The organism is Streptomyces sp. NPDC024632 (genome assembly GCF_055559175.1).
The window spans coordinates 348,060-439,866 of sequence record NZ_JBVHLD010000007.1; the positions used below are offsets into that span (position 1 = coordinate 348,060).

At 72.2% G+C, this 91,807-nt stretch carries 67 protein-coding genes and 1 tRNA gene; 37 read left to right on the plus strand and 31 right to left on the minus strand.

Annotation, left to right across the window (positions count from 1 at the left end):
- The first annotated feature begins 280 nt into the window (after positions 1 to 280).
- The 13 genes from fabG (at position 281) to ACZ37P_RS17510 (ending at position 16,809) form a co-directional block, all read left to right on the plus strand.
- Positions 281 to 1,066 carry a 3-oxoacyl-ACP reductase FabG gene (gene fabG / locus ACZ37P_RS17450; protein WP_188280345.1) on the plus strand — a complete coding sequence of 262 codons (786 nt, stop codon included), beginning with the start codon at positions 281 to 283 and terminating at the stop codon, positions 1,064 to 1,066.
- Positions 1,067 to 1,120: 54 nt separating this feature from the next.
- A complete protein-coding gene (locus tag ACZ37P_RS17455; RefSeq protein ID WP_355337074.1) occupies positions 1,121 to 2,068 on the plus strand; it encodes an aromatase/cyclase in 948 nt (315 codons plus the stop codon).
- A gap of 1 nt (position 2,069) precedes the next feature.
- The gene (locus ACZ37P_RS17460; RefSeq protein ID WP_467347173.1) at positions 2,070 to 5,393 is read left to right on the plus strand and encodes an FAD-dependent monooxygenase; all 3,324 of its coding nucleotides are present in this window, start codon (positions 2,070 to 2,072) and stop codon (positions 5,391 to 5,393) included.
- Positions 5,394 to 5,472: 79 nt separating this feature from the next.
- Entirely contained in the window at positions 5,473 to 6,153 is a 681-nt protein-coding gene (locus tag ACZ37P_RS17465) for a nitroreductase/quinone reductase family protein (protein ID WP_355337078.1), read from the plus strand.
- On the plus strand, positions 6,150 to 6,392 hold the full coding sequence (locus ACZ37P_RS17470; RefSeq protein WP_355337080.1) for a hypothetical protein: 243 nt from the start codon (positions 6,150 to 6,152) through the stop codon (positions 6,390 to 6,392). The genes ACZ37P_RS17465 and ACZ37P_RS17470 overlap by 4 nt, the downstream gene beginning before the upstream one ends.
- 50 nt (positions 6,393 to 6,442) lie before the next feature.
- Positions 6,443 to 7,258: a dienelactone hydrolase family protein gene (locus ACZ37P_RS17475; protein WP_355337082.1), complete on the plus strand. Its 816-nt coding sequence runs from the start codon at positions 6,443 to 6,445 to the stop codon at positions 7,256 to 7,258.
- A gap of 174 nt (positions 7,259 to 7,432) precedes the next feature.
- The gene (locus ACZ37P_RS17480) at positions 7,433 to 9,094 is read left to right on the plus strand and encodes an MFS transporter (RefSeq protein WP_391046837.1); all 1,662 of its coding nucleotides are present in this window, start codon (positions 7,433 to 7,435) and stop codon (positions 9,092 to 9,094) included.
- Between the two features lie 421 nt (positions 9,095 to 9,515).
- The gene (locus ACZ37P_RS17485) at positions 9,516 to 11,213 is read left to right on the plus strand and encodes an NAD(P)/FAD-dependent oxidoreductase (RefSeq protein WP_391046834.1); all 1,698 of its coding nucleotides are present in this window, start codon (positions 9,516 to 9,518) and stop codon (positions 11,211 to 11,213) included.
- 43 nt (positions 11,214 to 11,256) lie between these two features.
- Positions 11,257 to 12,765, plus strand: coding sequence for an FAD-binding oxidoreductase (locus tag ACZ37P_RS17490; RefSeq protein ID WP_355337088.1), 1,509 nt, complete (start codon positions 11,257 to 11,259; stop codon positions 12,763 to 12,765).
- 151 nt (positions 12,766 to 12,916) lie between these two features.
- Positions 12,917 to 14,284: a cation:proton antiporter domain-containing protein gene (locus ACZ37P_RS17495; RefSeq protein WP_467347175.1), complete on the plus strand. Its 1,368-nt coding sequence runs from the start codon at positions 12,917 to 12,919 to the stop codon at positions 14,282 to 14,284.
- Positions 14,281 to 14,829 carry a flavin reductase family protein gene (locus ACZ37P_RS17500; RefSeq protein ID WP_391046827.1) on the plus strand — a complete coding sequence of 183 codons (549 nt, stop codon included), beginning with the start codon at positions 14,281 to 14,283 and terminating at the stop codon, positions 14,827 to 14,829. Before ACZ37P_RS17495 ends, ACZ37P_RS17500 begins: the two co-directional genes overlap by 4 nt.
- A 70-nt stretch (positions 14,830 to 14,899) precedes the next feature.
- Positions 14,900 to 15,274, plus strand: a complete 375-nt coding sequence (locus ACZ37P_RS17505) for an antibiotic biosynthesis monooxygenase family protein (RefSeq protein WP_355337094.1) — start codon at positions 14,900 to 14,902, stop codon at positions 15,272 to 15,274.
- 47 nt (positions 15,275 to 15,321) lie between these two features.
- A complete protein-coding gene (locus ACZ37P_RS17510; protein WP_467347177.1) occupies positions 15,322 to 16,809 on the plus strand; it encodes a cation:proton antiporter in 1,488 nt (495 codons plus the stop codon).
- A 38-nt stretch (positions 16,810 to 16,847) separates the two neighbouring features.
- On the opposite strand, the gene sigJ is transcribed toward ACZ37P_RS17510, so the two are convergent.
- Positions 16,848 to 17,921: an RNA polymerase sigma factor SigJ gene (gene sigJ / locus ACZ37P_RS17515; protein ID WP_402713107.1), complete on the minus strand. Its 1,074-nt coding sequence runs from the start codon at positions 17,919 to 17,921 to the stop codon at positions 16,848 to 16,850.
- A gap of 171 nt (positions 17,922 to 18,092) precedes the next feature.
- On the opposite strand from sigJ, the gene ACZ37P_RS17520 reads away from it, so the two are divergent.
- Both ACZ37P_RS17520 and ACZ37P_RS17525 read left to right on the plus strand, forming a co-directional pair.
- Positions 18,093 to 18,512 carry a nitroreductase family deazaflavin-dependent oxidoreductase gene (locus tag ACZ37P_RS17520; RefSeq protein WP_355337100.1) on the plus strand — a complete coding sequence of 140 codons (420 nt, stop codon included), beginning with the start codon at positions 18,093 to 18,095 and terminating at the stop codon, positions 18,510 to 18,512.
- A gap of 39 nt (positions 18,513 to 18,551) precedes the next feature.
- Positions 18,552 to 18,911 carry a hypothetical protein gene (locus ACZ37P_RS17525; RefSeq protein ID WP_391046820.1) on the plus strand — a complete coding sequence of 120 codons (360 nt, stop codon included), beginning with the start codon at positions 18,552 to 18,554 and terminating at the stop codon, positions 18,909 to 18,911.
- Positions 18,912 to 18,969: 58 nt separating this feature from the next.
- On the opposite strand, the gene ACZ37P_RS17530 is transcribed toward ACZ37P_RS17525, so the two are convergent.
- Positions 18,970 to 19,461, minus strand: a complete 492-nt coding sequence (locus ACZ37P_RS17530) for a MarR family winged helix-turn-helix transcriptional regulator (protein WP_355337104.1) — start codon at positions 19,459 to 19,461, stop codon at positions 18,970 to 18,972.
- Positions 19,462 to 20,035: 574 nt separating this feature from the next.
- Here ACZ37P_RS17530 and pstC point away from each other — a divergent pair.
- From pstC to ACZ37P_RS17565, 7 genes are all read left to right on the plus strand, one after another.
- Positions 20,036 to 21,061, plus strand: coding sequence for a phosphate ABC transporter permease subunit PstC (pstC, locus tag ACZ37P_RS17535; RefSeq protein ID WP_355337106.1), 1,026 nt, complete (start codon positions 20,036 to 20,038; stop codon positions 21,059 to 21,061).
- Positions 21,062 to 21,065: 4 nt separating this feature from the next.
- On the plus strand, positions 21,066 to 22,373 hold the full coding sequence (gene pstA / locus ACZ37P_RS17540; protein ID WP_391046816.1) for a phosphate ABC transporter permease PstA: 1,308 nt from the start codon (positions 21,066 to 21,068) through the stop codon (positions 22,371 to 22,373).
- Positions 22,373 to 24,169, plus strand: a complete 1,797-nt coding sequence (locus ACZ37P_RS17545; protein ID WP_467347180.1) for a phosphate ABC transporter substrate-binding protein PstS — start codon at positions 22,373 to 22,375, stop codon at positions 24,167 to 24,169. The genes pstA and ACZ37P_RS17545 overlap by 1 nt, the downstream gene beginning before the upstream one ends.
- On the plus strand, positions 24,166 to 26,922 hold the full coding sequence (locus tag ACZ37P_RS17550; protein WP_467347182.1) for a hypothetical protein: 2,757 nt from the start codon (positions 24,166 to 24,168) through the stop codon (positions 26,920 to 26,922). The genes ACZ37P_RS17545 and ACZ37P_RS17550 overlap by 4 nt, the downstream gene beginning before the upstream one ends.
- Positions 26,923 to 27,115: 193 nt before the next feature.
- Complete coding sequence (locus ACZ37P_RS17555) at positions 27,116 to 29,368, plus strand: Ig-like domain repeat protein (RefSeq protein WP_391160445.1); 2,253 nt, start codon at positions 27,116 to 27,118, stop codon at positions 29,366 to 29,368.
- A 257-nt stretch (positions 29,369 to 29,625) separates the two neighbouring features.
- Complete coding sequence (locus tag ACZ37P_RS17560; RefSeq protein ID WP_467347184.1) at positions 29,626 to 30,624, plus strand: sortase; 999 nt, start codon at positions 29,626 to 29,628, stop codon at positions 30,622 to 30,624.
- A 109-nt stretch (positions 30,625 to 30,733) separates the two neighbouring features.
- On the plus strand, positions 30,734 to 31,525 hold the full coding sequence (locus ACZ37P_RS17565) for a phosphate ABC transporter ATP-binding protein (RefSeq protein WP_391047183.1): 792 nt from the start codon (positions 30,734 to 30,736) through the stop codon (positions 31,523 to 31,525).
- Between the two features lie 167 nt (positions 31,526 to 31,692).
- Here the strand turns inward: ACZ37P_RS17565 and ACZ37P_RS17570 are convergent, their stop codons facing one another.
- From ACZ37P_RS17570 to ACZ37P_RS17580, 3 genes are all read right to left on the minus strand, one after another.
- Complete coding sequence (locus tag ACZ37P_RS17570; RefSeq protein WP_391160441.1) at positions 31,693 to 33,150, minus strand: aldehyde dehydrogenase family protein; 1,458 nt, start codon at positions 33,148 to 33,150, stop codon at positions 31,693 to 31,695.
- A gap of 41 nt (positions 33,151 to 33,191) precedes the next feature.
- Entirely contained in the window at positions 33,192 to 34,541 is a 1,350-nt protein-coding gene (locus ACZ37P_RS17575) for an MFS transporter (RefSeq protein WP_355337120.1), read from the minus strand.
- A 222-nt stretch (positions 34,542 to 34,763) separates the two neighbouring features.
- On the minus strand, positions 34,764 to 35,588 hold the full coding sequence (locus ACZ37P_RS17580; RefSeq protein WP_391160436.1) for a nuclear transport factor 2 family protein: 825 nt from the start codon (positions 35,586 to 35,588) through the stop codon (positions 34,764 to 34,766).
- 130 nt (positions 35,589 to 35,718) lie between these two features.
- On the opposite strand from ACZ37P_RS17580, the gene ACZ37P_RS17585 reads away from it, so the two are divergent.
- Positions 35,719 to 37,908, plus strand: coding sequence for an ATP-binding protein (locus tag ACZ37P_RS17585; RefSeq protein WP_467347186.1), 2,190 nt, complete (start codon positions 35,719 to 35,721; stop codon positions 37,906 to 37,908).
- Between the two features lie 130 nt (positions 37,909 to 38,038).
- On the opposite strand, the gene ACZ37P_RS17590 is transcribed toward ACZ37P_RS17585, so the two are convergent.
- A complete protein-coding gene (locus ACZ37P_RS17590) occupies positions 38,039 to 38,944 on the minus strand; it encodes an NADP-dependent oxidoreductase (protein ID WP_467347187.1) in 906 nt (301 codons plus the stop codon).
- A 219-nt stretch (positions 38,945 to 39,163) separates the two neighbouring features.
- The gene (locus ACZ37P_RS17595; RefSeq protein ID WP_467347189.1) at positions 39,164 to 39,805 is read right to left on the minus strand and encodes a TetR/AcrR family transcriptional regulator; all 642 of its coding nucleotides are present in this window, start codon (positions 39,803 to 39,805) and stop codon (positions 39,164 to 39,166) included.
- Between the two features lie 183 nt (positions 39,806 to 39,988).
- Here ACZ37P_RS17595 and ACZ37P_RS17600 point away from each other — a divergent pair, with 183 nt between their 5' ends.
- On the plus strand, positions 39,989 to 40,726 hold the full coding sequence (locus ACZ37P_RS17600; protein ID WP_401853483.1) for an SDR family oxidoreductase: 738 nt from the start codon (positions 39,989 to 39,991) through the stop codon (positions 40,724 to 40,726).
- Between the two features lie 255 nt (positions 40,727 to 40,981).
- Here the strand turns inward: ACZ37P_RS17600 and ACZ37P_RS17605 are convergent.
- Positions 40,982 to 41,054 (minus strand) — tRNA-Arg (locus ACZ37P_RS17605).
- Positions 41,055 to 41,393: 339 nt separating this feature from the next.
- Between ACZ37P_RS17605 and ACZ37P_RS17610 the strand changes: the two genes are divergently transcribed.
- The 4 genes from ACZ37P_RS17610 (at position 41,394) to ACZ37P_RS17625 (ending at position 47,306) form a co-directional block, all read left to right on the plus strand.
- Positions 41,394 to 43,079, plus strand: a complete 1,686-nt coding sequence (locus ACZ37P_RS17610; RefSeq protein WP_467347237.1) for a dynamin family protein — start codon at positions 41,394 to 41,396, stop codon at positions 43,077 to 43,079.
- Between the two features lie 209 nt (positions 43,080 to 43,288).
- Complete coding sequence (locus tag ACZ37P_RS17615) at positions 43,289 to 45,001, plus strand: dynamin family protein (RefSeq protein ID WP_467347191.1); 1,713 nt, start codon at positions 43,289 to 43,291, stop codon at positions 44,999 to 45,001.
- A gap of 125 nt (positions 45,002 to 45,126) precedes the next feature.
- Positions 45,127 to 45,627, plus strand: a complete 501-nt coding sequence (ssb, locus tag ACZ37P_RS17620) for a single-stranded DNA-binding protein (protein WP_467347192.1) — start codon at positions 45,127 to 45,129, stop codon at positions 45,625 to 45,627.
- Between the two features lie 248 nt (positions 45,628 to 45,875).
- Positions 45,876 to 47,306, plus strand: coding sequence for an LAETG motif-containing sortase-dependent surface protein (locus ACZ37P_RS17625; RefSeq protein WP_467347193.1), 1,431 nt, complete (start codon positions 45,876 to 45,878; stop codon positions 47,304 to 47,306).
- Between the two features lie 373 nt (positions 47,307 to 47,679).
- Here ACZ37P_RS17625 and ACZ37P_RS17630 read toward each other — a convergent pair whose 3' ends face one another.
- A complete protein-coding gene (locus ACZ37P_RS17630) occupies positions 47,680 to 47,901 on the minus strand; it encodes a hypothetical protein (protein WP_467347195.1) in 222 nt (73 codons plus the stop codon).
- Positions 47,889 to 48,761, minus strand: coding sequence for a tyrosine-type recombinase/integrase (locus ACZ37P_RS17635; protein ID WP_467347197.1), 873 nt, complete (start codon positions 48,759 to 48,761; stop codon positions 47,889 to 47,891). Before ACZ37P_RS17635 ends, ACZ37P_RS17630 begins: the two co-directional genes overlap by 13 nt.
- Positions 48,762 to 48,899: 138 nt before the next feature.
- On the opposite strand from ACZ37P_RS17635, the gene ACZ37P_RS17640 reads away from it, so the two are divergent.
- The 4 genes from ACZ37P_RS17640 (at position 48,900) to ACZ37P_RS17655 (ending at position 52,490) form a co-directional block, all read left to right on the plus strand.
- Positions 48,900 to 49,208 carry a transposase gene (locus tag ACZ37P_RS17640; RefSeq protein WP_467347199.1) on the plus strand — a complete coding sequence of 103 codons (309 nt, stop codon included), beginning with the start codon at positions 48,900 to 48,902 and terminating at the stop codon, positions 49,206 to 49,208.
- 501 nt (positions 49,209 to 49,709) lie between these two features.
- Entirely contained in the window at positions 49,710 to 51,374 is a 1,665-nt protein-coding gene (gene ettA, locus ACZ37P_RS17645) for an energy-dependent translational throttle protein EttA (protein ID WP_355337137.1), read from the plus strand.
- Between the two features lie 16 nt (positions 51,375 to 51,390).
- The gene (locus ACZ37P_RS17650) at positions 51,391 to 51,810 is read left to right on the plus strand and encodes an acyl-CoA thioesterase (RefSeq protein WP_355337139.1); all 420 of its coding nucleotides are present in this window, start codon (positions 51,391 to 51,393) and stop codon (positions 51,808 to 51,810) included.
- Entirely contained in the window at positions 51,807 to 52,490 is a 684-nt protein-coding gene (locus ACZ37P_RS17655; protein ID WP_467347201.1) for a DUF8010 domain-containing protein, read from the plus strand. The genes ACZ37P_RS17650 and ACZ37P_RS17655 overlap by 4 nt, the downstream gene beginning before the upstream one ends.
- A gap of 150 nt (positions 52,491 to 52,640) precedes the next feature.
- Here the strand turns inward: ACZ37P_RS17655 and ACZ37P_RS17660 are convergent, their stop codons facing one another.
- The 4 genes from ACZ37P_RS17660 to ACZ37P_RS17675 form a co-directional block, all read right to left on the minus strand.
- Complete coding sequence (locus ACZ37P_RS17660) at positions 52,641 to 53,693, minus strand: ABC transporter ATP-binding protein (protein WP_467347202.1); 1,053 nt, start codon at positions 53,691 to 53,693, stop codon at positions 52,641 to 52,643.
- On the minus strand, positions 53,690 to 56,446 hold the full coding sequence (locus ACZ37P_RS17665; RefSeq protein ID WP_467347203.1) for an FtsX-like permease family protein: 2,757 nt from the start codon (positions 56,444 to 56,446) through the stop codon (positions 53,690 to 53,692). The genes ACZ37P_RS17660 and ACZ37P_RS17665 overlap by 4 nt, the downstream gene beginning before the upstream one ends.
- 166 nt (positions 56,447 to 56,612) lie before the next feature.
- Entirely contained in the window at positions 56,613 to 60,080 is a 3,468-nt protein-coding gene (locus tag ACZ37P_RS17670) for an ABC transporter permease (protein WP_467347205.1), read from the minus strand.
- Positions 60,081 to 60,212: 132 nt separating this feature from the next.
- A complete protein-coding gene (locus ACZ37P_RS17675; protein WP_355337149.1) occupies positions 60,213 to 60,617 on the minus strand; it encodes a globin in 405 nt (134 codons plus the stop codon).
- 241 nt (positions 60,618 to 60,858) lie between these two features.
- On the opposite strand from ACZ37P_RS17675, the gene ACZ37P_RS17680 reads away from it, so the two are divergent.
- Entirely contained in the window at positions 60,859 to 61,929 is a 1,071-nt protein-coding gene (locus ACZ37P_RS17680; protein ID WP_467347239.1) for a methyltransferase domain-containing protein, read from the plus strand.
- A 57-nt stretch (positions 61,930 to 61,986) separates the two neighbouring features.
- Here the strand turns inward: ACZ37P_RS17680 and ACZ37P_RS17685 are convergent, their stop codons facing one another.
- The 15 genes from ACZ37P_RS17685 to ACZ37P_RS17755 all read right to left on the minus strand — a co-directional run bounded on the left by ACZ37P_RS17685 (position 61,987) and on the right by ACZ37P_RS17755 (position 82,001).
- Positions 61,987 to 62,730: an N-acyl homoserine lactonase family protein gene (locus ACZ37P_RS17685; RefSeq protein WP_467347206.1), complete on the minus strand. Its 744-nt coding sequence runs from the start codon at positions 62,728 to 62,730 to the stop codon at positions 61,987 to 61,989.
- Positions 62,700 to 63,851, minus strand: a complete 1,152-nt coding sequence (locus ACZ37P_RS17690; RefSeq protein WP_467347207.1) for an FHA domain-containing protein — start codon at positions 63,849 to 63,851, stop codon at positions 62,700 to 62,702. Before ACZ37P_RS17690 ends, ACZ37P_RS17685 begins: the two co-directional genes overlap by 31 nt.
- 106 nt (positions 63,852 to 63,957) lie before the next feature.
- Complete coding sequence (locus ACZ37P_RS17695) at positions 63,958 to 65,304, minus strand: vWA domain-containing protein (RefSeq protein WP_467347209.1); 1,347 nt, start codon at positions 65,302 to 65,304, stop codon at positions 63,958 to 63,960.
- A gap of 14 nt (positions 65,305 to 65,318) precedes the next feature.
- Complete coding sequence (locus ACZ37P_RS17700; RefSeq protein WP_467347210.1) at positions 65,319 to 66,971, minus strand: PP2C family serine/threonine-protein phosphatase; 1,653 nt, start codon at positions 66,969 to 66,971, stop codon at positions 65,319 to 65,321.
- A gap of 14 nt (positions 66,972 to 66,985) precedes the next feature.
- Positions 66,986 to 69,601, minus strand: a complete 2,616-nt coding sequence (locus ACZ37P_RS17705; RefSeq protein ID WP_355337159.1) for a serine/threonine-protein kinase — start codon at positions 69,599 to 69,601, stop codon at positions 66,986 to 66,988.
- 139 nt (positions 69,602 to 69,740) lie between these two features.
- Positions 69,741 to 71,036 (minus strand): hypothetical protein, encoded by a 1,296-nt coding sequence (locus tag ACZ37P_RS17710; RefSeq protein WP_355337161.1) that lies wholly within the window; start codon positions 71,034 to 71,036, stop codon positions 69,741 to 69,743.
- 57 nt (positions 71,037 to 71,093) lie between these two features.
- Complete coding sequence (locus tag ACZ37P_RS17715) at positions 71,094 to 72,071, minus strand: glutamate ABC transporter substrate-binding protein (protein WP_401715569.1); 978 nt, start codon at positions 72,069 to 72,071, stop codon at positions 71,094 to 71,096.
- Positions 72,072 to 72,178: 107 nt separating this feature from the next.
- Positions 72,179 to 73,585, minus strand: coding sequence for a hypothetical protein (locus tag ACZ37P_RS17720; RefSeq protein ID WP_391046756.1), 1,407 nt, complete (start codon positions 73,583 to 73,585; stop codon positions 72,179 to 72,181).
- Between the two features lie 201 nt (positions 73,586 to 73,786).
- Complete coding sequence (locus ACZ37P_RS17725) at positions 73,787 to 74,815, minus strand: N-acetylglucosamine kinase (RefSeq protein WP_467347212.1); 1,029 nt, start codon at positions 74,813 to 74,815, stop codon at positions 73,787 to 73,789.
- Positions 74,806 to 76,068 (minus strand): 6-phospho-beta-glucosidase, encoded by a 1,263-nt coding sequence (locus ACZ37P_RS17730; RefSeq protein WP_467347213.1) that lies wholly within the window; start codon positions 76,066 to 76,068, stop codon positions 74,806 to 74,808. The genes ACZ37P_RS17725 and ACZ37P_RS17730 overlap by 10 nt, the downstream gene beginning before the upstream one ends.
- Complete coding sequence (locus tag ACZ37P_RS17735; protein ID WP_391160398.1) at positions 76,065 to 76,979, minus strand: carbohydrate ABC transporter permease; 915 nt, start codon at positions 76,977 to 76,979, stop codon at positions 76,065 to 76,067. Before ACZ37P_RS17735 ends, ACZ37P_RS17730 begins: the two co-directional genes overlap by 4 nt.
- Positions 76,980 to 76,981: 2 nt before the next feature.
- Positions 76,982 to 77,932, minus strand: a complete 951-nt coding sequence (locus ACZ37P_RS17740) for a carbohydrate ABC transporter permease (protein WP_355337169.1) — start codon at positions 77,930 to 77,932, stop codon at positions 76,982 to 76,984.
- Positions 77,932 to 79,263 carry an ABC transporter substrate-binding protein gene (locus tag ACZ37P_RS17745; protein WP_467347216.1) on the minus strand — a complete coding sequence of 444 codons (1,332 nt, stop codon included), beginning with the start codon at positions 79,261 to 79,263 and terminating at the stop codon, positions 77,932 to 77,934. Before ACZ37P_RS17745 ends, ACZ37P_RS17740 begins: the two co-directional genes overlap by 1 nt.
- Positions 79,264 to 79,527: 264 nt before the next feature.
- A complete protein-coding gene (locus ACZ37P_RS17750) occupies positions 79,528 to 80,763 on the minus strand; it encodes an ROK family transcriptional regulator (RefSeq protein ID WP_355337173.1) in 1,236 nt (411 codons plus the stop codon).
- Between the two features lie 170 nt (positions 80,764 to 80,933).
- Positions 80,934 to 82,001 carry a mechanosensitive ion channel family protein gene (locus tag ACZ37P_RS17755; protein WP_391046747.1) on the minus strand — a complete coding sequence of 356 codons (1,068 nt, stop codon included), beginning with the start codon at positions 81,999 to 82,001 and terminating at the stop codon, positions 80,934 to 80,936.
- 232 nt (positions 82,002 to 82,233) lie between these two features.
- On the opposite strand from ACZ37P_RS17755, the gene ACZ37P_RS17760 reads away from it, so the two are divergent.
- Positions 82,234 to 82,770: an HNH endonuclease gene (locus tag ACZ37P_RS17760; RefSeq protein WP_075016193.1), complete on the plus strand. Its 537-nt coding sequence runs from the start codon at positions 82,234 to 82,236 to the stop codon at positions 82,768 to 82,770.
- A 135-nt stretch (positions 82,771 to 82,905) separates the two neighbouring features.
- Here ACZ37P_RS17760 and ACZ37P_RS17765 read toward each other — a convergent pair whose 3' ends face one another.
- A complete protein-coding gene (locus ACZ37P_RS17765) occupies positions 82,906 to 86,409 on the minus strand; it encodes a beta-N-acetylglucosaminidase domain-containing protein (RefSeq protein ID WP_467347217.1) in 3,504 nt (1,167 codons plus the stop codon).
- A 373-nt stretch (positions 86,410 to 86,782) separates the two neighbouring features.
- Between ACZ37P_RS17765 and malQ the strand changes: the two genes are divergently transcribed.
- Entirely contained in the window at positions 86,783 to 89,020 is a 2,238-nt protein-coding gene (malQ, locus tag ACZ37P_RS17770) for a 4-alpha-glucanotransferase (RefSeq protein ID WP_467347219.1), read from the plus strand.
- A 48-nt stretch (positions 89,021 to 89,068) separates the two neighbouring features.
- Positions 89,069 to 89,320 carry a hypothetical protein gene (locus ACZ37P_RS17775; RefSeq protein ID WP_188282296.1) on the plus strand — a complete coding sequence of 84 codons (252 nt, stop codon included), beginning with the start codon at positions 89,069 to 89,071 and terminating at the stop codon, positions 89,318 to 89,320.
- A 171-nt stretch (positions 89,321 to 89,491) separates the two neighbouring features.
- Here ACZ37P_RS17775 and ACZ37P_RS17780 read toward each other — a convergent pair whose 3' ends face one another.
- Positions 89,492 to 90,007 (minus strand): MarR family winged helix-turn-helix transcriptional regulator, encoded by a 516-nt coding sequence (locus ACZ37P_RS17780; RefSeq protein WP_355337179.1) that lies wholly within the window; start codon positions 90,005 to 90,007, stop codon positions 89,492 to 89,494.
- A gap of 137 nt (positions 90,008 to 90,144) precedes the next feature.
- On the opposite strand from ACZ37P_RS17780, the gene ACZ37P_RS17785 reads away from it, so the two are divergent.
- Complete coding sequence (locus ACZ37P_RS17785; RefSeq protein WP_467347221.1) at positions 90,145 to 91,482, plus strand: MFS transporter; 1,338 nt, start codon at positions 90,145 to 90,147, stop codon at positions 91,480 to 91,482.
- Positions 91,483 to 91,807: the final 325 nt, after the last annotated feature.

Below are 91,807 nucleotides of genomic sequence, written 5' to 3' on the forward strand. Positions count from 1 at the left end.
GATGCGCGACGAGCGACGACGTGGTGCCCCCGTACCCCCTCCCCCCCCCCCCCCCCCCCCCCCCCCCCCCCCCCCCCCCCCCCCCCCCCCCCCCCCCCCCGGCCAGCCCCCACGTACAGCCCCCACGTACAGCCCCCACGTACAGCCCCCACGTACAGCGCACCCGTCCAGCCCACACGCCCAGACCACACGTACAGCGCACATGAACGCAGCACTTGAAGAGCGCACGTGAACGCAGCACATGTACGCAGCCGAGCGGTACCGAGTCGGAGGAGCAGTCATGTCGGCAGAGGGACAGCGGGTCGCTCTCGTCACCGGGGCCACCAGCGGAATCGGGCTCGCCGTCACCAGGGCGCTGGCCGCACAGGGACACCAGGTGTTCATCTGCGCGCGGACGCCCGAGAGCGTGGAAGTGACCGTCAAGGAACTACGGGACGAGGGCCTGGACGTCGACGGCACCGCCTGCGACGTCAAGTCGGGCGACGACATCAAGGCGTTCGTGCTCGCCGCCGTGGAGCGGTACGGGCCGGTCGACGTCCTGGTCAACAACGCGGGCCGCAGCGGCGGCGGCGTCACCGCCGACATCGACGACGAGCTGTGGTTCGACGTCGTCAACACCAACCTCAACAGCGTCTTCCTGATGACGCGCGAGGTGCTCAACACCGGCGGCATGCGGTACCGCGACCGCGGCCGGATCATCAACATCGCCTCCACCGCGGGCAAGCAGGGCGTGGTGCTCGGCGCCCCGTACTCCGCCTCCAAGCACGGCGTCGTCGGCTTCACCAAGGCCCTGGGCAACGAGCTGGCGCCGACCGGGATCACGGTCAACGCGGTCTGCCCCGGCTACGTCGAGACGCCGATGGCCGCGCGGGTCCGGCAGGGCTACGCGGCGGCCTACTCGACCACCGAGGGCGAGATCCTCCAGAAGTTCCAGTCCAAGATCCCGCTCGGCCGCTACTCCACGCCCGAGGAGGTCGCGGGCCTGGTCGGCTACCTGGCCACCGACACCGCGGCGTCGATCACCGCGCAGGCCATCAACGTGTGCGGCGGCCTCGGCAACTTCTGATCCGCCGCCACCGACCCCGTCCTACGACGTCCGACTCGCGTGAGGGGAACGAGAATGACGCAGACTGGCCACCGCGAGGTGGAGCACGAGATCACGGTGAACGCCCCGGCCGCCGCGGTGTACCGGCTGATCGCCGAGGTGGAGAACTGGCCGCGGATCTTCCCGCCGACCGTTTTCGTCGACCATGTGGAGCGCTCGGAGAACGAGGAGCGCATCCGCATCTGGGCCACCGCCAACGGCGCGGCCAAGAACTGGACGTCGCGCCGCGTCCTGGACCCGCGGGCGCTGCGGATCGAATTCCGCCAGGAGGTCTCGGCGCCGCCGGTCGCGGCGATGGGCGGCACCTGGGTGATCGAGCCCGTGTCCGACACCGAGTCGCGGGTGCGGCTGCTGCACGACTACCGCGCCATCGACGACAAGCCGGACGATCTCGCCTGGATCGACGAGGCCGTGGACCGCAACAGCCGCTCCGAGCTGGCCGCGCTCAAGACCAACGTCGAACTGGTCGTCGGCTCCGCGGACGAACTCCTGCTGTCCTTCGCCGACACCGTCCACATCGACGGATCGGCCAAGGACGTCTACGACTTCATCAACGAGGCGCAGCTCTGGAAGGAGCGGCTGCCGCACGTGGCGCGGGTCTCGCTGGAGGAGGAGACGCCGGGACTGCAGATCCTGGAGATGGACACCCTCACCAAGGACGGCTCCTCGCACACCACCAAGTCGGTGCGCGTGACCTTCCCGCACAGCAGGATCGTCTACAAGCAGATCACCCTGCCCGCGCTGATGACGCTGCACACCGGCTACTGGCTGTTCGAGGAGGAGGGCGACGGCGTCGCCGCCACCTCCCAGCACACCGTGGTGATCAACACCGCGAACATCACCAAGATCCTCGGCCCGGACGCCGGGGTCGCCGAGGCGCGCGCCTTCGTGCAGAACGCGCTGAGCACCAACAGCCGGGCCACCCTGGGCCACGCCAAGGACTACGCCGAGGGCCGGCGCTGAGATGGACACCGACGTCATCATCGTCGGCGCGGGGCCTGTCGGCCTGATGCTGGCCGGTGAACTCCGGCTCGGCGGAGCCCGGGTGACGGTTCTGGAGCGGCTCGCCGCCCCCACCACCGAGTCCCGGGCGTCGACCCTGCACGCCCGCACGATGGAACTCCTCGACCAGCGCGGCCTGTTGGAGACGCTGGGCACGCCGCCCAACGAGCCGATGGGCCACTTCGGCGGTCTGCCGCTCGACCTGAGCGAGCCGACCACCCGCTACCCCGGCCAGTGGAAGGTCCCGCAGGCCCGGGTCGAGGAGCTGCTCGCGGAGTGGGCCACGGGGCTGGGCGCGGAGGTCAGGCGCGAGCACGAACTGCTCGGCCTGACCACGGGCGACGGCGGCGACGAAGGTGACGTGGGCGCGGAAGGCGTGGAGGTCGAGGTCGCCACCCCGGACGGTGTCACCCGTCTCACCGCCGGCTATCTGGTCGGCTGTGACGGCGAGGAGAGCACCGTACGGCGGCTGGCGGGCTTCGACTTCCCCGGCTCCGACGCCACCAAGGAGCTGCTGCGCTGCGACGTGCTGGGGCTCGACATCCCCAACCGCCGCTTCCAGCGGCTCCCGAACGGGGTGGCCATCGCGGCCACGCGGGACGGCGTCACCCGCGTCATGGTGCACGAGTTCGGCCGCGAGGTGCGGCCGAGGACCGCGGAACCCGAGTACGCCGAGATCGCGGCCGTGTGGGCCAGGGTCACCGGTGAGGACATCACCCACGGCACCCCGACCTGGCTGAACGCCTTCGGCAACACCAGCCGCCAGGCGGCCTCGTACCGCCGGGGCCGGGTGCTGCTCGCCGGGGACGCCGCCCACCGGCAGATGCCGGTCGGCGGCCAGGCGCTCAACCTCGGGCTCCAGGACGCGGCCAACCTCGGCTGGAAGCTGGCCGCGCGGGTCACCGGGCGCGTGCCCGACGGGCTGCTGGACACGTACCACACCGAGCGGCACGCGGTCGGGCGACGGGTGCTGGCCAACATCGAGGCGCAGACCGTCATCCTCTTCGGCGGTCCCGAGACCGGGGCGGTCCGCGGCACCGCCGCCGAACTCCTCACCCGCACCTCGGTCGTCCGCGGCCACCTCGCCGGCATGATCAGCGGCCTCGACATCCGCTACGGCGATCCCGACGCCGACACTCACCCCGACGCGGCCGGTGAGTTGACCGGCCGCCGCGTGCCCCACATCGCGCTGACGACCGCGGACGGGCCCACCGGCACCACCGAGCTGCTGCGGCCCGGCCGCGGCGTGCTGCTCGACCTGTCGGGCGACACCAGGCGCCGGGCCACGCTGGGCAGGGCCGCCGAGGGCTGGGCGGGCCGGGTCGACGTGGTGTCGGCGCGCCCGGTGCCCGGCACGCTCCTCGACGGGCAGAAGACCGTACTGCTGCGGCCCGACGGACACATCGCCTGGTCGGCGCCGCGCGCGGCCGACCCGGCTCCGGCGCTGCGGCGCTGGTTCGGCGCCGAGGACGTCCCCCGGGTCCCCGTCACGCCGATCGCGGCTCCACGGACGGCCGTTGCGGAGACGGCGGCGCCCCAGGCAACTGCCCCTCAGGCAACTGCCCCTCAGGCAACCGCGCCCCAGGCGAGCGCCGTAAAGGCAGCCGCACCGAGACCGGCCGCCCCGAAGCCGCCCGTCCGCACCTGTGACGTCCTGATCGTCGGCGCGGGTCTGGCCGGTTCGGTGAGCGCGGCGATCCTCGCCCGGCAGGGCAAGAGCGTCGTGCTGGTCGACTCCCAGACGCATCCGCGGATGGCGATCGGCGAGTCGATGACCCCGCAGCTCATCGAGTGGCTGCACATCCTCGCTGTACGGTTCGACCTGCCCGAACTGCTGCATCTGCTGGACCACCGGTCGGTCACCGAGCACATCGGCCCGACCCACGGGAAGAAGCAGAGCTTCGGCTTCGTCAAGCACGACAAGGGCCAGGAACCGGACCCGCGGGAGACGACGATGTTCGTCATCCCCAAGGCGCTCACCCAGGCCAGCCACCTGTTCCGGCAGGACACCGACGCGTACTACTTCCACGTCGCGGCCAAGTACGGCGCCACGACGCGGCAGCACTGGCGGCTGTCCGACCTGGACTTCGACGACGACGGCGTCACCGTCACCGGGCAGAACGGCGAGGTCTTCAGGGCCCGCTACCTCATCGACGCCAGCGGCCACCGGTCGCTGCTCGCCGAGAAGTTCGGCCTGCGGGAGCAGCCCGCGCGCTTCAAGCACCACTCGCGGTCGCTGTTCACGCACTACATCGGCGTCAAGCCGTTCGACGACGTCAGCCACCACCCGGAGAGTCTGCGACCGCCCAAGAACGCGCCCTGGAGCGGCGGTACGCTCCACCACCTGATCGAACGCGGCTGGTTCTGGATCATCCCGTTCAACAACCACAAGGGCGCGGCCAATCCGGTCACCAGCGTCGGCCTCACCATGGACGAGCGGGTCTACCCGCGGCCCCGTGACATCAGCCCCGAGCAGGAGTTCACCCGCTTCCTCGACCAGTACCCGGCGGTGAAGCGGCAGTTCGAGGGCGCCACGCGGGTGCGCGAGTGGGTCTCCACCGACCGGCTCCAGTACAGCTCGAAGGAGTCGATCGGCTACCGCTGGTGCCTGATGTCGCACGCGGCCGGCTTCCTCGATCCGCTGTTCTCGCGCGGCCTGTCCAACACCTTCGAGGTCGTCCACTCGCTCATGACCCGGCTGCTGCCCGCCCTGGACGACGACGACTTCGCGGTCGAACGCTTCGGTTACGTCGACCGGTTGGAGCGCGGCCTGCTGCACTACAACGACGAGCTGGTGAACAGCGCGTACATCTCCTTCGGCCACTTCCGGCTGTGGAACGCGGTGTTCCGGGTCTGGGGCGGCTTCGCCACTCCCGGTGTGATGCGGCTGGCCCGCGCGCGGATCAACTTCACGCTCACCGGCGACCCCGCGCACCTGGACGCCCTGGAGGACGCGCCGTATCCGGGCCTGTGGTGGCCGGAGCCGGCCGTCCGGGAGATCGTCGACCTCACCGCGGAGACCTGCGAGAAGTACGAGGCCGGGCAGATCGACGGCGACCGCGCCGCGGACATCATCTTCGACCGGCTCCGCCGCTGCGAGCTGCTGAACCCGGCCTTCGGCTGGCGCGACCCCGAGGACACCCGGCTGATCACCCCGACCACGGCGACGATGGCGAAGTTCATGTACTGGGCCGTGCGCAAGGCCCCGCCGCAGATGCGGGACCTCGGCTCCGCCCTGCTGTCCGGCACGGTCCGCGCGGGCGTCAAGGGCAAGAAGGTCCTCTGAGCAGACGGCCTTGCGACGAAGCGACGCGTTCCGACACAGAAGTCCTGAGAACACCGGATCTCGCGAAAGGGCACCACACATGCAGACCACCCCGAAGCCCATGGAGGACTCGATGGCCGAGCCGATGGGTGACACCTCGGTGATCCAGGACACCGAGGCGCTGTCGTCCTTCAGGACGACGCGTCCTGACCAGGGTCTGGACGCGGGCCCGATCACGCGGGCCTTCATGCGCGTCAACGTCTACATCTACTCCAAGCCGCCGAAGAAGGTGCAGAAGTCGCTCAGCAAGGGCGCGCTCAATGTGCACATCTGGCTGTACGAGCGGTCCAACGGCCGCATCGGCGGCAAGATGGGCAACCTCGACGCGCTGCTGCTGCACACGCTGGGCCGCAAGACCGGCAAGGAGCGTGTCGTGCCGGTCGGTTACATCTACGAGCGCGGCTTCTTCTACGCGGTCGCCGTGCCCGGCCACTTCGACATCCCCGGCGGCCCCAAGGGCCTGCACCCGGCCTGGTACCTCAACTTGAAGGCCACGCCCGAGGTGACCATCAACATCGGCCGCGAGCAGATCGTCGCCCTCGCCGAGACCCTGTCGGGCCCCGAGCGGGACCGGATCTGGGCGAAGTACTCCGAAGTCCTGCCGTTCATCAACGAGTTCCAGAACCGGGCCAGCCGCCTGCTCCCGGTGGTGAAGTTCACCCCGAAGGACATGCTGGCGGCGGTGGCGCCGTCGGACGGCGAGACGGACGCCGTACGGTGAGCGCCGCCGGGCCGCGGGCGGGTCGGTCCGGGCCGCCCGCCGCGCGGGGAGCGAGCCCGCTGCGGACGGCGGTCACGGTCGGTACGCTGGCCGCCAACTTCCTCGCCGTCACCAAGAAGATCCGCAGGGCGAACGGGTCGCCGCACGCCATCGACCACATCGACCTGATCGCGAGCATCACCACCTTCGTCGTCCTCGCCGTCCGGGCGCGGCAGGGACGGGAGTCCGGGGGCGGCTGACCGCCCGTCCGCCCGCCCGGGCCGAAGAACCGTCTGAAGGAGAACCCCTCGTGACCGGTACCGCACCGACCTCTGATCTCACCGGCTGGCGCGCGGCCCCGTTCACGGGAGCCGGGCTCACCCACGACGTGTACGAGAAGGGCGCGGGGCCGGGAGTGGTGCTCGTCCCGGAGATTCCGGGCATGACGCCCGAGGTGCTGGGCCTGGCGGACCACCTGGTCGACCAGGGCTTCACCGTGGCGATGCCGTCGCTGTTCGGACGGCCCGGACGTAAGAACTCCACGCCCTACACGCTGTCCACCGTCGCCAAGCTGTGCGTGTCCGCCGAATTCCGGGCCTTCGCCGTCGACGCGCGGCGGCCGGTCGCGGACTACCTCAGGGCGCTGGTACGGGATCTGGCCGCGCGAACCCCCGGGCCCGGTGTCGGCATCGTCGGCATGTGCTTCACCGGCGGGTTCGCGCTGGCCGCCGCGGTGGAGGACGTGGTGCTCGCGCCGGTCGTCGCCCAGCCCGCGGTGCCGTTCCCGGTCAGCGCCAAGCGGTCCGCGGACCCCGGCCTCTCGCGGGGCGAGCTGGACACGGTGGTGAGCCGTACCAAGAACAGCGGACTGTGCGTGCTGGGCATGCGCTTCAGCGGGGACAGCGCGTCCCCGCGGGCCAGGTTCGACACCCTGCGGCGCAGTCTCGGCGACGCCTTCGAGGTGATCGAACTGGACTCCTCGAAGGGCAACGAGGGCGGCTTCCCCAAGGGAGCCCACCCCGTACTGACCGAGGAGATGCGCGAGATCCCCGGACACCCGGCGTACGCCGCGCGGGAGCGGGTCGTGAGCTTCCTGCGGGAGCGTCTGGCGCCCGCGGCCCTCTAGGGCCCGTCCGGCGGACCGGCCCCCGCGGCCGGGACTCGCGGACCTCCTCGGTGACGGTTGCGTCTCGACCGCCCCACCGATGTCACACCCACGGCCCCCGCTCACCTCTTGGGGGGCAAGGGGCTGTGGGTCGTGCAACGCCGTGCGGCCCGACGCGCGCGGCAAGGAGGAACCGTGAACAAATGGCGTGGTAATCCGTGGGTCATTCTGGCGATCCTGTCCTTCGGATTCTTCATGACCCTGCTCGACCTGACGATCGTGAACATCGCGATCCCCGACATGGTGGACAGCCTCGACGCGTCCCTCGACCAGATCCTGTGGGTCGTCAACGCGTACACCCTCGGGCTCGCCGTCCTGCTGATCACCGCCGGCCGGCTCGGTGACCTCGTCGGCAAGAAGAACCTGTTCATCGCGGGTGTGGCGCTGTTCACCCTGGCGAGTCTCGCCTGCGGACTCTCCCAGTCCCCGACCCAGCTCATCATCTTCCGGGCGATCCAGGGCATCGGCGCGGCACTGCTGCTGCCGCAGACCCTGTCCATGATCGCGGACGTGTTCCCCGACGAGAAGCGCGGTGTCGCGCTCGGCATCTGGGGCACGGTCGCGGGCCTGGCGTCGGTCGCGGGACCGAGCCTGGGCGGCCTGCTGGTCACCAAGCTCAACTGGCGCTGGATCTTCTACGTCAACGTGCCGATCGGTGTGCTGGCGATCATCGCCTCGTTCATGTTCATGCCGTCCGCGGCGCGTACGGTGCGGCACCGCTTCGACATCCCCGGCGTCGTCCTGACCACCATCGCCCTGTTCCTGCTCGCCTTCGGTCTGATCGAGGGCCAGAAGTACAGTTGGAACGGCGCGATCTGGGGCACGATCGCGGCCGGTGTCGTGGTGCTGGCGATCTTCCTGGTCTACCAGCGCGGTCAGCAGGACAACGAGCCGCTGGTGCCGTTCGTGCTGTTCAAGGACCGCAACTTCTCGGTGGTCAACTTCGTCGGTATCGCCGTCTCGTTCGGCGTCGTCGGCCTGCTGCTGCCGCTGACCATCTACCTCCAGTCGGTGCTCGGCTTCAGCGCGCTGAAGGCCGGTGGCGTGCTGGTGCCGATGGCGGTCGGCTCGATGCTCACCGCCGGGCCCTCCGGTGTGCTGGCCGAGAAGTTCGGCGGCAAGTACATCCTGATGGGCGGTCTGCTCGCGTACATCGGCGGTGTCTTCTGGATCGTGCGGACCGTCGAGGTCGGCCAGAGCTGGACCGGGCTGATCGCGCCGGTCGTGATCGTCGGCGCCGGTATGGGCTGCACCTTCACGCCGATGGCCACCGAGGTCATGCGCAATGTGCCGCCCAAGCTCACCGGCGCCGCGTCCGGCGTCAACAACGCGCTGCGGCAGGTCGGTTCGGTCATGGCGGGCGCCGTCATCGGCGCGGTGCTCCAGAACCAGCTCGCCTCCTCCCTCAAGGACCAGGCGGCGCAGCGCGCGGGCGCCGTGCCGTCCGACTACCGCGCCGGTTTCCTGAAGAACTTCGACAACGCGGGCAAGCACCTCGAGGTCGGCGGCCAGTCGAGCAGCGCCATGAAGTTCCCGTCGAACGTGCCCGCCGACATCGCCCACCGCATCCAGGACACCGCCGCGGCGGTCTTCGGGCACGGCTTCGTCGACGCCATGAAGCCGACCATGTACGTGCCGATGGCCGTGCTGTTCGTCGGTGTGATCGCCTGCCTGATCATCGTCGGGCCGAAGAAGTCGGCCACGCCGGAGTCGGGTGCGGCCGTTCCCGGTCAGACGGACGGCGCGGGGTCTCCCGCGGCGGATTCGGCGGCCGATTCCGGAGCCGCCCACCGGTAGACCGCCCCTCGGGAAAGCCCTCCATCGGCAAGCTCCCGCGGTTCTCCGAGTAGCCCTTTAGGGAGGGGTGAGTTGCCCTTTAGGGAGGGGTCGGGAGAGTCCGGACAATAACACCGGCGGCACTCGCGTCACTTCCGGTACACCATTACCGGGGTTGACACCGAGTGTCGCCGCGTGTCACGCTTTATTGGGCAGTAGAAGTATGCCCAATTGCGGTTTGACGCCGGCGGACCACCGCCGCGACGCCGCCACGTCTCACATCTTGGTCACCTCTTCTCGATCGCCGGGCCGACCCATCGGGGTCGGCCCGGCGATTGTTTTGCACGCCCTTTTTCAGATGCCCGCGTGTGCCCTGGGAATTCGGCCACACACCCGTCGTTGATTCTCCGCGCCGTCCGCGCCGGAGAGAGAGGGGCGCTCCGTGCCCAGCAAAGCCAAGGAATCCGTTCCGGTGAACAGCGCCTCCAAGACGCAGAACTGCGACGTCCTGATCATCGGGTCGGGCCTCGCGGGTTCGGTGAGCGCGGCGATCCTCGCCCGGCAGGGCAAGAACGTGGTCATGGTGGATGCCGCGACCCATCCCCGGATGGCGATCGGCGAGTCGATGACCCCGCAACTCATCGAGTGGCTGCACATCCTGGCGGTGCGCTTCGACGTACCGGAGATCAAGCACCTGCTGGACGTCAAGGCCGTCACCAAGAACATCGGCCCGACCCACGGCAAGAAGCAGAGCTTCGGTTTCATCAAGCACGAGAAGGGCCAGGAGCCCGACCCGCGCGACGCCACGATGTTCGTCATTCCCAAAGCGCTCACCGAGGCCGGTCACCTGTTCCGGCAGGACACCGATATGTACTTCTTCAACGTGGCGGCCAAGTACGGCACCACGACGCGGCAGAACTGGCGGGTCGCCGACCTGGACTTCGACGACTTCGGAGTGACGGTCACGGGGCAGAACGGCGAGGTCTTCCGGGCCCGTTACCTGATCGACGCGAGCGGCTTCCGCTCCCTGCTGGCCGAGAAGTTCGACCTGCGCGAGAAGCCCGCGCGCTTCAAGCACCACTCCCGGTCGATGTTCACCCACTACATCGGCATCAAGCCGTTCGACGAGGTCAGCCACCACCCGGAGAGCCTGCGGCCGCCGGCCAGCGCGCCCTGGCACGGCGGCACGCTGCACCACATGATCGAGCGCGGCTGGTTCTGGATCATCCCGTTCAACAACCACAAGGACTCCAAGAACCCGATCACCAGCATCGGGCTCACCATGGACGAGCGGACGTATCCCAAGCCGAAGGACCGCACCCCCGAGGAGGAGTTCCAGGGCTTCCTCGACCAGTACCCGGCGGTGAAGCGGCAGTTCGAGGGCGCCACGCGGGTCCGCGAGTGGGTCTCCACCGACCGGCTCCAGTACAGCTCCAGCAAGTCGATCGGCTACCGCTGGTGCCTGATGTCGCACGCGGCGGGCTTCCTCGACCCGCTGTTCTCGCGCGGTCTGTCCAACACCTTCGAGGTCGTCTACGCCCTGTGCTCCCGGCTGCTGCCCGCCCTGGACGACGACGACTTCGCCAACGAGCGATTCCAGTACGTCGAGGACGTCGAGCGCGGCCTGCTGCACTTCAACGACGAACTGGTGAACAGCTCCTACATCTCCTTCAGCCACTTCCCGCTGTGGAACGCGGTGTTCCGTGTCTGGGGCTCCTATCTCACGCCTGGCGCGCTGCGGTTGATCCGGGCGCGGGCGCGGTATGAGGAGAGCGGCGACGTGAAATGGCTGGACGATTTGGAGAAGACCCCCAATCCGGGTCTTTGGTGGCCGAACAGCCCGGATTTCAAGCAAACCGTCGAAATCATGGCGGAGGCCTGCGAGAAGTACGAGGCCGGTGACATCGACGGCGACGCGGCGGCCAAGCTGATCATGGACAGTCTCCGTGCTTCGGATGAACTCAACCCCGTTTTCGGATGGGAGGACCCAGAAATCAAATTCGTGTACCCGACCACCGCGATGATGGCTAAGTTCATGTACTGGGCCAACTTCAAGGCTCCGGGCGAGATGCGCGAACTGGGTCGCGACATGGTAAGCGGAATTGTGCGGTCCGGTCTGCGTGGGCAGAAGTTCGTCTGACCCCGCCCGGCAATTTCCATCTGACCGAAAGTTGAACAGCACCATGATCAGTCGCAGAAAAGTCCTCGGTGCGGGCGCGACCGCGGTGGCTCTGTCAGGACTTGGGGCCACCGCCGGTTTCGCCGGCAGCGGGGCACCCTGGAGTCAGTTGCGCGCGCACCTCCAGGGCCGGCTCGTCCTGCCGACCGACTCCGGTTACACGACGGCGAAGCAACTCGACCTGCAACAGTTCGACGTGATCAACCCGCAGGCCGTCGCCTACTGCGTCAGCGCCGCCGATGTGGCGCTGACCCTGAAGTTCGCGCAGGACAACTGCATACCCTTCGCCGTGCGCAGCGGAGGGCACAGCGGCGGCGGGTACTCCACGAGCACCGGCCTGGTGATCGACGTCTCCGGGCTCAACTCCATATCCGTCGGCCAGAACACGGTGACCGTCGGCACCGGCGTCCAGGGCGTCGACGCCATCGACGCGCTCGCGCCGCACGGCAAGGCCATCATCGGCGGCTACTGCCCGACGGTCGCCGTCGGCGGCTTCTACCAGGGCGGCGGCCTGGGCGTGCTCACCCGCTCCTACGGCGTCGGCTCCGACCGGATCGCCTCGGCGAAGGTGGTGCTCGCCAACGGCGACGTCGTCACCGCCTCACCCACCCAGAACCGGGACCTCTACTGGGGCATACGCGGCGGTGGCGGCGGCAACTTCGGCGTCGTCACCTCGTACGACATCACCACCGTCAACGTCTCGCAGCTCGCCGTGGTCAATCTGAACTGGACCTTCGACAAGGCCGCCGACGTCCTGGACGGGTACGCGCGCTGGTCCGTGAACGCGCCCCGCACGCTCAGCGGCGGCGCCTTCCTCCAGCTCTTCGACGCCTCGCCGGGCGCGCCGGTCAACGTCATGGTCTTCGTCGCCTCCACCGGCACCACGGCCGAACTCACCAGTGAGGTCGCCCGGTTGGTGGCGCTGACCGGGGCACCGGCCAGCCAGACGCCCGCGAGCGTCGTGCCGTACCAGCCGCTGATGATGGGCTTCTTCCGGTGCGCGGCCGATGTGACCGCCTGCCACCGGGCCGACACCACGCCCGGCGGCACGCTTCCCCGGTCGGCGTTCGGCCTCCAGCGCAGCCGGTTCTTCAACCGGCTGCCGTCGCGCAGCGTGTGGGACAACGCGGCGGCGCTCTTCGAGACCCTGCGGGTACCCGGCCAGGCGCACCTCATGGAAGTGCTCCCGCTGGGCGGGGCGGTGAGGGATTTACGCCGTACCGACACCGCGTTCGTCCACCGCGACGCGCTGTTCACGGTGAACTTCCTCGTCGACATCGGGTCCCCCGACGCCGCCGACTCCGCGGGCAGGGCGGCGGGTCAGGCGTTCGTCGACAGCGGCTTCCGCGTCATCGACCGGCAGTCCTCCGGCGAGACCTACCAGAACTTCATCGACCCGGAACTGCCCGACTGGCGGCAGGCGTACTACGCCGAGAACTACCCGCGGCTGTCCGCCGTGAAGCACCGCTACGACCCGCACGGCGCCTTCAGGTTCGCCCAGAGCATTCGCTAGGGGCCTGACGGCGACACAGCGACATCCCTCTCACGACAGCGGGGTGGCCACGGACTTCCGTGCCACCCCGCTGTCGTGCGTCCGGACACCGCCCCGACGCGTACCGCTCGAGTCCGCATCTCCCAGCCGCTCCCGTCCCCGGAGGACTGCGATGACAAGCATCGCGCTGCACAGCCTCGCGCCCCACAACGACCTCCAGGTCGCCACCATGCTGGCGGGCATCGCCTTCGTCCTGCTGGTCGGAGTGCTGCTCGGCACTCTCGCCAAGCGGGTCCGCCAGCCCGCGGTGATCGGCGAGATCCTCGCCGGCATCGCGCTCGGCCCCAGCCTGCTCGGGCTGCTGCCCGGCGACCTGTCGCACAAGCTGTTCCCCGCCGACGTACGGCCGCTGCTGTCCGCGGTCTCCAACGTCGGCCTGATGCTCTTCATGTTCATGGTGGGCTGGGAGTTCGAGAAGCGGATGCTGCGTCCGCACCGCGGTCTGGCCGCGTCGGTCTCGCTCTCCTCTGTCGCCTGCGCCTTCGGACTCGGCGTCGCGGTGGCCGCGCTGCTCTACCCGCACCACAACACGGTGGCCGGGCACCACATCTCCTTCGTCACCTTCTCCACGTTCATGGGCGCGGCCATGTCGGTGACGGCCTTCCCCGTACTCGCCCGGATCCTCACCGACAACCGGCTCACCCACTCGCGGGTCGGCACCCTCGCCCTGGCCAGCGCCGCCGTGGACGACATCCTCGCCTGGTGCATGCTGGCGTACGTCTCCGCGCTGGTCACCTCCAGCGGCGCCGGTGACCTCTTCCAGGTGCTCGGCCTGAGCGCGGCCTACGTGCTCGGCATGTTCGTCCTCGTGCGGCCCGCCCTGGCCGCGGTGGTCAGGTTCTTCAGCGAACGCCAGCAGTGGCGGGCCCTGTTGGTGGTCATGGCGGCCGGTACCTTCCTGTCGTCCTACCTGACGACCTGGATCGGCATCCACGGCATCTTCGGCGCCTTCCTCTTCGGCTTCATCATGCCGCGCGAGCCCGCGCTCCAGCTCGCCGAGCACCTGCGCAAGCCGCTCGACCACGTCAGCCTGATCCTGCTGCCGGTGTTCTTCATCGTCACCGGCCTCGGCGTCGACATCAACGGCCTGCACGCCCGGCAGTACCTGGAACTGTCCGCGATCCTGGTCGTCGCCTGCGCGGGCAAGCTGCTCGGCGCGATGGTGCCCGCCCGGCTGTTCGGCCTGTCCTGGCGGGAGTCCAGGGCGCTCGGCCTGCTGATGAACACCCGAGGGCTGACCGAGCTGATCATCCTCAACACCGCCGTCCAACTCGGCGTCCTGGACAGCCAGATGTTCACCATGATGGTGATCATGGCGCTGGTCACGACCGCGCTGGCCGGTCCGCTGCTGCCCAAGAGCAGCGAGCTGATGGCCACTTCGACGGTGGGCGTCGAGGTCGGCGAGGCGGAGGCGGCGGGCAAGGCCGGGGCGGGGGCCGGCGCCGGGGCCGCGGCCGCGGGCGAGAAGGGGCGCTCGTGAGCGCGCCCTCCGATCAGGTGCTGCACCAGCCGGAGCCGGTGGAGGGCAGGCTGCTGCGCAATGTGTGCGGCCTGTTCGTCACCGGCGTCACCGTCATCACCAGCGGCGCGGAAGGGCGTTCGGAGGGAACGACGGTCAACTCGTTCACCTCCGTCTCGCTCGACCCGCCGCTCGTGCTGTTCTGCCTGCACAAGGAGTCGCGGCTGCGCGCGGTCATCGACGAGGCCGGCTCCTTCGTGGTGAATTTCCTGTCGGGGCCGCAGGAGCCGCTGGCCCGCGCCTTCGCGGGCAAGGACACCTCGGCGGTCAAGGACGTGCCCCACCACCACTCGGCCGAGGGCATGCCGGTGCTCAGCGAGGCACTGGCCTTCCTGGCCTGCCGTCTGGACAAGGAGTTCGACGGCGGCGACCACACCATCTTCGTCGGCCGCGTCGTCGAACTCGGCGTGCCCCGCGAGTACCAGGAACCGCTCATCTTCTTCCGCGGCTCCCTGGGCGCGCTGGAGGAGGAGCCGCGGGGAGCGCACCCGATCTTCGACGGCTGAGCGGACCCGCACGTCAGCCATCCACGTCACGTCACGTCACGCACCGCCCATGACGACGAGAGGACACACCATGGCGTTCGCATTCGAGGCCGTCGACCCGAAGGTCTCCTTCGAGACCCAGCTCCAGCAGGAGGACTCGGGCACCGTCGTACTCATCAACACCCTTGTCGTGCCCGAGGGGCAGATGGACAAGACCCTGGAGAGCTGGGCGCTCGACGCCGCCTACATGAAGTCCTGTGACGGCTGCATCTCCACCCAGCTCCACCGCGGCACCGCGGGCAGCAACACCCTGGTCAACATCGCGATCTGGGAGTCGACCTCCTCGCTGCTCGCGGCCTTCATGTCGGCCGAGTTCCAGGAGAAGGCCGGCGCCTACCCCGACGGTCTGCTCGCGCGGCCGTTCATCGCGGAGAAGGTCGCCGTCCAGGGGATCTGCGTGGCCTAGGGCCTGTCCGCCGACCCGGCCACCGCGCATCAGTGAGGAGCTCTTCGATGAGTGCGATCAGCATCGCCGCGGAAACCGTCGATCCCCTTCCGCAGCACACACTGCTGGTGTTCCTGCTCCAGATCGGCGCCCTGCTCGTCCTGGCACTCGTGCTGGGACGGCTGGCGAGCAGGCTCGGCATGCCGACCGTCGTCGGAGAACTGGCCTCGGGCGTCTTACTCGGGCCCTCGCTCCTGCTGCACGTGGCGCCGGGCCTGTCCGGCTGGCTCTTCCCCCGCGACCCCACCCAGATGCACCTGCTGGACGCCGTCGGGCAGCTCGGCGTGCTGCTGCTCGTCGGCTTCACCGGCATGCACCTGGACCTGAAGGTGGTCCGCAGACAGGGCGGCAAGGCGGCGGGCGTCAGCGCCGCCGCCCTGCTGCTGCCCCTGGCGCTCGGCGTGTGGCTCGGTTACGCGCTGCCGGGTGAACTGCGGCCGGGCGACGCCGATCCGGCGATCTTCGCCTGGTTCGTCGGCGTCGCCATGTGCGTCAGCTCGATCCCGGTGATCGGCCGGGTGCTGGTCGACATGAAGCTGATCCACCGCAACGTCGGCCAGATGATCCTGGTCGTCGGCACCATCGACGACGCCGTGGGCTGGCTGCTGGTCTCCGTCGTCACCGCGATGGCCACCACCGGGGTCGGCGCGGGCGAGATCGCCACCCCGCTGTGGCACCTCGCCGTCGTCATCGTCGTCCTGCTGACCGGCGGCCGGTGGCTGGTCGGCTGGGTGCTGCGCTGGGCCGAGCGCTCCGGTTCGCGCGGCGTGACCATCTCCGCCACCGTCATCCTGCTCGTCCTGTCGGGTGCGGGCGCCCAGGCGCTCGGTTTCGAGGCGGTGTTCGGCGCCTTCCTGTGCGGCATCCTGATCGGCTCGCGCGGTACGGACGCGCAGGCACGGCAGTTGGAGCCGCTGAACGCCACCGTGCTGTCCTTCCTGTCCCCGCTGTTCTTCGCGCTCGCCGGGCTGCGGATCGACCTGACGTCGCTGACGCGTCCGAAGATCGCGCTGTGGGGACTGGCCGCGCTGGCGATCGCCGTCGCCGGGAAATTCCTCGGCGCCTTCATCGGCAGCGCCTTCAGCCGCCTCACCCGCTGGGAGGCCCTGGCGCTCGGCGCCGGGATCAACGCGCGCGGGGTGATCCAGGTGGTCATCGCCGTGGTCGGCGTACGGCTCGGCCTGCTGACCACCGCGATGTACAGCATCATCGTGCTGATCGCGATCCTCACTCCGCTGATGGCGCCGCCGATCCTGCGGGTCGCGATGAAGCGGATCGAGAGCACGGCGGACGAGGAACTGCGCGAGCAGCGGGTACTGGCCCTGCAAGGGGTGCCCGAGGGGGGTACGGACGGGCGTCCTGACGAACTCGCCGACGCACGCGCGGACGGTCTGCCCGACGGACTCACCGACGGGTTCGCGGACGCCGGAGAATCCGATCCGGCCGCCGATACCCCCGTCACCCAGGAACGCGGCGTCCCGGTCCACCCCACGTGACATGCCCCACGTGGGGAGGGCCGGGACAGCCGCTCGGCTCAGCCCGCCCGCGGACCGGACTCGTCGCGGCCGTCGCGGCCGTCGTCGCCGGGCTCGATCGCCTTCCTCGGCTCGGCGGCCTCGATCTGTCCGGCGGCCGCGTCCTCGTCCCCGTCGTCCAGACCGTCCAGCCGTACGCGGGAGAGCTTGTCCGGGTTGGTGACCAGATAGATGTCGGTGACCTGGTCGTTGCTCGGGTTGAGGTCCATGACCATGACCGCGTAGGGGGAGTCGCCGGAGAAGACCACGGCGGACGGGTCGCCGTTGACGTGCCGGTAGCGGATGTCGAGGGCTTCCGGCAGCCGGCTGGTGGCGTAACCGTTCAGCAGCCGGGCGACCTTGTCGCGGCCGGTGACCGGGCGCAGCGCGGAGCGGACCTTGCCGCCGCCGTCGGTCCACATCGTCACGTCCGGCGCGAGCAGGCTCATCAGGTCGGCGATGTCGCCGCCGAGCGCGGCGGCCACGAAGCGCTCGGTGACCTGCTGCTGGAGGTGCGGGTCCGCCTGGTAGCGGGGCCGCCTGGCCTGGACGTGTTCGCGGGCCCGGTGCGCGAGTTGGCGAATCGCGGACGGGCTGCGGCCGAGAATTTCGGAGATCTCGGTATGCGCGTAACCGAACACCTCGTGCAACACGAACACCGCGCGTTCCAGCGGAGTCAGCGTCTCCAGAATGACCAACAGTGCCATGGACACGGATTCGTTGCGCAGCGCGGATTCCGCGGCGTCCGTCGCCTGCGCCGCCTGCGGGGTGTTCCGCGCTTCCGGAATCTGCGTGATCAACGGCTCGGGCAGCCAGGGCCCGATGTACGTCTCGCGGCGGCGGCTGATCGTGGCCTGCCGGGCGAGCGCCTGGTTGACCGCGATCCGCACCAGGTACGCGCGCGGGTTGTCGATCTCCTCGGCGTGCGGCTGGCGGACTCTCCGCGCCCAGGCCAGCCAGGTCTCCTGAAGGACGTCCTCGGTGTCCGAGACGCTGCCGAGCAGGTTGTAGACCACCGAGAACAGTAACTCCCGATGACCCACGAACACCCGTGTGGCGGTGTCGTCGGGCAGCTCCGCCGGGTTGTCGGACATGGTGGGCCTCCCAGTGTGACGCGCGCTCCTGTCACCTGAGATGAAGGGCCCCCGTCCGAGTGTGACATCGGCCGGTAAAGATGTTGCGCTATTACCGACCGCTGTCGTTTTTCTTCTCTCTTTTCTCCGTTCTTTTTCCCCGTGCGAGTCCCTCAAAGAAGGAGCACAGTCATGTCCGTTAAGCGGCGGCTGGCGCGCGTGAACAAGTATTTCGGCAATCGGATCGTCGGCCGGATCCTCCCCGCCATGCCGGGGTTCGGCGCGGTCTACCACAAGGGCCGCAAGTCCGGCCGGGAGTACCGCACGCCGGTCAAGGTCTTCAAGAAGAACGGCCACTTCATCCTGTCCCTCCCGTACGGCGCGGAGTCCGACTGGGTCAAGAACGTGGTGGCCGCGGGCGGTTGTGAGATCAAGACCCGCGGCAAGCGCGTCCCGGTGGTCGCGCCGCAGGTGTACATCGACGACAACCCCGACATCCCCGCCGTGCTGCGCTGGGCGCTCCAGCGGCTGCGCATCGACGAGTTCATCTCGCTGAAGATCGTCGAGACCACGGCGCAGACCGGGACCGGGGTCACGGCCGAGCGCGTCTGAGCACGATCGGTGAAGACGCGTGAGGAGGAGTGATCGCGCATGCCCGCACCGAATTGGCGCGCCTTCGGCCGGGCCGCCGCCCGGTTCTGCGGGGACCGGCTGCTGCGCGCCCTGATCTCGCTGGGCTCGACGACCGTCGGCGTCTCGTCGTCCGAGTGGTGGCGCGGGCGCGGCGAGCACTGGTGGGAGGGCGCGGCGCCCACCGAGGGCTCAGGCCCGCGCGCGGTCGCCGCGGCGGCCCGTCGCAGGCCCGGCGGCCTCGACGATCCCGGCGTGCTGCGCAAGCTGCGGGCGCTGCGCGGCAGCCAGGACCTGCCGGGTCCCGGCGACCCGTACGACGGCTGCCTGGACGCGGCGCCGCGCTGGCACCCGGAGCGCCGCGCGGCCGGCGGCAGGTGAGGACGGCCGGAGGCAGGTGAGGTGAGGTGAGGACGACCGACGGCCGGCCGTCGGCCCGTCAGCGGTCGGCGAGTTCGTCGGTCGCCTCACGTCCCGCCCGCGCCGCGCGGGACAGGAAGTCGGCGATCAGCACCAGTTCGGCGTCGTCGTAGTCCGCGCAGATCACGTCCATCGACTTGTTGAGCCCGGCGAACATCTCGGCCGTCTCGGTCTCGCGCTCCTTGATGACCTGGACGAGGACCGCCCGCCGGTCGCTGGGGTTGGGCGTACGGACCACCCAGCCGCCGCGCTCCAGCCGGTCGAGCACGCCGGTCAGCGTGGCCGGGTGCAGGCCCGCGTGCTTCGACAGCGCGGTCGGTCCGATCGGCCCGAAGCGGCTGACCAGGTCCAGGCACTCCAAGTCGGCGTCGCGCAGGCCCAGATGAGTGCCGACCCGATGGTTCAGCAACGCCATTTGGACGGAGAGATCGCGCAGCGCGTCCTTGATCCTCGTGTTCAGTCGCCTCCGCCGCCGTATTGTCGACGCGGCTCCGGGCAGTGTGGAATCCATACGCAACGTTCCTCGCATCGATAGCACGCGGAGATATGAAACTACCCCAACCCCCGATTCGGTCCGCTGGTCGACCGCTGGAGCCTTCGGCCCCGGTCGGGCGGCGAATATCGGCGGGGTTCAGGCGGACACCCTCTCACAGGTCCTTTACAAACTCGTAGGGCTCTCCCCGAATCCTCCGCGCCTCGCGCGGTGCCCGTTGCCGGTAGCAGGCGTGCGCCTCCCGGCAACCGTGGGCTCGTGCCCCAATGTGGCCGGATCGAGCCCCCTGTCGCTCGTCACCCTCCGTGCTCACATCGCCCGCCAACACCACTGGTCCCGCCCGTATCGCGCGCCGAGCGCCCTCTCAACACCCCTTCTGGGCAGGCAAGTTGCTAGGTGCATAAGGCAACCGAGCGGGAGATGGGTAGTTTTGTCGGACATTGGACAACCTCCACAGGCCACTCACAACTTCTCACTATCTGTTGTTCATTTTCTCCTCAGGTGAACAGTGTCATTCGGCCATTGAGGCCCCGTTCACTCCTCGCAACGCGACGCCATTCGGCGCGCGGGAGCGCTGGGGGGAGAACGACACGTGACATCCACACAAGTGGTGTCCCGCACGCCCGAGTCGGTCGGGGGCGACGACGCCCCCCGGCGGCTGCGGGCGGCCAAGGGGATCGGGGACCGGATATTCCGCGGGCAGCTCACGGCCGCCGGTGTCGCCGTACTGGCGATCATGGCGGCGGTCGGCCTGTTCCTGCTGCTTCGGGCGAGCCAGGCGCTGCGGGTACGCGGCTTCGCGTTCCTGACCACCGCGCAGTGGCAGCCCGACGTCCACAACTTCGGCATCGCCGCCGTCCTCACCGGGACCGTGCTGATCGCCGCCGTGGCCGTCTGCTTCGCGCTGCCGCTCGCGGTCGGCACCGCGCTGTTCATCTCGGAGATCGCGCCGCGCCGGGTGCGCCGCACCCTGGTCGCGATGGTCGACCTGATGGCCGCCGTGCCGTCCGTCGTCTACGGCCTGTGGGGCCTGTTCTTCTTCCAGGGCCATGTGATCGGCCTGTCCCGCTGGCTGTCCACCTGGTTCCACTGGGTGCCCTTCCTGCGCGTGGACGGCGTCGAGCCGGGCGAACCCCTCTCCTCCGCCAGCGTGTACACCGCCTCCACCTTCATCGCCGGAATCGTCGTCGCGATGATGGTGGCCCCCATCATGTGCTCGGTCATGCGCGAGGTCTTCGCGCAGGCCCCGGCCGGTGAGCGGGAGGGCGCCTACGCGCTCGGCTCCACCCGTTGGGGCATGATCCGCTCGGTGGTGCTGCCGTACGGCCTGGGCGGCGTGATCGGCGGCACGATGCTGGGGCTCGGCCGGGCGCTGGGCGAGACCATCGCGGTCTACCTGATCATCTCCCCGGTCTTCCAGATCCAGCCCCACATCCTCCAGACCGGCTCGAACTCCGTCTCCTCGCTGATCGCCCTGCACTACGGCGACTCCTCGGACTTCGGCATGTCGGCGCTGATGGCCGCGGGCCTGGCCCTCTTCCTGCTCACCCTGGTCGTCAACTTCACCGCGTCCACGATCGTCGCGCGGTCCCGCTCCGGCTCGCTGAGCGAGGGGTGACGACATGACGGACCTTCTGGCCGAGCCCGCCACCGCCGCCACGCACGCCGCCGCAGCCGCCGCCACAACGGCCGCCGCCGCGCCCGCCACCACCGTCGTCGTACGGCAGCCGGCCGACGCCCCGGACGCCGCGCAGCGACGGCGCGCCCTGGGCGGCGTCGCCCGCGGCGCGGTGCTCAACGTCCTCGGCGCCGCCGCCACCGGCCTGTGCACCGCCCTCCTCCTCTTCGGCCGACTGGCCCCGCTCTCCGGCCCGCTGGGCTTCGCGGCCGTCACCTACCTGGTCTTCCTCGCCGCGTACGCCCTGCTGTGCTCGCTGGAGCACGACGGACCCGCGGTCCGCGACCGGCTCATGACCGTCGTGCTCTGGTCCGCCGCGGGACTGCTGTTCTCGGCCCTGGTCCTCGTCGTCGGCTTCACGCTGTGGCGGGGGCGCGAGGCGCTGCCGCACGGCAACTTCTTCACGCAGGACATGCAGCTCGCGGGCCCGCTCGACCCGATCACGGTCGGCGGCATCACCCACGCGATGCTCGGCAGCCTGATCATGATCGCCATCGCCCTGGCCGTCACCATCCCGCTGGGCATCGCCTGCGCGGTCTACCTCAACCAGACCCGCGGCCGGTTCGCGCGCTTCGTGCGGACCATCGTCGAGGCGATGACCGCCCTGCCCTCCATCGTGGCCGGGCTGTTCATCTACGCCACCTGGATCCTGATCCTGCACTTCCCCAAGTCCGGTCTCGCGGCCGGACTCGCGATCAGCGTGATGATGCTGCCGATCATCATCCGGGCCTCGGACGTCGTCCTGCGCCTGGTCCCCGGCAATCTCACCGAGGCCGCGGAAGCGCTCGGCGCCCCCCGCTGGCGCACCGTCTGGCACGTGGTGCTGCCCACCGCGCGCTCCGGGCTCGCCACCGCCGTCATCCTCGGCACCGCGCGCGGCATCGGCGAGACCTCGCCCGTCCTGCTCACCGCCGGATACGCCACCGCGGTCAACGCCGACCCCACCAACGGCCCGATGCTGTCGCTGCCGCTGGCCGTGTTCACCTTCGTCAAATCCCCGGAACCGGCCATGGTGGCCCGCGGATTCGGCGCGGCGGCCGTGCTGATGCTGCTGGTCCTGGTGCTCTTCACCATCGCCCGGCTGATCGGCGGGCGCGGCCCCGGCCAGCTCTCCAAGCGCCAGGGCCGCCGCGCCGCCCGCGCCTCCCGCCGCGACGTCGAGCGCTTCGACGACCTGCGCGCCCCCCGCCCCTCGCTGTTCGCTCCCGCCGCAGACCCGGCCGGATCCCCGCTTCCCGGAGAGAACTCCTGATGCCCCGCCGCACCTCAGCCCCGGCCGCCCTGCTCATGGCCCTGCTCGCCCTGCTGGTCACCTCGGTGTTCGGCCCCGGCGTCCAGCGCGCCGCCGCGGCCGACAGCTACGTCCCGCTGTCCGGCGCCGGATCGACCTGGGCGTTCAACGCCGTCGACCAGTGGCGGCGCAACGTCAAGCAGTACGGCATGGAGATCCAGTACGCGCAGACCGGCTCCTCCGACGGCCGGCACCAGTTCCTCAACGGGACGGTGGACTTCGCGGTCTCCGACATCCCGTTCCAGACCAACCCCACCGACGGCTCCGCGCCCGAGCACCCGACCAACGGCAGTTACGCGTACATGCCGATCGTGGCCGGCGGCACCGTGTTCATGTACAACCTCAAGGTCAACGGGAAGCGGCTGACCAATCTGCGGCTGTCCGGCGAGAACGTCACCAAGATCTTCACCGGCGCCATCACCAACTGGTCCGACCCGGCCATCGCCGCCGACAACCCCGGCCTGCGACTGCCCGCCAAGAAGATCGTGCCGGTGGTCCGCTCCGACGGCTCGGGCTCCAGCGCCCAGTTCACGCTGTGGATGGCCAAGCAGCACACCGCGCTGTGGAACACCTACTGCGCCAAGGTGGGCCGCGCGGGCGCCTGCGGCTCGACGTCCTACTACCCGCCGGTGCCCGGCATGATCTCCCAGGCGGGCGACCTCGGCGTGGCGGGCTACGTCGCCCAGGACTACGGCGACGGCGCGATCGGCTACGTCAACTACTCCTACGCCAAGAACGCGCACTTCCCCGTCGCGAAGGTGCTCAACCACGCGGGCTACTACACCGAGCCGACGCCCGCCAACGTCGCGGTGTCGCTGGTCAAGGCGCGGATCAACACCGAGAAGAACTCGCCCGACTACCTCACCCAGGACCTCAGCGGCGTCTACACCGACACCGACAAGCGCAACTATCCGCTGTCCAGCTACTCGTACATGATCCTGCCGCTCAAGGTGCAGGGGCAGTTCACCCAGGCCAAGGGCACCACGCTGGCGGCCTTCTCGTACTACTTCATGTGCCAGGGCCAGCAGTACGCACCCAAGCTCGGCTACTCGCCGCTGCCGATCAACCTGGTGCAGGCGGGCTTCGACCAGATCCGCCGCATCCCGGGCGCGCAGACCCAGACGATCAACGTCAAGGGCTGCCACAACCCGACCTTCAGCACCGACGGCACCAACACCCTGGCCAAGTCGGCGCCCTTCCCGCAGGACTGCGACAAGCAGGGCGCCGCGCCCTGCACCACCGGCAGCGGCGGCGCGTCCACCGGAGGCTCCGGCGGCTCGTCCGGCGGCTCCAACGGCGGCGGTACGAGCGGCGGTTCGGGCAACGGCACGGGCGGTTCGGGCAACGGCGGTACGGGCGGCGGCGGTTCGGGCGGCGGCTCCGGCGGTACGGGGAACGGCGGCACCGGCGGATCGGGCAGTGGGGGCGGCGGCAACAGCTCGGGCGCCGTCGACCCGGACACCGGCCTGCCCGTCGACGCGTCCAACGGCGGCTCCCCGAACGGCGGTTCGTCCGGCGGCGGCTCAGGCGACGGCGGTGCGAACGGCGGCGGCAACGGCAATCAGGTCGTGCTCGCGCAGCCGGTCGCCGTCGGCGGCCACAACGGCTGGGGCGGCACCCAGACCCTGATGCTCCTCGCGGCGCTGCTCGTCGTCGGGCTGGTCCTGGCACCGGCCGCGACCTCCCGCGCCCTGAACGGCCGCAAGGCCCCGGCCGACCGCACCGCCTCGACCGACCGCAAGGAGGACACGCCGTGACGACCCCGCGACAGTCCCTCGGCCGCCGGCTCGTCCGGCGCCTGCTCACCGGCGCCCTGCTCGGCGCCGTCCTCGGCGCGGCGGCGGCCCAGGCGGCCCCCGCCCTGCTGACCGACCTGCGGCCGGTCGCCGCGCAGTCGGCCGCGTCGGTGCGGGCGGCCCAGTCGAGCCCTTCCGCCCAGTCGTCCGCCGTGACCGTCTCCGGCCGCGGCGAATTCGCCGACATGCGCTTCCGCGTCAGCCAGACCCGCGACCTCGCCAACCAGGCGATCAGCGTGTCCTGGACCGGCGGGGTGCCCACCACCTTCGCCGGCACCCAGTTCAACACCGACTTCGTCCAGATCATGCAGTGCTGGGGCGAGGACGACGGCGCCGTCCCCGGCAACCCCGGACCGCCGCGCACCCAGTGCCAGTTCGGCGCGTCGCCCACCACCGGCCGTAACACCTGGCCCGGCAACCAGGCGGACGACACCCGGCAGGTCTCGTACAGCGCGGACCCCGGCAGCTACGGCGAGGACGACAAGTACGGCGCGGGCCGCCCGTTCGGCCGCGGCGAGGTGCCGTTCAAGTCCATCGACGGCACCGTCGTCACCAGCGACACCCAGAACAACCGCTTCTACAGCTACAACACCACCAACGAGATCGACTTCGGCCGCACCGGGGCCGACGGCACCGGGCAGGAGTACGTCGAGGCGCAGACCAAGGAGGAGGCCCCGCACCTGGGCTGCGGCGCCCCGGTCAAGCACCCCGACGGCAGCGTCACCGGCCGGTCCTGCTGGCTGGTGATCGTCCCGCAGGGCCACCTGGACCTGGACGGCAAGCCCTACCAGGACCGCACCCAGGTCAACGCGGGCTCCCCGGTGTCCTCCACGAACTGGCGCAACCGCATCGCGGTCCGGCTCGACTTCCAGCCGGTCGGCGCGACCTGCGCGATGGGCGCGCGGGAAGTCGACACCACCGGCAGCGAGTTGGTCTCCGACGCGATGGGGAGCTGGCAGGCCAAGCTCTGCGGCACCGGCACGGTCTTCGGCTACACCACCGTCGGCGACTCCGAGGCGCGCGGCCAGCTCACCGACTCCGGCGACAGCCTGGTCTTCACCACCCTGCCGGTCACCGGCGAGACCCGGCCCGCCGACACCATCACCTACGCGCCGGTCGCGCTGTCCGCCGCCGTGATCGGCTTCAGCATCGAGCGCCAGCCCCGCTCCGACGCGCCCGCCGACGTCAGGAAACGCGCGGGCACCCGGGTCGGCTCACTCGACCTCACCCCGCGGCTGGTCGCCAAACTGCTCACCGAGTCGTACCGCAACTCGCCCTGGGGCGCGGTCCGTACGACATACGACGGCGGCGGACCCCGGCTGACCGCGGCCAAGGACTACGACTGGGCGCTGCACAATCCGGGCGGACTGCTCACCGACCCCGAATTCCTCGCGTACAACAAGGAGTTCGCGGACCTGTCGGTCGCCTCCAACCCGAGCACCGACACCGACCTGATCACCGCCTTCGGCCACAGCGACCTGGCCAGGCAGGTGTGGACGTGGGTGCTGGCCGACCGGCAGGCCCGGCAGTTCCTCGCGGGAGTGCCGGACGACTGGGGGATGCGCGTCAACCCCTTCTTCAGCTCCAACGGCGACCTCAACCCCACCGGTTACGCCTTCTCCGCCGACCGCGACGACTTCCCCAAGAACGACAACTGGGAGACCGTCCCGCCCGGCAGCGGCGCCCCGGACAGCCAGAAGCAGAAGATGACGGACTTCCACCCGTACGTGGACGACCTCTACACCGGCGCGCTGCGCACCCGCCGCGGCGACCAGCTCTGGAAGTCCAACTGGGACCCGCTGGCCACCCCGCCGGTCTGGAAGACGCCGGGCCCGCAGGTCGCCGGGCAGCGCTTCATGCTGACCATCACCGACGCGGCCTCCGCCGCCCGCTTCGGCCTCCAGACCGCGCGGCTGCGCAACCCCGCGGGCGAGTTCACCGCACCGACCAGGGCCGCCCTGGTGGCCGCCGCCGACAAGGCGAAGGCCGCCGACGGCGTACGGCGGATCGACCCGACCGCGAACGCCAAGGGCGTCTACCCGCTGAGCATGCTGGTCTACGGCGCAGCCCGCCCGGCCGAACTGGCGCCCACCGCCCGCAAGCAGTACGCGGACCTGCTGCGGTACGCCTCGGGCGGCGGCCAGGTGCCCGGCACCGCCCCCGGCACGCTGCCGGTCGGCTACGCGCCGCTGCCGTCCGCGCTGCGGGCCGAGGCGGCCACGGCCGCGACCGCCCTGGAGACCTGGAAGCCGGCCCCCGGCCCCGGCGGCTCCGGCGCCCCGCAGACCGAACCGGGCGCCGCGGACGGCGGGACCGGCTCCGGCGGCGGCACGGGCGGTGACGGCGGCGGCAGCGGTACGGCCGGCGGCTCCGACGGCGGGAGCGGGAGCGCGGACGGCGGCACCGGCGGCCACACCGCCCCCGGCGGCAAGCCCGGCGCGTCGCCCAGCCCCACCGCCGCGACCGGTTCCCCCGCGACCGTGCCGGTCGCGGGCGGCATCACGCCCTCCGACCCCGGTTCCGCGCTGCGCTTCGCGGTGCCGATCGGGGCCGGCCTCGGGCTGCTCGCCGCACTGGGAGCGCCCTTCGCCGCCGGTACCCGGCTGCCGCTGCGGCTGAGCCTGCCCGGCGGACGCTCCCTCACCATCCCGCGGCCGACCGTCCCCGCCCGGCTGCGCGGCTTGCGCCCGCCACGTCGGCGACCGGGCGGCTGAACCGGCCCGCGCCCGCCACGTCGGCGACCGGGCGGCTGAACCGGCCCGCGCCCCGGGCCACCCACCAGACACGTCGTTCGCCCCGAGTCTCAGTCGGGGCGAACGACGGGCTCCACCCTGCCAGACCGGCCATCCGGCTCCGGCGGGTCCCCACCCGTCACGCAGTACGAGTCCCCGATCAGGAGACAGAGATATGCGCACCAAGCGCCCCATCGCCACGATCGCGGCGGTCATGACCGCGGCCATCGCGGCCGGTACCCTCACGGTCGCCGCACCGGCCTTCGCCGACCCCGCGCCCGGCACCTTCGGCACGTACGTGGGCGTCGGCTCCGACACGACGCAGGACGTGCTGAACGCGCTGGCCGGCACGGCGCTGCCGGACGTGGCGTCGTACGACGCCACGGGCTCGGCCACCATCAAGACCCGTGCGAACGGCGTGACCTTCACCCGTCCGAACGGCTCGGGCGCGGGACAGAAGGCGCTCAGCGCCTCGCTGATCGGGGACACCGACCCGGGCGGCACCGTGAACATCGCGGGCCAGGTGGACTTCGCGCGCTCCTCCGGCGCCCCCTCCACCGCGGGCACCACCCTCACGTACATCCCGTTCGGCCGGGACGCGGTCGGTTACGTCGCCAAGGGCGACTTCCTGAAGAACCTGACGCGCACCCAGCTCAACGAGATCTACTCCGGCACGGTCACCACGGTCGCGGGACACCCCGTGCGGCCGTTCATCCCGCAGTCGAGCTCCGGCACGCGGAAGTTCTTCCTGAGCGCCATCGGCGTCGTCAACCTCGGCAGCAACGTCAAGGGCACCGACGACAACGGCAAGACGGTCGAGGAGAACCAGGCCAACGGCGTCATCCTCAAGGACGGCGACCTCGTCCCCTTCTCCGCCGCGAGCTGGATCGCGCAGAACAACCACACCGCCCCCGACCGCAGCACCGCCGCCGCGCAGAACGGCGCCTTCATCGGCGCCCTCGACCTCGGCGCGGGCACCCCGGTCAGCCCCGTGGTCAAGGGCGCGGACGACAAGCTGTCCCCGTTCGGCGGCTACTACGACGACCCGACCTTCGGCCGCGACGTCTACAACGTGGTGCCCACCCGCGCCATCGACACCTCCAGCGCCTTCTTCGACAAGGGCCTGTACGACACCTTCGTGAGCGCCGGCGCGCACAAGGCGGCCATCGCGTCCGACGTGGCCGAGAAGACCATCGCCGCGTTCGGCTTCCAGAACGAGCCCTACAACGGCAGCATCGACACCTCCGTCCGCGGCCACGCCAAGGCGGGCGGCCTGGAGACCAACAGCTCCTCGCTGATCAAGCCCGCCGCGGTCGGCGCGCTGGCCGCCACCGCCCCGGCCCCGCGCCAGCTCACGCTGAGCTGGACCGCGCCCGCCGACCCGGCGCTGCCGGTCACCGACTACCGCGTGCGGATCACCGACAGCGCGGGCGACGTCGCCTTCAGCACCGACCTCAAGGCCCCGGCCACCTCGGTGACCGCGACCCTGGCCCCCGGCGCGTACACCGCCGAGGTCTACGCCTCCAACCTGGTCGGCGACGGCCCGAGCGTGACGGTGGCCGGCACGGTCAGCGAGGTCCCGAAGGGCGCCTCGAAGATCACCCCCGCCGTCTCCCCGGCGAGCGTCCCGTACGGCACCGCCGCCAAGCTCGCCGTCGCCGTCAGCGGCCCGTCCGCCGCCACCGGCAAGGTCACCGTCAAGGACGGCGCGGCCACCCTCGGCACGCTGACCCTGGACGCGGCGGGGAAGGCGTCGCTGACGCTCCCCAAGACCCTCGCGGTCGGCGCCCACACCCTGTCCCTGTCCTACGCCGGTGACAGCAGGCTCAACGCCTCCGCCGCCACCGCCAAGGTCACCGTGACCAAGGCCGCCGCCCGCGTCGCCGTCGGCGTCTCCCCGGCGAAGCCGGCCTACGGCACCTCCGGCCGGCTCTCCGTCGCCGTGACCGGCCCGGCCACCGCCACCGGCAAGGTCGTCGTCAAGGACGGCAAGACCACGCTCGGCACGGTCGGCCTGGACAAGACCGGCCGCGCGTGGCTGACGCTGCCCAGGACGCTGAAGGTCGGCACGCACACCCTGTCCCTGTCCTACGGCGGTGACAGCCGCCTCAACACCGCCGCCGCCACCTACAAGGTCACGGTCGTCAAGGCCGCGCCGCGCATCGCGACGAAGGCCCCGGCCGGCGTCAAGACCTCGGCCCGCGGCAAGGTGACCGTCGCCGTCACCGCCAACGGCGTCACCCCCACCGGCTTCGTCCGGATCTACGACGGCAAGAAGGTCGTCGGCACCGCCACCCTGAAGAACGGCAAGGCCGTCGTCACGCTGGCCAAGCTCACCAAGAAGGGCAAGCACGTCCTGACGCTGCGGTACTCGGGTTCGGCCACCGTGAACACCGGCAGCAAGTCGTTCGCCGTCACCGCGAAGTGACCCCGGCTCCCGCCCCGGCGGACGGCACCCGTCCGCCGGGGCGGGAGACCCGCGCACGGGTGCCGCGCGCACGGGTCGCCGCCGCCCGCTTCCGGTATCGCCGGGTGCGCCCCTGTCGCGTGAACCGCCGTGACCCCGTGGACCTTTCGCCCCGCACACCACCGTCCAGCCCCGCACGCTCCCATCCGCTGCGCACGCCACCATCCAGCCCCGCACACCCCCATCCAGCCCTGGACATCCCGAGGAGGCAGGCCGCCGTGACGGTCACCGACCAGACTCCGCCGCGGGCGGCGCGTTCCGCCGAGGCACCGGCCGAGACGCCCGAGGAGGTGACGCGGGCCGAGGCGCCCGGCGGCGCGCCCGCCGAGGAGCCCGCCGCGGTCGCCGCCCCGGCCCCCCGGCCCCGGCGGCCCGCCGCCCGTCAGCTCGCCGCAGGCGCGCTGCTCGCGCTCGCCGTGCTGCTGCTCGGCCTGGCCGCCAACCTCGTCGTACTCAGCGGGTTGCAGCACAGGTCCGCGCAGCAGGACCGGTTCGACGCGCTGCGCGCCAGCCTCGCCGAAGGCACCGTGCCGGTCGGCCAGACCGACGAGCGGGGCCGGCTGCTCGCGCCCGGCACACCGCTCGCGCTGCTGGAGATCCCCCGGCTGCACCTGCGCGAGGTGGTGGCGGAGGGCACCTCGGCCGACGTGCTCACCGGCGGCGTCGGCCACCGCCGCGACACCCCGCTGCCCGGCCAGTCCGGCAGCAGCGTGCTGATGGGCAGGGCGGCGGCGTACGGCGGACCGTTCGGCGCGCTCGACCGGCTGCGGCCGGGCGACACCTTCACCGTCACCACAGGACAGGGCCGCCACCGGTTCCGGGTGCTCGACGCCCGCCGCGCGGGCGACCCGGCCCCGGCGCAGCCCGCCGCGGGAGGCGGCCGGCTGGTGCTGGTCACCGCCGACGGCCCCGCGTATCTGCCCAGCGGCGTGCTGCGCGTGGACGCCGACCTGGTGTCGAAGACCGCCGACACCCCCGACGCCGTCATCCGGCCCGGCTCCGTCCCGGCCGACGAGCAGCCGATGGGCACCTCCACCAGCGAGCTGTGGAAGCTGGTGATGTGGCTCCAGGCGCTGCTCGCGGCGTCCGTCGCGGCCGTGTGGGCCTGGCACCGCTGGGGCCGCCACCAGACGTGGATCGTCTTCCTGCCGCTGACCGCCGTCGTCGGCTTCCAGGTCGCCGACCAGGTCACCGGCCTGCTCCCCAACCTCCTCTGACCCGCCCACCGTCCGCCCCGTACTGCCCGAGGTGCCCGCCGTGACCGACATCGCCACCCCCGAAGAGACCACCGTCGCCCTGCCCGCGACCGTCCCGCCCGAGACCGCCGTGCCGCGCGGACCGGGCGCCGCCACCCTGGACGCGCGGGGCATCTCCGCCTGGTTCGGCACGCACAAGGTCCTCGACCGGGTCTCACTGACCATGCCCGCCGGCCGCGTGACCGCCCTGATCGGCCCGTCCGGCTGCGGAAAGTCCACCTTCCTGCGGACCCTGAACCGGATGCACGAGATGATCCCCGGCGCCGCCATGGGCGGCGAGGTCCTGCTCGACGGCGACGACATCTACGCGGCGGGCCGCCCGCTCACCGAGGCCCGGCGGCACATCGGCATGGTCTTCCAGAAGCCGAACCCGTTCCCCGCCATGAGCATCTACGACAACGTGCTGGCCGGACTGCGGCTGACCGGCACCCGCGCCTCGCGGCAGACCAAGGACCTGCTGGTCGAGGAGTGCCTGTCGCGCGCGGGCCTGTGGAAGGAGGTCAGGGACCGGCTGCGGCAGCCCGGCGGCGCCCTGTCCGGCGGCCAGCAGCAACGGCTGTGCATCGCCCGCTCGCTGGCGATCCGCCCCCGCGTGCTCCTGATGGACGAGCCCTGCTCCGCCCTCGACCCGACGTCCACGCGCCGCGTCGAGGAGACCATCAGGGAACTGGCCGACGAGGTCACCGTCGTCATCGTCACCCACAACATGCAGCAGGCCGCCCGCGTCTCCCAGAACACCGCCTTCTTCCTCGCCGAACAGGGCACTCCCGGCGGCATCGTCGAACACGGCCCCACCGAGGCGATGTTCGCCAACCCCCAGGACACCCGCACCGCCGACTACGTCAACGGCCGCTTCGGCTGACCTACCGCGCCGCCCTCGTCGTCACACGCGTCCCGGACCGGATGTTCGCCGCCGTCCCGACGGGCCTGACGCGGTCGCGGGTGACCTGCGCGACCGAACAGCCGCAGTCGCCGGGCGTGCCGACGCCGGTCCGCCCAGCCGCGGGGGCAGGTGGGCGGACCCACGCGTCACGACACGGGGACGTAGACGACCTTGTTCTCGACGAACTCCTTCAGCCCCTCGATCCCGAACTCCGCACCGATACCGGATTCCTTGATCCCGCCGAAGGGCACGTCGGGAAAGCCCCCGACGTGGGTGTTGATCCACACGGTGCCGCTGTCGAGCCTCGCGGCGACCTCGGCCGCGGCCTCGATGTCCGGTCCCCAGACGGAGTTGCCGAGCCCGTAGCCGGTGTCGTTGGCCCGGGCCACCGCCTCGTCGAGATCGGCGTAGCGCAGAAGCGCGCGCACCGGGCCGAAGGTCTCGTCCCGCACCAGGGGGCTGTCATCGCTGATGTCGCGGACCACGGTCGGCGGGACGAAGTAGCCGGGGCGCGGGTCCACGGCCCCGCCGGCGATGACCGTGCCGTCCTTGTGGGCCAGTTCGAGATATTCCTTGACCCGCTCGAACTGGGCGGCGTTCTGCACGGGACCGAACGCGGGATCGGCCTCGGGATCGAGGCTGTGACGCAGCTCCTTGGACGTCGCGAGCTCCGCGAAGATCTCGGCGAACCGCTCGTACATCGCGTCGGGGACGAAGATCCGCTTGATGCCCACGCACAGTTGCCCGGCGTAGGAGAACGTCCAGGTGAAGATCTCGGGTGCCACCTTCTCCACGTCGGAGTCGGGCATGATGATCGCCGAGTCGTTTCCGCCGAGCTCCAGCACCACTCGTTTGATCGTCGTGGCCGAGGCTTCCAGGACCTTGCGCCCGGCCGCTGTCGAGCCCGTGAACGACACCATGCCGACGTCCGGGTGGTTGGCCAGCGCGGGGCCGACGCTCTTGTCGGGGCTGTTGTCGCCGAGGATGTTCACGACACCCGCAGGCACGATCTCCCGCAGCAACTCGCCCAGGTACAGGGCGTGCAGAGGCGAGGTCGGCGCGGTCTTGAGGACGGCCGTGTTGCCCGCGAGGATGGCCGGCACGACCTTGTACAGGCTCTGGAAGAGCGGCATGTTCCACGGGACGATCGCGGCGACGACACCGATCGGCTGGTAGTGGCGCTCCACCCTCCATTGCGCGTCCGAGTGCACCACGTCGGGCGAGAGGTCGAGTTCGGCGAAGTGACGGACCCACCTGAGCGTCCAGTCCAGATCCAGCTCTCGCAGCATCGGCAGGGGCTTGCCCAGTTCGAGCGCCAGGATGCGCAAGAATTCGTCGTAGTGCTCCTCGACCGCGTCGGCGATCCTCCGTACGACCTCGGCGCGTTCGGCGAACGGCGTCGCGCGCCAGGCCGGGAAGGCGGTCTTCGCGGCCTTGACCGCGAGCTCGAGCTGGTCCTCGTCGGCGGCCGCGGCGGTGGCGATCACCTCCCCGTTCCCGGGGTCGATGATCTGCGAGGCGGCGGCTCCGGGCACCAGCTCGCCGTCGATCAGGTGGGCGAACGTGTGGTGAAGGAGGTTCGTCTCGTTCGAAGGGAAAAGCATCGTTGCTCCTTCTCTGATGGATGTTGCGGTTCCTCGCGGGGTCACGACGTCTCGCTCGGCTCAAGGCGGGACGAAGGCTGCTTGCCGGTGTCCCCGGAGCGCAGCCGGAGCCCGACCGCGGCGACACCGGTCAGGAGAACGGCAGCGATGGACAGGGACGCGGCCAGGGAGCCGGTGGCCTTCCAGGCGGCGCTGACGAGCGCGAAACCCACCGCGTTGGCCACCTGCGTGGTGGTGAGCAGGACACCCGACGCGGCGCCCTCGTCCCCTTCCCGTACACGGGCGAGTACGGAGGCGATGATCGCCGGGTAGGCGAAGCCCATCCCCGCGCCGAAGCCCGCCGTCATCAGCGCGATGACGACCGCTCCCGCTCCGGCAAGCGCGGCGCAGATCGCGGCGACGAGGCTGGCGAACATGACCAGTGAGCCCCACAGCATCGCCGGGGGACCGGTGGGGGCACCGGGCCGACGGGCCGCGAGAGTCGTCGCCATGTACGCCACGCCGAGCGGAAGGTACGCCAGCCCCGCTCCGAGCGCGCCGATCCCGAGCCCCTCCTGCAGGTACAAGGTCATTCCCAGCAAAGTCGCGCTGTTGCCCACGTAGAACGCCACGGTGGCGACGAGCCCGAGCCGGATCGACCTCTGTCGCAGGAGCTGTCTCGACAGCAGCGGAGCGGCGGCCCGGCGCTCAACTCCGGGCATCGCCGTCGCGATCACGGCACCCGCGCCGAGCAGCACCCACGCGATCCAGGGCCAGCCGTGGTCGGGCCCGAGGCCGAGGCCCAGCAGCAACGGGATCAATGCGCCGGCCAGTACGCCGCCGCCGAGCACGTCGACCGGCACCGGCTCGGGCGCGCGCGTCTCCGGGATCGCCCTGGTGACGAGAAGCAGCGCGGCAAGGCCGATCGGCACATTGATCGCGAAGAGCGCACGCCAGCCCACGCCGGCGATGTCCACGGCCAGCAGCCCGCCCCCGATCAGCTGACCGAGCGTCGCGGCAGCGCCGAGCACCGTCGTATAGGCCAGCACCGCACGGCGACGCGGCTCGCCCTCGTACACCGCCTGGATCGTGGCGAGCACCTGGGCCAGCATCACCGCGGCCGCGAAGCCTTGAAACGCGCGCATGGCGACGAGCACCAGGAGGCTGGGAGCGAGTGCGCAGCCCAGGGAGAAGAGCGTGAAGGCCGCCATCCCGATGCCGAACATCAGGCGCCGGCCGAACCGGTCTCCCAGCCGCCCGCCGATCACCAGCGCGGCTCCGTAGGTCACGACGTAGATCGAGAGAACGAGCTGCGTGTCGGCAATCGAGGCTTTCAGGTCCTCGGCGATCGACGGAACACCGACGATCACGATGAAAGAGTCCAGGAATCCCATGAAGGTTCCGGTCAGCAAGACCGGCAGGGCCAACCGATGAGATGTCATGTTTGGCCTTCGCTTTCCGTCCTGAGACTGGCGATCGCGCCTTCTCGGGCACGTGAGATCCCGCCGCCTGGCCATCGGACCCCGCGGATCACGAACCACCGAGGAACGGCAGGTCGGCGGGGTGATCCGCGGGTCCGATGGCCGCTGTGATGACGTCGCCGTCGAGACTGAGTCGCGGGTCTCGGAATACGGCTACGACGCGACGTCGCGCGCGGGTGGGACGACCGCGGCCAGGCGGGTCAACGATCCCTCGAGCTCGTCGGCGGAGACCATCGGCAGGCGGGGCACCACTGCCGGGTCGGTGACCGCTGCCCAGTCGTAGGTCTGGGTCACCTCGGTGTGGCCCTCGCCGGTCGGGGCGAGCTTCCAGGTGAAGCGGTGACCTTGCGGGCGCTGCCCCGGGTGGCCGGGCGCCCAGGCGATGACACGGTCCTCGGTGAAGGCCACGACGTGGTTCTCGGTCCGGTAGTCACCGAGCTCGCTGTGCATGGCCATGACGAAAGTGTCACCGACGGCGTCCACCGGGCGGGAGGTTTCGGCGTGCCTGAGGCGGCCGGTGGCGTCGAATTCGACGTGGCGCCGGGGGTCGCGCAGCACCGCGAAGATCTGTTCGGCCGGGGCGTGCAGCACGCGGGAGACGGTGGTGTGGGTCGGACCGCCGTCCGTGGTGACCGGGTCCGGGTAGAACCGGGCCCATGCGATCCGTCCGTCGCGGACGGTGAGGATTACCGGGCCGCGCAGTACGACCGTCGCCCCGGTCGGGGCGGTGCCCCGCATCTCCCATTCCGACCACGATTCGTCGCCGTTCTGCGCATGGCGCAGGACCTCGGCCCGTATGTCGGGCAAGCCGGCCAGGATCTTCGTCCAGTTCGCGGCGACCTGGTCGGAGCCGACGAATCCCTCGGCCGGTCGCAGCGGTCGTTCGGCCACGTAGTCGTCGGTGAAGCAGTCGGCGATCCGCTCCGGCACGTGGGAGTTGATCGCTTCGCGTAGTGCGTGGAGGGCCTGGGGGAGCATGCGGCGATCTCCTAGTTCTGGTTCGCTCTGTCACCGTCGAGCATGGAGGTCCGGGGTGCCGCCGGGCGACCTGACACCGCCCGGACACTGCCCGGACGGCGTCCCGGCCCTGACAGGCATAATCGAAGTCATGAACGACTGGCCGGGGCCGAAGACGACCAGCTTCGCGGCCATGCTGCGCGGCCTGCGGGAAGCCCGGTCGCTGACCCAGCAGGAGCTGGCCTCCGCCGCGGGACTCTCCGTCGAGGCGGTCAGCGCGTTGGAACGGGGGCGGCGGACCCGGCCCCAGCCGCACACGGTGCGGTCGCTGGCCTCGGCGCTCCAGCTCCGCGAAGCGGACCGCATGGCGCTGCTGGCCATCCTGGGCCGGGCCGGGGACGGGGCGTCCGAAATGCCGGCCCGCACGTTGACACCCCGCCCGCCGTCACCCCCGGCCGTCCCGGTGATCGGGCGGGACGGCGAGGTCGCCGAGATCGTCGCCGCCCTGCGCACCGCGCCGGGCCGGCTGGTGACGCTCACCGGCCCCGGCGGGGTGGGCAAGACCACCGTCGCGCTGGCGGCGGCTGACGCGGTGGCCGCGGACCATCCGGGGGCCGTGTACTTCGCGGACCTGACCGACGTCACCGACCCGGACGACGCCATCGCCGCCGTGTCCCGCTCCGCGGGCTCCCACAGCGACACGGTGACCGGCCTCGCCGCGCACCTCACCGGCACGTCGGCTCTGCTCGTCCTCGACAACCTGGAGCGCGTCACGGCCTGCGGCCCGCAGCTGGCCGAGCTGCTGACGGCATCCCACGACGCGGTGATCCTGGCCACCAGCCGCGTCCCGCTGCGGGTGCGGCGGGAACGTGAGGTGCGCATCGCTCCCCTCGGCCCGGCCGCAGCCGTCCGGCTCTTCGGCGAGCGGCTCACCGCCGCCGGCGCGCCGCCGACCGGGAGCGGGGACGACGACGCCGTCGCGCTGCTGTGCCGACGGGCCGACGGGCTGCCGCTGGCCATCGAGCTCCTGGCTGCCGCCGCCGCCCGACTCGGACCACGGGAACTGCTCAAGCGGGTCGATCAGCTGGCGGATCTGCCCGTGGCCGGCCCGCGGGACCTGCCGGCGCGGCAACGCACCATGGCGGCCACCGTCGAGTGGAGCTGCCGGATGCTCGGCCCCGCGGCCCGGCGACTGCTTCCCCGGCTCGCCATGGTCCCGGGCAGCTTCTCCCTCGACATCGTCGAGGCGGTCGCCGCGCCGGATGCGTCCGACGCGGTGGGGGCGCTCGCCGAGTTGGTCGAGCACTCCCTGGTCACCCGTGGCGCCGACGCGGGACCGGTCGCGCGGTTCCGGCTGCTGGAACCGGTCCGCCGGTACGTGTTCGAGGCACTCGGGCCGAACGACCGGTACCACATCCGTCGGAGCGTGGCCCAATGGGCCTTGCGGGCAGCGCGCGAACAGGGTGCGCGGATCCGTGGCCGCGGCGACTTGACGGCCGTCGTAGAGGTCGAGGCGGATCGCCATGTGCTGCGGCTCGGCTTCGATCACCTCGTCGATTCCCGTCGGCACGACGACGCCGCCGAACTGCTGTGGTCGGTGTGGCTGCCGCTGTGGATGACCGGGCACACCCACGAGGGGCTCGACTGGGCCGACCGCTTGCGTGAGCACGACCTGAGCGAGCGGGGCCGGGCCCGCTGGCTGGTGGCGCGTGCCGGGTTCCACCGCGTCGCCGCGGACCTGTTCGCCACCGCGGAGCGGGCGATGCGGCTGGCCGAGCGGATCGACGACACCTCGCTGGCCGCGGAAGCGGCGATCTTCGCGGCGGCGGCGGCGCTGCGTCTGGAGGACTTCGACGCTTCGGTGTCTTTGCTGGCCAGGGCGGAGGCCCACGTCAAAGCGCGCCTCGACGTCGAACGCGACGTGTGGGCGGCTGTGCACGTGCTCATCGGCCGCGGGGACGGCGCGCTGCTGCGCGGTGACCGGTCCGCGGCGGCGCGGCACTGGCGCGCCGCCGCGGCCACGGCGCGGGAGCTGGGCAGCGAGTTCTCGGTGGCCGCGGTCCTCGCGGAGTGCGCGCAGGCGGCCCGCGGCGAAGGGCGCCTGACCGACGCGGCCTCGATGCTCGCCGTCGCCAGCGAGCTGGGCCCCCAACAGGACGAGTACCGGGCGCGCCTGGCGGGCGTGGCCGCGGCCGTGGCGGCGGACCTCGATGACCTGGCGTCAGCGCGGTGGTGGGAGGACGCGGCGGGGCCGGACGCACCCCTGCGGGACACCGATGAGCTGGGCGAGCGGTTCCGGGAGCTCGTCCGGCGCGCCGACACCGTCTCGGGCCGGGACTGAGCTGAGCCGTCCGCCCGTACCGGCGGTGTCCGGTCGGTGTCCGGAGGTTTCCCGCGAGGGGGGGTGGCGGGATTCGAGACCGTCGACGGCGCCGGGGAGCCGCGCCCCCTCGGACCGCGTACGGCCGACGTCAGATGAGGATCACGATCTTTCCCCGCACATGTCCGCGCTCGGAGAGGGCATGGGCCCGCGCGATCTCCTCCAGCGGGAAGGTCCGTTCGACGCGCGGTGCGTACCGGCCCTGCTCGCCGAGCGCGGCCGCTTCGGCGAGAAGCGTGGAATCGTTCACCGCGTTGGCCATACGGACCCCCAGACGTTCCGCGTTCGCGTAGTCGGCGACCGTCAGCACGCGGGCGGGGTCGCCGGCGATCTCGATGAGGTCGGGGAGGGAGCCGGAGGCGGCGGCGTCGAGTACGAGGTCGACCCCGTTCGGGGCCAGGTCGGCGAGACGTTCCGACAGGTCGGCACCGTAGGTGGTGGGAAGGGCTCCGAGTGAGGTGAGGAAGGCGTGGTTGCGCTCACTGGCGGTTCCAATCACGGTGGCTCCGAGGGCGACCGCGATCTCGACCGCCGCGCCGCCGACGCCTCCGGCGGCGCCCTCGACGAGCAGGGTGCGCCCCGCGAGCGGGCCGAGCGCCTTGAGCCCGCTCAGCGCCGTCACGGACACCAGGCCCGCCCCGGCCGCCTGCTCGTCGGTCCACGCGGCGGGCGCGGGCGCCCACGCCGAGAGCACGGCCAGCTCCGCCGTCGCCCCCGTGACTCCGCCCAGCCCGAAGACGCGGTCGCCCACGCTCACTCCGGTGACGCCCTCCCCGATCATGTCCACCAGGCCCACGGCGTCGCGGCCAGGTATCGCGGGCAGGTCCACTGGGAGTACGTCGCGCACCTCCCCGCTGCGCACTTTCCAGTCGACGGGGTTGACGCTGGCCGCCACGACGGCGACGCGGATCTCTCCGGGACCCGGCAGCGGGTCCTGGACCTTCTCGACCGTGAGGGTCTCCGTACCGCCGTACTCGTGGTACCGGGCTGCGCGCATGATGTCCTGCCTTGTTCGTCCCGACGGCTTGGTGTGCCTTGACATCGACCACGCTAAAACCTGACATCAGTGTCAGAGGCAAGTCGGGCAGTCAGGGGGCAGAGGACGCGTAGGCCCGCGGTGTGGAGCCACGGACGGTGATCAGCCCCTTGACGACCTCGTCTCCGGTGATCTCCGGGTAGGCGTCCGGCCGGGCGACAGAAAGCCAGGGTCCGCGAGCTAGGACCGCGCGGCGGCGTTCTCGCCGAGGTCCAGGTGGTCCGGGCGATGCGGCAGCGTACGGGCGCCGGTGGTACGGAGCCCGTCGAGGGCGAGTTCGAGGTAGCGGCGCCACGCCTGGGGCTGTGCGGTCAGCAGGGGCGCCGCCGTCTGATGGATGCCCGCGAGGAGCAGCACGATGTCCGTTCCCGTGACGTCCCCGCGGACGGTGCCCTGCTCCTGCGCCCTGGCCGTGAGCACGTCGGCCGCGTCGCGGAGGCGGCCGATCCCGTCCCGCACCCCGGCGTGATCCAGCGAGGGGCGTCCGATCACTTCACAGAAGGCGCGGTCGGCGGCCAGCGCCCCGACGCCGTCGGCCATGAACTCCGCCAGTGCCCGCGCCGCGTCGTCCGCGTCGGCGAGGCGCTCGGCCGTGCCGGTCAGCCGGTCGAGAAGTCGCAGCATGATGGCCGCGAGCAGGTCCTCCTTCGAGGCGAAGTGCCGGAACACGGTGCCTTTGGCGAGTCCGGCACGCTGGGCGATCTCGCCCATCGACACATCCGTGCCCCGCTCGGCGAACGCCTCCGTCGCGGCCTGGAGCAGCAGACGCCGGTTGCGGACCATGTCAGCCCGCCGACCTGCGGTCTCTGTCGTCTCGCTCATGCGTACTCCCTGGTCAGGAGGTCCAGCCTACCAGCAAGGTGACCGCAGGGTCAGCTTAGGTGTACGGTCAATATGACCCGGCGGTCACCTTCTGTCGGGCCGGCCGCGCCGTCGCCATGACGCCTCGCGGATCACCGCCGCTTCATCACGCGCCGTCTTCGCGGCGCACCACCGGAGGAAGACATGAGCAGCACCCTTGACGGCAGGACAGCACTGGTCACCGGCGCCTCCTCGGGCATCGGCCGGGCCACCGCGCTCGCCCTGTCGAAGGCGGGCGCCCGGGTGGCTGTCGGAGCGCGCCGGGCGGACCGTCTGACGTCGCTCGCGCAGGAGGCGCCGGGTGAACTCCTGGTCCTGGAGCTCGACGTCACCGACCGTCAGTCCGTACAGGACGCGGTCGCGGCCACCGTCGACCGCTTCGGCGCCCTCGACGCCCTCGTGAACAACGCGGGCGTCATGCTCAACGGACCGATCCTGAACGCGGACACCGCCGAGTGGCGCCGCATGGTCGACACCAACCTGCTCGGATCGATGTACACCGCCCATGCCGCCCTGCCCCACCTGCTGGAAAGCAGGGGCGCCGTGGTCCAGATCTCCTCGACCTCCGGGCGCACCGCGTCGGCGGGCGGCGGTGTGTACGCCGCCACCAAGTTCGGCGTCACCGCCTTCGCCGAGTCGTTGCGGCAGGAAGTCACCGCCCAGGGCGTACGGGTGATCGTCGTCGAACCCGGAATGGTCGCGACCGAACTGCTCACCCACATCACCGACCCCGCCCTGCGGGACTACGCCAAGACCTATGCCGAATCGATGCGGACGCTCAACGCCGAGGACATCGCCGACGCCGTCCTGTACGCGCTCACCCAGCCCGACCACGTCGCGGTCAACGAGATCCTGATCCGACCGACCGATCAGACCCGCTGATTCGGACGAGGAGTTGAGCCCGGTGTCCTCGCCGGTCGGCGGCCGCGTGGCGTGGTGGGCGAGTTCGAGGGCGAGGCGGGCAAGCATGCGGGACGGCCGGCCGTAGATGGCCGGATCCAGCCAGCATCAACCGGACTTCCCGGACATGAGGGCGGTGGCACACCGCCTGCCGCGTCACCGGTTCGACGGAAGCGCTGAAAGGGCCGACCTGCGGAAATATCCTGGGACGGGCCGAAGGGTCCGTTCGGATAGGAGTGCCCCCGGCAGGACTCGAACCTGCGGCCAAGCGCTTAGAAGGCGCCTGCTCTATCCACTGAGCTACGGGGGCCGGACAGTGGCCGCGGCTGTCTCCGCCCCTGGGTGGTTCCGTGACCTTGTACCGAGGTCAAGGATAGGGCGCTACATGCCTGCCGCCGGTTGCTTCACCCGCGTGACACGTTGTGGAGGTTCGGTGAAGTGGTCCGATAATCGCAGGCATGTGCAGAACGTGCATCGCTTTTGACGCCTCGGATCGCTGCTGTTGTGCACTCGTTATGCCGATGGCTCATTCTGCCCCATCGACACCATGGGCCGCCCCATTTCATGTAGTGCGGGCCGAATGGGGTGATTTACCCGAAATACGCTTCAAAAATGCTCCAATATGGGGCATTCTGCGGGTGTGGCGATCTTGGACGTACGGCCCGAGCTGCTCGACGCGCTGTCCGCGCTGCGCGACCGCGTCGACGCCGCACGCTTCCCCTTCCCACTGCGCGGAGCCGCCCGCGCCCGGCGTACCCGACAGGAGTTGCTCGCGCAGCTCGACGACTACCTGGTGCCCCGGCTGAAGGCGCCCGAGGCCCCTCTGCTGGCCGTCGTGGGCGGTTCGACGGGCGCGGGCAAGTCGACCCTCGTCAACTCCCTTGTCGGCCGCCGCGTCAGCGAATCCGGTGTGCTCCGGCCGACCACCCGCACCCCGGTGCTGGTCTGCCACCCCGAGGACCGCGCCTGGTTCGCGGACCCGCGCGTCCTGCCGGGCCTCAACAGGGCCTGGGCGGTACGCCAACGGGTGGGCCCGGGCGGCGCGGCCCGGGACGGCAGGGCCGGCCGGGGCGACAGCGGCGACCGGAACGACGACCGGCGCGGCCGGGGCGACCGTACCGACCGCGGCGAATCCGGGCGCGCCGAACTGCGCCTGGAGACCGACGACAGCCTGCCCCGCGGCCTCGCGCTCCTCGACGCCCCCGACATCGACTCCCTCGTCACCCGCAACAGGGAACTGGCCGCCGAGCTGATCTGCGCCGCCGACATCTGGGTCCTGGTCACCACCGCCTCCCGCTACGCCGACGCCCTGCCCTGGCATCTGCTGCGCACCGCCAAGGAGTACGACGTCACGCTCGCCACCGTCCTCGACCGCGTCCCGCACCAGATCGCGGACGACGTCGGCAGGCACTACGCGGCGCTGCTCGGCAAGGCGGGCCTGGGCGACGTACCCCGCTTCACCGTCCCAGAACTGCCCGAATCCGCGGGCGGCGGCGGCCTGTTGCCGCAGACCGCGGTGGCCGCGCTGCGCGAATGGCTCGCGCACTGCGCCCAGGACCCGGCCGCCCGCCAGCACGCCGCCCAGCGCACCGCCGTCGGCGTACTGGACTCCCTGCGCGGCCGGTTGCCCGCCCTCGCCTCCGCCTCCGCCGCCCAGCACGCCGCCGCCGTACGCCTGGCGCGCGGCGCGGAGGACGCGTACGAACAGGCCGGTGAGCGGATCGACACCGCGATCGGCGCGGGCGTCCCGCTGGCCGGTGAGGCCCTCGCGCACTGGCAGGGCTACCCCGCGTGCGGCCCCGACGCCCTCCAGCACGCGCTCGCCGAGGAGTTCGCGGCCCTGCTGCGGACCGAGACCGACGCCGCCGACGAACGCGTCGTCGCCAACTGGCAGCGCGACCGCGCCGGATCGGCGCTGCTCGGCGAGCCCTCCGCGCGGCCCGACCGCGACCGCGTCGCCGTCGCCGCCCGGATCGACAAGGGCGTACGCCGCTGGCGCCGCGGCCTGACCGAACTGTCCTACGCGCAGGCGCGGGCCGCCCGTGACGCCGACCGGCCGCCCGTCGACCCCGAGGACGTGGCCGCGCTGCTGGCGACAGCGCTGCTCGGCGGCAAGCGCGGGAGCGCCGCGGGTGAGCGCCTGGCCGAGACCGTCGGCGTACAGGCCGCGCTGCGGCTGCGCGACACCGCGCGCGACCGGCTGGACGACGCCGTCGCAGGGCTGCTGCGCGCCGAGCGGGACCGGCGGCTGGCGCCGGTCGACGGCTACGACGTGACCGCGCGGCAGCAGGCGTCGCTGATCGCGGCGCTGTCCGTACTCCAGAGGGAAAGGTGACCACGGTGGCCACGACGACCGGCAGTTCGGCACGATCGGCGGCGAGCGGGTCTGCGGACGCGGCGGGGGACGGGCCGGGACGTGTCCCGGGCCCGTCGTCCTCCGCGCCGTCCGCTTCTCCGTCCGCCGCTTCTTCGTCCGCCGTCTCTTCGTCCGCCGTCTCTTCGTCGGTCGCTCAGGGGCGGGGGAGCGCTACGGACGCGCTGACCGTGCGGGTGGACGCGCTCGGCGAGTTGCTGGGGCTGTCCAGGACGCGGATCAGCCCGGACGCGCTGGCCGAGACCGGCGAGCTGCTGGAACGCCTGGGCGAGCGGCGGCGGTTGTCGCTCGACCACACGGTGGTGGCGCTGGCCGGGGCGACCGGCAGCGGGAAGTCCACGCTCTTCAACGCCCTGGCGGGGCTCGCGCTCTCCGAGACCGGCGTACGGCGGCCGACCACCGCGAAGCCGGTCGCCTGCGCCTGGCAGCCGGAGCGGGCGGCCGGGCTGCTCGACCGGCTGGGGATCGCGCCGCAGGACCGTTACGCCAGGCGCGGCGCGCTGGACGCGGCGGGGGAGTGGCCGGGGGACCTGTCGGAGGAGCTGTCGGGGACCGAGGGCGCCTTCGCCGCCGACGGTGCCACCGGGTGCGCGGAGAGCCTGGACGGGCTCGTCCTGATCGACCTGCCCGACCACGACTCGGCCGCGACCGGCCACCGTGATCAGGTGGACCGGCTGCTGGGCCTGGTGGACGTCGTCGTCTGGGTGCTCGACCCGGAGAAGTACGCCGACGCGGCCCTGCACGAGCGCTATCTGCGCCCGCTGTCCGGGCACGCCGACGTGACCGTGCTGGTGCTCAACCAGATCGACCGGCTGCCCGGCGACTCGGTCGACCTGGTCCTCGACGACCTGCGGCGGCTGCTGGACGAGGACGGCCTCGCGGTCGGCGAGCACGGTGAGGACGGCGCCGTGGTGCTCTCCGCGTCCGCGCTGACCGGCGAGGGCGTCGCGGACCTGCGCGCCGTACTGGCCCAGCTCGTCACCGACCGCGCGGCGGCCGGAAGGCGGCTGGCGGCCGACATGGACCGCACGGCGAGCAGGCTGCACCCGCTCTACGTCGGCGAGGGCGGCGCCGGGCTCACGGACTCGGCGCGCGAGGAATTCGTGGACCGGCTCGCGGACGCGGTGGGCGCGGCCGGGGCAGGACAGTCGGCGGAACGGGACTGGGCGGGCGCGGCGGAGGGGGCCTGCGGTACGCCGTGGGGTCGGCTGATCGGTGAACGGGCCGCGGTCGGCGCCGGTTCCCGCGGTGAGCGCCCGGCGCAGGGTTCACCCGTACGAGCGACCCGTACGGGCGGCGGCGGGCTGTCCGCGTCCCGGCCGGTGGTCGACGAGGCGGTGCGCGGCGTGGCGGCCGACGCGTCCCGCGGGCTGCCCGCGCCCTGGGCGCAGGCGGTACGTGACGCGGCCCGGCGCGGCGGTGACGGGCTGCCGGAGGCGCTGGACCGCGCGGCGGATCGGGCGCGGCCGGGGGCGCCGGAGCGGCCCGGCTGGTGGTCGGCGGCCGGTGGCGCGCAGTGGCTGCTGATGGCGCTGGCCGTGGCAGGCGCGGTCTGCCTGATCTCGGTCGCGGTGGGCTCGCTCGATCTGACGTGGTGGCTGCCGGTCGTGATGATCGCGGTCGGCGGACTCGGCGGCCCGGCCCTCGCCGGTGCCTGCCGGTTCGCGGCCCGCGGGCCCGCCCGGCGGTACGGCCAGGCCGCAGAGCGGCGGCTGCGGGACGCGGCGGCGGACTGCGGCAGGGCCCGGGTGCTCGAACCGGTGGCGGCCGAATTGATGCGGTACCGCGAGGTGCGCGAGCAGTACGCGGTGGTCGCCGGGGCGCATTCCGCGCACGCGGCGCATTCCGTCCGCACTTCTCTGGGAGACCACTCGTCCGAGTGACGAAGTTATCCACAACCGGCCGGTAATCCACAGATTCCGGACGGTTTCTCCATGCCTGGTCGAATTCCTGCACGATGTCCTTACGGCGTCCCGCGGGGGGCGCGATCGGCAGGGAGGGCAGAGAAATGAACGAGACGCTTGTGACCGTGGTGGGAAATGTGGCCACCGAGCCGGAGACCCGGCAGACCGCGACCGGTGTGGCCGTCACCCGCTTCCGGCTGGCGACCACCTCGCGCCGGTGGGACGCCGAGCGCGGCGCGTGGACGGACGGGGCCACGAGCTTCTACACGGTGTGCGCGTGGCGGACGCTGGCCTGGCATGTGAAGGAATCGGTCGGAGTCGGTGAACCCTTGCTCGTCCAGGGGCGGTTGAGGATCCGTGAGGAGGAGCGTGAGGGTCGGCGCTATCTGACCGCGGAGATCGAGGCGGTGGCGGTCGGGCACGACCTGGCGCGGGGCGTCTCGCGGTTCAGCCGGGTCGCGGCGAGCATGACCGGGGCGGGGGCCGCGTCCGCGTCCGGAGCGGCGGGGGCCGTGGTGGGGAACGCGGCCGGGAACACGGCCGAGACACCGCCGGTGGTCGCCCGGCCGGATCCGGCGCCGCCCGTTCCCGCGGGGGCGCCCTGAGTATCCGGAGTATCCGCTTTCGGCGGCATTTCCCGGGATGAATTCTGTCGATGACTTATCGACAAACACGGAATCATGCAATTGTGCCGATAACGATTGGGATTCGAAAAGGCGCTGCGGGGACTCTCTTGGTGAGCGTGTGACGCCTGGTTCCTAGGATCTCCTCGTTCAGCACGCACGGGGGCCGGAACTGCGCAGGCAAGGCGATCCTCTGAACGACCAACGCGCCTTGCCCGGAGGGGAAATCCATGTTCAAGACCTACAGGCGGGGCGCCGCCCGCCTCGCGGCGGCCGGCATTGCCACGGGCCTGCTCGCGGCGGGCGTGATGGCGGGCGCGGGCGCGGCCGTCGCCGCCCCGAACGACGGCACGACGCCGTCGGCCACGGGCGCCACCGCCGTGCTCGGCGGCATCGAGAAGGACAAGGCCGACCAGGCCGTCGTCAACCCCGGTGCCAAGGACGAGTACGACGTCACCGCCGGGCTCTTCTCGATGGCCGTGACCGGTGGCGGCACCATCGAGACGTACTGCATCGACTTCAATCACCACACCGTCGACAAGGCGACCTACAACGAGGTCACCTGGGACAACTCGACGCTGAAGGACAACAAGGACGCGGGCAAGATCGCCTGGATCCTCAACAACTCCTACCCCAAGGTCGACGTGGCGGGCGTCACGGACACCCTCAAGGCCGCCGGGGTCACCCTCGACCACCCGCTCACGCCGGGCCTGGCCGCGGCCGGTACGCAGGTGGCGATCTGGCACCTGTCCGACCCGGGGGTGAACGTGCAGGCCAAGGACAGCGACGCCAAGGCGCTCGCGGAGTACCTGGACAGCCACGCGCAGACCCTTGAGGAGCCTAAGCCCTCGGTGACGCTCGACCCGCCCGCCGTCTCCGGCAAGTCCGGCGACCGGCTCGGTCCGGTGACCGTGCACACCACCGCCGACGCGGTCGACGTCAAGCTCGGCGCCGACGCCCCGGCGGGCGTCAAGATCGTCGACAAGGACGGCAAGGCGATCAGCGGTCCGGTCAAGAACGGCACCGCGCTCTACTTCGACGTCCCCGCGGGCACCGCGGACGGCACCGCCCCGGTGACCGTCGCGGCCACCACCGAGATATCCGTCGGCCGTGCCTTCTCCGCCACGGACACCTCCAGCCAGTCGCAGATCCTCGCCGGTTCGCAGAGCACCACCGTCACCGCGGCGGCGACCCTGTCCTGGGCCAGGAAGGGCCCGATCCCGGCGCTGTCCGCGCAGGTCGTCTGCGCCAAGAACGGGGTCGACGTCACCGCCGCCAACCAGGGCGACGAGGACTTCACCTTCGAACTCGAAGGCAAGAGCTACACGGTCGCGCCCGGCAAGTCCCAGACCGTCACGGTCCCCGTCCAGGAGGACCAGAAGTACAAGATCGACATCACCCTGCCCAACGACCAGGTGAAGACCTTCGAGGGCGTCCTGGACTGCAAGACCGCCACCACCCCCGGCCCCACCCCGACGGCCACCCCCACCAACGCCCCCAGCCCCGCCACCTCCGGCAGCACCACGGGCGGCACCGATCTCGCCGAGACCGGTAGCAGCAGCGCCACCCCGATGATCGCGGGCATCGCCATCGCCCTCGTCGTCCTCGGCGCCGCCGCCGCCTTCTTCTTCCGCCGCAAGAAGAACACCCCCACCGCCTGACCCGGGGCGCCCCACCGCGAACGGGTCCTGCCGCACCGGAGGGTGCGGCAGGACCCGTTCGCACACCCGCCCCCGTCCGGTCCGCGCCGCCTACCGCGACGCTCGCGCGAAGATCGGCTTCCGCCGGCGCTCAGCAGGCACGCGAGACGTACACGACGTACACGTGGTCAGAACCTTCTTCGTCAGCGTGCTGATGCTGGGCGGCGTCGTGCTGACCCACCGGGAGGCCAAGCGCCGGGCGGCCGCCGGGCGGGGGCGGGGGAGGGACCCGTTCGCACGGATGGGTGGACGTACGGCAAGATGTGGTGTTTCTCATCCCAGCCGGGCACGAAGTAGCCCCCCACCAGCGGTTTCCCGTTGATGAGGGGCCGTCTCAGGCGGCGTGGGCCGTCTCTGGGCCGTCATGGGCGTGACCAGCGGCCCGGTACATGGCGCTGATGGCGCTCCCGGTCCGGGTCTCGCTACTCGGCATCAGGTGCGTGTACACCCGCAACGTGAACCCCGGGTCGCTGTGCCCGAGGTATAGGTTCGGCGCCTTGACGTTCTCTCCGGCGTCGAGGAGCACCGAGGCGTAGAAGTGCCTCAGCGCGTGCATGCCGTGCTCTCTGGCAGCCTCGTAACGCTTCCCCTTCTCCTCGCACCGGGATGATCCCGGTGCGAGGCCAGTGCGGACTTCCACGCCTGATCGTTGAAGGCATTGCTCCAGACCGCCGAACCCGCACCGCTGGTGAAGATCAGTCGATGCGTCACCTTGGGTCCGGTCGGCGTCAGCCAGGGCAAGGTCACGTCGACCGGCGGGAAGCGCTTGATGTGCTCGGTCAGCGCAGCAGACACCTCGGGATCGAGCGGAACGTCACGGATCTTGCCCCGCTTCGGGGGCGCGAACACGAGGCCGCCCCGGAGCTTCTTGACCTGCTGTCGCACGTACAGCCACCCAAGATCCCCGATGTTGTCGACGGCAAGGCCGAAGATCTCACCCTGCCGGAGACCGCAGCCTCCGCCGACATCTGCCGTCGCCTGGTAGCGATCCGGCAGGCCCTCACGGACTGCGAACACCTGCTCCGCCAACCACGGGTGCACTCGGGTCGGAGCCGGACGAGGCGCTTTCACCGACCGGGCACGACAGGGATTCGACGGCAACAGCCGGTCGTCTACCGCCGCGTTGAGCACGGAGGACACCGCATCGAAGATCAGCCGCCAATACGACGAGGCCGTCACGGGGTCCTCAAGCTCACGAAGCCACTCGCGCACGTGCTCCGGCTGGAACGAGCCGATCGGACGGCTGCCTAGGTACGGCATGGCGTGGAGGCGCAGACGCCCCTCAAGGGCGGCCCGGCTGGTGAGGTCGGTCGTCAGCGCGGCGAGCCAGCGTTCCGTGTACTCCCGGAAGGTCGTCCGAGACGTACGGGGGTCGAAGTACTGGCCCCGACTCATGTCGGCTTCCAGGTTGGTCAACCAGGCTTCAGCCGCGCGCTTCTGCCGGTCGGGGAAGCTCTTGCTCTTCTCCGTACCGTCCGGGCTGACGGGTCTGCTGCACGATCGGGTGACGTCTGATCTGGCTTGCCCTGTGGGGCGGGTGGGAAGGATGTTGCTGTGCCCACGCCTTATCCGGAAGAGTTCCGCGTGGATGTTGTGCGGGTCGCGAGATACCGTGGCCCGGGCGTGACGGTGGAGCAGGTGGCCGCGGACTTCGGAGTCCACGCGATGACGCTTGGGAAGTGGATGCGCCGGGCGGACATCGACGATGGCTCCAAGCCCGGAACGACCGGCCAGGACAATACGGACCTGCGGGAAGCGCGTCGGCGCATCAAGTTGCTGGAGCAGGAGAACGAGGTTCTGCGCCGGGCCGCTGCCTATCTGTCGCAGGCGCATCTGCCGGGAAAAGGATCTATCCGCTCGTGAAGGAGCTGGCCGACGGCGGGGTGCCCGTCACGGTCACGTGCCGGAACGAGATCGCCATGACGCACGACCCTGCCTCAACGCGCCCGCAACGATGGGGCAATCGAAGCTCAGGCCGCGTGGCTGTCAGAGCTATAAGCGAACCCGTCGAACCGACCCCGGGAACTTGGTAGAACCTCGCGCAGAAGTGATGAGGCAGACGGCCCTTTCCGCACCCCGGGTCCCGTCCTTTACCGTGCGGGCGACCTCATCAGGCAGCAGTGTAGGCGGGCGAGGTGCCGGGCCGGGGGGCCGTCTGTGGGCCGTGCGAGGGTGACCGGGGGGGTGACCGAGAATGACAGGCGGTCACGGAGGGTCGCGGGACGGGCCGCAGGTCAGGGGCGGGGGAGGGGGCGGTGAGGTACCCATTCGCCCCGTGGGGTGGACGACTGGCAAGATGGGGTGTATCTGCCCTCACGCGGCGGTGCCGCACTGTGGCCCTACTCGATTGCCGGACGGTTTCTCTTGGCTGAGTTCATTTACACCATGCGCAAGGCCCGCAAGGCCCACGGCGACAAGGTGATCCTCGACGACGTGACGCTGAGCTTCCTGCCGGGAGCGAAGATCGGCGTCGTCGGGCCGAACGGCGCCGGTAAGTCGACCGTCCTGAAGATCATGGCGGGCCTGGAGCAGCCGTCGAACGGTGACGCGTTCCTGTCGCCCGGCTTCTCGGTGGGGATGCTGCTCCAGGAGCCGCAGCTCGACGAGTCCAAGACCGTGCTGGAGAACGTGCAGGACGGCGCCGCCGACACCATGGCGAAGCTCACGCGGTTCAACGAGATCGCCGAGCTGATGGCGACCGACTACTCCGACGCGCTGCTGGACGAGATGGGCAAGCTCCAGGAGCAGCTCGACCACGCCAACGGCTGGGACCTGGACGCGCAGCTCGAACAGGCCATGGACGCCCTGGGCTGCCCGCCCGGCGACTGGCAGGTCACCACGCTCTCCGGCGGCGAGAAGCGCCGCGTCGCGCTCTGCAAGCTGCTGCTCGAAGCGCCCGACCTGCTGCTCCTCGACGAGCCCACCAACCACCTGGACGCCGAGTCGGTGAACTGGCTGGAGCAGCACCTGGCGCAGTACGCCGGCACCGTCGTCGCCGTCACCCACGACCGGTACTTCCTGGACAACGTGGCCCAGTGGATCCTGGAGCTGGACCGCGGCCGGGCGCACCCCTACGAGGGCAACTACTCCACGTACCTGGAGAAGAAGGCGGCCCGCCTGAAGGTCGAGGGGCAGAAGGACGCCAAGCGCGCCAAGCGCCTCAAGGAAGAGCTGGAGTGGGTCCGCTCCAACGCCAAGGGCCGTCAGGTGAAGTCCAAGGCCCGCCTGGCCCGTTACGAGGAAATGGCCGCCGAGGCCGACAAGGTGCGGAAGCTGGACTTCGAGGAGATCCAGATCCCGCCGGGCCCGCGCCTGGGCTCCATCGTGGTCGAGGTCAACAACCTCTCCAAGGCGTTCGGCGACAAGGTGCTCATCGACGACCTGTCGTTCACGCTCCCGCGCAACGGCATCGTCGGCGTCATCGGCCCGAACGGCGCGGGCAAGACCACGCTGTTCAAGATGATCCAGGGCCTGGAGACCCCGGACTCCGGCTCCATCAAGGTCGGCGAGACGGTCAAGATCTCCTACGTCGACCAGAGCCGCGCCAACATCGACCCCAAGAAGACGCTGTGGGCCGTCGTCTCCGACGAGCTGGACTACATCAACGTCGGCCAGGTCGAAATGCCGTCCCGCGCCTACGTCTCGGCCTTCGGCTTCAAGGGCCCGGACCAGCAGAAGCCCGCGGGCGTGCTCTCCGGCGGTGAGCGCAACCGCCTCAACCTGGCGCTCACCCTCAAGGAGGGCGGCAATCTGCTGCTCCTCGACGAGCCCACCAACGACCTCGACGTCGAGACCCTGTCGTCGCTGGAGAACGCCCTGCTGGAGTTCCCCGGCGCGGCCGTCGTGATCTCCCACGACCGGTGGTTCCTCGACCGGGTGGCGACGCACATCCTCGCGTACGAGGGCGAGAGCCGCTGGTACTGGTTCGAGGGCAACTTCGAGTCGTACGAGAAGAACAAGGTGGAGCGGCTCGGCGCCGACGCGGCCCGGCCGCACCGCGCCACGTACAAAAAGCTGACCCGCGGCTGAGGGCACGGTATCTGTGATGGCACGGCACATCTTCCTCTGCCCGCTGCGCTGGGCGGACATGGACGCCTTCGGGCACGTCAACAACGTGGTCTTCCTGCGGTATCTGGAAGAGGCGCGGATCGACTTCATGTTCCGGCTGGCGCCGGGCGAGGGAAGCGTGTCGTTCACCGGCGGGTCCGTCGTGGCCCGCCACGAGATCGACTACCTGCGTCCGCTGGTGCACCGGCACGAGCCGGTCACCGTCGAGACGTGGGTCTCGGACATCAGCGCGGCGTCGCTGACCGTCCACTACGAGGTCAAGGACGGCGAGACGGTGTACGTGCGGGCCTCCACGGTCGTCGTCCCGTACAACCTCGCCGCCGGACGGCCGCGGCGGATCACCGCGGAGGAGAAGCTGTTCCTCCAGCGGTATCTGGACGGGGCCGTCACCGTATGACCGCTCCCGCGCGGTCGACGCTGACGCTGGCGCGAGCGGGGGAGGCGGCCGATCTGGCCGCCTTCCTCGGCCGGTTGATCCGCTGGGACAAGGCGGCGGTCGTACGGCTCAGGTCCGCCGAAGGGGAGGCCGCCCTCGGGGTCTTCGGCCACCCGCCCTTCGGGGGCGTCCTCGCGGTCCGCACCGCGGCGCTGGCCGAGGACGGGGTCGGGGCGTCGGTCGACGCGACCGTGTCGGCCGGGCAGCTCCTCGACGCCGTGCCTCCTCCGGAGGGGGGCGAGTTGGTGCTGCCCGGGTCCGTCACCGGCCCCTCCTGGGCCGGGCTGCTGCCGCCGCGCGGCGGCTGGCTGCGGGTCACCGAGGTCGACGGTGACGCCGTGCGGGCGGCTGCCGCCCGTGTGATCGGGGAATTCCGTACGCGTACGGAGGAGTTGGGCGAGGCCGGGCGTACGCGGGCCGGACTCGACGCGCTCGCCGAGGAGTTGTGGGCTCGGCCGCTTCCCGGTACCGGCTTGCCCTTGCGGGCGGTGCACGCCGCCCATGCCCTCGGGTTTCTGCGGGGAGCCGAGGACGCCGTGCTTCTGTCCGCCGGGCCCTGGCTGCGGCTGCGCACCGCGCTCGGTTCCGTGGCCGTACGCGCTGCCGCGCCGGCCTCCGGTCTGACCGTCACCCCGGCCTAGGGCCTGACCCTCTTTTTTCCCACCCGCCCACCCGTGCAGGTGCTTCCACCCCTGCGGGTGCCCCCCCGTGCACCCTCCCGCAGTCCGCGGCTGCCGTGCCGCGTTCGGCCCCAGGGTGCTCGTCGTCGCGGGTGCGGGCGTGGGTGACCGTCAGCCGTCCTGGGACTCCTCCGTCCGCTGAGGGGGTTGGGAGGGGTCGGGCCAGAGGGAGATGTGGTCGGGTTCGAGTTCGAGGAGGACGCGGGAGCGGATGGAGAGGGAGTCGGTGTAGTCGCGGGGGAGTTGGAGGCGGCCGGCGCGGTCGACGGTGGCGTATTCGCGGGCCACGACGGACTCCTGGCCGTGTTCGTCGACCTCGGTGTGGCGGACGACCTCGGAGGCGGTGCGGCCGTCGCGTATGGCGACGGTGCGGCGGACGGCGTTGGCGACGGCGTGGTCGTGGGTGACGACGACGACCGTGGTGCCCAACTCCTCGTTGGCGGTGCGGAAAGAGGCGAAGACCTGCTCGGCGGTGGCGGAGTCGAGTTCGCCGGTGGGTTCGTCGGCGAGGACGACGGACGGGCTGTTGGCCAGGGCGACGGCGATGGCGGCGCGCTGCTGCTCGCCGCCGGACATCTGGCCGGGGTGCCGGTCGTGGCAGTAGCCGACGCCGAGCATGCCGAGCAGTTCGGTGGCCCGCGCGGTGCGCTGCCGCTTCGTGCGCAGCCCGCCGCTGCGGCCGGCCAGCTGCATCGGCAGGACGACGTTCTGCGCGGCCGTAAGGTACGGCAGCAGATTGCGGCCGGTCTGCTGCCAGACGAACCCCACCACCTCCCTGCGGTACCGCAGCCGCGACGCGGCGTCCATCGCCAGCAGGTCGTAGCCGCCGACGGACGCGGCGCCCGCGGTCGGCACGTCGAGCCCGGCCAGGATGTTGAGCAGCGTGGACTTCCCGCTGCCCGACGCGCCGACCAGGGCCATCAACTCGCCCTTCCCGACGAGCAGATCGAGCCCCTGGAGAGCCTGCACCTCCACCCCGTCCGCGGTGAAGATGCGCACCAGCCGGTCACAACTGATCAGCGCGTCCTTGCCGTACGCGGGCCGCTCCCGCCGCTCGGCGACCGCCCGCTCCAGATCCGCGAGACTGCTGACGGGAGCGCGGTCAGGTCCCGTCACCGGACCCGGCACCGCTCCGCGCACCTCGCCGCCCGCTTCGCCCGTCATACCCGGTCCCCCACTCTCAACTCCGCGCTCTCCCGCCGCCGTCCGCTCACCCACACCTGGATCAGCAGCACCGCACAGGCCAGTATCAGCAGCCCCGCCGACGGCAGGGCAAGGGACCACGGATCGGCCCGCAGGCCGAGCCCGAAGTCGGCCGGTTCCACGCCCCGTTCGCCGCCGCCGAAGGTGAGCGCCCGCAGATCGACGCCCGGTCCGAGCAGCGGGACCACCGCCAGGCCCACCAGGACACCGCCGACGGCGGCGAGCAGCGTCTGCGGCAGCATCTCCAGCAGGACCAGCCGCCGCGACTGCCGCCGCGTCATGCCCATGGTGCGCAACCTGGCCAGCAGCGTGGCCCGTTGCGGCGCGGCCTGGAGCAGCGACAGCAGCAGGGCCAGCGCGCTGAAGGCGGCACCCGCCGCGACCGCCGCCAGATAGATCGAGCGCGCGCCGCGCTGCAAGGGGAAGTCGCCCAGCCGGGACCGCTGTTCGCCGCGCGTCAGCACCGTCACGAAGGACGCGGGCTCCTTGACGACCGCGCGCAGCGCCCCGCCGTCGATGTGACTGCCCGGCGCGTTCATCGCCAGCAGCACCGTAGGACCGCTGTACTGGCTGTACGCGGCCAGGTCCGGGTGTCTGGCGGCCAGTTGCGCCGCGGAGACGATCACGAACTCGGCGCCGGGCGCGGCCGGGGTGCTGGTCAGGACGGCCGCGGTCCTGACGGTGACGGCGCCGACGGCCGCGTCCACCCGGGCCGTTCCGTCGCCGAGCAGCGAGGCAAGACCGGGGCTGAGCACGGCGGGCAGCGTCCCCCGCCCCGGATCGTGGCCGAACGCCTGCGCGGGGAAGGCGGGCAGCCCGATGTCGTGGGTCAGCCGCGCGTACGCGGCCGGGTCGACGATCACCAGCGAGTAGGACAGGCCGAAGGGCGCGGTCGGGCTGTTCGGCTCGACGCGGGCGGTGACGACCCGGCCGACGCCGGGCACCTTCTTCCGTACCTCGTCGGGCAGTTGGCGGGGGAGCCCGAAGCGGGAGTCGACCCGCGCGTCCGCGCCGACCAGGACGCTCGCCGCCCGGTCCCTGCCGTGGTCGATACCGGCCAGCACCGAGCCGCCGAAGGACGCCACGGTCAGGGCCACCAGCAGCGCCAGCAGCGGCAGTTGGCTGGTGGCGGGGGAGCGGCCCGCGCGGGCCAGGCCCAGATGGGTGACCGCGCCGGGCAGCCGGGCCGCGGGGCGCGCCAACAGCCTTAGCGGCAGCGGATACAGGCGCAGCAGCACCAGCGCCGCCGCGACGGCGACCAGCACGGGGGCCGCCGCCAGATACGGGTCGCCGCCGCTGTCGGTCCCGCGCCGCCGCAGGGTCAGTACGGCGCCCACGACCAGGACGGTGACGGTCAGTTCCGCGACCAGTCTGCGGCGCGACGGCCGGGCAGCGGTGACGTCCTCGCGGCCCGCCGCGCGTGGCCGCCGGGCCGCCGCCACGGCCCGGACCGGCAGCGCCAGCGCGGCGACCGCGGTGACCGCCGCGCCCAGCAGCAGCGACGTGCCGTAGCGCGAGGTCGGCAGCGCCAGCAGCGCCAGGGCGACGCCCAGGGCGCCGCCCGGCACGGCGGCGGCCGTCGTCTCGCCGAGCAGCCGCCGGAAGACGCCGCGCAGGGCGGCGCCGCGTGAGCGCAGCAACGCGATCTCACCGCGCCGCCGCTCGGCGGCGAGGCCGCCCGCCATCAGCAGCACCGCGAACGCCGTCGTGCCGACGCCGACCGCCGCGATCAGCACCAGCGGCGACACCGCCCGCCGGTCGTCGGAGTAGCCGTCCAGCACGGTGCCGAGGCCGCCGGTGAGCCGGATGTCGGGGTCGGTGGCCTGTTGCAGGGCCACCGAGTCGGGCCCCGCGTTGAAGGACGCCAACTGCCTTTGCAGCGCGGGCACATCGTGCGCGGCCAGGCCGTCGGTGGCCAGCGGGTGGTGCCAGTACCGGGTCACCAGCGTGCCCAGCAGCGGCATCGAGCGCGCGGCCGTACGGTCGACGAGCAGCGAGAAGTGCCAGTACGTCTTGGGCTCGCTGCCCGGCGGGGTCGGCGGCGCGGACAGCTGCGGGGTCAGCAGGTCGCTGTTCTCGGTCCAGAAGTCGTCGGCGGGGTCACGGGGTGCGACGATGCCCGAGATCCGGACGGTCAGCGCGGTCGGGGTGCGGCCGTGCAGGTGCACGGTCTGATCAACCGTCAGATGCATGACCTCGGCGGTCCGTACGGTGACGGCGGCCTCGACCGACAGCGGCGCCGGAACGCCCCCGTCCGGCGCGGGAGCCGGCAGCCGCCCGGCGACCAGGCGCCCGTGCCCGGCCAGTCCCGCCTGCGCCACCAGGCTGGCGGCCGGGAAGAGTTCGGAGGTACGGGGCAGCCCCTGGTCGGGCACCGGCGCCTCCGAGGCGCGCACCCCGATGACGGACCGGTCCTTCCGCAGCCGCAGCGGCGGCTTCGCCATCCGCTGGAAGACCGTCTCCACATGGTCGACGGCGGTGGGGTCCAGCAGCTCGGTCGTCGTGAACTCGGGCCTGTAGGGGCCGGTCAGGCTGACACCGCGGTCGAGCGGCGCCGCGTCCCGGACGGCCTGCCGCAGCGCGGTGTCCTCGTAGCGGTCGACCGCGCGGGGGAGCGCCGCGGCGAGGAAGGCGGTGACCAGGACCAGGACGGCCGTCGCGAGCGCGGCGGCGGGCGCGGACCGCAGCCTGACCCGTACCCAGGAGGTGTCCACGCGCGCGCCACCGTCAGCACCGGGCACCGGCGTGCCGGCAGAAGTCCGCCCCGAAGCCGGCCCTGAGGCCCGGTCCGAAGCCCGCCGCCCCGAGGCCCGCTCCGAAGAACCCCCCGACGCGCCCTCCGAAGTGCCCCCGCCCTCACGCGAGTTGTCGTCCGGCATCTCAGTCCTCCCCCTGCCGCCGCAGCGCCGCCGCCGGATCGCCGCGGCGCACCGCGGTGGCGAGGACGACGACCAGCGGCGCGATCAGGACGACGCCCAGCAGTTCGGCCAGCGGCCCCGCGGGCATCTCGACCAGCAGATCGGGGACGGGCCGGGCGGCCTGCGAAGTGAGCACGACCAGCGGGGTGATCAGCCGGGTCAGCAGCGCGCCCAGCACCACGCCCACGACGAGCGAGATCAGCACGAGCGTCCCCTGTTCCGCGGCGATCATCCGGGCCAACTGGCGGCGCGGGGTGCCCAGGGCACGCAGCACCGCGAATTCGCCGTTGCGCTCCCTGATCGCGCCGACCGCGCTGACCGCGAAGCCGACCGCGGCCAGTACGGCCGCGGCGATCACCGCGGCGGGCAGCGCCGACTGCGGTCCCGCGCCCAGCGGATCGGCCCGCAGATCCGCCGCGGTCTCGTCCCGTACGAGCACCACGTCGACGTCGGTTCGGGCGCGCAACGCGGCGGCGACCCGCGCGGTCGTGCCGGGCCCGGTGGCCAGCCACCACTCGGTGGGCTCCATGGAACGCGCGTCCTGCGACTCCAACAGCCGGTTGACGGACCGGAGATCGAGCAGCAGGGCGCCCGCGTCCAGGTCCTCACGGCTCTGCGCGTCCTGCGCACCGTCCGCGGCGGCGGCGCTCCGGTCCGCCGTGCCGGGGATCGCGCGGACGGCGGCCGTGACGCGGGCGACGATGTCCACACCGTTGAGCTGGAGCCGCACGGTGCCGCCGACCTTCGCGCCGACCGCCTTGAGGTACGAGTCGGTGGCGACGGCCGGGAGTTCGGGCGGCACGAGCGATTCGACGCGCGTGCGTACGGTGGCGGTCGGCGGCGCCTGCCAGCTGTCCGGGACCACCTCCGTGGAACCGGTGGCGTACTCCAGGCCGAACAGCGCGGGGCCGCCCAGCACGGGCGGTTCGGCGGACGGCGGCACCGCACCGGGATCGCCCGCCAGGCTCGGGTCGTCGAAGTCCGCCCGCGCGTCCCACGAAGCGGCGCCCCGCGCCGTACCGGTACCCGCCGCGCTCAGCGCCTCGCCGCCGCCGTCCGGCCCGACGACCCGCGCGGAGGAGATCGTCAGTCGGTGCGTCTCTTTCACGCCCGGCAGCGAGAAGACGGTGTCGATCCGGGTCAGCCGCAGCGGTCCCGCCGGGCCGCCGCCCGCCGTGCCCGCCGCGGACGCCAGGTCCAGAGTGAGCCGGTGCGGGGCGCCGTCCGGCGGCAGATCGCCCAGCTCGAACTCGTACACCACACCCGTGGCGTCCGTCAGCGCGGCGGTCAGATGGTCGGGGCCGTTGGCGGACGCCATCGGGCGGCCGTGCCGGTCCACCGCCCGCAGTGAGGCGGTGAACTCCACCCGGCGCGCGTCACCGGGGACGGCGAACCCGCCCGAATCCCCAGCAGCCCGGCCCGAATCCCCTGCGTTCCCGGCGGCCCGGCCCGAATCCCCGCCACTCCCCGCGGCCCCGCCCTTCCCTCCCGCCCTCAGCGGCGCGAGCAGCTCCGCGACCGGCCGCCCCGCCGTGAGGTCGGAGCGGAACCGCATCGCCCTGCCCGCCTGCTCGGTGTCGATGGCCAGGACCGTCGCGTGCCGCTGCTGGGTCAGCAGCACCTCGTCGCGGGCCGCGGGGGCCACCGCCGTGATGCCCGGCACCTTCGCGTAGATCCCGGCCTGCCCGAACGGCGGGGTCGTCATCCCGGTGACCCTGATGTCGGAGCCGACGGTGAAGTCCGCCTGGTCGCGCTGCGAACGGTCCCAGCTCGCGCCCTGCCCGATCGCGAACATCCCCATCGCCACGGCCAGTACCAGCAGCAGCACCGCGCTCGCGCCGCGTCGCGGACGGCGGGCGAACTGCCAGCCCGCCAGGGCCGGCGCGAGCCCGCGACCGCGCGCCGCCCGCCGCTCACCGAGCCCGGCCGCCAGCGGCAGCAGCCGCAGCACCAGCACCGTGCCCGCCAGCAGGCACAGCGCGGGCGCGGCCACCAGGACCGGGTCCACGCCGAGACCGCCCGCGCCGTCGGCGCTCAGCACGCCGCCGCCGGACGCCCGGCGCTGCAACTGCCAGTACGCGACCCCGGCGACCACCAGCAGCCCGACGTCCGCCCCGGCCTGGAGGGCGCCCGGCAGCGCGCCCCGCCGGGACCGTGCCGCGCGCCCGGCCGTGAAGGAGCCGCCGCCGCGCACCGCGGGCACGATCACCGCGAAGGCGCAGGCCAGCGCCGCGCACACGGCCACGAGCCAGGCCGCGCCGCCACTGCCGCCGCCGAGCGTGACGCCGGTACGGGCCAGCGCGCCGGTCCCCGCCAGGAGTCGCGTGACGGGACCGGCGAGCAGCGGCGCGATCAGCGCGGCGGGCACCGCCAGCAGCAGCGCCTCCCCGGCCGCCAGCCGGGCCACCCGCGAGCGGGAGCCGCCGCGGGCCCGCAGCAGCGCGGTCTCCCCGGCCCGCTCCTCGGCCAGCAGCTGCGCGACCAGCAGCAGCGCGAAGCCCGCCAGGATGACGAGCTGGAGCGCGCCGATCAGCAGCGTCGAACGGGTCACCAGCAGGCTGCGGCGCAGCCCGTCGAGCAGCGTCGGCAGCTCGCTCGACACCTGCGCGGAGCCGGTCGGCTTCGCGTCATGGAGGTCGGCGACGGCCGCTTTCGCGCTGCGCTCCAGCGCGTCCATCCGGCCCACGCCCACGCCGCCGAAGTCCGCCGTGCCCTGCCAGGACATCTCGGCGGGCGCCACCCGCCCCGAGCCGAAGGTGCCGCCGTCCACGAGCATCGGCCCGTACGTGGTGAACGACAGCGTGTGGATGCCGCGTCCGCGCAGCGGGTCCAGGTGCCAGTACGGCGCGGCGGGGTCGGCGGGGCGGTAGAGGCCGGTCACGCGGATGCGCAGCGGCGGCCCGCCGAGCCGGTCGGTGAGCGTGATGACGCTGCCGGTGCGCACGGTGAGCGCCTGGGCCGCGACCACCGGCATGGCGACCCGCACCTCGGCGGAGCCCTTGGCCGCGGGCGTCGGCCAGGCGCCCTCGGTGATCGTGACGCGCGAGCGGTCGAAGGTGGCCAGCAGCGTCAGATCCGGGTCCCCGCCCTTCGGCGACCCGGCGGGGCGCAGCGCGAACGGCAGCCCGTACGGGCCCGACCTGGTGCTCGACCTGACCGTGGCCGGCAGCCCGTCGAAGGCGTCGGGCACGATGCGCCGTACGGCCGAATCCAGCCTGTCCCGCGTCGGCCCGGTGACCGATGCCTGCACCTCGACCGTCGACCGGTCCGCGGCCTGGTGCTGGAGGGTGCGGCGCAGCGCCGCGTCGCCGATCGCGCCGGTGAAGGCGGTGAAGGTGGCCAGCACGGAGGTGGTGAGGACCACCGTGAGCAGCGCGGCGGCGAGCAGCAACCGGTGCGCGCGGACGCGCAGCAGCACGAAACCGGTCACCGGCGAGCCCCCGTCCTGTCGCTGACCGGATGGTCTCAAAGGGGGAGGGCGTGGTGAACGGTGCCGGAGGTTGTCGGAATACGATCGTGACCGACCGTTGAGCGGACGATTCGCCTCCGCTCAGGGCCGTTTTCAGCCGGGGGTGTTGACCATCGACGCGGCGGCGTACGTCAGGTAGTCCCACAACTGCTGTTCGTGCGCGGGTTCAAGGCCCAACTCGTCGACCGCCGCCCGCATATGGCGCAGCCACGCGTCGTGCGCCGCCTTGTTCACCTCGAAGGGCGCGTGCCGCATCCGCAGCCGCGGGTGGCCGCGCTCGTCGCTGTACGTGCGGGGACCGCCCCAGTACTGCATGAGGAAGAGCCGCAGCCGGTCCTCCGCCGGGCCGAGATCCTCCTCGGGGTACATCGCCCGCAGTTCGGGATCGCCCGCCACCCCCTGATAGAAGACGTGCACCAGACGGCGGAAGGTTTCCTCGCCGCCGACCAGCTCGTAGAACGTCTGCTGCTGCACCGTGCCGCGCGGGATCTCATTCACACCCCCATGGTCGCAGAAGGACCGGCCGAGTACCGGAGTCGTAGGACCGGGCCCGCGGGCGCACGATGGAGGCATGGCCGACACAGACGCGGAAGCGGGCACGGAGGGTACGGACACGGGCGCGGACGGTACGACCTCGGATACGGATACAGCTACGGGCGCGGGTACGGATACGGGTACGGGTACGGGTACGGGCGCGGCCGGGCGGTACCGGGCCGCGGCCTCCGCGCTGCGCACCCGCATGGTCCGCCGCATCGTCGCGGGCGGCGGCCTCACCGACCCGGCCTGGCGGGCCGCCTTCGCCGAGGTGCCGCGCCACCTGTTCGTACCCGACTACCAGCGCTCGGCGCACGGCGGCGGGCAGGACCGGCTCACCGCCGCCGACCCCGACCCGCGCCACCGGCTGCGCTGGCTCGCGGGCAGCTACGCCGACCGGCCGATCGCCACCGACGTGGTGGACGGCGAACTGCTCTCCTCCAGCAGCCAGCCCTCGCTGATGGCCCTGATGTGCGAAGCGCTCGACGTGGCGGACGGCCACCGCGTCCTGGAGATCGGCGCCGGAACCGGCTACAACGCGGCGCTGCTGGCCCACCGGCTCGGCCCCGACGCCGTCACCACCATCGACCTGGACGAGCGGATCACCGCCGCCGCCCGCGCGCACCTGGCCGCGTACGGCACACCCGCCGCCCGCTCCGTCACCGTCGTCACCGGCGACGGCGCGCTCGGCCACCCGGCCGGCGCCCCGTACGACCGGGTGATCGCGACCTGCGAACTGCCCGCGATCCCGGCGGCCTGGCTCGCCCAGTGCCGGCCGGGCGCCCGGATCCTCGCGCCCCTCGGGACCGGGCTGATCGCGCTCACCGTACGGAGCGCCACCGAGGCCGAAGGGCACTTCCTGGCCACCCCGGCCTTCTTCGTCCCGCTGCGCGGCCCCTCCACGACGGCCCCTGCGCCCGCCGCCGACGACGCGGCGCAGGCGGTACGGGCCACCCGCACACCGCCGCGGATCATCGGCAACGACCTCTTCCGCTTCCTGCTCACCCTCGTCGCGGGCCCGCTGGACCTCACCTGGTCGCCCGGGACCGGCACCGCCCGGCTGCTGGCCGCCGACGGCTCCACCGCCCGCGTCACCGCCGACGGCACGACCCGCGTCAGCGGCCCCCGCGACCTGTGGGCGCTCGCCGAGTCCGCGCACGTCGTCTTCCGCGACCTCGGCCACCCGGCCAGGTCCCGCTTCGGCCTCACCGTCGACGGCCCCCGCCAGTGGACCTGGCTGGACGACCCGGCGGGCCCGTACCGCTGGCCGCTGTGAGTCGCGGCGGCCGGAGAAGCCCCTGGCCGCTGTGAGCCGTGGCGGCCGGGAAAGCGCTCAGCCGGACAGCGGCTCCCAGACCGCCGCGTCATGCGCGAACAGAATCCGCCGCGGGTCGTACGCCAGCAGCCGCTCCACCCACGGGTCGGGCTCGGGCAGCGGCGCTCCCGCACCGCCGGCGGCGGCCAGGACCGCGCCCTGCGCGGCGGCGAAGTCGGACGCCGAGGTGTGCGTCTGACCGGCCAGGATCACCGTCCCGTCCGGCCTGCGGATCACCAGCGACTGGTGACCGACCGTGTGACCCGGCGTCGGCAGAATCCACAGCCCCGGACGGATCTCCGCCTCACCCGTCAGCTCCTCGTAGCGGGCGCCGGGGAAGCCGACCAGATGCTCGGGCGTGTGGCCGCCGCCGCGCGCCACCGCCAGCTCGGCGTCCTGCACCAGCACCGGAGTGCCGGGGAAGAGCGGATTGCCGCCGATGTGGTCGAAGTGCAGATGGCAGTTGACCACCAGCGCGATGTCCGCGGTCGTCACCCCCGCCGCGGCGAGCGCGTCGGGCAGCGGACGGCGGTACGGGCGGTAGTGCGCGTCCGTCTCGGGGTCCGCGGTGCCGATCCCGGTGTCGAAGAGCAGGAGTTCGCCGTCGTGCTCGACCAGATAGCCGAGCGCGGGCTCCACCCGCGGCTTCCCGTCGGCAGTCTCGGAGCCCGGCCGGACGAACCGGCCCAGGTCGAGGCGGCGCAGGGCCGCTCCCGTACCGGACACCCGCGTCACGCCCGGCGGAGTGTGATCGTCGTCCACGCCCCCACGTGGACCCGGTCGCCCTCGAAGAGCGGGATCGGGGTGTACGGGCGGATCGCGTCCTCGCCCAGGTTGACCGTGGTGCCGTTGGTGGAGTCCTGGTCGACCACCGCCCAGGAGCCGTCCGGCTGCTGGACCAGCACCGCGTGCTGGTGGGAGACGCCCGGGTCCTCGGGGGAGCGGGACAGGTCGATGTCGGGGGCCTCACCGGTGCTCTGGCGGCGCCGTCCGATGGTGATCTGGTTGCCGATCAGGGGCAGTTGGATCTCCGGCGAGAACGCGGGGAAGTACAGGCCCTCCGCGTCCGGGCCGCTGCGGGCCATCATCGCGGTGAAGTACTCCCGGTCCGCGCCGATCACCGCGACCCACGCCGTACCGGCGGACGCCGCGGGCGGCTCGTGGCCGGACCCGGGGGAGACCGAGGGCCCGGACTGCTCACCGGACAGATACGGGTTCTGGAACGGGGGCGGCGCCGGCGAGGACGGCGCGTGCTCGGGGCCGCCGCCCTCGATCGGGCGGCGCGTGGCGGACGCGGGCGGAGCCGCCGACGCCTCTGTGGGCGTCGGCCGCGCGGCGGGCGGCTGCTCGGCGGAGACCTCCGGCTCCGCCACCGGAGCCGGACCCGTCCCCACCGCCTTCACCTGCGAGGACGGCGGGTCCAGCAGGAAGTCCCCGGAACCCGACGTCACCGACTGCGACGGCAGCGGCTCCGCCGGCCGGTTCACCTGCGAGGGGCGGGACCGCTGCGAGCCGTAGTCCGGATACGGCGGGAAACCGGACGCCGTCGGCGGCGGAACGGGCGGGGCGGGCGGCGCGACGAAGGTGGTGGAGGTGTGCGTCTGGAAGTTGAAACGGCACTCCTCGCAGAACAGCGCCATCCCCTCCCGCGGCGTCCCGCACTGCGGGCACACCTCCGGCGCCGCCGGCCCGTCCGGCTCGTAGCCGCGCGACGAGGCCCCCGGCGAGGTCGACACCGGCGAACTGGACGCCGACGCGGACGCGGACGCCGACGAGGACGGCGGCCGGGTCCCGTACGAGGACGACGGCACGGCGATCCGCATCCCGCAGACCTCGCACCAGTCGTCGGTCCCGGACTGATGGCCGTTCGGACAAGTCGGCATGGTGCTGGCTCCCCCTCCGCCCGCCGGGGGCGGGGTCACAATCCGTGCGAGCTGCTGACGGTTACGTCCTCACACGTTACGTCGTCACATGTCGCGACCGCACGGGTCACTTCTTCACACGCACGGTCTTCGTCGACCGGGTCTCCAGGGTCATCTCGTCCGCGTCGGCGACCCTGGCCTTCAGCCGCACCGTACCGCTCGCCGCGTCGACCACGTCCACGACCTTCGACAGCAGCTTCGCGGTGTCCTCGTTGCCCGACGCGCTCGCGAGCTGCACCGCGCGGCCCAGCTTTGCCGTCGCGCCGTCCATGTCACCGGACTTGCGGGCCTCCAGACCCTGCTGGATGACCTGCGCCAGCTCCGCCTGCCCGGTGTAGTGGGCGACCTGCGGGTTGATCCGGGTGGAGGCGGCCATGTCGTCCGTCCACACCGCGCGGACCAGGCCCTGCGACAGCACCTCGACGGTGCCGTCCGGCTGCGGCAGCACCAGCGACAGCCGCGCCGCCAGCATCTCCTGGCCGACTCCGGCCACCGGCACCCGCACGCACACGTGGTAGTCGCGGGACTCGTCGCCCCACGACCCGGTCGGGTAGTCGCCCGCGCGCGGACCGGCCTCGGTGCGCCGCGCGCTCAGGTCCTCCACGGTCGGCGCGACCTGCTTCACGAACGCGATCTCGGAGCCCTGCGGGGTCCACAGCCGCAGGCTGACGTCCGCGACCTCCTTGCCCATCGCGTTCTCCATCATCGCCTGGAAGTCCGCGGCGAGTCCGGCCGGATCGGCGACGATGTCGACCGAGCCGAGCATCGCCGAGGCGATCCCGGTCAGCTCCTTGACCTCCCAGTCGGTGCCCACACCGCGCGCGTCACAGGTGAAACGGCCCGTGCACGCGTCGAGGGTGGCCTGAAGGTCCTCCGGCTTCTCGTGCTCGTTGCGGCCGTCGGTGAGCAGGATGCCGTGCCGTATGGCCACGTCGGTGCTGGCCAGCAGCCGGTCGGCCAGCCGCAGCCAGGTGCCGATCGCGGTGCCGCCGCCCGCCGTCAGCTTGCGCAGCGCCTGCTTGGCCTGCGCACGGGTGGTCGGATCGGCCACCGCCAGCGTGCCGTTGGCCGGGTAGACCTCGCGCGCCTGGTGGGTGCCGCCGACCACCGCGAAGGCGACGCCGTCGCGGATGGTGTCGATCGCGACGGCCGTGGCGTCACGGGCGTTGCGCATCTTCGTCGGCGGATACTCCATCGAGCCCGAGCAGTCGACCATGATGACCACGCCCGCGCTGGGCGCCGCGCCCCCGGCGACGGACGCCGGACCCGGCAGCGGCTGCCCGCCCGAGGTGCCGCCGCCGGTCGACGTCACGGTGACGATGGCGTTGACCTCGCGGCCGCCCTCGGGAAGGAACTCGTTCTGATAGATGTCGACCGAGAACTGCGGCACGTTCGACTTCGAGAATTTGGCCATCGGTACTGCGCTCCTTAAAGCCCGTTCACAGCCCCGCCCAGGCCCTCCGTGACCTGGGCGGGTGGGAATCCTGCCCGCGACACGGCGGCCGGGAACGGCAGCACCGCGACCGTTACGTTGTCGTGGCCGCCGCCGTCCAGCGCCACCCCGACCAGCGTCCGCGCGCTGTGCAGCGGGCGGGTCCTGGCGTCCGGCGGTACGACCTCGGCCATCTCGGCGGCCGACTCCGCGTAGTTCCACAGCCCGTCGGTGCACACCACGATGACACCGGGGCTCTCCGGCTGGAAGGCCGCCACATGCGGGTCGACCTCGACGGCGTCCGCGCCGAGCCAGCCGGTGATCGCGTGCGCCCGGTCGTCCGCGTACGCCTCCGCCTCGGTCATCAGACCGGCGGAGACCATCCTGGCCGCCCACGAGTCGTCCTCGGTGAGCCGGGCCGACGGGCGGTCGCGGTCGTCGGGGATCCAGTACGCGCGGCTGTCGCCGATCCAGCCGACGGTGAAGACCGGGCCGGTGACGACGGCGCTGACGCAGGTGCAGGCCGGTGCGTTGTGGTGCGGGACGCCGTCCTGGGTCTCCTCCTCGGCGAGCGCGCTCACCGCGTCGAAGGCCGCCATCAGCGCGCCGCGCATGGCCTCCTCGGCGGGGGCGCCGCGCTCCAGCGAGGCCAGCAGCGACTCGTTGCCCGCCACCGACGCGGCGGCCGACGCGTCGTCCGGGCGGTACGCGGTGGACACGCCGTCGCAGACCACCGCGGCGACCGCCGGGGTGCCGTCCGGCAGCGAGGTCGTGGACAGGGCGAAGGCGTCCTCGTTGCGGTGGTGCCGCAGCCCGCGGTCGCTCACCGCGGCCACGCCCTCCAACTCCTGCTCCTGGTGGTCCCGTTTGCGCGGCTGGGCGTGCCCGCAGTGCTCGCAGTACCCGTCCGCGTCGACCCCGCCGAGGCCGCACGCCACGCACACCGTGCCGTTCTCCTCCGCCGGTTCCTCCTCGCGCGGATCCGACACCTTCGCACCGGCCAGCGGCACCCCGAGCGCGAGCGTGTCGCCGCCGCCGCCCGGCTGCGCCGCGGCCTGCGGGGGAGCGAGCAGGAACGCGTCGGTCGCGGGGCCTTCGCCTTCGGCTCCGCCGCCGGGTTGCCCGGTGCCGCCGTGCCCGCCGCCGAGCCGGCCGTCCTGGCCGGCGCCTGCGGCCTGCGGGCGCGCGCCGCCGTGCGGGTCGCCGCCCGTGCCCGCCGCTCCGGCAGCCGAGGGTGCGCCGCCTGCCGATCGGGTACCCGCCGTTCCGGCAGCAGCGGAAGGCGCGGCGCCTGCCGATCGGGTACTCGCCGTTCCGGCAGCCGGGTGTCCGGCGCTCGCGCCCGCCGTAGCGCCAGCGGCGCCGGGCCCTTCACCGGGGGGCCCGGCAGCGGCGGCCGTGGAGCCGAGGCGGTCGCCGTCCGTGCCCGCGAGGCCGGCGGGCGAGGGCGCGGCTCCCGCCGGACCGCCCGCGGCGCCGGGCGCTTCCGCGCCGGAAGGCGAGGCGGCGGACCCCGCCGTTGACGGGTCCGCGCCGGAGGCGCTGAGGCTGAGGTCCGCGCCGCAGTGTTCGCAGAAGCGGTCCTCCGCGTCCAGCGGCTCCGCACAGGAGGGGCACAGCGTCGTCGTGGAAGGCGGCGACTCGGGCATTGGCGGCATCTCGTTTACACCCACGTCCGGGGGCGGAAGCGGTTGGCGCGTTCCACCAGTTCGATCCTCGTACTGCCCTGCTGGGCGAGCCTGGCCAGCACCCGGTACGAGCGCTCCAGGCCGAACCGCAGGTCCCGCTCGTTCAGGGCGGAGCCCAGAACGGCCTTGTGCGGTCCGGCTGTTGACGGTACGCCCGGAGCGCCCGCCGGGAGGTCCCCGACACGGCCCGCCAGCACCCAGTCCAGCGCGCTGCCCAGCACCTCGGTGGCGAGCTGCTCGCGCCGGTCGGAGTCCAGGCCCTGCCGTTGCAGCTCCTCCACCTGGAGCCCGGCCGCCTGGAGGTCGGCCAGCAGCGGCTCCTGCGGCGATCTGTCCCGCAGCCGGGCCCTGATCGCCGCCACCCGCGCGGCGGTGAAGTGGATCGACGACTCGGGCACCGACTCCAGGACGCGTACCGCGCCCTGCCGGTCGCCGGAGGCCAGCAGCACCCGGCCGAGACCGAAGGCCGCGCTCACATAGCTCTGGTCGGTCGTCCACACCAGCCGGTAGTACTCGGCCGCGTTGTCCAACTGCCCCAGCACCTCGGCGCAGATGCCCAGCGCCAGCTTCGGCGCGGGCTCACCGGGGAACGCGTCGTAGACCGCGTCGAAGCTCAGCGCCGCCGTCTCGTGGTCGCCCGTGCACAGCGCCGCCAGGCCGCGGTGCCACACCACCCGCCAGTCGATGGCGTCGTCCTCGGCGTCGGCGAGCGTCGCCATCACCTGCTGGGCGCCGTCGAGGTCGGCCATCTCCAGCCGCGCCCGCAGCTCCCGCAGCCGCTTCTCCACCGAGTCCTGCGGCGCGGAGTGCAGCGCCGCCACCAGCTCGGCCGGGGCCGCGGCCGAAAGCCCGGCCAGGAAGCCCGCGTTGGGGTCGGCGGGGTCGACATGCGGTACGGGCAGGGCCAGTACGGCCGCGCCCGCGTTCAGCCGCGACACGGTGGGGCTGGTGGCGGGCGGCGGGCCCCAGTTGGGCAGCGGGGCGCCGATCACGGTCGGGCTGTACGCGCCGGGGCCGGGCACCGCGGGCAGCCCCGCGGGCTGGGCCGGGATGCTTCCGGCGGGCAGCGCGGGCGCCGACCCGTTGCCGCCGACCCGGTCGCGGCGCCGCGACGCCTTCTCCAGCGCGCGGTCGGCGCCGAGCGTCGAGGTGTCACCGGTCACCGGCCGTACCAACTCGGTGTCCACCACGCGCAGTTCGGGGCCGAAGAGGGTGGACAGCGCGGGCCGCGGGCGGCCGGTCTCCAGGGCGACGACCTCGCGCAGCACGCCCAGGAGCTGGTCGGACATCTCCTCGGCGGAGGAGAACCGCTTGTCCGGGTCCGGGTCGGTCGCGCGGACCAGCAGCCGGTAGAAGGACTCGTAGCGGGAGAAGACCTCGATGTTGCCCGGGTCGGGCAGGCTGTCCACGAAGACGTTCGTGTAGCCCTGGAAGTCGAAGGTCAGCACCGCGAGCGTCCGCGCCACCGTGTACAGGTCGGAGGCGACCGAGGGGCCGACCTCGGCGACCTCGGGCGCCTGGTAGCCGACCGTGCCGTATATCGCCGACTCGGTGTCGTCCATCCGCCGCACGGCGCCCATGTCGATGAGTTCGAGGCGGTCCTCGGTCTGGATGGCGTTGTCGACCTTGAAGTCGCAGTAGAGCAGATTGCGGCTGTGCAGGTGCCCCAGCGCGTCCAGCGCCTCGATGGCGTACGCGATGGCCTGCGCGACCGGCAGCGGCTCGCGCCTGCCGTCCGGCGTACGCCGCTCGTTGGCGATCTCCTTCATCGACTTGCCGCCGACGTACGCCATCACGATGTACCCGTCGAGGGTGCCGGTGCGCTGGTCGAGGTGCTCGACGAAGTTGTAGATCCGGACGATGTTGGGGTGCTCGATCTCGGCGAGGAAGCGCCGCTCGGAGACGGCCGCGGCCAGCGCGTCCTCGTCCCCGGTGTCGAGCAGGCCCTTGAGCACCACCCAGCGGTCGGACACCGCCCGGTCCACCGCCAGGTAGATCCAGCCGAGCCCGCCGTGCGCCAGGCAGCCCACCACGTCGTACTGGCCGTGCACGATGTCGCCGGGCCGCAGCTTGGGCGAGAACGAGTACGGGTGGCCGCACTTGCTGCAGTAGCCCTCGGTACGGCCGGGGCGGTCGCCGCGGCTGCGGCCGACGGGCGCGCCGCAGTCGCCCTTGCTGCAAAAGCGCTTGCGCTCGGGCACCTCGGGGTTCTCCAGCACCGCGGCGGCCGGGTCCGGCCGCGGCACGGTCGGCACCGACACCAGGCCCGCGCCGAGCTTGCCGCGGGTGGAGCCGCTGCTGGAACTGCGGCTGCTGCGCACCGACACCGAACGGCCGGTGGCGGTGCCGCTCAGCGACCGCGACAGCCGCCCGGAGACCGAACGGCGCGAGGCGCGGGAGGACGACTTGGAGGACCGCGAGGAGGAGTGCGACGAGGTCTGCGAGGACACCGAACGGCCGGAGCGGCCCGAGTCCGCGCCGCGCGCGCCGGGCACCGAGCCCGCCGCGCCCACCGGGCCCGCGCCGCCCTGCGCGGCCACCGGCAGCGGCGCGAGGCCGCAGGTGTCGCAGTACAGCTCGCCGCCGCCCATGTCCTCCAAGGTCCCGCCGCAACCGGGCCGTTGGCACTTGCTCACGGTGTTCCCCCTCAGCCTTTCCCCTGTCGCGCGTACGCCACGCGCGCCCTGTACGCAACGGTCCCGCCCGACGACGACATTCCGGCGGTCCCGGTCATACCGGCCCCCTGCTGTCCTGCGGCCCCGACGTCCGCGGCACGGTGACCTCCGCGACCGCCTGCTGATACCGCTGCACGGTGCGCTCGGCCGCGGCCAGGTCGCACGGCGCGCTCCACAGCAGACGGCGCGCCTGGTCGTACCGCTCGATCAGCAGCGGGTCCTCGGCCATCCCCAGCCGCGCCACCTTCGCGCGGTACGCGTCCAGTCTGCCGCGCAGCTCCGCCCTGACCGCCAGCGGCGCGGTCACCGCCGTCAGCGAGTCACGGGCCCGCAGCAGCTCCTCGTCCGCGCGCTCCTCCAGGCCGTCCAGCAGCGGGGACAGCCGGTGCCACTGCGAGCCGCGCCAGAACGCCTCGGCGGACGCGAGCTGTTCGTGCAGCGCCGCCGCCGGGCCGCTGACCGCGGGCACGTCGGACGCCAGGATCTTCGACAGCACCTCGACCCGGGCGCTGCGCGCCTCGGTCAGCGTGCGGTCGGCGCGCGACAGCACGTCACGCAGCCGCAGCAGCCGGTGCTCGGCGTCGTCCCGTACGTGCAGCACCGCCTCCACCTCGCGGCGGATCTGCTCCAGTTGGCGGCCCGCCTGCTCGTACCGCTCGGTGTCGGGGCGGCCGGGCGAGGGCGCGGCCCGCCAGAAGGCGAGCGGGTCGGAGACGGTACGGGCGCGCAGCACGCCCAAGTCGTCGATCAGACCGGCCAGTTCGTCGCCCGCCGGGTGCGTGCCCGGCCGTACGCCCACCGAGTCCGCCAGCGACTGGACCCGCCGGGTCTCGGCGGCCAGCAGGTCGATCCTGGCGGGCAGCGCCGACCACACGGAGTCGGCGGCGGCCACCGTCTCCATGGCCTGGTCGTACCAGCCGTTCATCCGCGCGAGCAACTGCTCCAGGCTGAACTTCTCGGTCAGTTTCGCCGGGCCGGTCAGCGACCTGGCGGCGTCCGGGGTGGCGGCCCCGGTGACGGTCACGCCCTCGCCGCGCAGCAGCTCGGTCAGCCGGACCAGTTCGGTCTGCGTCGGCCAGCGGCGCTTGGCCCGCAGCTCACGCGCGCTGTCCAACGCCTCGGTGTACGCCTCGAAATGCGCCCACAGCAGGGTGATCGCCGCGTCGGTCTCCGCCCAGCGCTCCTTGGTGACCCCGGTCAGCTCGGCGCCCTCCAGCAGACGGCGGCCCGAGTGGTCCTGGAGGGCGAGCAGCGAGGACTCGATCGCCTCGTGCTCGGTGCCGAGCCGCTCCAGGGCACGGTCGACCTCTTCCCGTCCCATGACCGGTCCGGTGGGTCCAGCGACCGCCATCACACCCTCTTTCCGCTGTCCGTGTGCGCTGTTGGTGCCCCCGACTGCGTCGCGCCGTTACTTGTAGTGGGCCTCCGGCGGGCCGGTGATCCCGGACAGGTGCTGACCGAGCCAGCGGTGGTACTGCCGCATCCACTCGCTGTCGGCGCCGCCGCCGCTGTACGTCGCCAGCACCTGGTTGACCTGCCGGATCAGGTCGGTGTCCGCCAGGTTCATCGCCACACCGTACGGCTCGGTGGTGACCGGTTTGCCGACCAGCCGCATCGACGGGTCCTGCGCGGCCTGGCCGGCCGCGAGCGCGTTGTCGGTGAACACCGCGTCCGCGAGGCCGAGTTGCACCCGCACCAGACAGTCGAGCTGGTTCGGCACCAGCATGATCTTCGCGCCGTGCGGGTCCGCCTGGAGCTTGGTCGCACCGGTCGAACCGGACGCGGTGCAGACCTTCTTGCCGCTCAGCGAGTCGTCGAAGCCGGTGACGGGGGAGCCCTCGGGCGCCAGAAGCTGCTGGCCCGCCATGAAGTAGGCGCTGGAGAAGGCGATCTGCTTGTCCTTCTCGGTCAGCCGGGAACACGTGATGCTCATCGTGCGCACCACCATGTCGACCTTGTGGGTCAGGATCATCGGGACGCGCTGGTCGGTCGGTATCGTCAGGTACTGCACCTGCGCGTTCTCGCCGAGGATGCTCTTCGCGATGGCCTTGACGATGGCGATGTCGAAGCCGGTGATCTCACCGGAGACCGGGTCGCGGTAACCCCACAGATAGCTGTTCTGGTCGACACCGACGATCAGCCGCTTGTTCCGCCTGATCCGCTCCACCGCCGCGCCGTCCCGCGTCCCGCCGTCGGGGTCGAGGCTCGTGACCGCGCCGGTCGCCGGGTCCAGGGCCGTCGCGGAGTTCTCGCACGCGTCGTCGGCCGCGTACTGCGCGTGCGTCACCGGCGCCCGTGGGGCGGTCCTGCCCGCGTCGGCGGCGGGAGCGGTGTCCGACGGCAGCAGCAGCGCGGCGCTCAGCGCCAGCGCGCACGCCGAGGCCATCCCCGCGACTCCGCCCCAGCCGCGCAGCCTGGCCCTGGCCCGCCTGCCGCGTCCTGGCCGTATCGCTTCCACAGTCCGCCTCACCCCGGGTTCGTTCCGCACGCTCATCACCGGTACTCCGACAGGCGGCGCCCGATGCCGAACACCGCGCCCGCCGCCGCCAGCACCGCGAGCACCGCCGCGCCGTACGGCAGCAGCGACAGCGCGCCGTGGCCGTTCCTCGCGGCCTGCTGGAACTCGTGCTGCTCCTGCGCGACGGCCTTCTCCAGACTGGCGTCGACCACGTCGAAGCACTGCCCGGTGGTCTCCGTGACCGTCTTGCCCTTGCTGTCCTTGCCGCCGATCACCTCGGCGACCGCCGTGGCGTAGTCACCGTTGTTGTCACTCGCCCTGGCCACATCGTGCCTGCCGCGCCACGCCTGCACACCCTTGATCGCGGAATCGACCGGGGTGCGGCCCGCCGTGTTGTCGGCCAGCTTCAGCGCCTTCGCCAGCTCACCGCCCACACCCTTGGGGTCCTTGCCCGCCAGCGTCTCCATGCCGCTCTGGAACGTCGCGTCGTACGCGCTGCCGGAACCGCGGGCCACCAGCGTCAGATTCTCGTCGCCGCGGGCCTGGAGCACCGCGATCCGCGCGCTGTTGAGCACCTTCATCGACTCCGCGCCGTGCGCGTCGGAGTTGTCGAGCTGCGTACGCGCCACCGTGTGTCCCACCACCAGCCACAGCAGGACCACCGCGCAGGCGGCGGACGCGGCGAGCATGCCGTGGTTGAACACCCGGTTGGTGCGCCGGTAGTGGCGGCGCTGCGCCCACACCAGGCCGCCGAGCGCCACGATGCCCAGCGCCCACGAGGCGTAGGGCAGCGCCTTGGCGCCGGAGTAGTCGTCGTCCAGCCGCGCCGACTCCGCCTCGTACAGCTTCTTGGAGGCGTCGAGCAGCCCGCCGGGCTTGCGCATCTGCTCGTTGGCGAACCGCAGGTAGGCGCCGCCCAGCGGCAGGCCCTGCCGGTTGTTGGCCTGAGCGGTCGCCACCAGCTTGGTGTACCGCGGGAGCTGCTGGTTGAGCGAGGAGATCTGCGCGCTCGCCTCCGCGGACCCTTGCGTGTTCGCGGCGGCGTGCGTGATCAGCTCGGCCGCGGTGTCGATGTCCTTGTCGTAGCGGTCGGTGACCGAGCGCGGTTCCTGGCCGCCGACGAGGAAGCCGCCCGCCACCGTCGCGTCGGCGTCGGCGAGGCTGCGGTAGATCTCCGCCGCGTCCGCGCTCAGCGGCCCGCTGTGGTGGAGCACGCTGCCCGCGGCCGTCGTACGGTCGCTGACCTGCCAGGCCGTGACGGCGCCGAACGCCACGACCAGCAGGGCCAGTACGGCGCCGATGATCCGCAGCCGGCCCGGCTCCGTGGTGGCGGCGGCCTTGAGCTGATCCGTACGTTCCACCCAGGCCCGGCGGCGCTGCGCCGGTACCCCCGCCCGGTTCAGCCCGTTCGAACCCCCGCCCATCGTCGGCGTCTGCGTCACTCACCCTCCCCCGGGACCGACCACCGCGTCCGCGGAAGTCACGCTCTCAGCCAGCAGTATGGCCGCAGCCACCTGCATCCACCTAGCCAACCGGTGGATCTTGCCGCACGACCGCCTTGCCTGCTCCCCTAACCCCCCACACGCGTCAACGCCCTGTTCGGTTCCCGGGCGACCGGGAACCGAACAGGGCGGTGTAAGGCGTTACGCGTAGTGGGCCCGCAGTGCCGCGTGGGACCGCGGCGGGGCCGCCAGGTGGTCCAGACCCAGCAGGGCCGCGCCGAGCACCGGCGGCGCCGTCACGACGTGCGGCCGGGCCTTGGGGGCGCGGGCGGTGAGCCGTTCGGTCAGGGCGTCCATGAGATACGGATTCCTGGCCGCCATGACCCCGCCGCCCAGCACCACGTCGGCCTCCTCGTCCAGCAGGTCGAGTCTGGCCAGCGCCACCGTGGCCAGGGCCACGATCTCGTCGGCCTGCTGGTCGAGTATCGAGCGGGCGACCGCGTCCCCCGCGTCGGAGGTCGCGAACAGCACGGGCGTCAGCTCGTACTTGCGGGCCGCCGGAATCGTTTCCAGGTGCAGCGCCTCGATCAGCGCGTACATCGTGGGCAGTCCGAAGTGCGCGGGCAGTGTGGCCGCCAGCGCCGTCGGTCCGCCCCGGCCGTCCTCGGCGCGGGCGGCGTGGAACAGGGCCTCCTCGGCGAGACCCGAACCGCCGCCCCAGTCCCCGGAGATCTTGCCGATCGCCGGGAAACGGGCCGTCCTGCCGTCCGGCAGCATGCCCACGCAGTTGATGCCCGCGCCGCACACCACCGCCACCCCGCGGGGCGCGTCCACGCCCGCCCGCAGGATCGCGAAGGTGTCGTTGGCGACGCGCGTCGACCTCGCCCAGCCGCGCCCGTGCACCGCCGCTTCGAGCTGCTGCTCCTCGACCGGCAGGTCCGCGTTGGCCAGACAGGCCGAGGTGTGCTCCACCAGAGGTGTCCCCGTATCGGCGCTGTCGGAACCGTCCGCGGCACGCCGCAGGCCCGCGTCGGCCGCCGCGCGCTCCACGATGCGCGCGAGGGCGTCGACGGCTGCCCCGACGCCGACGACCGGCGGCTGGAAGCCGCCGCCGCGGGCGGCGCCGAGCACCGTTCCGTCGGCGGCGACCAGCGCCACGTCGGTCTTGCTGTTGCCCGCGTCGATGGCGAGGACGCCACCGGGGACGAGCGGTTCCCGGCTCACGCCCACGCCAAGTGCTCCCGGTTGTGCGCGACGAGACTGTCGGTGAGCGCCTCGGCGTACTCGTACTGGCCGATCAGCGGGTGCGACAGCAGCGCCTTGAACACCCGGTCCCGGCCGCCGCGCAGCGCGGCCTCGAGCGCCAGGTCCTCGTACGCCGTGACATTGGCGATCAGGCCCGCGTACAGCGGGTCGAGCGGCGCGACCGGCAGCGGCTTCGTGCCGTTCCCGTCGACCACCGCGGGCACCTCGATGACGGCGTCGTCGGCGAGGAACGGCAGCGTGCCGTTGTTGTACGTGTTCACCACCTGGATGTCGCCGGTGTTGCGCAGCAGCGAGGACGCCAGCGCCACCGCGGCCTCCGAGTAGAAGGCGCCGCCGCGCTTGGCCAGCAGCTCCGGCTTCTCGTCCAGCGCCGGGTCGCCGTACATCTCCAGCAACTGCTTCTCCATCGCGGCCACTTGGGAGGCCCGCGACGGCGTGGTCCGCAGCTCGCGCACCACCTCGTCGTGCGCGTAGTAGTAGCGCAGGTAGTACGAGGGGACGACGCCGAGCCGGTCCACGATCTCGCGCGGCAGGTGCAGGTCGGCGGCGATCGTGTCGCCGTGCTCCGCGAGCAGCTTGGGCAGCATGTCCTCGCCCTGCGGCCCGCCCAGGCGCACCCCGCGCTCCCACGTCAGGTGGTTGAGCCCGACGTGGTCCAGGTGCACCTGCTCCGGCGAGACGTCCAGCAGCTTGGCGAATTTGCGCTGGAAGCCGATCGCCACATTGCACAGCCCGACGGCCTTGTGCCCGGCCTGGAGCAGCGCCCGGGTCACGATGCCGACCGGGTTGGTGAAGTCGATGATCCACGCCTGCGGCGCGACCCTGCGCACCCGCTCGGCGATGTCGAGGACCACCGGGACCGTGCGCAGCGCCTTGGCGAGACCGCCCGCGCCGGTGGTCTCCTGGCCGACGCAGCCGCATTCGAGCGGCCACGTCTCGTCCTGGTTGCGCGCGGCCTGCCCGCCGATCCTGAGCTGGAGCAGCACGGCGTCCGCGCCGGCCACCCCCGACTCCAGGTCGGCGGTGGTGGTGATGGTGCCCGGATGGCCCTGCTTGGCGAAGATCCGCCGGGCGAGCCCGCCGACCAACTCCAGGCGGTCCGCGGCCGGGTCGACCAGCACCAGTTCCTCGATCGGCAGAGTGTCGCGCAACCGCGCGAATCCGTCGATGAGTTCGGGGGTGTACGTGGACCCGCCGCCCACGACTGCCAGTTTCATCCCTTGACTCCCGTCAGGGTCACGCCTTCGATGAAGGCCTTTTGCGCGAAGAAGAAGACCACGATCACCGGGGCCATCACGAGAACGGTGGCCGCCATGGTCAGATTCCAGTTGGTGTGGTGTGCGCCCTTGAAGGACTCCAGTCCGTAGCTGAGCGTCCAGGCCCCGGGGTTGGAGCTGGCGTAGATCTGCGGCCCGAAGTAGTCGTTCCAGCAGTAGAAGAACTGGAAGAGCGCCACCGCGGCCAGGGCCGGCCTGATCATCGGGACGATGACGGTGAGCAGCGTGCGCAGCTCACCGCAGCCGTCGACCTTGGCGGCCTCGGTGTACTCCTTGGGGATCGTCAGCAGGAACTGCCGCAGCAGGAAGATGGTGAACGCGTCACCGAAGGCCATCGGGATGATCAGCGGCCACAGGCTGCCGTCCATCCCCAACTGCTTGGTCCAGAACAGGTACATCGGGATGATGACCACCTGCGGCGGCAGCATCATCGTCGAGATCACCAGGACCATGACCAGATTACGGCCGCGGAAGCGGAACTTGGCGAGTGCGTACGCCACCGGCAGGGACGACACCACGGTCAGCACGGTGCCGCCGACCGCGTACACCAGCGTGTTGCGCCACCAGGTCAGGAAGCCCGGGGTGTCCCACACCGTGCGGAAGTTGGACCACTGCCAGTGGTCGGGCCACAGGTCGCGGGTGAGCGCCTGGTTGTCGCTCATCACCGCGGTGAGGAAGACGAAGACGAAGGGCAGCACGAAGAAGGCCGCCGCCGCGATGCCGAGCGAGTGCACGGCGATCCAGTGCAGGGTCTCCTTGCGGCGCGCCTTGCGCCGGGCGCGGAGGTCGGGGCCGCGGCCCGCGGCGGGGTCGCGGACGGCGCCGCCGGGCGCGATGGTCGCTTGGGTCATGATCAGTCCTCCGCCGACAGGAAGCCGTTGCGGCGGCGCAGCAGCAGCGCCGTGAACGCCATCGAGAGCACGAACAGCACGAGGGCGATGACGCACGCCGAGCCGTAGTCGAAGCGCTGGAAGCCGCGTTCGTAGACCAGTTGCGGCAGGGTGAGGGTCGACTTGTCGGGGTAGCCGGGCTCCACCTGCTGGCCGGAGTTGCCGATCACCCCGCTCGCGACCTTCCCCGCGACCAGCGGCTGTGTGTAGTACTGCATGGTCTGGATGACACCGGTGACCACCGCGAACATCACGATCGGCGAGATGTTCGGCAGCGTTACGAACCGGAAGCGGTGCCAGGGGCCCGCGCCGTCCAGCTCCGCCGCCTCGTACTGCTCCTTGGGCACGTCGAGCAGCGCGGCCATGAAGATCACCATCAGGTCGCCGATGCCCCACACGGCCAGCATGGTCAGCGCGGGCTTGGACCAGTGCGGATCGGTGAACCAGCCCGGGGTGGGCAGACCGAAGTCGCCCAGCAGGTGGTTGACCGGTCCCGTACCGGGGTTGAGCAGGAAGACGAACGCCATCGTCGCGGCGACCGGCGGGGCCAGGTACGGCAGGTAGAACGCCGTACGGAAGAAGCCCGCGCCCGTCTTGATCTTCGTGATGAGCAGGCCGATGCCGAGTCCGAACAGCACCCGCAGCGTCACCATCACGACGACCAGCCACAGCGTGTTGCGCAGCGCGGGCCAGAAGAACGGGTAGTCCGAGAAGACGTACGACCAGTTCTTGCCGCCCACCCAGGTCGGCGCGTTGATGCCGTTGTACTTCATGAACGAGAAGTAGACGGTGGAGACCAGCGGGTACACGAAGAAGACGCTGAACCCGATGATCCAGGGGGACAGGAAGGCCAGGGTGCGCAGCGCCGACTTGCGGCGCTTGGCCTTCAGCAGGGGATGGAGGGCGGCGGTCATCACTTGGCCTGCGCGATGTCCTTGTCGACCTGCGCGTCGACACCCTGGAGACCCGGCTCAAGGTCCTTGGACTTGCCGGACTCGTAGGCGTAACCGAAGTCCTGGAGCGTGAGCTGGTACGCGCCGCCGTTGATGCTCGGCGGGGTGGTGGTGCTGTTCGGGTTCTGCGCGATGTCGATGAAGGTCTTGAAGCCGGGGTCGGCGTCGAGCTTCGGCGACTTCAGCGCGGCCAGCGTGGAGGGCACGTTGTGGATCGCGTTGGCGAAGGAGACGACCGCGTCGGTGTCGGTGGTCATGAACTTCACCAGCTCCCAGGCCGCGTTCTTCTTCGTGCTGGTGTTGGCGATGCCGATGATCGTGCCGGACAGGTAGCCCTTGCCGTACGTGCTCGCCTGGTCGTCGGGGACCGGGAAGGGCGCCACGCCGAGGTCGTTCATCCCGGCGTCCTTGGCCATGCCCAGCCGCCACTCGCCGTCCATGCCCATCGCGACCTGGCCGGTCAGCAGCGGGTTCTTCGCGCCGAATTCGTCACCGAAGGTGTTGCGGTACTTCTCCAGCTTGCCGAAGCCGCCCAGCGACTTGACCATGTCCTGCTGCCAGCCGAACATCTTCGCGAACCCGGGGTCCTTGGCCACCTGGGACTTGCCGCTCGCGTCGAAGTACTTCACACCCCACTGCGCGGCCAGGTGCGTGGTGGTGGACTCGTAGCCGTGGAAGTTCGGCATGAAGCCGAGCTGGCTGTACGAGTCGCCCTTGGACTTCGTCAGCTTGATCGCGTCGGCCTTGAACTCGCTCATGGTCTTGGGCGGCGCGCTGATCCCGGCGGCGGCGAACGCCTTCTTGTTGTAGTACAGCCCGTACGCGTCACCGAGCAGCGGCAGCGTGCAGCGGGTCCCGTTGAACTGGGTGTACTCCAGCATCGGCTTGGGGAACGTGGCGGCCGGGTCGATCTTCGACTTCGTCAGGAACGGGCCGAGGTCGGCCATCGAGCCGGAGGAGCAGAACTGGCCGACGTTGTCGGTGGTGAAGGAGGAGACGACGTCGGGGGCCTTCGAACCGCCCGCGCGCAGCGCCTGGTTGATCTTGTCGTCGGTGATGTTGCCCTGCACCTTGACGTGGATGTTGGGGTGGGCCTTCTCGAACCGGGCGACGTTGTCGTTGATGGCCTTCAGCTCGTTGGGCGCGGTCCAGCCGTGCCAGAACGTGATGGAGACGTCCTTGCTGGCGTCGTCGTCGGCCGAGCCGGAACTCTGGCCGGTACATGCGCTCGCGAGCAGCGATATCGCGGCGGTGGCCGCTACGGCGGCGGCTGCCTTCGTCAGACGGGACACTGCGCTTCCTCCGGGGGATCTTCGGGCCTTGCGGGCCTTTCAAGTACTGCTTTCAAGGACTGGTCGAGGGTGTGCTGAGGGCCTGTTGAGGGCGTGTTGAGGGTGTGCGGGACCACCGGAGCGGCGGGGTGTGCCGGTCCGCTGGATCTGCGGGGTACGCGGGTTCTGGGCTCTGGTGGTTCTGGCTGTGGCGGGTTCTGGCTGTGGCGGTTCTGGCTCTGGCTCGGGCGGTTCGGGGTGGCGGGGTCTGTTGTCGGGGCGGGGTCAGCGCGAGGTGTCGAACACCTCGTCGCGGGTGGTGGCGAGCGCGCTCTCCAGCGCCCCGCTCAGTACGGGGTGGTCCTGGACCGTGCCGAGCACCAGATGCGGCCGGGGTACGGCCAGTTCGGCGAGTTCGGCCTGGACCAGGGCGCGCAGCGGTTCGCCGCCCGCCACGGTCACATCGCCCGACAGCACGATCATCGCCGGGTCGAGCACGGCGACCAGCGAGGCCAGACCGATGGCGGTGCCGGTGGCGAACCGGGCGAGCAGTTCGCCGTACGGGCCGCTGTCGGCGCCGGTCTCCTCGCTCGCGGTGTGCCGCAGCGCGGCCTCGGCGAGCAGTTCGGCGGCGGCGTCCTGCTGGGTGCCGGCCGGGACGTCGATGCCGAGTTCCCTGGCCAGCCGCAACACGGCGTTGCAGCCCGCGAGTTCCTGGAAGCCGCCGTTGTTGGCCTTGGTGACGTTGCGGACCAGCGGGGTGCCGGGCACCGGCAGGAAGCCGACCTCGCCCGCGCCGCCGGTCCAGCCGCGGTGCAGCCGGCCGCCGATGACGATGGCGGCGCCGATGCCCTCCTCGTTCCACAGCAGCACGAAGTCGTCGTGCTCGCGGGCGGCGCCGATCCGCTGTTCGGCGACGGCGGCGAGATTGACGTCGTTGTCGTACTCCAGCGGCATCGGCAGCGCGGCGGCCAGCTCGTCCAGCAGCGCGGGCGCGTGCCAGCCGGGCAGGTGGCTGGCGTAGCGCAGCCGTCCGGTGCTGGGGTCGAAGGCGCCGGGCGTGCCTATGACGATCCGGTGCAGGTCGGAGCGGTTCAGCCCGGCGGCCTTGGCCGCGCCGTCCACCGCCTGCACGACCTGCTCCACCGCGTTGCCCGCGGTGCGGCGGCGCGGGGTGAGCAGCTTGAAGGTGCCGACGGTACGGCCGGTGATGTCGGCGACCGCGGCCCTGATCCGCTCGGAGTTGACATCGAGTCCCGCCACGTACGCGGCGGCCGGATTGACCGAGTAGAGCTGGGCGTTGGGGCCGGGGCGGCCCGCCGTGGTGCCGGTGGCCTGGACCAGCCCCGCCGCCTCCAGGCGCGCCAGCAGCTGCGACGCGGTGGGCTTGGACAGTCCGGTCAGCTTGCCGATCCGGGTACGGGAGAGCGTGCCGTGCTCCAGCAGGAGGTCGAGTGCGGCGCGGTCGTTCATGGCGCGCAGTACGCGCGGCGTTCCAGGGGTGCCAGCCATGCGCGCCATCCTCCCTCAGTTCACTGTTAGGAAAGTTTCCTATTGGCAAAACGAAAGGTAGGCCCGCCATTGGCGGAGCGTCAAGAGGGGTCGACGGCAGGACGGCCAAGTCGTTATGAACGAAGCCCCCGGCGCCATCAGGGTGCCAGGGGCTTCGGCAAAGCGACAGGTGCCGGGGGTCAGCGCTCGCCGGAGGCGGGCGGAGGCACGGGCGCCGCGGGGCGCGCGTCCTCCACGGCGGTCTGCCGCCGCATCTCGGCCACCTCCGACGCGCCCTCGGGCACCGTCGCCTCGGTGACCTCCACCGTCGGCGTGCCGCCGGAGATCACGATGCCCGCCTCGTCGAACGCCCGCTTGATCCGCCAGCGCAGCTCACGGGCGACATCGGTGGCCCGCCCCGGCATCGTCTTGGCGTGCGTCTGGATCACCACGAAGTCCGTGCCGACCGACTCCAGGCCGAGGACCCGTACGGGCTCCCAGAGCATCTCGTCCCAGGGGTCCTCCTTGCCCATGTCCTCGCCGGTGGCCGCGATCACCTGGCGCGCCCGCTCCAGGTCCTCGCCCGCGCCGACCTGCACGTCCACCACGGCCGTCGCCCAGCCCTGACTGAGGTTGCCGATCCGCTTGACCTCGCCGTTGCGCACGTACCAGATCTCGCCGTTGTCACCGCGCAGCTTGGTGACCCGCAGGCCCACCTCTATGACGGTGCCGCTGGCCACCCCCGCGTCGATCACGTCGCCGACGCCGTACTGGTCCTCCAGGATCATGAAGACGCCGGACAGGAAGTCCGTCACCAGATTGCGCGCGCCGAAGCCGATCGCGACCCCGGCGACCCCGGCGCTGGCCAGCAGCGGCGCCAGATTGATCTTGAGCACCGACAGCACGGTCAGCGCGGCCGTGCCCAGGATCAGGAAGGACGCCACACTGCGCAGCACCGAGCCGATCGCCTCGCTGCGCTGCTTGCGCCGCTCCGCGTTGACCAGCAGGCCGCCCAGGGCGGTGGAGGCCGCGGCCTCCGCGCCCCGGTTCATCCGGTCGATGAGTCTGCTGATCGTCCGCCGCACCACCGAGCGCAGCACGATCGCGATGGCGACGATCAACAAAATGCGCAGCCCCGCGCTCAGCCAGCTCGCCCAGTTCTCCTGTATCCAGCCGCCGGCCCGGTAGACCGACGAATCACGGTCTCCGGCGGCGAGCGGGAACAGGCGGGACGGTACGGCGGCGGCGGTGGACGTCGCGGTGGGCACTGCGGAACCTCCGGTGGGAAACAAGCCTCCACACTAACGGGACGACCGATGCCGTCTCGTTGCCGTGCGGGAGGAGGGGCAGGCCACGATCGTGGGGATGAACACAGGTGTGCTGCAAAACACCCTCGGTCCGTTACCCGGGCATGGTGGCGCCATGGGCCGCCTTCCGGAGAGACTTAGGCCAGATCGTCCCGGCGCGAGCCACGCGCCGCCGGCGTTAAAGGAGGCATCCGTGCCGCATGTCCTGGTCCTGAACGCGTCGTACGAGCCGCTCGGCGTCGTACCGCTCCGCCGTGCGCTTGTCCTCGTGCTCAACAACAAGGCCGTCTGCCTCGAGGAATCCGGCGCCTATCTGCACAGTGAGACACAGGCGCTGCCCGCGCCCAGTGTCGTGAAGCTCACCAAATTCGTGCGAGTCCCCTTTCGGGGCACCGTGCCGCTGACCCGTAGGGCGCTGTTCGCCCGCGACGGCGGCAAGTGCGCGTATTGCGGAGCCGCCGCCACCAGCGTCGACCACGTCATTCCGCGCAGCCGGGGCGGCCAGCACGCCTGGGAGAACGTGGTGGCCGCGTGCAGACGCTGCAATCACGTGAAGGCCGACCGCCACGTGGCGGAACTCGGCTGGCGGCTGCGTCATCAACCCGCCCCGCCGTCCGGGCTCGCCTGGCGGATCATCGGGACCGGACATAGGGACCCGCGCTGGTTGCCATACCTGCAACCGTTCGGCGCGGACGACGCCCTGGCCCGGATCGACGGCATATCAGCCTGAGATCCGGGCTTTCGTGCGTCTCGGGCGCTGTACGGCAACCGGGAGCACGTCCGGCGCGGCGCGGCGGTCCATGACGGGCCGGGGGTGCCACGCAGTGACCGAAACGGGTCACTCCGTGGCACCCCGTCACCGCGATCAGTCCGCCACCGCGTACGCCTCGACGCCGAACAGCGAGTAGCCGAATTTGGTCGCCCGGCGCTCGCCCTGCACCCGCACGTACCGGGTGCCGTCCTGCGCGTCGAGCCACACCGTCTCGGTTCCGCCGCCGCCGTCGGTCACCGTGGCCGCCGTGTGCCAGGTCACTCCATCGGCGGAGGTCCGCACCTGATATCCGGCCGCGTACGCGTCCTGCCAGTGCAGGACGACCCTGCCGACCCGGGCCGGGGCCGCCAGCTCCACCTGCACCCAGGCGTGGTCGTCCACCGGCGAGGACCAGCGGGTCTCCGGGTCGCCGTCGGCCACCGCGGAGGCCGGGAAGTCCGGGGTCTCGTCACCCGAGGACGTCGCCGCGCCGCCGCGCAGCAGATCGGGCCCCGCGGTCCGCACCCGCGCCCGTACGGTGATCCGCCGCTCCACGGTGCGGCCCGCCACGGTGATCCGCACCGGCAGGCTGTACGTGCCGGGCGCCGTACCCGCGGGCACCGACACGCTCAGCGGCACCGCTCCCGCGGCGCCCCGCCGCAGCGGGACCGACGCGGGCGCGGTCGCCGTCGCCCCGCCCTTCGGCGCGGCCACCGAGACCGCCGCCTTCTCGTCGCGCGGCAGCCCCGAGGCCACCGACGCCGTCACCGGGACGGCGGAGCCGCCGATCTCGGCGTCCACCTCCGGCTGGTCGAACGTGACGCGCGGCGCCCCGGCGAACCACGGCACCACCTCGTGCACCCCGGCGCCGTCCGACAGCCGTACCGCGTCGGCGACGACCCCCGCGGGCAGCTCCGTCCAGTCCGCGGTCAGGCTGCCGATCCGCTGCCAGCCGCCGCCCGGGGTGTGCACCTCCACGGCCGCGGGCGCCTTGGTCACCCGGCCGGTGGCCGTGCGGGTGGGCGGGCCCGTGTCCCGTACGGCGATCGGATGCGGCCCGAAGGGGGAACCCGCCATCGGCCCCGGCGCCGGATCGACCGCGGCGGCGGGGGCGCCCGACCCCGTACGCGCACCGGACGCGGCGATCGTCACGCTGTCCAGCAGCCGCGCGCCGCCGAAGTCCACCGTCAGCGCGCCCGCGTCGGAATCCGCGGCGGTCGAGGTGGAGAGGTCGCCGTCCACCACGGCCGACGCGTCGTCGGGACCGCTGGCCGTCGGAGCCACCTCGCCGCTCACCGACACGGTGAACTCCCGCACCGTCACCGCCCCCGACTGCCCGTCGCTCGCGCGCAGCCGCACCTGGCGAGCGCGGGTGCCCGCGGGGAGCGTCGCCGAGATCACCGCCCGGTCGTGGTACTCGCCGACCCGGTGCCAGCCGGTGCCGTCGTCCGCGGACAGTTCGAGGACCGCGTCGTGCAGGAAGTCGTCGGAGCCGCTGCCGTCGCCCATCGCGATCCGCACCGAGCCGACCTGCTTGGCCGTCCCGAGATCGACCCCGAAGGAGTCGTCGGGCTGCGGGGGAGCGTTGCTCGACCACGCCGTGGAATTCTTGCCGTCCACCATCGCCGACGGGTCGGTGCCGCGCCCCGAGGCGAGCGTGGCCGTCGCGGTCCTGCCGTCCGCGCGCAGCCCCGACCAGGCGTCGCCGTCGTCGACCGCCCGCGACAGGAAGCCGTCGAGCACGTCCTCGCCGACCTTCGCCGTGCCCTGCGTCAGCGCCGCCCGGCCGCGGTCCAGCGACTGCCGGGCCTTCCAGGCCGCCGCGCCGTCGCCCGCCGCCTGCGCCACCAGCATGTCGACCGCGTGCCCGCCCGCCGTCCCGTACGCCGACAGCCGGTCCAGCCACGGCCGCACCTCGGCGCCGAAGGTGCCGTCGGCGAGCCCGCGCAGGGCGTGCGGCGCGCCGCTCATCACGGTGAAGGCCGACCGCAGCCGGGCCGCCGCCGCCGTCAGCCGGGCGCGGTCGCCGGAGTCCAGCGCGGCCCAGAACTCCTTGGTCAGCGGGCGCAGATACGCCGACTCGTCGCCGCCGAGCGCCGACGACGCCTCGTTCCCCGCCAGCGCGCGCAGCGCCGCACGGGCCGCCTGATCCGGCCCCGCCAGGTCGTCGATCGCCGCCTGCCAGGAGGCCGCCGGGTCGTAACCGCGCGGATTCCAGGCGAAGTCCGCCGCCGTGAACAGCGGGATACGGGACGCGGCGGGCTGCTGCATCGCGCTCGCCAGCACCCCCGCCGAGACCGTCGCCACCGCGGGCTGACGGCCGGTGTACGGGCCGAGGAAGAGCCTGCCCGGCGCGAAGTCGTTCACCGGGTAGTTGTCCACCGTCACCAGCGGGTGCTTCAACGCGGCCGCCGCGTCCGCCACTTGGGTGCCGGTGATCCGCGCGGGCAGCACCCCGACACCGGTCCAGGCGACCGTCACGTCCGGGCTCAGCGCCTTCGCCAGTGCCGTGCGGTACGGGGTCGTGCCGTCCTGGTAGTACTCCGTGGGCAGCAGCGACAGATCGGCGCTGCCGTAGCGCCGCGCCAGATACGCGGCCACCACGTTGGCGACCTTCGCCTGGGCGCGCGCCGCCGCGTCGGGCCCCGAGCCGAACTCCCGCGCGTCCGCGCCGCAGTGCCACTCGCTGTAGCTCACGTCCTGGAACTGCAATTGGAACGCCCGCACGCCCAGCGCCCACATCGCGTCCAGCTTCCGCTCCAGCGCCCGCTGGTCGGACTTCGACGAGAAGCACATCGCCTGTCCGGGGGCCACCGCCCACGCCAGCGTCACATGGTCCCGCGTCGCCCGCTCCGCCAGCGCCCTGAAGTCCGCGCGCTGACCCGCCGGATAGGGGTCGCGCCACTGCGCCTGCCGGTACGGGTCGTCGCCCGGCGCGTACAGATAGCGGTTCTGCTTGGTCCTGGCCAGGAAGTCCAGTTGCGACAGCCGCTGGTACTGCGTCCACGGCACGCCGTAGTACCCCTCGGTCACCCCGCGCACCGCCGCCGTCGGCCAGTCGCGTACGACCACGCCCGCGAAGCCGCGCTCGCCGCCGCTGTCGCTGGTCACGAGCTGACGCAGCGTCTGCGCCGCGTGGAACAGGCCGTCCTCGCCCGCTCCGGCCAGCGCCACCGTGCCGCCGTCCACCGCGAGCCGGTAGCCGCCGGACGCCAAGTCGTCCTGTTCGGGGGCCTTGAGCGCGGTCAGCCGGGGCTGCGCCGCGTCGCCCGCGTAGACGGTCAGCCCGGACCCCGGCGTGTCCGACCTGCGGATCTCCTGGGCGCCCGCGCCGCGCAGCGCGTCCTCGATCACATCGAGCGCGTACGGGTCGGCGTCCGTGCCCGCGACCAGCGTCACCGTCCTCGTCACGCGCGCGAACTGCCCCTGCGCGCGCAGACTCTGCGGGCGCGGCCACACCGCCGGGGGCCGCGGGGAGGCCGCGGTGTCCGTCCTGGTCCCGGCGGGCGGTGTGCTCGGCGGCGCGGGAGCGGCGGTCGCGGCGGGCGACTGGGCCAGCCAGCCGCCGATGAACGTGGCCGCGATGGCTGCGGCGGAACTCCTCCGGAGGGCCTGCACGGTTCCTCCTTGCGGAGTGCTGCACCGACGACGGACGCCGAGCCCATCACTCCTCGCGGTGCGGTGTCAATGTGGCTGGAGTTTCCTCCGCTTTGCCGCCGGCTTCCGTCCGCCTCCCGGTCGCCTCGCTGCCGCCTTCCGCCGCCTTCCGCCGCAGGCAGGGGGCGGGAGGGTCACGGGCGGCCCTTTCGGCGCGTCGCGGACGGGCCGCGGGCCGCCTTCCGGAACTCCCCTCGAACGAGCGGCGCGGCGCGCCTCCGGGTACAGCGCGCGGCGTCGGGGTAGGGGTCAGTGCGGCTCCCGGGACAAACCCGTGCGAGCGAGGACGCGTGACCGACCGATCAACCCCTTGACTGACGAATGCGGAGGCCCGATGGACCGGGTGCGGCTTGCCGGGCTCTATGGCGTGGACGTGACGTACCGGCCGGCACCCGGGCGGGAGGTCCCGGTGCCGGAGGAGACGGTCGTCGCCGTCCTCGCGGCGCTCGGCGTGGACGCCTCGACGCCCAGCGCGGTCAAGTCCGCCCTCACGGCGCACGAGACGCGCCGGGCCAACCGGCTGCTCCCGCCGTGCACGGTGCTCAGATCGGGCCGCGGCACACTCGCGCAGACGCTGCGCGCACTGCCCGAGGACACCCGGCTCACCGTCGAGACCGAGACGGGCGAGGCGCTGGACCCCGCCGTGACGCCCCCGCCGGGGCGGTACGCGCTGCGCGCGGCCACCGCCGACGGACGTACCTCCAGAGGCGACCTGATCGTGGCGCCCGAGCGGTTGGCGGGCCCGACGGGACGCGCCTTCGGCTTCATGGCGCAGCTCTACTCCACGCTCTCGCAGCGCTCCTGGGGCATGGGCGACCTCGGTGACCTCGCCGACCTCGCCGCCTGGTCGGGACGGACGCTGGGCGCCGGATTCGTCCAGATCAACCCGCTGCACGCGGCCGTCCCCGGCCCGCCCACCGACCCCTCCCCGTACCGCCCGTCCTCCCGCCGCTTCCCCGACCCGGTGTACCTGCGGATCGAGGAGGTGCCGGAGTACGCGTACCTGTCCGGCGAGGCCAGGGAGAAGGCCGACGCGCTGTCCCGCAGGGCCGCCGCGCTGCGCGACACCGTGCTGCTCAAGGACGCGCTGATCGACCGGGACGCGGTCTGGGCGCTGAAGGCCGAGGCCCTGGAACTGCTGCGCGAGGTGCCGCTGAGCCCCGGCCGCCGCGCCGCCTACGTCGACTTCCTCGCCGAGCAGGGCCAGGCCCTCGACGACCACGCCACCTGGTCCACCCTGGCCGAACTGCACGGCGCCGACTGGCACAAGTGGCCCGCGGGGCTGCGCGACCCGCGTTCGCCGCAGGTCGCGCGGGCCCGCAGCGAGCACATGGACCGGGTCGACTTCCACTGCTGGCTGAGCTGGCTGACCGACGCCCAACTCGGCGCCGCGCAGCGGTCCGCGCGGGACGCGGGCATGACCATCGGCGTCGTGCACGACCTGGCCGTGGGCGTGCACCCCGCCGGTTCCGACGCCTGGTCCATGCAGCACGTCCTGGCCACGGGCATGTCGGTGGGCGCACCGCCCGACGCCTTCAACTCCCGCGGCCAGGACTGGGGTCTGCCGCCCTGGCGCCCCGACGCGCTGGCCGCGACCGGCTACGCGCCGTACCGCGACCTCATCGCGCGGATGCTGCGGCACGCGGGCGGCCTGCGGATCGACCACGTCATGGGGCTGTTCCGGCTCTGGTGGGTGCCGGAGGGCCGCCCGCCGACCGAGGGCGCCTACGTCCGCTACGACGCGGAGGCGATGCTCGGCCTGCTGGCCCTGGAGGCGCACCGCGCGGGCGCGGTGGTGATCGGCGAGGACCTGGGCACCGTCGAGCCCGGCGTACGCGAGGAGTTGGCGGGCCGCGGCATCCTCGGCACCTCGGTGATGTGGTTCGAACGCGATTACGAGGGGACCGGGCCCGAGGGCGGCGACGGCCGTCCGCTGCTGCCCGAGGCGTGGCGCGAGTCGTGCCTGGCGACCGTCACCACCCACGACCTGCCCAGCACGGCGGCCCGGCTCACCGGCGAACACGTCGAGCTGCGGCACCGGCTCGGGCTGCTGACCCGCCCGCTCGCGGAGGAGGAGGCGGCCGACGCCGCCGAGGTCGCGGAGTGGCTGGCGCTGCTCGGCCGGCTCGGGCTGCTGCCGGAGGGCGCGGTCGACGAGGAGGCGGTGGTGAAGGCCGTTCACCGCTTCCTGGCGCGTACGCCCGCGAGCATGGTCGGCATCTGGCTGCCGGACACGGTCGGCGACCGCCGCCCGCAGAATCTGCCCGGCACCTGGGACCAGTACCCGAACTGGCGGCTGCCCGTCGCCGACGCCGACGGCACCCCGCTCACCCTGGACCGGATCGCCGTCTCGCCGCGGCTGTACGCGCTCGTGGACGACGTACGGCAGGCGATGGCGGAGGCGGGGGACAAGGCGGTCGCGGCGGCGGCCGGGAGCGCGGCGACCGCCGGGGCCGGGGCCGGGGCGGCCGTCGCGGCCGGGGCCGGTGCGGCCGACGAGGCCGGGAGCGGGCCGGCCGTCGTGGCCGGGGCCGGGGCGGCGGAACACCCGGAAGGCCCGGAACACCCGTAAGGACACCCCGGGCGCGCGGCCCGTGAGGGGCTTCACTACATTGAGGGCGTGGACAAGAAGCTCACCAAGAAGGCCGTGCGCGCCGGAGTCATCACCGCCGGTACGACGCTCATGCTGCTCATGTCGACCCCGGCGTTCGCGCTCGCCCGCGACGACGGCGACGACCCGGGTTCCGGCCTGAGCGTCATCGAGACGCTCAGCCTGTTCGTGCTCGCCCCGCTCGTCCTGTTCGGGGTCATCGCGGGTCTGGTCATGGTGACCGACAAGACCCGCAAGGAGCAGGAGCACCCGAAGCAGTAGCCGCGCACTCGGCCTTCGGGCCCCTTCGCCCCCTCGGCGCCGGACTTCCCGGCGCGCCAGGGGGCTTTGTGCTGCCCGCGCGGCGTCGGGCGCGCGGGCGCGTGACGGGTCCGCGGGTGGCGGGTCCGCGGGTGTCGGGTCTGCGCGTGGCGGGTTTGGGGGTGGCGGGTCTCAGCGCCGGGCGCCCGGTTCCGCCGACGCGGCCAGCAGCAGCCGCAGCAGGTCGGCGAGCTGTTCCGCCTGCGCCGGTTCGACGGCGTCGAGCGTCGCCTTCTGGAGGGCGAGCCCGGCGCCGACCGCCTGGTCGATCACCCGCAGCCCCTTCTCGGTGAGGGAGACGCGCAGACCGCGGCGGTCGTTCGGATCGGGCGCGCGGTCCAGCAGCCCGGCCCGCTCCAGCTTGTCCAGCCGGCCGGTCATACCGCCGGTGGTGAGCATCAGGGCGGCCGAGAGCTGCCGGGGCGAGAGGGTGTACGGCTCGCCGGAGCGGCGCAGCGTCGCCAGCACGTCGAACTCGCCGCGGCCGATGCCGTACCGCTGGTACTCCTTCTCCATCCGGTCGCCCATCAGGCGCGCGATCCGGTAGATCCGGCCGAAGACGGCCATCGGGAGCGTGTCGAGGTCCGGGCGCTCGGACTTCCACTGACCGGTGATGGCGTCGACGACGTCGAGGGGTTCCTGAGTCATGGCCTCAGTATCGGGGCGGGGTCGCTCGACGGCAAGAAAGTAGCTTACAAGTAAGTAGCTTAGTGCTAAGCTATCTTCTGTCGACCTGACCGGCCGGCCTTCGTTCGGAACCGGAACCGGGATCGGGGAGCTTCACCATGTCGCTGCCGCGTACGCGAGCCACCACCGCACGACCCGCCGTCGCCCGGATTCCGGGGGAGCGGGCCCTGCTCGGGGCGATGGGCGTCGACTCGGTCGGCTCCGGGATGTACATCCCCTTCAGCCTGGTCTTCTTCCACCACATCACCGGGCTCTCCTTCGCCGTGGTCGGCGCCGTCCTGACCGTCGTCGGACTCATCGGCATGGGCGCCCTGCCGCTCGCCGGGACCGCCGTCGACCGCTACGGCGCCCGCCGCGTCCAACTCCTGCTCTACGGGGTGCGCGGCGCCGGATTCGCGCTCTATCCCTTCGCGACCTCGCTGCCCGCCTTCGCCGTCGTGGCCCTCGGCACCGCTTTCGGCGACCGCGCCTTCCCCGCCGTCCAGCAGGCGTACATCGGCGAGGTCGCGAGCGGCCTCGACCGCGACCGCCTCCAGGCCGCCGCCCGCGCCCTGCGCAACGCCGGGCTCGGCGCCGGGGCGCTGCTCGCCTCGCTGGTCATCACCGTCGCCGGTGACCGCGGCTTCACCGCTGCCGCCTGGCTCAACGCGCTGAGCTTCGGCGTCGCCGCCCTGCTGATACGGAGTATCCGCGCCTCGCGGGTGCCGGACGGTTCCGCGACGGCCGAGCGGCCCGCCGCCGCCGGTTACCGTCTCGTCCTCGCCGACCGGGCCTTCCTCGGCCTCACCGCCGCCAACTTCCTCACCGCGCTGGGCTATTCGGCCCTCGCCGTGCTCTTCCCGCTCTTCATCGCGGGGACCCTGAACGGCCCGCAGTCGCTGACCGGCGCGGCCTTCACCGTCAACACCGTGCTGTGCGCCGTCGGCGGCGTCCACGTCGCCGGGCGCGTCCGCGGGCGCGGCGCCCGCCGCACCCGGTCCGCCGCGCTCGGCGCGGTGATCTTCGCCGCCGCCTTCGTGGGGCTCGGGGTGTTCGGCGCGGTACGGCCGCAGGCCGGATGGGCCGTCGCCGGTGGGGTGTTCGCACTGGTGGCGCTCTACACGGTCGCCGAACTGGTGCACAACCCGTCCTCCAGCGCGCTCGCCGTCGCCGCCGCCCCCGAGGCTCTGCGCGGGCGCTACATGGCCACCTACCAGCTCTCCTGGTCCCTGGCCGCGACCCTCGCCCCTTCCCTCTTCACGGCCCTCTTCGCCGCCGACTCCCGGCTTCCCTGGGCCCTGCTCACCCTCACGGCGCTCTGCGCCGCCGCCCTTCTCCTCCGCCTCGAGCCCCGCCTTCCCGCTGCCGCGGTCCGCCTCGCCCCCCTCCCGGCGCCCCCTTGCCCGGTGCCTCCCTGCCCGACGCCGCCCACCCCGACCCCGGCCCTCGCGGCCTAGCCATGGGTTCACCTTGCGCGGGACGTGGCTTTTAGGGGCGCGGCCCCGGTGGGTTCACCTCGCGCGGGACGTGGTTTTTCGGGGCGCGGCCCCGGTGGGTTCACCTTGCGCGGGGCCTGGTTTTCAGGGGCGCGGGGAACTGCGCGACAAGCCCCCACCGGCGGGTGGTCCGGCGACAAGCGAACTGCCCCGCCGGGGCGGGTGGTGACCCGCAGGAGGGCGGCAGCCGCACCGGGGGGGGGGGGGGGGGGGGGGGGGGGGGGGGGGGGGGGGGGGGGGGGGGGGGGGGGGGGGGGGGGGGGGGGGGGGGGGGGGGGGGGGGGGG

Bases quoted from the DNA above. Each gene is read 5' to 3' on its own strand.
- ACZ37P_RS17545 (WP_467347180.1), top strand. From the start codon at position 22,373: ATGCCCCGCCGCACCTCAGCCCCGGCCGCCCTGCTCATGGCCCTGCTC.
- ACZ37P_RS17490 (WP_355337088.1), top strand. From the start codon at position 11,257: ATGATCAGTCGCAGAAAAGTCCTCGGTGCGGGCGCGACCGCGGTGGCT.
- ACZ37P_RS17510 (WP_467347177.1), top strand. From the start codon at position 15,322: ATGAGTGCGATCAGCATCGCCGCGGAAACCGTCGATCCCCTTCCGCAG.
- ACZ37P_RS17660 (WP_467347202.1), bottom strand. From the start codon at position 53,693: ATGACGGGCGAAGCGGGCGGCGAGGTGCGCGGAGCGGTGCCGGGTCCG.
- ACZ37P_RS17595 (WP_467347189.1), bottom strand. From the start codon at position 39,805: ATGAGCGAGACGACAGAGACCGCAGGTCGGCGGGCTGACATGGTCCGC.
- ACZ37P_RS17750 (WP_355337173.1), bottom strand. From the start codon at position 80,763: ATGGCGCGCATGGCTGGCACCCCTGGAACGCCGCGCGTACTGCGCGCC.
- malQ (WP_467347219.1), top strand. From the start codon at position 86,783: ATGGACCGGGTGCGGCTTGCCGGGCTCTATGGCGTGGACGTGACGTAC.
- ACZ37P_RS17735 (WP_391160398.1), bottom strand. From the start codon at position 76,979: ATGACCCAAGCGACCATCGCGCCCGGCGGCGCCGTCCGCGACCCCGCC.
- ACZ37P_RS17600 (WP_401853483.1), top strand. From the start codon at position 39,989: ATGAGCAGCACCCTTGACGGCAGGACAGCACTGGTCACCGGCGCCTCC.
- ACZ37P_RS17785 (WP_467347221.1), top strand. From the start codon at position 90,145: ATGTCGCTGCCGCGTACGCGAGCCACCACCGCACGACCCGCCGTCGCC.
- ACZ37P_RS17525 (WP_391046820.1), top strand. From the start codon at position 18,552: ATGCCCGCACCGAATTGGCGCGCCTTCGGCCGGGCCGCCGCCCGGTTC.
- ACZ37P_RS17520 (WP_355337100.1), top strand. From the start codon at position 18,093: ATGTCCGTTAAGCGGCGGCTGGCGCGCGTGAACAAGTATTTCGGCAAT.
- ACZ37P_RS17465 (WP_355337078.1), top strand. From the start codon at position 5,473: ATGCAGACCACCCCGAAGCCCATGGAGGACTCGATGGCCGAGCCGATG.
- pstA (WP_391046816.1), top strand. From the start codon at position 21,066: ATGACGGACCTTCTGGCCGAGCCCGCCACCGCCGCCACGCACGCCGCC.
- ACZ37P_RS17530 (WP_355337104.1), bottom strand. From the start codon at position 19,461: ATGGATTCCACACTGCCCGGAGCCGCGTCGACAATACGGCGGCGGAGG.
- sigJ (WP_402713107.1), bottom strand. From the start codon at position 17,921: ATGTCCGACAACCCGGCGGAGCTGCCCGACGACACCGCCACACGGGTG.
- ACZ37P_RS17710 (WP_355337161.1), bottom strand. From the start codon at position 71,036: ATGGCGGTCGCTGGACCCACCGGACCGGTCATGGGACGGGAAGAGGTC.
- ACZ37P_RS17495 (WP_467347175.1), top strand. From the start codon at position 12,917: ATGACAAGCATCGCGCTGCACAGCCTCGCGCCCCACAACGACCTCCAG.
- ACZ37P_RS17695 (WP_467347209.1), bottom strand. From the start codon at position 65,304: ATGGCCAAATTCTCGAAGTCGAACGTGCCGCAGTTCTCGGTCGACATC.
- ACZ37P_RS17655 (WP_467347201.1), top strand. From the start codon at position 51,807: ATGACCGCTCCCGCGCGGTCGACGCTGACGCTGGCGCGAGCGGGGGAG.
- fabG (WP_188280345.1), top strand. From the start codon at position 281: ATGTCGGCAGAGGGACAGCGGGTCGCTCTCGTCACCGGGGCCACCAGC.
- ACZ37P_RS17700 (WP_467347210.1), bottom strand. From the start codon at position 66,971: ATGCCCGAGTCGCCGCCTTCCACGACGACGCTGTGCCCCTCCTGTGCG.
- ACZ37P_RS17650 (WP_355337139.1), top strand. From the start codon at position 51,391: ATGGCACGGCACATCTTCCTCTGCCCGCTGCGCTGGGCGGACATGGAC.
- ACZ37P_RS17680 (WP_467347239.1), top strand. From the start codon at position 60,859: ATGGTCCGCCGCATCGTCGCGGGCGGCGGCCTCACCGACCCGGCCTGG.
- ACZ37P_RS17730 (WP_467347213.1), bottom strand. From the start codon at position 76,068: ATGAAACTGGCAGTCGTGGGCGGCGGGTCCACGTACACCCCCGAACTC.
- ACZ37P_RS17555 (WP_391160445.1), top strand. From the start codon at position 27,116: ATGCGCACCAAGCGCCCCATCGCCACGATCGCGGCGGTCATGACCGCG.
- ACZ37P_RS17780 (WP_355337179.1), bottom strand. From the start codon at position 90,007: ATGACTCAGGAACCCCTCGACGTCGTCGACGCCATCACCGGTCAGTGG.
- ACZ37P_RS17585 (WP_467347186.1), top strand. From the start codon at position 35,719: ATGAACGACTGGCCGGGGCCGAAGACGACCAGCTTCGCGGCCATGCTG.
- ACZ37P_RS17705 (WP_355337159.1), bottom strand. From the start codon at position 69,601: ATGGGCGGCGGCGAGCTGTACTGCGACACCTGCGGCCTCGCGCCGCTG.
- ACZ37P_RS17630 (WP_467347195.1), bottom strand. From the start codon at position 47,901: ATGCACGCGCTGAGGCACTTCTACGCCTCGGTGCTCCTCGACGCCGGA.
- ACZ37P_RS17455 (WP_355337074.1), top strand. From the start codon at position 1,121: ATGACGCAGACTGGCCACCGCGAGGTGGAGCACGAGATCACGGTGAAC.
- ssb (WP_467347192.1), top strand. From the start codon at position 45,127: ATGAACGAGACGCTTGTGACCGTGGTGGGAAATGTGGCCACCGAGCCG.
- ACZ37P_RS17715 (WP_401715569.1), bottom strand. From the start codon at position 72,071: ATGGCCTCGGCGTGCGCGCTGGCGCTGAGCGCCGCGCTGCTGCTGCCG.
- ACZ37P_RS17690 (WP_467347207.1), bottom strand. From the start codon at position 63,851: ATGCCGACTTGTCCGAACGGCCATCAGTCCGGGACCGACGACTGGTGC.
- ACZ37P_RS17590 (WP_467347187.1), bottom strand. From the start codon at position 38,944: ATGCGCGCAGCCCGGTACCACGAGTACGGCGGTACGGAGACCCTCACG.
- ACZ37P_RS17580 (WP_391160436.1), bottom strand. From the start codon at position 35,588: ATGCTCCCCCAGGCCCTCCACGCACTACGCGAAGCGATCAACTCCCAC.
- ACZ37P_RS17570 (WP_391160441.1), bottom strand. From the start codon at position 33,150: ATGCTTTTCCCTTCGAACGAGACGAACCTCCTTCACCACACGTTCGCC.
- ACZ37P_RS17460 (WP_467347173.1), top strand. From the start codon at position 2,070: ATGGACACCGACGTCATCATCGTCGGCGCGGGGCCTGTCGGCCTGATG.
- ACZ37P_RS17625 (WP_467347193.1), top strand. From the start codon at position 45,876: ATGTTCAAGACCTACAGGCGGGGCGCCGCCCGCCTCGCGGCGGCCGGC.
- ACZ37P_RS17740 (WP_355337169.1), bottom strand. From the start codon at position 77,932: ATGACCGCCGCCCTCCATCCCCTGCTGAAGGCCAAGCGCCGCAAGTCG.
- ACZ37P_RS17505 (WP_355337094.1), top strand. From the start codon at position 14,900: ATGGCGTTCGCATTCGAGGCCGTCGACCCGAAGGTCTCCTTCGAGACC.